94 protein-coding genes, 2 pseudogenes and 2 riboswitches (1 of these 98 running past the window's edge) are annotated in these 115343 nt (G+C 37.7%); of the genes and pseudogenes, 70 read left to right on the top strand and 26 right to left on the bottom strand.

Translation table 11 applies throughout. The features are described from left to right. The first annotated feature begins 459 nt into the window (after window positions 1-459). Window positions 460-2628: a DNA topoisomerase III gene (locus GMJ66_RS00005; protein ID WP_156288173.1), complete on the top strand. Its 2169-nt coding sequence runs from the start codon at window positions 460-462 to the stop codon at window positions 2626-2628. Between the two features lie 327 nt (window positions 2629-2955). Beyond that, window positions 2956-3195 carry an indolepyruvate ferredoxin oxidoreductase subunit alpha gene (locus GMJ66_RS00010; protein WP_156288175.1) on the top strand — a complete coding sequence of 80 codons (240 nt, stop codon included), beginning with the start codon at window positions 2956-2958 and terminating at the stop codon, window positions 3193-3195. A gap of 217 nt (window positions 3196-3412) precedes the next feature. On the opposite strand, the gene GMJ66_RS00015 is transcribed toward GMJ66_RS00010, so the two are convergent. Together GMJ66_RS00015 and GMJ66_RS00020 are read right to left on the bottom strand one after the other, a co-directional pair. After that, window positions 3413-3748: a hypothetical protein gene (locus tag GMJ66_RS00015; protein WP_156288177.1), complete on the bottom strand. Its 336-nt coding sequence runs from the start codon at window positions 3746-3748 to the stop codon at window positions 3413-3415. A 353-nt stretch (window positions 3749-4101) separates the two neighbouring features. Then, entirely contained in the window at window positions 4102-6150 is a 2049-nt protein-coding gene (locus GMJ66_RS00020) for a thioredoxin domain-containing protein (protein ID WP_156288179.1), read from the bottom strand. Window positions 6151-6814: 664 nt separating this feature from the next. Between GMJ66_RS00020 and GMJ66_RS00025 the strand changes: the two genes are divergently transcribed. The 5 genes from GMJ66_RS00025 to GMJ66_RS00045 all read left to right on the top strand — a co-directional run bounded on the left by GMJ66_RS00025 (window position 6815) and on the right by GMJ66_RS00045 (window position 11517). After that, window positions 6815-7177 (top strand): DUF2294 domain-containing protein, encoded by a 363-nt coding sequence (locus GMJ66_RS00025; protein ID WP_156288182.1) that lies wholly within the window; start codon window positions 6815-6817, stop codon window positions 7175-7177. A 372-nt stretch (window positions 7178-7549) separates the two neighbouring features. Beyond that, window positions 7550-8569: a sodium-dependent bicarbonate transport family permease gene (locus GMJ66_RS00030; protein WP_156288184.1), complete on the top strand. Its 1020-nt coding sequence runs from the start codon at window positions 7550-7552 to the stop codon at window positions 8567-8569. A gap of 200 nt (window positions 8570-8769) precedes the next feature. After that, a riboswitch (SAM riboswitch) is annotated at window positions 8770-8869 on the top strand. 139 nt (window positions 8870-9008) lie between these two features. After that, a complete protein-coding gene (locus GMJ66_RS00035; RefSeq protein ID WP_156288186.1) occupies window positions 9009-10040 on the top strand; it encodes a methionine ABC transporter ATP-binding protein in 1032 nt (343 codons plus the stop codon). Beyond that, window positions 10030-10680: a methionine ABC transporter permease gene (locus tag GMJ66_RS00040; protein WP_156288188.1), complete on the top strand. Its 651-nt coding sequence runs from the start codon at window positions 10030-10032 to the stop codon at window positions 10678-10680. The genes GMJ66_RS00035 and GMJ66_RS00040 overlap by 11 nt, the downstream gene beginning before the upstream one ends. An 18-nt stretch (window positions 10681-10698) precedes the next feature. Continuing rightward, complete coding sequence (locus tag GMJ66_RS00045; protein WP_156288191.1) at window positions 10699-11517, top strand: MetQ/NlpA family ABC transporter substrate-binding protein; 819 nt, start codon at window positions 10699-10701, stop codon at window positions 11515-11517. A 583-nt stretch (window positions 11518-12100) separates the two neighbouring features. Here the strand turns inward: GMJ66_RS00045 and GMJ66_RS00050 are convergent. The 10 genes from GMJ66_RS00050 to GMJ66_RS00095 all read right to left on the bottom strand — a co-directional run bounded on the left by GMJ66_RS00050 (window position 12101) and on the right by GMJ66_RS00095 (window position 27494). Continuing rightward, window positions 12101-12259 (bottom strand): hypothetical protein, encoded by a 159-nt coding sequence (locus GMJ66_RS00050; RefSeq protein WP_156288193.1) that lies wholly within the window; start codon window positions 12257-12259, stop codon window positions 12101-12103. Beyond that, the gene (locus GMJ66_RS00055; RefSeq protein WP_156288195.1) at window positions 12260-12637 is read right to left on the bottom strand and encodes a hypothetical protein; all 378 of its coding nucleotides are present in this window, start codon (window positions 12635-12637) and stop codon (window positions 12260-12262) included. Between the two features lie 383 nt (window positions 12638-13020). Continuing rightward, window positions 13021-13182 carry a hypothetical protein gene (locus tag GMJ66_RS00060; RefSeq protein ID WP_156288197.1) on the bottom strand — a complete coding sequence of 54 codons (162 nt, stop codon included), beginning with the start codon at window positions 13180-13182 and terminating at the stop codon, window positions 13021-13023. 206 nt (window positions 13183-13388) lie between these two features. Continuing rightward, complete coding sequence (locus GMJ66_RS00065; RefSeq protein ID WP_156288199.1) at window positions 13389-14585, bottom strand: Ger(x)C family spore germination protein; 1197 nt, start codon at window positions 14583-14585, stop codon at window positions 13389-13391. Then, the gene (locus GMJ66_RS00070; protein ID WP_197046559.1) at window positions 14582-15691 is read right to left on the bottom strand and encodes a GerAB/ArcD/ProY family transporter; all 1110 of its coding nucleotides are present in this window, start codon (window positions 15689-15691) and stop codon (window positions 14582-14584) included. The genes GMJ66_RS00065 and GMJ66_RS00070 overlap by 4 nt, the downstream gene beginning before the upstream one ends. Before the next feature lie 2 nt (window positions 15692-15693). After that, a complete protein-coding gene (locus GMJ66_RS00075) occupies window positions 15694-17316 on the bottom strand; it encodes a spore germination protein (RefSeq protein ID WP_231514765.1) in 1623 nt (540 codons plus the stop codon). A 707-nt stretch (window positions 17317-18023) separates the two neighbouring features. After that, window positions 18024-18875, bottom strand: a complete 852-nt coding sequence (locus GMJ66_RS00080; protein ID WP_231514783.1) for a CheR family methyltransferase — start codon at window positions 18873-18875, stop codon at window positions 18024-18026. Between the two features lie 28 nt (window positions 18876-18903). Next, window positions 18904-22158, bottom strand: a complete 3255-nt coding sequence (locus GMJ66_RS00085) for a response regulator (protein ID WP_156288205.1) — start codon at window positions 22156-22158, stop codon at window positions 18904-18906. 52 nt (window positions 22159-22210) lie between these two features. Continuing rightward, the gene (locus GMJ66_RS00090) at window positions 22211-24706 is read right to left on the bottom strand and encodes an EAL domain-containing protein (protein ID WP_156288207.1); all 2496 of its coding nucleotides are present in this window, start codon (window positions 24704-24706) and stop codon (window positions 22211-22213) included. A 142-nt stretch (window positions 24707-24848) separates the two neighbouring features. Next, window positions 24849-27494, bottom strand: coding sequence for an EAL domain-containing protein (locus GMJ66_RS00095; RefSeq protein ID WP_156288209.1), 2646 nt, complete (start codon window positions 27492-27494; stop codon window positions 24849-24851). 246 nt (window positions 27495-27740) lie between these two features. On the opposite strand from GMJ66_RS00095, the gene GMJ66_RS00100 reads away from it, so the two are divergent. The 8 genes from GMJ66_RS00100 (at window position 27741) to GMJ66_RS00135 (ending at window position 37956) form a co-directional block, all read left to right on the top strand. Further along, window positions 27741-28496: an acyl-[acyl-carrier-protein] thioesterase gene (locus GMJ66_RS00100; RefSeq protein WP_231514766.1), complete on the top strand. Its 756-nt coding sequence runs from the start codon at window positions 27741-27743 to the stop codon at window positions 28494-28496. Window positions 28497-29062: 566 nt separating this feature from the next. Then, on the top strand, window positions 29063-30721 hold the full coding sequence (locus GMJ66_RS00105; protein WP_156288213.1) for a glycoside hydrolase family 13 protein: 1659 nt from the start codon (window positions 29063-29065) through the stop codon (window positions 30719-30721). An 893-nt stretch (window positions 30722-31614) separates the two neighbouring features. Beyond that, complete coding sequence (locus GMJ66_RS00110; protein WP_156288214.1) at window positions 31615-32580, top strand: N-acetylglucosamine kinase; 966 nt, start codon at window positions 31615-31617, stop codon at window positions 32578-32580. Window positions 32581-32595: 15 nt separating this feature from the next. Continuing rightward, complete coding sequence (locus GMJ66_RS00115; RefSeq protein ID WP_156288215.1) at window positions 32596-33456, top strand: MurR/RpiR family transcriptional regulator; 861 nt, start codon at window positions 32596-32598, stop codon at window positions 33454-33456. 294 nt (window positions 33457-33750) lie between these two features. Next, a complete protein-coding gene (murQ, locus tag GMJ66_RS00120) occupies window positions 33751-34650 on the top strand; it encodes an N-acetylmuramic acid 6-phosphate etherase (protein ID WP_156288216.1) in 900 nt (299 codons plus the stop codon). A 78-nt stretch (window positions 34651-34728) separates the two neighbouring features. Then, a complete protein-coding gene (locus GMJ66_RS00125) occupies window positions 34729-36108 on the top strand; it encodes an ABC transporter substrate-binding protein (RefSeq protein WP_156288217.1) in 1380 nt (459 codons plus the stop codon). Window positions 36109-36183: 75 nt separating this feature from the next. Next, window positions 36184-37077, top strand: coding sequence for a carbohydrate ABC transporter permease (locus tag GMJ66_RS00130; protein ID WP_156288218.1), 894 nt, complete (start codon window positions 36184-36186; stop codon window positions 37075-37077). Window positions 37078-37113: 36 nt separating this feature from the next. After that, window positions 37114-37956, top strand: coding sequence for a carbohydrate ABC transporter permease (locus GMJ66_RS00135; protein ID WP_156288220.1), 843 nt, complete (start codon window positions 37114-37116; stop codon window positions 37954-37956). 274 nt (window positions 37957-38230) lie between these two features. Here GMJ66_RS00135 and GMJ66_RS00140 read toward each other — a convergent pair whose 3' ends face one another. Genes GMJ66_RS00140 through GMJ66_RS00150 form a run of 3 tightly spaced genes read right to left on the bottom strand, consistent with a single transcriptional unit; the run spans window position 38231 to window position 43308 of the window. Next, on the bottom strand, window positions 38231-39493 hold the full coding sequence (locus GMJ66_RS00140; RefSeq protein ID WP_156288222.1) for an exo-beta-N-acetylmuramidase NamZ family protein: 1263 nt from the start codon (window positions 39491-39493) through the stop codon (window positions 38231-38233). Between the two features lie 19 nt (window positions 39494-39512). Beyond that, entirely contained in the window at window positions 39513-41591 is a 2079-nt protein-coding gene (locus GMJ66_RS00145; RefSeq protein ID WP_156288224.1) for a glycoside hydrolase family 3 protein, read from the bottom strand. 19 nt (window positions 41592-41610) lie between these two features. Further along, window positions 41611-43308, bottom strand: a complete 1698-nt coding sequence (locus GMJ66_RS00150) for a serine hydrolase domain-containing protein (protein ID WP_156288226.1) — start codon at window positions 43306-43308, stop codon at window positions 41611-41613. A gap of 525 nt (window positions 43309-43833) precedes the next feature. Here GMJ66_RS00150 and GMJ66_RS00155 point away from each other — a divergent pair. Then, on the top strand, window positions 43834-44070 hold the full coding sequence (locus GMJ66_RS00155; RefSeq protein WP_156288228.1) for a hypothetical protein: 237 nt from the start codon (window positions 43834-43836) through the stop codon (window positions 44068-44070). Window positions 44071-44184: 114 nt separating this feature from the next. Beyond that, window positions 44185-45090, top strand: a complete 906-nt coding sequence (locus tag GMJ66_RS00160) for a DMT family transporter (RefSeq protein WP_231514767.1) — start codon at window positions 44185-44187, stop codon at window positions 45088-45090. Window positions 45091-45247: 157 nt separating this feature from the next. Here GMJ66_RS00160 and GMJ66_RS00165 read toward each other — a convergent pair whose 3' ends face one another. Next, the gene (locus GMJ66_RS00165; protein WP_156288230.1) at window positions 45248-46552 is read right to left on the bottom strand and encodes a short-chain fatty acid transporter; all 1305 of its coding nucleotides are present in this window, start codon (window positions 46550-46552) and stop codon (window positions 45248-45250) included. Window positions 46553-47163: 611 nt separating this feature from the next. On the opposite strand from GMJ66_RS00165, the gene GMJ66_RS00170 reads away from it, so the two are divergent. From GMJ66_RS00170 to GMJ66_RS00185, 4 genes are all read left to right on the top strand, one after another. Next, the gene (locus GMJ66_RS00170) at window positions 47164-49200 is read left to right on the top strand and encodes a chemotaxis protein CheA (RefSeq protein WP_156288232.1); all 2037 of its coding nucleotides are present in this window, start codon (window positions 47164-47166) and stop codon (window positions 49198-49200) included. A gap of 18 nt (window positions 49201-49218) precedes the next feature. Further along, window positions 49219-49683, top strand: a complete 465-nt coding sequence (locus tag GMJ66_RS00175) for a chemotaxis protein CheW (protein ID WP_156288234.1) — start codon at window positions 49219-49221, stop codon at window positions 49681-49683. A gap of 834 nt (window positions 49684-50517) precedes the next feature. Continuing rightward, entirely contained in the window at window positions 50518-51075 is a 558-nt protein-coding gene (locus GMJ66_RS00180; RefSeq protein ID WP_156288236.1) for a CueP family metal-binding protein, read from the top strand. Window positions 51076-51700: 625 nt separating this feature from the next. Further along, a complete protein-coding gene (locus GMJ66_RS00185) occupies window positions 51701-52930 on the top strand; it encodes an MFS transporter (protein WP_156288238.1) in 1230 nt (409 codons plus the stop codon). 348 nt (window positions 52931-53278) lie between these two features. On the opposite strand, the gene GMJ66_RS00190 is transcribed toward GMJ66_RS00185, so the two are convergent. Further along, window positions 53279-54961 (bottom strand): SLC13 family permease, encoded by a 1683-nt coding sequence (locus GMJ66_RS00190; RefSeq protein ID WP_156288240.1) that lies wholly within the window; start codon window positions 54959-54961, stop codon window positions 53279-53281. Between the two features lie 489 nt (window positions 54962-55450). Between GMJ66_RS00190 and GMJ66_RS00195 the strand changes: the two genes are divergently transcribed. Further along, window positions 55451-56641, top strand: coding sequence for an MDR family MFS transporter (locus tag GMJ66_RS00195; RefSeq protein WP_156288242.1), 1191 nt, complete (start codon window positions 55451-55453; stop codon window positions 56639-56641). A gap of 2 nt (window positions 56642-56643) precedes the next feature. Further along, window positions 56644-57387: a Cof-type HAD-IIB family hydrolase gene (locus GMJ66_RS00200; protein ID WP_156288244.1), complete on the top strand. Its 744-nt coding sequence runs from the start codon at window positions 56644-56646 to the stop codon at window positions 57385-57387. 283 nt (window positions 57388-57670) lie between these two features. On the opposite strand, the gene GMJ66_RS00205 is transcribed toward GMJ66_RS00200, so the two are convergent. After that, window positions 57671-58693, bottom strand: coding sequence for a YeiH family protein (locus tag GMJ66_RS00205; RefSeq protein ID WP_231514768.1), 1023 nt, complete (start codon window positions 58691-58693; stop codon window positions 57671-57673). Window positions 58694-58818: 125 nt separating this feature from the next. Between GMJ66_RS00205 and GMJ66_RS00210 the strand changes: the two genes are divergently transcribed. The 7 genes and pseudogenes from GMJ66_RS00210 to GMJ66_RS20525 form a co-directional block, all read left to right on the top strand. After that, window positions 58819-59694 carry a LysR family transcriptional regulator gene (locus tag GMJ66_RS00210; RefSeq protein WP_156288246.1) on the top strand — a complete coding sequence of 292 codons (876 nt, stop codon included), beginning with the start codon at window positions 58819-58821 and terminating at the stop codon, window positions 59692-59694. An 82-nt stretch (window positions 59695-59776) separates the two neighbouring features. Beyond that, window positions 59777-59959: a cold-shock protein gene (locus GMJ66_RS00215; RefSeq protein WP_156288248.1), complete on the top strand. Its 183-nt coding sequence runs from the start codon at window positions 59777-59779 to the stop codon at window positions 59957-59959. 336 nt (window positions 59960-60295) lie between these two features. Beyond that, a complete protein-coding gene (gene exaC / locus GMJ66_RS00220) occupies window positions 60296-61816 on the top strand; it encodes an acetaldehyde dehydrogenase ExaC (protein ID WP_156288250.1) in 1521 nt (506 codons plus the stop codon). Window positions 61817-61914: 98 nt separating this feature from the next. Next, window positions 61915-62274, top strand: a complete 360-nt coding sequence (locus GMJ66_RS00225) for a DUF779 domain-containing protein (protein ID WP_156288252.1) — start codon at window positions 61915-61917, stop codon at window positions 62272-62274. 90 nt (window positions 62275-62364) lie between these two features. Beyond that, window positions 62365-63399, top strand: coding sequence for a hypothetical protein (locus GMJ66_RS00230; protein WP_156288254.1), 1035 nt, complete (start codon window positions 62365-62367; stop codon window positions 63397-63399). A gap of 927 nt (window positions 63400-64326) precedes the next feature. Next, window positions 64327-65787: an alkaline phosphatase family protein gene (locus tag GMJ66_RS00235; protein ID WP_156288256.1), complete on the top strand. Its 1461-nt coding sequence runs from the start codon at window positions 64327-64329 to the stop codon at window positions 65785-65787. Between the two features lie 236 nt (window positions 65788-66023). Further along, window positions 66024-66146: pseudogene (locus GMJ66_RS20525) on the top strand (tyrosine-type recombinase/integrase); the annotation flags it as partial. A gap of 82 nt (window positions 66147-66228) precedes the next feature. Here the strand turns inward: GMJ66_RS20525 and GMJ66_RS00245 are convergent. The 4 genes from GMJ66_RS00245 to GMJ66_RS21110 all read right to left on the bottom strand — a co-directional run bounded on the left by GMJ66_RS00245 (window position 66229) and on the right by GMJ66_RS21110 (window position 72175). Then, window positions 66229-67797 (bottom strand): SagB family peptide dehydrogenase, encoded by a 1569-nt coding sequence (locus GMJ66_RS00245; protein ID WP_156288258.1) that lies wholly within the window; start codon window positions 67795-67797, stop codon window positions 66229-66231. Between the two features lie 19 nt (window positions 67798-67816). After that, complete coding sequence (locus tag GMJ66_RS00250; RefSeq protein WP_156288261.1) at window positions 67817-69763, bottom strand: TOMM precursor leader peptide-binding protein; 1947 nt, start codon at window positions 69761-69763, stop codon at window positions 67817-67819. Further along, entirely contained in the window at window positions 69760-71721 is a 1962-nt protein-coding gene (locus GMJ66_RS00255; protein ID WP_156288263.1) for a putative thiazole-containing bacteriocin maturation protein, read from the bottom strand. Before GMJ66_RS00255 ends, GMJ66_RS00250 begins: the two co-directional genes overlap by 4 nt. Before the next feature lie 169 nt (window positions 71722-71890). Further along, the gene (locus tag GMJ66_RS21110) at window positions 71891-72175 is read right to left on the bottom strand and encodes a heterocycloanthracin/sonorensin family bacteriocin (protein WP_156288265.1); all 285 of its coding nucleotides are present in this window, start codon (window positions 72173-72175) and stop codon (window positions 71891-71893) included. 695 nt (window positions 72176-72870) lie between these two features. Here GMJ66_RS21110 and GMJ66_RS00265 point away from each other — a divergent pair. Both GMJ66_RS00265 and GMJ66_RS00270 read left to right on the top strand, forming a co-directional pair. Next, window positions 72871-73212 (top strand): annotated as a pseudogene (locus tag GMJ66_RS00265) (transposase); the annotation flags it as partial. Between the two features lie 233 nt (window positions 73213-73445). Further along, window positions 73446-73889 (top strand): IDEAL domain-containing protein, encoded by a 444-nt coding sequence (locus GMJ66_RS00270; RefSeq protein ID WP_156288267.1) that lies wholly within the window; start codon window positions 73446-73448, stop codon window positions 73887-73889. Between the two features lie 207 nt (window positions 73890-74096). On the opposite strand, the gene GMJ66_RS00275 is transcribed toward GMJ66_RS00270, so the two are convergent. The 3 genes from GMJ66_RS00275 to GMJ66_RS00285 form a co-directional block, all read right to left on the bottom strand. Then, the gene (locus GMJ66_RS00275; RefSeq protein WP_156288269.1) at window positions 74097-76103 is read right to left on the bottom strand and encodes a penicillin-binding transpeptidase domain-containing protein; all 2007 of its coding nucleotides are present in this window, start codon (window positions 76101-76103) and stop codon (window positions 74097-74099) included. 144 nt (window positions 76104-76247) lie between these two features. Beyond that, window positions 76248-77186 carry an LCP family glycopolymer transferase gene (locus GMJ66_RS00280; RefSeq protein WP_156288271.1) on the bottom strand — a complete coding sequence of 313 codons (939 nt, stop codon included), beginning with the start codon at window positions 77184-77186 and terminating at the stop codon, window positions 76248-76250. 697 nt (window positions 77187-77883) lie between these two features. After that, a complete protein-coding gene (locus GMJ66_RS00285; RefSeq protein ID WP_156288273.1) occupies window positions 77884-78474 on the bottom strand; it encodes a class D sortase in 591 nt (196 codons plus the stop codon). Window positions 78475-78804: 330 nt separating this feature from the next. On the opposite strand from GMJ66_RS00285, the gene tapA reads away from it, so the two are divergent. The 9 genes from tapA to GMJ66_RS20345 all read left to right on the top strand — a co-directional run bounded on the left by tapA (window position 78805) and on the right by GMJ66_RS20345 (window position 84050). Next, window positions 78805-79461 (top strand): amyloid fiber anchoring/assembly protein TapA, encoded by a 657-nt coding sequence (tapA, locus tag GMJ66_RS00290; protein WP_156288275.1) that lies wholly within the window; start codon window positions 78805-78807, stop codon window positions 79459-79461. Window positions 79462-79700: 239 nt separating this feature from the next. Next, window positions 79701-80282: a signal peptidase I SipW gene (gene sipW / locus GMJ66_RS00295; protein ID WP_156288277.1), complete on the top strand. Its 582-nt coding sequence runs from the start codon at window positions 79701-79703 to the stop codon at window positions 80280-80282. A 77-nt stretch (window positions 80283-80359) separates the two neighbouring features. After that, on the top strand, window positions 80360-80977 hold the full coding sequence (locus GMJ66_RS00300; protein ID WP_156288279.1) for a TasA family protein: 618 nt from the start codon (window positions 80360-80362) through the stop codon (window positions 80975-80977). 48 nt (window positions 80978-81025) lie between these two features. Then, on the top strand, window positions 81026-81814 hold the full coding sequence (locus GMJ66_RS00305; protein WP_156288281.1) for a TasA family protein: 789 nt from the start codon (window positions 81026-81028) through the stop codon (window positions 81812-81814). Between the two features lie 71 nt (window positions 81815-81885). Next, window positions 81886-82494 carry a M73 family metallopeptidase gene (locus GMJ66_RS00310; RefSeq protein WP_156288283.1) on the top strand — a complete coding sequence of 203 codons (609 nt, stop codon included), beginning with the start codon at window positions 81886-81888 and terminating at the stop codon, window positions 82492-82494. Between the two features lie 138 nt (window positions 82495-82632). After that, window positions 82633-82717, top strand: a riboswitch (cyclic di-GMP riboswitch). A gap of 20 nt (window positions 82718-82737) precedes the next feature. Beyond that, the gene (locus GMJ66_RS00315) at window positions 82738-82866 is read left to right on the top strand and encodes an anti-repressor SinI family protein (protein ID WP_231514770.1); all 129 of its coding nucleotides are present in this window, start codon (window positions 82738-82740) and stop codon (window positions 82864-82866) included. Window positions 82867-82943: 77 nt separating this feature from the next. Beyond that, entirely contained in the window at window positions 82944-83276 is a 333-nt protein-coding gene (locus GMJ66_RS00320) for a helix-turn-helix domain-containing protein (RefSeq protein WP_156288287.1), read from the top strand. Window positions 83277-83515: 239 nt separating this feature from the next. Further along, window positions 83516-83710 (top strand): VanZ family protein, encoded by a 195-nt coding sequence (locus tag GMJ66_RS00325; RefSeq protein WP_269321854.1) that lies wholly within the window; start codon window positions 83516-83518, stop codon window positions 83708-83710. Between the two features lie 193 nt (window positions 83711-83903). Further along, the gene (locus GMJ66_RS20345; RefSeq protein WP_197046561.1) at window positions 83904-84050 is read left to right on the top strand and encodes a hypothetical protein; all 147 of its coding nucleotides are present in this window, start codon (window positions 83904-83906) and stop codon (window positions 84048-84050) included. Window positions 84051-84091: 41 nt separating this feature from the next. Here GMJ66_RS20345 and GMJ66_RS00330 read toward each other — a convergent pair whose 3' ends face one another. Beyond that, window positions 84092-84742, bottom strand: coding sequence for a YigZ family protein (locus tag GMJ66_RS00330; RefSeq protein WP_156288291.1), 651 nt, complete (start codon window positions 84740-84742; stop codon window positions 84092-84094). 141 nt (window positions 84743-84883) lie between these two features. Between GMJ66_RS00330 and GMJ66_RS00335 the strand changes: the two genes are divergently transcribed. The 29 genes from GMJ66_RS00335 to uvrA form a co-directional block, all read left to right on the top strand. Further along, a complete protein-coding gene (locus tag GMJ66_RS00335; protein WP_156288293.1) occupies window positions 84884-86023 on the top strand; it encodes a sensor histidine kinase in 1140 nt (379 codons plus the stop codon). Window positions 86024-86112: 89 nt separating this feature from the next. Beyond that, a complete protein-coding gene (locus tag GMJ66_RS00340; RefSeq protein ID WP_156288295.1) occupies window positions 86113-86808 on the top strand; it encodes a response regulator in 696 nt (231 codons plus the stop codon). A 192-nt stretch (window positions 86809-87000) separates the two neighbouring features. Then, window positions 87001-87843 (top strand): DegV family protein, encoded by an 843-nt coding sequence (locus GMJ66_RS00345; protein WP_156288298.1) that lies wholly within the window; start codon window positions 87001-87003, stop codon window positions 87841-87843. 401 nt (window positions 87844-88244) lie between these two features. Continuing rightward, window positions 88245-89666 (top strand): DEAD/DEAH box helicase, encoded by a 1422-nt coding sequence (locus tag GMJ66_RS00350; protein ID WP_156288300.1) that lies wholly within the window; start codon window positions 88245-88247, stop codon window positions 89664-89666. Window positions 89667-89668: 2 nt separating this feature from the next. Beyond that, window positions 89669-90349 carry a ComF family protein gene (locus GMJ66_RS00355; protein WP_156288302.1) on the top strand — a complete coding sequence of 227 codons (681 nt, stop codon included), beginning with the start codon at window positions 89669-89671 and terminating at the stop codon, window positions 90347-90349. A gap of 31 nt (window positions 90350-90380) precedes the next feature. Beyond that, on the top strand, window positions 90381-90806 hold the full coding sequence (locus GMJ66_RS00360) for a TIGR03826 family flagellar region protein (RefSeq protein WP_156288305.1): 426 nt from the start codon (window positions 90381-90383) through the stop codon (window positions 90804-90806). 70 nt (window positions 90807-90876) lie between these two features. Further along, complete coding sequence (gene flgM, locus GMJ66_RS00365) at window positions 90877-91140, top strand: flagellar biosynthesis anti-sigma factor FlgM (RefSeq protein WP_156288307.1); 264 nt, start codon at window positions 90877-90879, stop codon at window positions 91138-91140. Window positions 91141-91170: 30 nt separating this feature from the next. After that, window positions 91171-91662 carry a flagellar protein FlgN gene (locus GMJ66_RS00370; RefSeq protein WP_156288309.1) on the top strand — a complete coding sequence of 164 codons (492 nt, stop codon included), beginning with the start codon at window positions 91171-91173 and terminating at the stop codon, window positions 91660-91662. Window positions 91663-91711: 49 nt separating this feature from the next. Beyond that, window positions 91712-93193: a flagellar hook-associated protein FlgK gene (flgK, locus tag GMJ66_RS00375; RefSeq protein ID WP_156288311.1), complete on the top strand. Its 1482-nt coding sequence runs from the start codon at window positions 91712-91714 to the stop codon at window positions 93191-93193. Window positions 93194-93203: 10 nt separating this feature from the next. Beyond that, the gene (flgL, locus tag GMJ66_RS00380; protein WP_156288313.1) at window positions 93204-94070 is read left to right on the top strand and encodes a flagellar hook-associated protein FlgL; all 867 of its coding nucleotides are present in this window, start codon (window positions 93204-93206) and stop codon (window positions 94068-94070) included. Window positions 94071-94290: 220 nt separating this feature from the next. Beyond that, window positions 94291-94854 (top strand): DUF6470 family protein, encoded by a 564-nt coding sequence (locus tag GMJ66_RS00385; RefSeq protein WP_156288315.1) that lies wholly within the window; start codon window positions 94291-94293, stop codon window positions 94852-94854. 15 nt (window positions 94855-94869) lie between these two features. Beyond that, window positions 94870-95316 (top strand): flagellar assembly protein FliW, encoded by a 447-nt coding sequence (fliW, locus tag GMJ66_RS00390; RefSeq protein WP_156288317.1) that lies wholly within the window; start codon window positions 94870-94872, stop codon window positions 95314-95316. Next, window positions 95316-95546: a carbon storage regulator CsrA gene (gene csrA, locus GMJ66_RS00395; RefSeq protein ID WP_156288318.1), complete on the top strand. Its 231-nt coding sequence runs from the start codon at window positions 95316-95318 to the stop codon at window positions 95544-95546. The genes fliW and csrA overlap by 1 nt, the downstream gene beginning before the upstream one ends. 81 nt (window positions 95547-95627) lie before the next feature. Beyond that, window positions 95628-95987, top strand: a complete 360-nt coding sequence (flaG, locus tag GMJ66_RS00400; RefSeq protein WP_156288319.1) for a flagellar protein FlaG — start codon at window positions 95628-95630, stop codon at window positions 95985-95987. Window positions 95988-96001: 14 nt separating this feature from the next. After that, window positions 96002-97489 (top strand): flagellar hook-associated protein 2, encoded by a 1488-nt coding sequence (locus tag GMJ66_RS00405; protein WP_331279648.1) that lies wholly within the window; start codon window positions 96002-96004, stop codon window positions 97487-97489. 26 nt (window positions 97490-97515) lie between these two features. Further along, on the top strand, window positions 97516-97920 hold the full coding sequence (gene fliS, locus GMJ66_RS00410) for a flagellar export chaperone FliS (protein ID WP_156288320.1): 405 nt from the start codon (window positions 97516-97518) through the stop codon (window positions 97918-97920). Then, window positions 97920-98273: a flagellar protein FliT gene (locus GMJ66_RS00415; RefSeq protein ID WP_156288321.1), complete on the top strand. Its 354-nt coding sequence runs from the start codon at window positions 97920-97922 to the stop codon at window positions 98271-98273. Before fliS ends, GMJ66_RS00415 begins: the two co-directional genes overlap by 1 nt. A gap of 209 nt (window positions 98274-98482) precedes the next feature. Next, window positions 98483-99034: a ribosome hibernation-promoting factor, HPF/YfiA family gene (hpf, locus tag GMJ66_RS00420; RefSeq protein WP_156288322.1), complete on the top strand. Its 552-nt coding sequence runs from the start codon at window positions 98483-98485 to the stop codon at window positions 99032-99034. A 258-nt stretch (window positions 99035-99292) separates the two neighbouring features. Further along, complete coding sequence (locus tag GMJ66_RS00425; RefSeq protein ID WP_156288323.1) at window positions 99293-99460, top strand: hypothetical protein; 168 nt, start codon at window positions 99293-99295, stop codon at window positions 99458-99460. A gap of 244 nt (window positions 99461-99704) precedes the next feature. Continuing rightward, the gene (secA, locus tag GMJ66_RS00430) at window positions 99705-102221 is read left to right on the top strand and encodes a preprotein translocase subunit SecA (RefSeq protein WP_156288324.1); all 2517 of its coding nucleotides are present in this window, start codon (window positions 99705-99707) and stop codon (window positions 102219-102221) included. A 102-nt stretch (window positions 102222-102323) separates the two neighbouring features. Beyond that, a protein-coding gene (gene prfB / locus GMJ66_RS00435; RefSeq protein ID WP_156288326.1) for a peptide chain release factor 2 occupies window positions 102324-103425 on the top strand; the annotation gives its coding sequence in 2 pieces (ribosomal slippage) (window positions 102324-102395 and window positions 102397-103425; 1101 coding nt in all). Between the two features lie 475 nt (window positions 103426-103900). After that, window positions 103901-104257, top strand: a complete 357-nt coding sequence (gene cccB / locus GMJ66_RS00440; protein WP_156288328.1) for a cytochrome c551 — start codon at window positions 103901-103903, stop codon at window positions 104255-104257. Window positions 104258-104587: 330 nt separating this feature from the next. Then, window positions 104588-105274 carry a cell division ATP-binding protein FtsE gene (ftsE, locus tag GMJ66_RS00445; RefSeq protein WP_156288330.1) on the top strand — a complete coding sequence of 229 codons (687 nt, stop codon included), beginning with the start codon at window positions 104588-104590 and terminating at the stop codon, window positions 105272-105274. Beyond that, entirely contained in the window at window positions 105264-106157 is an 894-nt protein-coding gene (ftsX, locus tag GMJ66_RS00450; RefSeq protein WP_156288332.1) for a permease-like cell division protein FtsX, read from the top strand. The genes ftsE and ftsX overlap by 11 nt, the downstream gene beginning before the upstream one ends. Window positions 106158-106300: 143 nt before the next feature. Next, window positions 106301-107653, top strand: coding sequence for a murein hydrolase activator EnvC family protein (locus GMJ66_RS00455; protein ID WP_156288334.1), 1353 nt, complete (start codon window positions 106301-106303; stop codon window positions 107651-107653). Between the two features lie 383 nt (window positions 107654-108036). Beyond that, entirely contained in the window at window positions 108037-109509 is a 1473-nt protein-coding gene (locus GMJ66_RS00460) for a S41 family peptidase (RefSeq protein WP_156288335.1), read from the top strand. A 218-nt stretch (window positions 109510-109727) separates the two neighbouring features. Beyond that, window positions 109728-110918: a PDZ domain-containing protein gene (locus tag GMJ66_RS00465; protein ID WP_156288336.1), complete on the top strand. Its 1191-nt coding sequence runs from the start codon at window positions 109728-109730 to the stop codon at window positions 110916-110918. Window positions 110919-111176: 258 nt separating this feature from the next. Further along, window positions 111177-113159, top strand: coding sequence for an excinuclease ABC subunit UvrB (gene uvrB / locus GMJ66_RS00470; protein WP_156288337.1), 1983 nt, complete (start codon window positions 111177-111179; stop codon window positions 113157-113159). 8 nt (window positions 113160-113167) lie between these two features. Continuing rightward, window positions 113168-115343: the 5' portion of an excinuclease ABC subunit UvrA gene (gene uvrA, locus GMJ66_RS00475; RefSeq protein WP_156288638.1), read on the top strand. It continues 704 nt past the right edge of the window; only the first 2176 of its 2880 coding nucleotides appear in the window; the start codon lies at window positions 113168-113170; its stop codon lies off the right edge, out of view.

The raw sequence follows: 115343 nt of genomic DNA on the forward strand, positions 1-115343 counted from the left end.
ACACGAAGGCTGAATTCCAGGAAGGAAGGCTGAATTATGGACACGAAAGCTGGATTCCAGGAAGAAAGGCTGAATTATGAACACGAAAGCTGAATTCCAGAAAGGAAGGCTGAATTATGAACACGAAGGCTGAATTCCAGGAAGGAAGGCTGAATTATGGACACGAAAGCTGGATTCCAGGAAGAAAGGCTGAATTATGAACACGAAAGCTGAATTCCAGATAGGAAAGCTGAATTATCGAACACGAATAAGGCTGATTTCCTCAGAGTACATGAAATGGCAAAGTTTTTTTTATAAATTATGCAAAGATAATGAACCTGTTAGCATCCGGTTTAGTTTGCTAATTTCTTTTTCACTCTAAAGGAACTACCTATAATAATAGTAGTACTTCTTTTCTTTCATCACTCTGTCAAAAGTATGTTAAAGTAAAAGGAGCAACATTCGAAAGGAATGGAATAAATGAGTAAAACAGTAGTATTAGCAGAAAAACCTTCTGTTGGCCGTGACATTGCAAGAGTGCTGCAATGTTCGAAAAAGGGAAACGGGTACCTGGAAGGTTCGAAATATATAGTGACATGGGCTTTAGGGCATTTAGTGACATTAGCAGACCCTGAAGCATATGACGATAAATACAAGACTTGGAAACTGGATGATTTGCCGATGCTTCCAAACAACTTAAAACTGGTAGTGATGAAAAAAACAGGAAAGCAGTTTAACGCGGTTAAAACCCAGTTAAACCGTAAAGATGTATCGGAAATTGTGATTGCAACAGATGCTGGAAGAGAAGGGGAGCTTGTGGCTCGCTGGATTATTGAGAAGGCACGTGTGAAAAAGCCTGTGAAGCGGTTATGGATTTCGTCTGTGACAGATAAAGCGATTCGTGATGGATTTAATAATCTGAAACCAGGTAAGCATTATGAAAACTTATATGCATCTGCAGTAGCACGCTCAGAAGCAGACTGGTATGTCGGTTTAAATGCAACCCGCGCTCTGACAACGAAGTTTAATGCACAGCTTTCCAGTGGTCGTGTTCAAACGCCAACACTTGAGATGGTAGCACAGCGTGAGAAGGAAATTAAAGAATTTAAGCCACGGAAATTTTACGGGATGGAAGCTAAAACCAATAAAGGGTTTAAAATGGTTTGGCAGGACGATAAAAAGAATAGTCGGATATTTTCTAAAGAAAAGGCAGATGGCTTAGCTAACCGATTGAAAAACAAACCAGCTACCATTACAAATGTCAATAAATCCTACAAGAAAAAATTTGCCCCGCAATTGTATGATTTAACGGAACTGCAGCGTGATGCGAACCGGATTTTTAATTTTTCCGGAAAGCAGACACTGTCCATCATGCAAAAGCTTTATGAGCAGCATAAGGTTTTAACCTATCCCAGAACGGATTCCCGTGTGATTTCCTCGGATATTGTTCCGACCTTAAAAGACCGGATCAAAGCTTGTGGTGTCGATCAGTATGCAAAAGCGGCAGGGAAACTGATGAACAAAACGTTTAAACTGCCGAAATCAGTGGTTGACAATGCGAAAGTGTCCGATCACCATGCGATTATCCCAACAGAACAGCATGTGGTTCTGGAGGATTTAAATGATAAGGAAAGAAAAATTTATGATCTGGTTGTGAATCGATTTTTGGCGGTTTTATCGGATCCATATGAGTATGAGCAGACAACGATTTTTGCAGAAATCGATGGCGAAACATTTGTTGCTAACGGAAAAGTGGTGAAAAAGCAAGGCTGGAAGGAAATTTACGATAATCGTTTTGATGACGATGAATCTAAAGATGACCAGCGCTTACCTGCCATAAACAAGGGTGATGTATTTTCTAATGTTGCGCTAAAGCAAACAGAGGGAAAAACCAAACCTCCAGAACGATTTACAGAGGGTGCCCTGCTGCAGGCGATGGAAAACCCAGTGAAATATATGAGCTCGGATGAAAAGCATCTAGCAAAAACCATCAATCAGGCTGGTGGAATCGGAACAGTAGCTACCCGGGCAGATATTATTGAAAAGTTGTTTAACAGCATGTATATGGAACTAAAAGGAAAACATATCTTTATTACTTCCAAAGGACGCCAGCTGCTTGAACTCGTTCCAGATGACTTGCGCTCTCCGGCATTAACGGCAGATTGGGAGCAAAAGCTTCAAAGGATTGCGGAAGGGAAATTGAAGAAAGAGAAATTTATTTCCGAAATAAAAGGATATACGAAGCAAATCGTTACCGAAATTAAGAGCAGTGATGAAAAATTCAAGCATGATAATATGACGGGAACCAAATGTCCAGGTTGTGGAAAACTGATGCTTGAAGTTAAGAACAAACATGGAAGAATGCTTGTCTGTCAGGACCGTTCCTGTGGGCATAAGAAAAACATTGCAAAACAGACAAATGCCCGTTGTCCAAATTGCCATAAACGAATGGAACTCCGTGGTGAAGGAGATGGCCAGATGTTTACTTGTAAATGTGGACACAGGGAAAAGGTTTCTACTTTTAATAAACGCAGAAGCAAAGAGAAACAGCAAAAAGTATCGAAGAAAGATATCAACAAATATTTAAAGCAGGATGATGGTTTTAAAAACAACGCGCTTGCGGATGCATTGTCGAAGTTGAAAAAATAGTGTTTAGGCTCTCTGTCGATTTTGGCAGGAGTCTTTTTTTATATTTTTAGGTAATAATAAATTTTAAAGGTGGATGTCGACCGAAATAAGTGGGTGTTCGCGCGATTTGTTTGTGGTGTCGTACTAAACGAAAGAGTTCACGCGCGATTTGAATGGAGAAGCTAAGTGGTGTGGTTTTCTGAAAAAGGGGAAGTAGCTGCACCAATTTATATATCAAAGTTCACAATGGTACCACGAAACAATTCAAGCCAAACAGTTTACTTCCTATCCTGAAAGATTTATCATTTGTTATAGATTCATTTTTTGACAGTAAGGAGGTAGGCATAGATGGCTTTTGTTATTTTAGATCCGTGCCAAGGGGAAAAAGCGGGAGAATGTGTAAGTGTCTGTCCTGTTGATTGTATAGAGGAAGGTCCAGACCAGTTTTACATAGATCCGGAAATTTGCATTGATTGTGGTGCTTGTAAAGCGGTTTGCCCTGTTTCGGCAATTGAAGAAGAATATGACTTAACACCAGATCAAGAAGTATTCTTAGAGAGGGCCGAAAAATTTTTTGCAGATAGATAGATGTATATAGAAGACAAGGCTGCCTTAGTAGTTAGGGTAGCCTTGTTTTTGATTGGGATATGGTAAATTAGATATATAGATGGGACAGTAAAGAGAAATAATACGCGGTTCATCTAAAAGGATTTGTTTGTTAATGTACTGAGGCTTTCTATACTTTGGGAAATAAAACTTGAAGTGTTGTTTCTAATGTGGAATCAAGTAGTTGTTAGCAGTGGAATTACAATCCATACATGTTTTTAAATCTAGCAAACTCGCGCTCATTTCGTGCGGATTTTCCCCAAATGTGCTCTTGGTCAGCCTCTATAGAAGTTAACTTTTCTATAACCTCTTTGTGACGAGTATCATTTTCTTTTTGCATTTCATCCATTTTATCCTGCATAGAATTTTGTTCTGTTTTAATTTCGTTAATATCGTCGCGCATGCTGGATTGCTCTGTTTTAATTTCATTAATATCGTTACTCATAGTAGTAGTTTGGTTTTCCATTATTTTGCCTACCGTGTTAATTAACGTAGTCATCATATCTTCTAAACGATCAAATCTTTCTTCATTCATTCTTCACACCTCCTTATGCAATTAGTATACTTTATTTTAATGAATAGGCTATACAAAAAATGTCGGATTTTGTGTGGGAGTTCATGCTGTTAGGGAAGAGTATGTTGCTCAAATAGAAGGAGACTCACTCATGCGATTTAATAGGGCGTTTGCTCGAAATAGAAGGAGACACGCGTGATTTGATAGGGTAGTCGCACGAAATAATAGGAGACACGCGCGATTTAATAGGGTAGTCGCTCGAATATAGACTACCCCTCACGCGAAATGATAATGCAGCCTCTCAAATCACACAACATAGTTAGTAAGTCACTCAAAATAGAGGATTATTCCATTCAAGCTTTGGAAACAGTATCCTAGTCCAAAATCATGTTTAGGGCTTTTTCCATATCGGTAGTAGGCTGTTTACAGGCAAAATTTTCACAAACGTATATGGTAATTTCCCCGTTTAGCGACTTATATTCTGCTGCAAATGGGGCAACCTCGTTAAAGTGTTCAGGGTTTTCTGCGACAAGCAATGTGACATCTGGCATGAACCTTTCCTGGATTTTTTTCAATAATTTAATGCGTTTATGATCTGCTTCATCTCCTAAAATTACAACTTCTTTTGTCGAATTTTCTATTAGTTGCAGGCTTTGCAGGAAGAAGGGGCTGGCTGATGGCTGCCTGTTCATGTCATTAAAGAAAGTATAGTACATTTCCTCGACATTATCTAAATAGGTAGGTTCTCCTGTAAGATAACTGAGGCGTGTTAGCATAACAGCCGCGACACTGTTTCCGGATGGAATCGCACCATCGTAAATTTCTTTATCTTTCGCGATTAATTTCTCACTGTCTTTTCCACTAAAAAAGAATCCGCCATCATCTTCGTCCCAAAACAATTCAATCATTTGGTCGACAAGGGAACGTGCATGTTTCAGGTAATCATTAGAAAAGGTTGCTGCATACAACTCTAAATAACCCCATAATAGAAAAGCATAGTCATCAATGTAGGCCTTATATTTCGTTTCTCCTTCACGATATCGTGCCATTAAACGACGATTGTGGTACATTTCTTCCTCCACAAATTTCATTGCTGATGCGGCCATTTCCGTATATTCTTCTACCGCAAAGACACTTCCTGCTTTAGCAAGTGCAGCTATCATCATTCCGTTCCATGCTGTTAAAATTTTATCATCCACATGTGGGTAGATACGCTTTTCCCTAGCTTCTAACAATTTAATTCTTGCCGTTTCTAATCTTTCGAGAAGAGTGTCTAATGGTATGTTGTTTTCTCGTGCCACGTATTCTAAATCCTGATCGATTAAATGAGGAATATTTTTTCCTTCAAAATTTCCTTCAGGTGTTACTTCATAAACACCTACGTAAAGCTCACCTAATTCTGCACCGAGAATGTCGAAAATTTCTTCATAATCCCATACATAATATTTTCCCTCAACACCCTCTGAATCCGCATCAATAGCAGAATAAAAGGCTCCTTCATCACTCATCATTTCCCGTTTGATAAATGTAATGATTTGTTCGGAAATGTTTTTATAGAAGGGGTCTTTTGTCAATTGATAACACTCGGTATAAACGATTAAAAGCAGCGCATTGTCATAGAGCATCTTTTCGAAATGGGGAACGAGCCATTCCTTGTCGGTGGAATAGCGGGAAAACCCATATCCTACGTGATCCCAAATTCCACCTGCAGCCATGTCCTGAAGCGTTTTTTCTAACATTTTAAGTGCTGCTCGGTTACCTGTGAAATGATAATGACGTAATAAAAACAAGAGGTTTTGCGGCATTGGAAATTTCGGTGTTTTTCCAAATCCGCCGTATGTAAAATCATAGTTTTTCGCTAACTGCTGATATCCTTTATCCAGCGTTTCCTTAGTTAGACGACTTTCACTTTTGGACGAAAGGGACTGATTTAATGCACCCGTTACCCTTTTCGTTACCTCTGTAATATGTGCTGGATCTTCAGTGTATTTTCGGTGAAGCTGGGTGAGTGCTTCCATTAATCCAGGTCGACCGTATTTGCTTTCTTTTGGAAAATAGGTTCCAGCATAAAATGGAACTTTATCAGGTGTCATAAAAATCGTCAGTGGCCACCCACCATGTCCTGTCATCATCTGACAAACTTTCATATAAACCGAATCAACATCAGGACGTTCTTCACGGTCTACTTTAATCGATATGTAGTTAGCGTTTAGTAGCATGGCAACTTCTTCATCTTCAAAGGATTCATGGGCCATGACATGACACCAATGACACGTTGAATAGCCGATGGAAAGGAAAATGGGCTTATTTTCTTGTTTTGCTTTTTGAAATGCATCGTCTCCCCATGGATACCAGTTTACTGGGTTATGGGCGTGTTGTAGGAGGTAGGGAGACTTTTCATGAATTAATTTATTGTCTGTCAAACTATCACTTCCTTAGAATAAGTACTTTTGTATATATGGTACCCAAACTAAAAAGAAAAAGACACTCAAATGAGCATCTTTTATTATAAAACTTTACCTTTGGAACTTGGGTTAATCTCTACTTTCCGTTCAACCTTATCAAAGGTGGCCACCACCACTCCTCAAGTGGCTCACTAGAATTTGATAAATCATAAACTTTTTTAATATGCTGAACCATACTTTCTACATACTCAAGTAATTGTAAGTCATTATTAATAGAATTCGCTCTCTTAAGTTTATGTTATGGGTTTCCTTATTTAGACGGCTACGTTGGTGTAACATATCAATTGTTTCAAAAGGACTTACTTCAATATCAGTTTTATTTGTTTAAGTATGGTAGGGTGAAAAAGTAGCAGTATAATTCGAATGAACGATGTAGCCTTCAATTTAATATATTGACATCTTTTTAGAATAGCGATATAGTATAGAATAACTTAACAACCGAGAGATGTTTTATTTTTAATTTGAATTAAATAGGGTTTTAGCATGCTTTTAATAATAAACATGATATTGATTGCATGAAAAAACGTTTTATAAAAAATGAGAATTAAAAAATAAGATAAATCGGTATATTTCTTAACAGAATTAGTTTTGGAATATACTTTTTTTATTGGAGAATAAAAATATGAACAAAACAAAAGGTTCTATAGAAGCAGAAATAAGTAAGGCTATTACACAATGGGAAAAGGATTTTCTGGGACGCGGCTCTGTGTCTGTGAAGACTGATATATTGCGGGATATGATTATAGTAAATCTAAAAGGAATTCTCACACCTGCAGAATACTCTGTCTGTGAAACCAAAGATGGAATGTTGTCTATAAAGAAAAATAGATCTGATTTGGTTGAATCAGGTTTAAAAGATCTTTACCAGATCATTTTAACAATCACTGGTAAGAAAGTGAGCAGTTTTCATACTGATATAAGCACTCGTACAGGAGAACGGATCATGGTGTTTAAGTTACTCGATGACTTTGAGAAAAATTTTTAATATATGTAAAATGGGAGATCTTTAATAGTTTATAAGTTAAAGATAAACCGGCAATTTACAGATGATTAGTGGCTAGGCCGCTCGATTCTGAAGTTGCCGGTTTTTTTGCACATTAGGAAAGTATAAAATTTTAGCCAAGAAGAGGATTCGACGTAGCTAAAATTTTAATGTCCCAAGTATAAGAAAAACTACCACATTCGCTAAAGAACTAGCGAAAGCGAGTTTTTCTAATTGCACGTCAGGAAGTAAAAATTATAGCCAAGAAGCGGGTTTGACGTATCACTATTGAAGTTTTTGATTTACTTTATTGCATGAGTGACTCGTTCGTAACCCCTAAAAATTGAAGAACCATTTTTTTTAGGAGGAATAGAAATGACTGAAATCATATTAGAAAATTTATTATCAACTGTTGTATTATTTTTTGTATTAGGAATTTTGGCTGCTGTCTTTAAATCAGATTTGAAATTTCCCAATGGTCTTAGTGAAGCTTTAAGCATATATCTATTGATTGCTATAGGAATAAAGGGGGGAATTGAGCTCTCCCATTATTCCATTCAAACGGTGTTGGGGCCAATATTCGGTGCGATTTTTCTAGGAGCTGTTATCCCGTTGATTACTCTGTTTCTAATGCGACTCATTAATATGGATCTTAAAAACTCAATTGGATTAGCAGCCACATATGGGTCTATAAGTATTGTGACGTATGGAGCAGCCATCTCTTTTTTAGATAAAGGTGGAATAGCTTATGAGGGATTTATGAATGCTTTAGTTGTACTGATGGAAAGCCCAGCAATTTTAGTTTCGCTGCTTTTATTAAAGGTAATAGAAAATAAAAATAATGTAACAGCATATTCTTCTTCCCAAAATGTTGGGTTTCTTCCTGTATCAGCGAGATTAATAGATAAGCAGGTATTAAGAGAAAGTTTATTTGGAAAAAGTATTTTACTTCTACTAGGAAGTCTAGTCATAGGTGTTATTCTTGGTGAGCGCGCTGTACCAATGGTAAAACCATTATTTATCGATTTATATAACAGTGTTTTAATTCTTTTCCTGCTTAATATGGGATTAATTACAGGTCAGCGATTACCAGAGGTGAAAAAACACGGTGTAAAACTATTGCTTTTTGGATTAACGACACCACTATTATTCGGAAGTTTGGGCGTAATGGTAGGGATATTTGCGGATTTATCTTTAGGTGGAGCGACATTGATGGGCGTATTGGCAGGCAGTGCTTCGTATATTGCTGCACCAGCAGCTCTTAAGACTTCTGTGCCAGAGGCGAATCCATCCATTTATTTAGGGTTATCTTTAGGAGTTACTTTTCCTTTTAATCTAATAATTGGTATCCCTGTTTATTATGAAATAGCGAAATGGTTATACAGCATCATCTAATCGAAAAGAAGTGAGATGGCCATAGGAGAAAGTCTACGAATCTCGGGTTGTTAAGGATATTGTATTAATTAAATGAAAGGTTTTCCAAAATAGGGTATTGACAATCCTATTATCTCGGTGTAAAGTGTTTAATATATTAAAAGACATCGACAATATTTGACAAAATTCGACTTTATGAATTTACAAAAAATATATTTTCTTTCTTATCCAGAGAGGTGGAGGGACTGGCCCTAGGAAACCTCGGCAACGGACATATGTACCGTGCTAATTCCAGCAAGCGATTAGCTTGAAAGATAAGAAGGAGCTCTGTACATATGTTTGCAGCATATTAATAGGAGTCCTTCTTCTTATATGGAGAAGGACTTTTTTGTACATATATCGAATAAAATCATGTCCTGTCAATTTGACGAAATATCAACAAAGAAAGGGGACAACGAACATGATAGAATTTCAAAATCTTGTAAAAGTTTATGATAGTGGCGGTAAACAAGTACATGCGCTAAATAACATAAATTTAAAGATTAGCAAAGGTGAAATTTATGGAGTGGTTGGATTTAGTGGCGCTGGTAAAAGCTCACTGATCCGCTGTGTTAACTATTTAGAGCGTCCGACGTCAGGTAAGGTTATCGTAGACGGTCATGATTTATCTGCATTGTCAGAAAAAGAGATTCGCAGGGTGAAGAAAAATATCGGAATGGTTTTCCAGCATTTTAATCTATTAAATTCAAAAACGGTGTATGCTAATGTTGCCATGCCGCTAGTTCTTGAGAAAAAACCAAAAGAGGAAATAAAGAAAAGAGTGTATGAATTACTCGAATTTGTTGGCTTAGGTGACAAAGCAAATGCGTATCCGGACCAGTTATCCGGTGGGCAAAAACAGCGGGTAGGGATTGCTAGATCACTGGCTACCCAGCCATCGATTTTGCTTTGTGACGAAGCAACGTCTGCCCTCGATCCGCAAACAACAAGCTCGATTCTTCAGCTGCTGAGAAAGATTAATGAAGAATACAATATTACGATTCTAATGATTACCCATGAAATGTCAGTCATCCGTGAAATTTGCAATAAGGTGGCAGTCATGGAAATGGGGGAGGTTATTGAAGAGGGGACCGTGTTTGATGTTTTTTCAGCACCAAAAACCAAGACAGCGCAGAACTTTGTCAGCACAGTCATGCACGATCAAATACCACAATCCATTATCGACATGATTGAAAACAATAACGGAGCAAATAATGTTTTTCGAATTAATTTTGTTGATCAATCCACTGGTAAGCCACTTTTATCACAGCTTGCTAAAAAATTCGATTTGGAAGTTAACGTGTTATTCGGTAATATTACGGAGCTTCAAGGCATTCCATTTGGAAATTTAATTGTTGAGTTTCAAGGAACGCAAGCGGAAATTAACCGTGCCTTAACCTATATGGAGACTAAAGAAATAAGCTTTAGGGAAGTGAAATCACATGTTAGTTAATTCGAATCAAATCATGGAAGCTTTAATAGAAACGATTCAAATGGTCGGGATATCCTTTATTTTTTCCATCCTGCTTGGATTACCGCTTGGTATTTTGCTTTTTGTAACCCGAAAAGGACAGATACTTGAAAATACAGCGTTTTTTGCCGTATTAAATGCAATTATTAATATTTTCCGTTCCATTCCATTTATTATATTACTGGTGGCCATTATCCCGTTTACCCGTTTGATTGTCGGGACATCGATTGGTACAGCAGCTGCCATTGTTCCGCTTGTTATTTATGCGGGGCCATATATTGCCAGGTTAGTAGAGAGTTCTTTACTTGAAATTGATGACGGCGTGCTGGAAGCGGCGAATGCAATGGGGGCAACTCCGTGGCAAACGATCTATCGCTTTCTTCTTCCAGAGGCACTAAGTTCTTTGGTAGTAAACTTTACGATAGCAACCATCGGACTTATCGGTGCATCAGCAATGGCTGGAACCGTTGGTGGGGGAGGAATAGGGGACCTTGCCATTACATATGGATACCAGCGATTTGATACCGTAACAATGATTATAACGGTTGTCATACTAATTATAATGGTTCAAGGTCTGCAATCATTAGGAAATACCTTATCTAAAAAAATACGTAGAAGATAACTTAGGAGGAAAAACATCATGAAAAAAATAGTACTATCGATTGTTTTATTAACATTATCAGTATTTATAGCAGCATGCTCAGGTGGAGAAGGAGAAACAGTTAAAGTTGGAATTAGTGGTACAGATACCCGGCAATGGGATTATGTAGCTGAGAAAGCAGCAGAAGAAGGAATTAATATTGAAATTGTTTCTTTTAACGACTATGTACAGCCAAATACAGCATTAGCAGATGGTGAATTAGATGCAAATGCATTCCAAACGGTCGCTTACTTTGATCAATTTATCGTAGAACATGAACTGGATTTGGTGCCTATTGCTACAACTGTTTTAGCACCAATGGGAATGTTTTCAGATAAATATACCGATGTCAATGACATTCCAGATGGCGAGAAAATTGCTGTGCCAAATGACGTTTCCAATCAAGGAAGAGCACTTCTTTTACTGCAGGATGCTGGACTAATTGAACTAGTAGAAGATTATGATGGTCTTGGATCAATTGAGGAAAGTATTGTTGGCAATCCGAAAAACATTGAGCTTGTTCCAATGGCTCCCGCTCAAACACCAAGAGCTCTGGAAGATGTTGCGGCTTCTGTAATTAACAACGGAATTGCCAATGACGCTGGTCTTAATCCAATTCATGATTCCATATTCCATGAAGATGAAACAGCTATTGACTATCTTAATATCATTGCAGTAAATGAAGAAGACAAAGACAATGAAACATTGCAAAGAATTGCAGAATTATATCAAGAAGAAGATACGGCTGAATTTATTGAACAAGAATATGGTGGAACCTTATTGCCTACATTTGTTCCATTAGAAAACATTGGCTGGTAATAAGCTGGATACCAGCGCGTATTAAAAAATAGAGAGGGACATGTTTTCCCTCTCTACAGCTATAGCAGAAATATAAAAATGGTTGACCTTTTATTTCAGGTCAACCATTTTTTGTTGTTTCTAAAAGATAGAGACTGCAGTTACTCGTCCCACCGAAAAGATTTCTGATTTTGGCGCAAAAGATATAAAGTCTGACGTGAGTTAGTACATGAGTAAGAAGCGCTCTCATATCGCTGCGGAAATATACTATGCTTTCCGCGGGCAGTTGGTGAGGTCGGGCCAACAGGACGTTGGTCACGAAGGCGTTGCCACAGGACGTGGCGTTCTTAGCCTTTGATCGTTTGTCGTGTCTTTAGGGGTCTCACCGATGCCTCTTTTCCCACAGGACAAGGAAGGCTTCGGCAGCGTTACATCGCACGCAGAAAAAGTGCTTTTCTCTTTCAAGGAAGTGGTTTTTCCTAGGAGGCTGAGGCGTTGCCTCCCGGAAAGCGATTGCCCGGAGCGGAAATCAACTGGGCACTATCTTACGTCGCACTTTATATCAAAAACGAAATTTAAATACAACCATACTTATACAAAGAGCTCATTTCTTTAACAGATCCATAATTTGGCTATAGATTGCTTCGGCTTCTTTTGTCGTGATAGCCCGGTTTAAGCTTTTTCTTAATTCTTTATATTTCTTTTTTTCTTCTGACGTTAATTCCGAGATAGTGCGTTTTAATTCTTCAGTAATAGCATCCATCTATTCTTCTCCCCCTTTAGATGAATTTTCTTGTTCTAATTTATCCAATTCTTTGTTATATTCATTGATCCTGGCAGCAACATACGTGTTTGCCAGTTTTTCCAGATAACTTCCACCGCTTATTCCTGCGAAAATAGAATAAAGGATAATGGTCCATATGGTTGGTTCTGAAGTGGAAATGGCAATGATGCAGGATATGAATCCCGCCCCACCACCTAATATCAGCTCTCTCCAAGAACCAGGGGATAATCTAGTTCTATTATCTTTGTCTTTAAATTCATAAGGAGAAATGAAACCTTCATCTGAAAGAAGTATATTAAAATAACCGCCTGTAATCCCTAGAATAATGGACAGGCATACCCATAGAAATTCCTCCAATGTTAAACACCTTTCGTAATCAAATTATGGGGGTGTCAGTTAACTAAAACACAGTATCTCATTTCAGGTAATCATAGTGTTACAGGAGAAGCCCATCTATGGTAGGAAAAGATATTTATTACGTGATTGACTGGATGTAAGACCCCTACTTCAACAATGATAAGTAGGGGATTGCAGCCAGTAAACTCCTGATTCGTTCATTTAACAATCAGTGGGAGATAAAAAACGACTGATTGAAAACTCACTTTATGTCCTGATATTTAATGGATTAGACATTTTCATTGTATGCTGTTTATGTATTCTTTGTTCATTTGTCCAACAAAATAGGGAAGAGACCCGACTCATTAGAGGAAGGTAAGATGCTGCTTACCACAATCATTCAACTAAGGCTTGAAAGTTTTTTTTCTTGTTAGAATCGCTTTAGCTTTTTCATAATGGGCTTTTGCTTCTTCAGGTGATAAAGCTTTATTTAGTGCATTCCTGTGTTTTCTATACTCCTTCAATTCTTCTGGACTAAGATTTTTAATTAAAGAATTCTCATCCACAATGGCACCTCCTTTTATTTATTTAAGAATAATCAGTTATTTGTAAATACTTTATGATTGAAATCAGACTATAATAACAAAAGCTATAAAACTTGTTGAGAAAAAATACCCAGATTATATAAAAATACCCGGGATATCTCAAAAATTGGATACCCGAGTCGTTTAAAGTCAACAAAAGGGGGAGTAAAATGTACAGAACTTCCAGATTATCGGTTTTTTAATCCTGTGCGCAATATTTTGGTATCTACGCCAACATCTACGTCTAAATCTTTATAAACCTCTTTCCAGTTTTCAGATGTATGAACATGCTTGTCCCAATAATCCGGAAATTCCCCTCTAACATATTCACCGAATCCAAAAATATCTGATTTTGCTTCTTGGGTTTGTTCGATAAGTTTGATATATTCATCCTTTAAATATTGGTTAATTTTTTCTTCTATTTCTTTAATGATTTTGGAGTCATCCAAGTTCACATTTTTAGCTGTTTTTTCCCGAATTTCTGCTTCAATTTGTACATCTATCTGAACAGATGGTTTTCCATTCTCCATTTGGAAACGATATTTCGTTTCTCTGTTAATGGATTTAACTAGAATTCCCTTATTTTCCTTCCAGTTAATAAGGGCATTTGAACCACCTGGATTATGTTCCGTTAATCCATTATAGAGAGCGATTTGATATGGGGCAGTACGACCAGCCATTTTGCTCCCATTAAAGTAAGCAATCCCTTCAATTTTAATATGCTGGCCCTTTTCGACGGTAATGTAGGGCATCAATCCATCTCTTCCTTTATCTGATTCGGCAATCCAAAAGATCCCGAGGTTATGTTCGGGGAATTTCCCCAAACCAACCGCTTCTTTAAAAACGGTGGATAGATACATCGACGGTACCCGTTCCATTTCGGGAGCGGCCTCCATCGTCTGGGCAGCATCATCTCCATTTACTGCAATCCATGCGGTTCTTCTAACATCCGGTACACGTCTTAAATATTCCATAATATCATGGATCCCTTTTTGAGCTACGTCTTCAGAAATAATGATTACTTTTAAATGTCCTAAAAAGATTTGATGGGCAAGCTTTTGCTGTAAATTTTCCATCGCATCCCCCATGGTATGTCCAACTGCTTCCACGACCCAAACCGATTCTGTTGGAGTTCCTTCATTTCCGCCCGTAGGATTTAAAGGAACTTTCCCAGGTATGGCTAGTTGTGCAGTGACTTTAATCATTCCAATTTCCGAAGTAGGGGTATTTAAACTATCAGGATGATTAGGAGAACTATCTTCCTCTTCTTCAGCAATGTCGATAGCAAGCCCAAGAACAGTTGACAGATCCTCTATTTCGTGTCTGTCCCAGCAGCCGCCAAGGAAGAGGGGGATTAGGATGCTGACAATGACACGTACTATCAATTACTTTCGCCCCTTTTTTTTCGTAATAACGAGATAATGAGAAGGAGGAAAGGGTAAAGAATCGTTAAGATAATGCCACTTTTTCCTACCCATTCTCCAATTTCATACAGTTGTTGAATATTTTGTGGAAATAAAGCTACGGTAATAACAAGAGGTAATAGAATGAACGTAAATGGCAATTGACTGTCAAAGCCAAAAAATTTTGCCCCTGTATAGGTAACAAGCAAATAACCAGACAGCAACGTGGTAAAAGCAGAAAATATCCATACAATGATAAAAACAAGGTCCAGCCTTTCCAGCATCTCGGCAGGGAATTGAATCATTCTTGCCAGCACAAACATTGGCCATAAGGACTTTCCTATTTCCTGTGACCCAAAGACTGCCATCGTTATACCGACGGCAAATAATATAGTCGTACCAGATACAGTAACCCCCAATACACTTCCAATAACCGCTCGTTTCGCCGACTGCATAAATGGAACGAGGATGGTTAAAATGAATATTCCGATTTGGATAAATGGTAAGCCTGTTACGGTCAGTGTTCCTTCTATAAAATTAGAGAACTCCGCATTATTACCAAGAAAGGGTTTAAGATGAACAATTTCCATTTTGGTAAGAGACAGCAAAATCATGAGAAAAATAGGAAGTATAATAAAAGGAAAATAATAATATTGAATATGGCTAAACGTGGTTATACTATTACGACAGGTTATTGCTATGACAATCATCATGGACGTAATTGTAATAAAAAGGGGAGTTTTATTAAGCAAAGAATGATTCATCACTTCCCCGAACTCTCTTAACACTAAACCAACGATGAGGATAAAATAAATGATTATTAGGATACCTATGAGCTTGCTTAATGGTTTTCCGATGATATCAGCACTGTATTCAATGATTGTCTGATTAGGGAAACGTGCACCAAGATAGGCGGTAATCAACACACCTATAAAAGCAATGAAGAGCCCACATAGCGTAACGAGAAACCCACCTGTATTCACTTTTTCACTGGCAATTCGTGGAAGGGATAAGACACTGACACCTATCGTCGTGTTAGAAATAATCGCCATAATTTGAGCTGCTGTTATTTGTTTCGGAAAATTCATTTTCATTCCCCTTCCTGTTGTTTACGTTTGGCTTGTTGTAAGGGATTGTTTTTTTCTAATTGCTTTGTTTTGATCCGCTTTTTCTTAATGGGTAATAATGATTCAGGGCGATCTTTCATCGCATTCAATGGTGCACGCAATATGGAATCTTTTAATTCCCCAAAATTCATCGGTGTTACTGGTGTCATATATGGAACACCAAAAGATTTTAATGAGATTAAGTGGTTATTAATGAGTAATACACCTAACACAAACCCATAAAATCCAAGAATGCCGGTTAATAATAAAAGCGGAAAACGGACCATCCGAAAACCAATGGCCATATCATAAGCAGGAGTAGCAAACGAACAGATAGATGTCAGCGCAATAACAACAACGGTAATCGGACTGACAAATCCCGCTGCAACAGCTGCTTCACCAATAACTAAGACCCCGACAATGGATAATGCACTTCCAATCTGCTTTGGCATTCGAATGGTTGCTTCACGCAAAATTTCCATCGCGGCTTCCATAAAAAGAACTTCAACTACAGTTGGAAATGGGACACTGGAACGTCCGCTCGTAACTGCAACGGCAAATGCAGTCGGTATCAGTTCCGGGTGAAAGGATATTAAAGCAACATATAAAGACGGCATTAATACGGAAAATAATAATGCCAATAAACGCACCCAGCGGATTAAAGTAGCCATAATGAACCGCATATTGTAATCTTCAGGAGTTTGATAAAATTGATTAAAGGTAGCAGGGACGATTAATGCAGCTGGTGAGCCATCAACTAAAATAGCGACTCTTCCTTCCAACAAGTTGCCAGCGACAACTTCTGGACGTTCTGTGTTTTGCACTTGTGGAAATGGAGAACGAGGATTATCCTCGATAAATTGTTCAACATAGCCAGAATCTAAAATACGATCTACTTGAATCTGGTTTAATCGCCTTTCCACTTCCTTAATTAATTTTTTGTTTGTAATTCCCTCTATGTAGCTGAGTACAATTTTAGATTTTGTTAATTCTCCGATTTGGAAGCTTTGTAAACGAAGTTCGGGGACAGGTAATCGTTTGCGCAATAAGGCTATATTGGATGGGAGCGACTCAATAAGACCTTCCCTTGGCCCACGAATGACTTGTTCTTTTTCTGGTTCAGTAATACCCCTCTTATCGATTTTTGCTGTTTCCAATAGGAAGGCTTCTTTGATTCCATCCACGATAACTGCCGTTTTCCCCCGAAGAATTCCTTCTATGATATTGGCTAAGCTTTCTTCTTTTTCTACTTCGGTATAGTAAAGAGCCTTATTTAAAATGCTTCGTTTGAATGATTCCTCATCCTTCTCAATTGTTCGGTTATCGATGTCTTCGTTCTCACTTTTATTCTGATGAGTGGATAGGTTCATTAACGGCTTAGCGATGTCCTGGTTAATGACATCCTTATCTACCATACTATTTAAATAAATAATAACCGCAGGAATTTCCCCGTATATGGTTAGATTCCGAACAGTAAAATCACTATCGCTTTTAAAAATTTCCTCCAATTTACCAACGGTTTTCTTAAGTCCATTTTCGGTCTTCACATTTCTGTTTTTATCTAAAATCAAACTGCTCAGTTCTGGATTTCTTCTGCGCTTTTTCAATGCATATACCTTCCTTTTAAATTGTCTTGCCACCATTTAGGTATTTTTTCTAAAGGCTTGCGGAATATGCTGGATAAAGAATAACTTAATCAATTTGTAAAATGTATGAAATATAGTTAGGGGTGATTTCGATTTGAACGAAAAGAAATGGTTCAGTTAGGAAGAAAGGAGAGACAATCTGCTCACGCTCTATCTATGGATTTCCGAATGATCTCTACCAAGGGTTCCCGGGAGAAATACTATATTTCCGAGAATCGCCGATATAACGGGGAACTGCTGATCTGTCTTGTAGAATAGTTGATTTTTAGGGAAGCAATGAATAGAAACGTATTAAAATAGACCAAATCACCGAGGGACTTTGGTCTATTATTTTCTGTTAGGAAAGTATAAACTTGAGCAGCGTCTAAAGCTGTTTTAAATTTTTACGTTTAAAATATAAGAAAGCCTAACCTAATCGCGCGAGATATTCCAGTCCTCGAGCGACCGATAATTTCAGATTAACTCCCGATAAGCCAGCAGATAAAAATTTTTACTTTATCACGTGATTAACTGGCTGTAAGACCCTTAACGAGAAGAATTCGAGATGACTCTAGAATTATAACTGGAGGACGGGCAGCCAGTAAACTCCTGATTCGTTCAGAGGCCTTTAAATCATTCTTTAGGGCTAACAATCAGTGGGGGATGAAACCCCCCCACTGATTGAAGATTCATTTTATTTTTTGATACAATTTCTGATTCCCGCTAATTACATTATAACTGTCTGCACGATCTGTATAGGAAATGGTTTCTTTGTCACCAAGTCCAAGAATGCCAAACATTCTTAAGCTTTCATAAAAGAGTTCCTGAACTTTTTTTTGTAAATCCTTATTAAAATAAATAAGAACATTTCTGCATAAAATGACATGAAATTCATTAAATGATCGGTCAGTCACAAGGTTATGCTGGGCAAAAACTATATTTTTGGTGAGAAAGGGATGAAACTGAACCCCATTATTGGTAGCTGTATAGTACTCCGAAAAGGCAAGCTTTCCCCCCGCTTGAATGTAGTTATTCGTATACTTTTTCATGTGTTCTAACGGGAAGTACCCCTTTTTTGCTATTTTAAGCACATGCGTATTGATGTCTGTTGCATAAATCTTGGTTCGATCATATAACCCTTCCTCTTGAAGTAAGATGGCCATGGAATAAACTTCTTCCCCTGTTGCACAGCCTGCATGCCAAATTCGAATCGAAGGATAGGTTCGTAATAAAGGGATAACCTTTTCACGGAAGTGCAGGAAGAACATCGGGTCACGAAACATTTCCGTAACATTAATCGAAAAGTCAGCAATAAGCCTTTGCATGCATGCGGAATTATGCAGTACTTTATCCAGCAGTGCCAGAATGCTAGGCAGCTTTTCTGCGTGAGCCCGATGCCATATTCTTCTCCTAATCGACTGATAAGCATAATCTCTGTAATCGTACCCGTACCATTCATAAATGGCACGTAAAAACAGCTCAATTTCCAGTTTCTCTAAATCTTCGTAGGAAGATTTCATGCTATTTGTCGTATGATTCATATCGTTTATCCCATCTTTATCGATCTTTTTAAACATTTTGATCTTCAAATAACCAGACGTTAATTAGCGAAATAAGTTGATCTGGATCAATTGGTTTTACAATATAATCTGATGCTCCTGCTTCCAGGCTTCTTTCGCGATCTTCATTCATTGCTTTTGCGGTGACGGCTATAATTGGCAGATCTTTATAGCTAGGCATATTACGTATTTTAATTATTGCTTCATTTCCATCCATTTCTGGCATCATAATATCCATTAAAATTAAATCAATGGCTGTATCCATTTTTAGAATATCGAGAGCTTCTAAGCCATTTTCAGCAAAGATAACTTCCATGCCGGATAATTCGAGAATACTTGATAATGCATAGACATTCCGGACATCATCATCAACAAGAAGAATTCTTTTTCCTGAAAGTCCAGAATCGGCCGGATTTTGCTCGGTATCCAGTATTTCCAGGTTTAAAGGTTCCGGGCTGTCCTGATATAAATATAACTCGAGCTCCTCTTTGAGTCTTCGAGGTGATTGCTCATCTTTAATGATGATGGTCTGTGCATACTTATTTAGATATAGCTCTTCTTTTGACGTCAAGTCGCGTCCGGTGTACACAAAGATTTTCAGATTTCTATTAGCGTTATTTTCCATAATCTTTTCGAGCAATTGGAAGCCGGATGTATCTGTTAGGCCCAGATCTAATATGATACAGTCAAAGGAATCACGTTTTAATTCTTCCAATGCCTCTGAACCGGACGATACGGCTTTCATGATGATATCCATATCACCAATGAGCTCCATCATACTATTTCGCTGAATTTTATCATCATCCACGATTAATAATCGCTTAATATGCCCGTTATCTTCTTCAGGAGCAGGTGTCTCTTCTTCCTTCACTGTTTTCGTTAAAGGTTCTTTTGGTACAGAATCTATCTCTTCCACCGATGCAGCAGCTTCTTCAGTTAGTTTCGGAGATGCTGGCTGATAATCCTCATCATAATCACCAATATAAAAGATGAATGTGCTACCTTGCCCTTCTTCACTCTCTACAGTGATGCTGCCGCCTAACAGAGAAGCGATTTCTTTGCTGATGGATAGACCGAGTCCGGTACCGCCGAATTTGCGGCTGGTTGTACCATCTGCTTGTTGAAAGGCTTCAAAAATGAGTTCCTGGTTTTCTTTTGAGATGCCCGTTCCGGTATCATGGACAGTAAAAACAAACATCGGTTGTTGACCAGAGGACTGATCATATCCAATCCTTAAAGCGACATTACCTTTCTTGGTAAATTTAAAGGCATTTCCAAGAAGGTTTTTAAGTACCTGCTGTATTTTAACTTCATCTGAATAAATAGAAGTTGGTACATCCGAATTAACCGTAATATCAAAGTCTAATTTCTTATCATTTGCCACGGGTCGAAAATGGCTTTCCACATATTCGGCTAAATTAGTTATCGACACCGAGCCAGGATGAACATCCATCTTCCCTGATTCAATTTTAGAAAGGTCTAATATATCATTGATAAGAACTAATAAATCTTTTCCGGAAGAATGAATCGTTTTCGCATATTCCACTTGTTTTTCAGATAGCTTTCCATCCATATTATCAGATAACAAGCTGGACAAAATCAACATACTATTTAATGGAGTTCGAAGTTCATGGGACATATTTGCAAGAAATTCGGATTTGTATCTTGAACTTAGTGCAAGTTGCTTGGCTCTTTCTTCCAATTCCACCTTCGTTTGTTCCAGTTCATTATTCTTTTGCTCGTACTTTTGATTTTGTTCTCTTAAGGTATTTGCCTTTTCTTCCAGTTCAGCATTGGTTTGTTCGAGTTCTTCCTGCTGAGCTTGAAGCTTCTCTTCTGATTGTCGCAATGCTATTGTCTGTTGCTCCAGTTCCTCATTAGTCGTTCGAAGTTCATCCTGCTGGGTTTGTAATTCTTCGGACTGTGCCTGAACTTCTTCTGTTAAGGCTTGGGATTCTTCTAAAGCTTTTGCTAATCTGATTCGACTATTAATACTTTCCAGCATAATTCCCATGTCTTCAATAACTTCCTCCAGAAAGTCCTGTTCCATTTCAGAAAAGACCTTAAAGGATGCAATCTCCAGTACGGCTATGACATCCCCTTCGAACAAAATAGGGAGGACATAAATAGTTAATGGAGGAGCCTCGCCCAAGCCTGATTGAACAGTAATATAGTCTGATGGAACATTGGATAAAATAATTGGCGTTTTTTCAAGTACGGCTTGGCCGATTATCCCTTCCCCTGGATGTAGCTCATTCGTGACATGTTTTCTTTCCTTAAATGCATAGGAAGCACGTAGTTTAAATACGGTATCTTCGTCAGACCCAACTTCTTCTTTCATATAAAACACGGCATGACTTCCTCCAACTAAAGGAACAACCTTGGAAAGAAATGTTTCGGCTAGGGATTTAATGGACTTCAGGCCACTAAGACTCGTAGTAACCTCTGCTAAATTCGTTTTTGTCCATATGATATCTTTTTCCCGCTCTCTTTGTTCGGAAACAGAGGCGGTCATTCGATTAAAGGATTTCGCAACTTCATCTATTTCATCATTGTCAATGACTTCTACCTTTTTACTCAAATCTTCCTCGCCAGCAGCGATTCTACTCATGATGCTGGAAACCTTATTTAATCTGGACGTTAGTGACCATACAGCTCTAAATAAAACAATCATAATTAAAAAGATTGCGGCTGCTAATATGACAAACTCGATGACAATATCCCTATTAAAATCGGATTTAACAGTTTGTAGAGAGGTATGCATATTTTCTTCAAAAGTAGAGGAAATTTCAGAGACTAGATCGAAAAATTCCTCATGCAGGTCATTAGAATATTCATCCATTAAAACAGTAGCTTCTTCCCGATTTCCATTAGTAGCGTGTGTAATCAGTTGATTTTTATAATCGTTAAATTCCTGGTTCACCTCGGTTAGTTCTCGAACTAGAGCCTGTTGATTTTCGGTGTAGGCAAGGGATTCCAATGAAGCAATATTTTCTGTTATCCGGTTACTGGTCGTTTGGATATTGCTTATTTCCTCTTGCAGGGACGCATCATCCTGGAAGATTAGCAGATTTCTCAGGCCAATTGCTTCATTTTTTAAATCCCGATGTATGGATTCGACCATGATAGAAAGGTCATAGTTTACTTCTAGTGAATCGCTCATTTCATTAAAATTCGCCACTTGAAACCTTCCAGTACCAATTAGAAGAATCAGAAGGATAGGCAAAGTACTGAGTGCCAAGAGCAATTTTGTTTTTATTTTCAACGTGTTTCATCCCTTCTAATGAGGAAGATATTATGAAGGTGTTCTCCTGTTTTTAATTGGAGATATCCCCCTCGTTAATACAAATTTGATAGACCATTGCCATTGCTTGTGCACGATCATTCACATCAAGTTTTTGGAAAATCTTGGATATATGATTTTTAACCGTATGTTCACTAATAAATAGCTTTTCGGAAATTTCCTTATTACTTAAGCCGGCTAAAATCAATTCAAACACTTCCAATTCTCTGGATGTAGTTTGATAGATTTCCTTTATTTGTTCCAAAGCATTTTCGATGACATTTTGTTTCGTTACCTCTTCTGGAATTGTAGCAGATACTTCGGCAAGGACGGGACCTTGTTTTTCCGTATGAAGGAATAGGGATGGGTCACCTTGTAAAATGGCTTCTGTAAAATGATCTAACGGAACAGGTGGACTGAATAAATATCCCTGAACTTCCTCACAGTCCTGACCTTTTAAGAAAGCCAATTGTTCCTCGGTTTCAACCCCTTCAGCGATAACGTTCAGATTCAATGATTTTGCCAGAGAAATAATGGTGGTAATAATCGAGCGGTTTTCATTGGTTTTATCTGATATTCCTTTAACAAACGACTGGTCGATTTTCAACGTATTTAAAGGCAGCCTTCCTAAATAATGTAAAGAAGAATAGCCCGTTCCAAAATCATCAATGCTAATGGAAATGCCCATATCGCGTAACTTTTGTAAGGTTTTCGTTGTCAATTCTTCATTTTTTAGCAGTACTGTTTCCGTTAACTCAATTTCCAGCAGATTTGGATCTACACCCGTTTCTTGAAGAAGTTGTTCGATGTTATCGATTAAATTCGTTTGCAAAAATTGCCTTGCTGAAAAATTAACGGCGATTTGAATAGGTGCTATCCCAGATTCTTGCCATGTCCGAATTTGTTCACAAACGGTTCTCAATACCCACTCACCAATTTTAATAATTTGTCCCGTTTCTTCTGCTAAGGGGATAAATTCCATCGGCCTGACCATTCCCCAGTTTGGATGATTCCAGCGAATTAAAGCTTCCGCACTAACTACTTTTTGTGATTCCAAGTTTACTCGAGGCTGATAAAAAAGTTCGAATTCTTTATTCTCTATGGCTCTGCGCAAATCATTTTGCATGATAAAGGAACGATAGGATTGCATATTCATCCCCGAATGGAAGACATTGTAGTTGTTCTTGCCTTGCTCCTTTGCACGGTAAAGGGCGGTGTCTGCGTTTTTCAACAGTTCAATGGCATGATCGCCATCATATGGGAACATGCTTAAGCCAATGCTCGTTGTCAGATACAGTTCATATTTATCAATAAGCATTGGTTTTTGAAAGGCCTCTATAATGCGTTCGGCAACCTCCAATGAACCTTCTCGATCTGTATTCGGTAAAAGAACACTAAATTCATCCCCGCTGATTCTTGCAACAAAATCACCTTCCCTTACGTTGGTATGAAGGCGTTTGGAAACTTCGCGAAGCACACAGTCACCCATCATGTGGCCAAGTGAATCGTTAATATATTTAAAGCGATCCATGTCTAAAAACATGACACCAAAGGTTTCATTGAACTGTTTTGCATGTCTTAAAATTTCAGTGAGGTTGACATTTAAGGATCTCCTATTTGGTAAATCGGTTAGAAAGTCATGATATGCCATGTGTTTCACTAATTCTTCATTTTTCTTTTGTTTGGTAATATCACGTATTGTGCAAGCAATAAGATGCTCATCATCTACAACCTTCAAGCCAATTTGAATTTCAGCTAAGAAGGACGTTCCATTCCTTCGTGTTACATCGAGTTCTTTTTGTTTCTCTATCCCGCTTAAACTGCCGATATGCTTAATAGTAGATACTAGTTTCGCAATAAATCGTTTCGAATCCTCGTATGTAAATAAGATGGAAATATTTTTTCCGATAAGGTCAGATTCATCATAATGAAACATCTGTTTAACAGATGGGTTAATTTTTAAAATGATGCCATCTTTATCAAGAATGAGCATCGAATCAATGGAAGTTTCATTGATAACATTAGCCAGTTCTTCAGATAAACGTAACTTTCCGGCCGTTTCAGTTAGCTGAGTATTGGTTTTTTCCAGCTGGCTGGTTTTCTCTTTTAATTCTTCTGCCTGATAGATAAGTTGCTGTTTCATTTTATAAATTTCAACAAAGCCTTCTACTTTTGCTTTTAAAATGAGTGGATCCACCGGTTTTAATATATAATCTATCGCACCAACAGAATACCCCATAAAGATATGCTCGGATTCCATGTTGTTCGCTGTAATAAACAAGATAGGAATATCCTTTGTTTTTTCACGAGCCTTTATGATTTTAGCGGTGCTGAAACCATCCATTCCAGGCATTTGGACATCCAATAAAATCAGTGCTACTTTATGTTTTAATAAATATTTAAGGGCTTCCTCACCAGAGGAAGCCTTAATTAAATGGTACTCATCCTTTTCAATGATGGCTTCAATGGATAATAGATTTTCAGGTCGATCATCAACTAGAAGTATATTTATTTTTTCATCCTTATGCATTCTGATTTACCTCTTTCCTAAGGAGAAATTTTTAATATACATATAGAGTATCATAATCATGGGAAAATGGGTCTATTATTTTTCAGAATTTAATTCAAATTTAATCCATTTTTTGCCATAGGGAAAAGGGGCATGCTAATCATCAGGTTTCTCGCCGTGAATTGGGTGATTCTACCTCATTTCGAATTTTTTTCTTGTTTAAGTAAATAAATCGGTCTTCGTTCAGAATATTGCTATTTGGAACAAAGGGACTGCGGCGTATTTGAACGGAAAGCTGATTTAGAATCTTGATTAACTGATCTCTTTCCTTATTATCCATATTAAATTCGATTCCATATTCAAAGGATCCTTTGATTTCTTCTTTCCAGACTACTTTTCCAATCACAACTATATTTTCATCCAATATAGTTATTTTAAATTGGTAGGTGATATCAAATTGAACGGGCAATTGAATATTCGAAAGAAAACGTAAGCCCCCTGGGCCAATATCTTCTATTAATACTTCGGTTGTTCCAACATTTACTTTTTTCTCTTGCAAGGCAATTAATGTCATATTGGCACGAATTGGAAATGTTAATGGAATTCTAAAATACTTTCTCCGATTCGGCGTTTTGTTAGAACCATCATGCTGTTCGATTTTTAAAATCATCCTTTTTAGAAGCTCTTGAAATTGATGAACTGGAACGGGCTTGCTAAATATATATCCTTGAATTTCGTGACATTCCTGTTGTTTGAGGAATGCTAACTGGCTAATGGTTTCCACCCCTTCAGCAACTACATCTATATTTAAACCTTTTGACATATAGATAATCGATTTAATAATGACTTCCATTTTTTCGGATTTTGTAATCTGTTTAATGAAAGAACGGTCGATTTTAACAAGATCAATCGGAAACTGATAAAGATAGGAAAGGGATGAATAACCTGTCCCAAAGTCATCTAATGCAATTTTGATTCCTAATTCTCTTAAATATTCAAAGGCACTCGTTATCGATTGCTTGTACTGAATTAAAGTTGTTTCCGTTATCTCAAATTGAATGAGAGTTGGGTCTGTGTTTGTCTCCTGTAATATTGCATTGATTGTTTCTTTCCAATCACTTTTCATAAATCGCTGTGCCGAAACGTTAATGGAAATCGGAACAACGGAGAGATTCTCTTTTTCCCATTCTTTTAAATAGAGACATGTCTGCTGAAGTACCCAATCGGCAATATCATTTACAAAACCGGTTTCTTCTGAAAGTGGTATAAATTCTGCCGGTGATACGAGTCCCCAAATCGGATGCTCCCAACGAATAAGCGCTTCAGCACTGACGATCTTTCCTGTTGTGTCTACACGGGGCTGGTAATAAATCCGTAATTGGTTGTTATCAATGGATTTCCTCAAGTCTTTTTCCAGGTGATATTGTTTATATGAATCGATATTTAAGGAAGTGGAATAAATTTGAAACGTATTTTTTCCGTTATTTTTGGCACGACTTAGGGCAATATCTGTATTTTTCATCAACTCCTCGGCTGAGTGTCCATTATCCGGATAGGAACTAATTCCGACGCTTGCCGTCACGTATAATTCAAATCCATCTATCAGAAATGGCTTGGAAAGAGCATGTTTAATCGATTTTGCTATAGTAATTGGAAAATCATTTTCCTTATAATCCCAAAGCAATATGCCAAATTCATCGCCATCCGTCTTTGCTAAAAGTGAAGATGCATTTAATAAACCGTTAATTCGCTGACTAATTTCCTGCAATAATTTATCACCGATTACTTGACCAATGGAGTTATTAATGTTTCGAAATCGATCCAAATCCAAATACATGATAGAAAACATTTCGTCTTTTTGCTTGGAACGTTCAATAAGGGAAACGAGTTTTTCATCAAAAAAGGTTCGATTTGGAAGATCGGTTAAGGAGTCATGAAAGGCCAGATGTTTGATTTTTTCTTCATACTCCTTCTGGTTACTAATATCTGTGATAATTCCATCAAGTCTCGTAAGATTTCCGTCGTCATCATAAACTGGTAACATTTGATTTTGTATCCAGATGATTTTTCCGGTTTCGTGAATGATGCGATAACGGTATAAAAGCGTTTCACCACTGTACATTTTTTTTAATTGTTCTTTGTATAACTCTTTGTCACTTGGATGAACAATCGATTCCCATATTATCTCGTTCTTCATACCTTCCCGATTATACCCGGTAATTGCTTCAATCCCTTTGGATATCCAAATATGAAAAGTGTCCAAGTCTTGTGTCCAAATACCTGCTTGTAAATTATTCGCTAGATTTTTTAATTTACTTTCACTTTGATGAAGTTCTTCTTCCATATGCTTTTGATTAGAAATATCCTGAAAAACTCCAACAAATCGGACCGGTTTTCCTTTTTTATCCAGGATAATTTCCCCACTTACATCGGCATAAATGGAAGTTCCATCTTTCCTGATAATCTGTGTTTCATAGTGAAAGTTCTTTTTCGCTTTAATGGATTGTAATAGCTGATTACGATATTCCTCACGATAATCTGGATGAAAGGATTCTAGAAATCTTTCAAATGTCAGTTTGGTGGATGTACTTGATGTCATCTGAAATAGATCAACCAACTGATCAGATACATAGAGTTGATTCTTTGCAATGTTGTAATCCCAAACTCCCATCTTTCCGGCTTTTTGTACAAGTTCAAGATTATTTTCCATAGTTTTTACCTTATCCGCTAATAACGTGTCGTCCTCCAAGTCAGAAGACATATCCGGATTCTGGTTGTTTCTGTTAAGAAAGGAAAAGAAATTTTTCATTACAATACCCCTTTTTGTTATTTCATAAAAAAAACCGTATATTTATCCTAGTTCATATTGTGAAGCAAGAAAGGTTAAACGGCTATCACCCGGTTTTCTTATTTTTGAAGTGGTACATAGGAATGATAAGTAGGAAGGTATTCCTATAAAATTATTACTTAATCAGAAAATGATACTTGCAATAGAGTACGATTCATTGATTGTGCTAGAATAAGGTTAGAATGAAGTGGGATAGGGGTAATTATAATGGAAGCTTCGGCACTGTATAAAAAGAAATATCATATTGATTTGCGTGATGTGGATTTTACTAAAAAGTTGAAACTAAGTACGTTATTTAGCTACTTCCAGGATATAGCCAGTTTAGCCTCCGAAAACTTGGGTGTCGGTATTGATACATTAGAGAAGAAGCATGGTGTTGCTTGGGTGTTAATGCGCATCCGTGTGGATATAGAACGTCTGCCTAGGTGGGATGAGGAAGTAACGATTGAAACCTGGCCACTGGAACCCGGAAAATTAGAATTTGACAGAGACTATATCGTTCGTGATGGGAATGAGAAACGGATTTTAAGTGCTGTTTCATCATGGGTGATTATGGATTTGAAAGAAAGAAAACTAAAAAGAACGAAATCTCTTCCTTTCACGTTTCCTGCACCAATAGAAGAGAGAGCAATTGATGGGAAGTTAGATAAAATTAAACACTCAGGACCATTAGAAATTGTATACTCGAAAGTTATTGGCTATAGTGATGTGGATTTCAATGGACACCTGAATAATTCCAAATACGTCGATTATATTATGGATTGTTTCCCACTGGAAGACCATAAAAAATTTGCAACTAAATCCATTGAGGTAAACTTTATCCATGAGGCATTGCCAGGGGATACGATTATTCTTCAGAAGGATACGTCCTCTTTAGGAATGAACAAAGTTTATGTCGAAGGGGTAAATGAAAAAGATAGTAATCCTGTTTTTAAGGCGCAGGTGGAAGTGGGGGAGAGATAGAAAAGGAAGTAGGGCATGTGTTGTGTTCCTGCTTAAAATGCAGGCTATTCTTTTTTGCTCCTTATAAGGAATACATAAAATTTTAGCCAAGAAGAGGCTTCCCAATATTGCTGAATAGTTAACTTTCATAGGTACTTAGAAAATCATCTGTACATACCAGCAACAACAGGTATTTTTCTTAAAGGAATATATGAATAGATAGCGGAGTCAGAATGGATAAATCACATCCTATTGGTATGATTACAAAGAAAAAATAAAAAGGGATGATTGGCGAATAATTTTTACAATGATATGGGTAATATGGTATGTGGACCTTTATTATCTAACAAGCAGTTTAGTTTAATCCTGTTTATTTTTTGGTTTCTGTGACTCTCTTGTACGTTTATTACGGGATAACTGGCTAGAAGCCCCTCACTGATTGAAGATTCACTTTATACGATTAACTTTTTTCAGTTCATGCTTATTATCATTTGAAACTTATAAAGACATAAAAATATAAAAAATACATGAGCGCATACTTATATTTGAAACTATCGAAGAAAATTAACAATAAAGGAGGGACATATATGAAAAAACAATGGTGGAAAGAAGCGGTTGCATACCAAATCTACCCACGTAGTTTTATGGATTCCAATGGAGATGGTATTGGAGATATTCAAGGCATTATTTCCAAGTTGGATTATATAAAGGATCTTGGGATAGATGTCATTTGGATATGTCCGATTTACCAATCCCCAAATGCTGATAATGGCTATGATATCAGTGATTATCAGGATATTATGGATGAATTTGGTACGATGGAGGATTTTGACCAGCTGCTGAATGAAGTTCATCGTCGCGATATGAAACTAATTATGGACTTGGTTCTTAATCATACGTCAGATGAGCATCCGTGGTTCATTGAATCGAGAAAATCGAAGGACAATCCATATCGTGATTACTATATATGGCGTCCTGGTAAAAATGGAAAGGTACCAAATAACTGGGAATCGATTTTTGGCGGCTCTGTCTGGGAATATGATGAGAATACTGATGAATATTACATGCATTTATTTTCAAGAAAACAGCCGGATCTGAATTGGGAAAATCCAAATGTGAGAAAAGATCTATACCAGATGGTGAACTGGTGGTTGGACAAAGGAATTGATGGTTTCCGTGTAGACGCCATTTCCCACATTAAAAAGGCCCCTGGACTGCCAGATATACCGAACCCGAAAGGCTTAAAATATGTTCCTTCCTTTAATGGGCATATGAATCATGATGGTATTGAAGAGTATTTGCAGGAATTGAAAGAAAATACTTTTGAGAAATACGATATTATGACGGTCGGTGAAGCGAATGGTGTAAAGGCCCATCAGGCTGACGAATGGGTAGGGGAGAAAAACGGAAAGTTCCATATGATCTTTCAGTTTGAACACCTCGACCTCTGGGGCAAAGATACAGAAAAGGGCATTGATATTCATCAATTGAAGGAAGTTTTAAGTAAATGGCAGGTAGAGCTTGATGGTTCAGGTTGGAATGCGTTATTCCTGGAAAATCATGACCAGCCCCGTTCGGTGTCGACTTGGGGAAATGATGGGAAGTATTGGGCACAATCTGCAAAAAGCCTTGCTACGATGTATTTCCTCATGCAAGGAACACCATTTATCTATCAAGGCCAGGAGCTTGGCATGACCAATGTTCAATTTTCATCGATTAATGATTACAATGATGTGGAAATTAAAAACTTATATCGGAATAAACGGATTGAAGGAGTTCCAGAGGAAGAAATTATGGAGATCATCTGGAAGACCGGTCGAGATAATTCGAGAACACCGATGCAATGGAATGATAGGGAAAACGCAGGATTTACAACAGGCAAACCATGGCTGAAAGTCAATCCCAACTACAAGGATATTAATCTACAAAGACAATTGCAGGACGAGGGTTCCATTTACCATTATTACAAAAAGTTAATTCGGATAAGAAAGGAAATACCAACACTTATTTATGGTAATTATGATCTTATTTTGGAAAATCATAATCAAATATATGCTTACACGAGAACTTATGAGGGAGAGCAGGTTTTGGTTATGTCCAATCTTTTTGCGGAAGCGGTTGATTTTAATTTGCCAGAATCATTAAAAGAATGTGAGAAAGAATTGCTGTTAAATAATTATGACAGTGAGTTTGAAGAATTACGTCTGCGTCCGTATGAGGCGCGGGTTTATCACGTGATTAACTAACTGCAAGTCCCCTAACGAGAAGAATACGAGTTATTTCAAGAAAGAAGAGTGGGGGCGGCAACGAGTGAACTCTTGATTCTATGATCATCAAACAATCAGTGGGGGATGAAAAAAAATCACAGATTGAAGATACACATTATTTAATAAGCTGATATGTTGTTCGTGTTGCTTTAAAAAAGTAGCTCATATGACTTGAACTATTTTTTGAGCAAACATTTATATAGTAGGTGGAGAGCAATCAAAAGAATTAAATGCCAGTAAGCAAAGGAAACTTTTTTAATTCGTTTTGGCGGCTGTAGCTAAATAATGTGTTTTTAAAAATCATGATAGTAAACAGGTTTAAGAAAGCAATTTTTCTCTAATAGAAATTGCTTTCTTATGCAGAAAAGAGTCGGATTTTTTGTATTTTGGTTTGTTGTTGAAATAGGGATCCCATGCTAAAATAAATAAAAAAAATAAAAAGCGAGTGTATGGCTGAAATTTCCGATGAGGATTTGTTTATGGCTATTAAGGAACTTACTCATACTATTAATGATATGAGAGATGGACTGACAAATGCAGAAGAAGAAAGACTATTAGAAAAACGACTAAGAAATATAGAAGAGGATTAACAAACATAGAATCAGAAGTAAAAGATCCGAAAACAGAAATCAAGCAAGATATCCGTAAAGTTGATGAAAAAGTAACCATTCTATCCAATGAATTGCTGGAAGCAAAAGCAGACATTGCCATCCTTCAAAAACAATCTAGATAAAACACGCATCGGCAGGCTCCTCTATAACTAAAAATTCTTTTAACCTTCATAAAATAAAATTTTAAAAAATATCTTGTTTACTAACATAGAATTATATAATGTAATGGTAACAGAATAAATATGGAAAGTGGGGAGGAACTTGGAATATTTACTAGGTATTGATGGTGGGGGTACGAAGACAAGAGCGGCAATTGCTGATGGGAACGGTATAGTCATTGCAGAAGCTACTGCTGGACCAAGTAACCTTCATTCCGCTTCCAAACAACAAGTTGAAAGAACGTTTCAGGAACTGTTTGATGTACTGGGAAAGAGTTGCAAACCGAATAAGCTTGAAATCAGCTATGTGTTTGCAGGGATTGCTGGAACTGCTAGCGAGAAAAACAACCAAATAATCAGCCAAATTTTAAAAAGGCTTTTACCAGGGAAAGCACTGATTCAAGTCCTTCCAGATCCAATCAATGCTCTGTACTCTGGTACTTACGGAAATCCTGGAATCGTTCAAATCTCAGGTACCGGATCAATTACATATGGAATAAACCGTCATTTAAAACATGATCGTGTTGGTGGCTGGGGATATTTACTGGGAGATGAGGGCAGTGGTTATGATGTTGGACGGCAAGGAGCTGTGGCTGCCCTGAAAGCCTATGACGGACGGGGGATAGATACTATGATGCTATCCATGTTTTTGGATCATTTTAGGGTTAATCACCCACAAGACTTCATTCAAAAAATCTATTCATCCATATCACCAAAAAATGAATTGGCAGATCTTACTAAACTAGTTTTTCGTGCTTATAAAAAAAAGGACCGTGCAGCGGAATCGATTATCACTCGTGCGGTAGATGAAATGATGCTAGGCATTACTACACTTTATAACAAGCTTTTTGATGAAGAGGAAGATGCAGAAGTGGTTTTATGTGGTGGTATTTTTACTGAAAAAGATATTTTGCCAAAATTATTGCAAACGAGATTCATAGACACGAAGCTCGTACTAAAGCTACCAAGCATGGATCCAGCTGGGGGAGCATTAATTGGCGCTTATCTATTGAAAGAAAAGCATGTAAGTAAACGTTTCATCCGAAATATTAGCAATTACTTAAAATAAAGAGAGGGTAAAATCATGTCGCAAACAAATGGCGGACTTGTTATTTTAAAAGAAATGCAAAGTCGGTTACCTCCTTCCGAGAGAAAAATCGCGGAATACATACTTGAAAATCCGGAAGAATCGATTTTGTTAACTGCATTAGCATTAGGTGAAAAGAGTCAAACGAGCAGTGCTGCGGTTATTAGGCTTTGCAAGTCGCTTGGGTTAAGTGGATTCCAGGAATTAAAAATACGGGTGGCCGGAGACCTGCAGGAAAGGAACGTAAACGAATACCACGATATTGAACCAAATGAAGGATTGCAAAACATAATTAAAAAGGTTACAGCGAATACCATTCAAACTTTGAAGGAAACAGGAGATATTTTAAGTGAAGAAAGTTTGGGAAAAGCTGTTAAGGTGCTGACGAACGCTGATTCCTGCATTTTCTTTGGTGTTGGAGCTTCTTATCTTGCTGCCAAAGATGCAGAGCAGAAGTTTTTGCGAATTAATAAACATGTATACTCCTTTTCAGACGTTCATCAAGCGGCTACTTTAATTGCGAATAAGGGACCAAAAGATGCAGTGATTGGCATTTCTTTTTCCGGTCATACCGATGAAGTTGCTAAATTATTAGAATTAGCCAAAAAGAATCACATCACAACCATCAGTATTACGAAATATGGTAATTCCAAAGTGACAGCATTTGCGGACATACAGCTCTATACTTCCGCCGCAAAAGAAGCAATGGTCAGAAGTGGTGCAACGTCTTCCCGTATCGCTCAATTACATGTTATTGATATTTTATTTATGTCACTTGCTTCACTCGAATATGAAGAGACGGTTCAACATTTGGAGGAAACAAGAGAAGCTATTTCATTTATTAAACGTAATCAATAAAATCGTTTCTTTTTGCAGAATGATTGTAATTAGTATCTTGTAAATAAAGCGAACTAGTATTGTGTAACGTTGATTTCCTCTACGGTCAGTTATGTCGCTCTTTATATCAAATCAAGAGCCAAACAATGCAAAAATGCCTTTTTTTATATCAGATATGAAATATTATTACTGAATTAAAAAGAAATATTGACAAAATAATTCAATTAAATTTATAATAAGATAAATATTAAGAAAATTTAATCTAGTGTAAATACAGTTTTACTCAACTTTAAAGTAAGGGAGAACTGCTAGTACATGGAATTAGCAAAGCTGACTACCGAAAAGAGAAATCCCAAGACAATGAATTTAGATAAGATGAGGACCATGGATATTTTAAAAACAATTAATGAAGAAGATAAGCAAGTGGCAGATGCAGTAGAAGCTGTATTGTCTAAGATTGAAATGGCTGTGAATGAGATCTATAGAGCACTTACCAACAACGGGAAATTATATTATGTAGGGGCTGGAACAAGCGGTAGGCTAGCCGTTCTGGATGCGTCTGAATGTCCGCCTACATTTATGACATCCTCTGATATGGTGCAACCGGTAATGGCCGGGGGAATGGATGCCTTTTTGAAGGCAGTTGAGGGTGCAGAAGATAGTGAGGCACAAGGTAAAGCAGATGTAAAGGCGAGAAATGTCACGGACCGGGATGTGGTCATCGGCATTACTGCAAGTGGAAGAACTCCATATCCGATTGGAGCGTTGCAATATGCCCAATCGATTGGGGCTTATACGATTTCACTTTCCTGTAATAAGCAATCGGCTATCAGCAATTATGCGGATTGTTCGATTGAGGTGGTTGTGGGTCCTGAAGTTTTGACCGGATCCACACGTATGAAAGCAGGTACCGCACATAAAATGATATTAAATATGATTAGTACCACTGTGATGGTGAAAATGGGAAAAGTCTATGAAAATTTAATGGTAGATTTGAATGCCAGCAATCATAAGTTAAAAGAACGGGCAAAGCATACTTTAATAGAAATTACCAATGTTACATATAACGAAGCAGACCGAATATTGAGTAAGACTAATTTTCAAGTAAAGCCTGCCATTATTATGATAGAAGCAAACGTTGATCACGAAAAAGCGCTGGAGGCCCTTCAGAAATGCAATGGCTATGTAAGAGAGGCAATAGACTATTTACTCTAGATTAGGAAACTCCATGAATAGCAAGACATGTTATTCATGTGTTTCACATATTTCTATTAATAACGAGGGGGAAGAAGTTTGAAAAAAATAAACGGATGGCTACTGTTTATTGGTTTATTAGCACTTGTTTTTTTGGTAGCGTGTTCATCTGAGGATGCAGCAACAGAGTCGGATGGGGGAACCGATGATTCCAATGCTGCAGAAACCGGGGATACCTCAAGTGAAAAGGAAGCAAGTGGAGAAGGAGACATAGCAGGAGAACTGGAAATTCAATACTTTGTTGGAGGGTATGGTGATTCGTGGTGGAAAGAGGTCATTGCAGATTTCAATGCGCAATACCCGGATGTAACGATTATTGAACATGCTGGTCCAAATATTAATGAAGAAATGCGTTCTCGCTGGGTTTCCAATGATCCGCCAGATGTCGTTTACATTGATGGAGCTGGATCAAGTGAGACACAAATGGTAGAAGATGGCCAGCTAATGAATTTGTCCGATTGGATACAGGAAATGGAATTGGAAAATGGGGATAAGTTAATAGATAGTTTTCTAGTAGCACCGGCAACCTATGGTGGGGAAATCTATTCGTTGCCGCTCGTATTTGACACATGGGGAACTTGGTATGACAAAGCATGGTTTGAATCGGAAGGATATGAAGTACCAACGGATTTTGATAGTTTTATGAGTTCGATGGAGGAAATTAAAGACTCGGAAGGGATTTCACCATTTGTAACAACTGGTCAACATCCGTATTATTTCCTACGTGGCGTGCTTTACCCTGCATTTTCAGCTGCAGGTGGGGAAGAATTGTTGGCTGATTTAATTACTGGTAAAGAGGGTTCATGGAGCAGTGATGTTACCCTGGAAGTCATGAAAAAAGTAGAAACAATGCAAGAGGAAGGTATGTTTGATTCGGGCTTAGGTGCGTTAAATCATACCCAATCACAAATGAATTTTCTACTTCATGATAATGCATTCATTCCTGTGGGGTTCTGGCTGCCGAATGAAATGGCGAACGATATTCCTGATGGATTCGAGTTTGGGTTTATTCCATCACCAATGCAAGATCCGGGTGAACCATTTGCGATTGTTCCGGATTTACGTCCTTTAGCCATTGCAGAAAATGCAGAAAACCCTGAAGCGGCTAAAGCTTTTGTAGAATTTGTTTTCTCAAGGGAATATGCGATGTCCTTCTCTGAGCATACTGGTGCGATGATGAACTTAAACGGGGTAGATTTAACAGATAATCCGAATGTTCCTGTATATTTAACAGAGGCAAATGCAATGATCAATGACCCGGAAACAGTCCAAATATATGAAAAACCGCATCCAATGAGTGCGGATTTGGAAACTCCAATTGGCAATAATCTATTGTCATTGATGCTTGGCAATATGACAGCAGAAGAATTTGTGGAGGAAGCAGAAAAGGCAGCGGCTGAATATCGTAGTGGGCTATAGGGGTTAAGAAAAGGGATGGAAAGTACAGTGTGAGAATGCGGTACTTTCCACCTTACATAGAAAAGAGTGATTTGGATGGTACAGTCTAAAAAACAAAAATATATGTTCCTTACTTTTTGTCTGGTGCCTACGTTTGTACTGTTTGCCATCTTTACGCTTTATCCTTTGCTAAGCGGATTATACTATTCGTTTTTTGATTGGTCTGGTGCATCAGATAATAGGGAATTTATCGGCCTGGACAACTACATACGATTAATGAATGATGCGATTATTCCGAATACGATCATGCATGATTATTTTCTTGTTGTGACCAAAGTTATTGGCATTATGATTCTTGCCTTGTTTTTTGCGGTGGCCTTAACTCAATTGAAATTGAGAGAAGCGCCACTCTATCGAATTGTTTTTTTCTTCCCGAATATCATGTCTGTTGTTGTAATTGGGATTCTCTGGACATTTATTTATAATCCGAACCTGGGACTCGTAAATTCAGCCTTGGATTTCCTTGGATTCGAACATCTCGCAAGACCTTGGCTCGGAGATGAAAAATGGGCTTTGCCAAGTCTTGTTTTCCCTTCCGTGTGGGCAGGAATTGGTTTATTTATGCTCATGCTAATGGGGGCTATTTCCAATATACCAAAAAGCTATTATGAAGCAGTGGAGATAGATGGAGCAACGAAATGGCAGCAGTTTTGGAGGGTAACTGTTCCACTTATTTGGCCGCAAATCAAAATCTCAATTCTTTATATTGTTATTACGACGTTAAATGGTTCATTTGTCATTGTTCAGGTGATGACAGGTGGGGGACCCAATAATTCCACACATGTGATGGGTTCCTATTTATACCAACAGGCCTTTGTGCAATTTAACTTTGGATATGGTGCAGCGATTGGCGTGATGATCCTAGTCCTTTCTTTAATAACGGTTATTATTCTGCAATTCCTCTTGAGACGGGATAAAGTAGAGTACTAGCATCACGAAAGATTCAAATGGAATGGGGGAGAAATCGTGAAAAAAAGTGTAGGACAGATGCTTGGAAAAGCGGGGATCCGAATTCCACTGATTTTATGGACTTTGGCTGTTTTATATCCAATTTTTTGGATGTTTCTCGGCTCCTTTAAATCCAATGCAGAAATATATCGGTCTCCGTGGGGCTTCCCGGAGGTATATAATCTACAAAACTATATCGATGCGTGGACAAACTATAATATTGGGACGAGTGTAATGAACAGTTTAATTGTTACGCTGGCGGGAACTGCCCTGACACTGGTACTTGCTATCCCGACTTCCTATGCAATTGAACGGATTAATTTTCGAGGAAGTCATTTTTTATTTATGCTCTACGTGTCTTCAATGATGATTCCAATGGTGCTTGGCTGGATTCCATTGTTTTTCATGTTAATGGAACTGAACTTACTTGATAATATCTTCGGGCTTGCCATTGTGTATGCGGTTAGTCAACTGCCTTTTACTATCTTCATTTTAACTAGTTTTATAAGTACCATACCCAGATCCCTTGAAGAAGCAGCAGCAATAGATGGGATGTCTCCCTATGGCGTGTTATGGAAAATTATTACCCCACTAAGTATGTCAGGGATTATTACAGTTACGATTATGAATGCCATTCAGTTCTGGAATGAATATTTTATGGCATTAATCTTTTTGCAAAGTAGTCAGAATTATACACTCGCATTAGCTATTGATTATATAAGTAATGAAGCACAATACACAAATGCATGGGGTACCTTATTTGCCGGCCTTGTGATTGCTACGGTTCCGGTTATTATTCTATATGCCATCTTCCAGCGCAGGATTGCCCAAGGAATGACAGAGGGAGCTATAAAGGGGTAATTTATGAATTAAAATTGAGCGGTAGTTAAAATGAATCGCACGAGTTCTCATACAAATCGAACGATCGCGAAGTCAAATCGCGCGAGGCCCCACACAAACCGAGCGACCGCAAGTCAAATCGGGCGAGCCCCCACGCAAACCAAGCGACAGCCAAGTCAAATCGCACGAGCTCCCTCCCAAATCGAGCGTCAGCCTTTTACTTAAAAGAAGAAATGACGCGAGCATTTCTCGCGTCATTTAAACGATATATATCATGATTCAAAAGCCCAGGTTTCTAATAAATAAGATATTCTTTCCTCGCTTGTTTAAATTCATTTAGTTCATCTTTCCACTGATTTTGCATCTCTGTCACAGTGTCTCCGCTTTTAATCATCTCACGGATCCAGCCATTTCCAATCAAATTATCAAAGAAAGAGATTCCTGCACTGTTTTCTGCTCTGAACTCGAAGTCTTCCGGATACATGTCATGCAGTGTTTTGACGATATGAAGCCCTGTTTCTACAGGCCTGTAAGCTTTCTTGTTTGTTACATGAATTTGAATTCCATGACTTAACGTTCCGCTATGTTTGGAAAAGGATGGAGTAAAGGAAGCTGCACGGAATGTGACTCCTGGCAGTTCCAATTCATTTAAGGCAGCTGCAAATTCTGTGCTGTTTACAAACGGTGCTCCAATGAATTCAAATGGTTTGGTTGTCCCCCGGCCTTCTGATACATTCGTTCCCTCAATTAATGCTGCACCTGGGTAAACAATGGCTGTTTCAAGGGTTGGCATATTTGGTGACGGTAGCACAAATTCCAGTTTCGTATCGTCATAATACATATTACGATTCCAGCCCTTCATTTCGACTACCGTTAAATCTGCGGCAATTTCAAACTCCTCATTGAAAAGCTTAGCTAATTCGCCGACGGTCATTCCGTGACGAAGTGGAATCGGGTAATTACCTACAAAAGAAGCATAGTCCGGGTCTAAAACAGGTCCTTCCACTTTTTGTCCACCTAGTGGATTAGGTCGGTCTAGTACAATAAATTCTTTTCCATTTTCCGCTGCAGCTTCCATTGCATAGGCCATCGTGTAAATATACGTATAGAAGCGAGTTCCTACATCCTGAATATCAAATAACAATACGTCAACATCCTCCAGCATTTCTGGTGTTGGCTTTCTAGTTTGACCGTACAGGCTATACACTGGCAGTCCTGTTGTTTCGTCGTTGTAAAATTCCACATATTCACCTGCCTGTGCATCACCGCGCACCCCATGCTCAGGACCGTAAAGCGCTGTTAGTTGGACATCCGGGTCGTTATGCAGAAGGTCAACAATACTATTTAATTCTTTATCGACTCCAGTAGGGTTGGTTATTAATCCAACGCGCTTTCCTTCAAGAAGATCCTTTTGTTCGTTCAGTAATACTTCGATACCAAGTTGAAATTCATTCTTTCCATTTTCTTTCCCTTTAGCTTCATCTTTATTAGCTAATACAGCTGTTAGGGAGCTTAAAATCAATATAAACGTGGTCAACAGGAATACCATCTTTTTCATCATCGACACTCCTCACCTTTTAATAAGACAATCCATATCCAAATTCGAATAAAATTTCCCCGTCTTGATCTGGTATAGTTACTGGTAATAAACCTGTTGGATTATTTTTACCGAAAAGAGTAGAAGCCGTTGCTTGAAAGCTTGCTTCTCTAAACCCATACTGTGCCAGATAGGCATCAATTTCCGGGTATGCCATCAAATCATATGGATTTCGTATACCTACTCCAATAACTGGTATGTTCATGTTGTCGATGACTTGATTTACCATTTGCATTTGCGGACTGCTTGGTGAACGGCCGCTGACGTTATACGTATAGGACCCAATAATGACCGCATGTGCTTCTTCTTCCAAAAATTCCATCTGTTCCTCACTTAATGGTCCAGATGCTGTGATTAATTCTGTATTCTGATGATGTGCCTGGATCGAATCATAAAGGCTATTCGCATACGTATTCGCTATAACAACTATTTTTTCTTCAGGACTAACTTGGAGTGGAAGAACATCCTCATTTTTTACTAGTGTGATAGAGCGGTTGGCTGCCTCTGCTTCCACTTGCTTATGCGCTTGGGAACCGACAACCTGTTCTGCATTCGCAACAACTTTATCAATTGGTTTGGCATTTTCTGCTTTGATAATTCCACGCTCTACTTTTAACGTTAAAATCCGTTTAACCGATTCTTCTATTCGTGCTTCGGTAATTTCACCTGTTTCCACAGCTTCCAGTAAACCATCTGCCACTTCTTCCAGACCAATTGGCATTAGAATGACATCAGTTCCTGCATTTACAGCACGAATCACTGCATCGACTGAACCGAAATGATCTGCAATGGCAGCCATATTTAAGGCATCGGTTATAATCACACCATTGTAACCCATTTCCTCACGCATTAATTCCGTTAGCACCTTATAGGATAATGTTGCTGGCAAAGAAATTTCTGTACCATCCTTTTGGGAAGTCACTTTTGTATCATCGATTTTCGGGAATGTTACATGTGCCGTCATTATTGCGTCGATTCCTGCATCCATGGCTTGTTGGAATGGATATAATTCCACCTCCAACAGACGGTCTTTGTCATGTGGAACTTCCGGTAACCCCAGGTGCGAGTCAACATCTGTATCTCCATGGCCGGGGAAATGCTTAGCTGTTGCTGCAACACCTGTACTTTGCAACCCTTTTGTATAAGCGATTCCCAGCTCTGACACAAGTTCAGGTGATTCTCCGAAAGAACGTACACCAATGACGGGATTATCAGGATTGTTATTCACGTCCAGAACAGGTGCCAAATTCATATTAATTCCGAGTGCTTCAAGCTCCTCCCCAATGACTCTTCCTACATTTTCTGTCATTTCAGGAGAGCGTGTAGCTCCTAGTGCCATATTTCCTGGCATATCGGTTCCTGATTGCAGACGGGTCACAATCCCACCTTCCTGATCGATTGCCATCAGTAAACCATATTTTTCAGATGCTTCCTGATATGCTGCGACGAGGCGTGCGGTTTGTTCGGTTGTAACGACGTTTTCCCGGAAAAGAATAATACCTCCTAGATGGTATTCTTTAATTAACCTTTCAATTTCCGGAAGCATTTCTGTTACGTCTTCTCCGTCATATGTTCTAAAATCAGGCATGAGCATCTGACCAATTTTTTCCTGTAAGGTCATGCCTTCCATTGCTTGGTCAATCACGTTATATCGCTCACCTTCCTGTTTCATAATCTGGTTCGTTGCATGTTTATGGTGAACCGCAATCTCATCACTGTACTCACCATCCGTTACTGTAATAAAGGAGCGTCCGTCCTGGCCGGTAAATGTGACAACTCCATTTTCATCAACAGTAGCCACATTTTTATTTTTAGAATGCCAGGTCAGTTCTTCTGTTACTTCTTCAAAGTGACCATCTTCATATACATGAAGGGCACTTAACTGGATTTGATCAACGTCTGTTTCCATCACGACTTCTGGAACATTTTGGAAAATAATTAAGTCTTTGACACTCGTGTTTTCTTCTGCATGAATGGTTGTTTTACTGAGGTTAAAGGAACTTAGGAGTAGAGCACCGATCGTAAATAAGATAAATGTTGATTTAAACGTACTTTTCATTTTCCATCCTCCTAAGATATTAATCAGTTCGTTCTTCCCAGCCTTCAGAGACAAAGTCCAGTGGTGAATCAGATAAATGTATATTGGTGACATACCATCCTCGGCCATTCACCCCGCCATCTGTTTTGTAGCGGAAGCGGATGTGGGACGTACCAGCAGGTATAGTAAATTCTTCTCCCTGCCAATCCAGACTGCTTCCAGTATATCCATTGGAAATTGCTTTCCAGTTCTCACCGTCACTGGATATTTCCACAAAACCATAGTCATATCCTTGTTCAATCCGGTACCATGTATCAAAGGATAAGGTTGCATCCTTTTCTGTTTTTACTTCAGCTGTTAATGTTCGGTTCAGCCCGTCTCCATATCCGGAAAACCATGCATCCTCTTTCTTTGGTGTAGAAACAGGTATCGCATCTGCCACAAGCCTTGCAAATTGCTGCCTTAATGGATTGGTGGATACGGTTTCCCGTGTAGGATGGACACGATTTGTTAAAAGGATTGCGATGGTGTCATTGCTTTGGTTTATAACAATAGATGTTCCAGTATATCCAGTATGTCCGAGAGATGATGCTTCAGATAACCCATCCATGTACCAGCCCTGGGATAATTCCCAGCCTAATCCATGGTCATTCCCTGGAAATTCGGGAATTTGGTTTTCCGTTAGAAGCTTGACGGTTTCAGGCTGTAATAATTGTGTATTGCCATATTTTCCATTATTAATATACATATGTGCTAGAATGGCCAAGTCACTCGCCGTTGAGAATACGCCAGCATGACCGGCAACTCCATCTAAGGACCAGGCATTTTCATCATGAACCTCTCCCCATACTAGTCCACGATTAGTCCATGGTTGGTACTCAGTAGCTGCGATTCTATGTTTTAATGATTCAGGTGGATTGTACATCGTTTCATTCATACCGAGTGGCTTCGTAATCTTTTCGTTAACAAATTCATCTAAGCTTTGTCCGGAAAGGCGTTCTACCAATGCACCTAGTGTAATCATATTCAAGTCACTATATGTGTAGGTAGTTCCAGGTTCATTATTTAAAGGATATTGAAAAACATATTGAAGTCGGTCTTCTCGGTTTTCCCCAATGGTGTATAGGGGAACCCATGCGGTAAATCCTGAAGTATGCGTCATCAGCTGTCGAATCGTAACATCATCTTTCCCATTTTCGGCAAATTCAGGGATGTAATCTGCTACAGGGTCATCTAAATTAAATAAACCCTCTTCATATAAAATCATGGCAGCTGTTGTTGTAAATATTTTACTGATGGAGGCGAGATCAAATATCGTATCCTTGGACATTTCAATTGGCTCTTCGGTCACATTTTCTGTGTCATCGTAGAGGTAGGAATGGCCATAACCCTCATGTTGTACAATGTGACCTCTTCTTGCTATGAAGGTGACAGCACCTGGCATAGTCCCATTTTCAATAAACGATTCAATTACCGAATCTACCTCAAGCAAAGGTTCTTCTCTCATTCCTGCACCTCCAATTGATCCGGGATGTAACACGGGTGACGAGGGTGCCTGATTCCCCCATGAGAAAGCTGGATGAGATTGTAAAGTTACATTTTTCTTAGCTTGCAATTCAATGGAGGGTTCATGTGAGTCGATGTCAGCATGGACAGAGATTGCCGGACTAAAAAGCATAGCAGAAGCTAGAAATACAGATAACGATGGATATAAAGACTTTTTTTCGTTTGCTTTCATATATTTCCCCCTTTTTACACAGTAGGGAGTATAAAATTTTAGCAAATAGGCAAGGGTTTGACGTAGCTAAAATTTTAACGTCCCAAGTTATAAGAAAAACTTCCATTCGTGAGAGAATGAGTATTTTTCTAATTTCCACAGAACCATTAGTTGGAAAATATGGAATTCTATGAAAACTATTTGTGTACTATAAACATACAAATAAAAAGTAAAATTGTCTATCGAACGTTAGTCCAATATTTAAAAGAAAATTTCATAACCTATTACTTCTGTTGTAGGTACATAGACAGGAAATGCGTAAATAGTTTGACTATGGTTATTAGAAGGGTATTTCTAATATCCTTACACATTTGAAACTGGATAATTCCCCTAACATTTGTTACCTTTATGTGCTTACAATTCATAACCTTATTATTTTTTGAAACACAGTTATTTTGACCTATTAACAGTTAGAAAATTCATTCTAAAGCCACTTGAACAAATATTACATTCTCATTATCCTTATGTTACGGGGAGGAATATGAGTTGACACCAAAAATGCTGGAAGAACTGTTGGAGCTGATCACATTGTGGCTGGATGATATTAGAGATATTCGAGTAAATGGCTATCATATAGATGAACTAATCAATCAACTGGAGCAAAGGGTAAACGATATTGGGACGAATATTACTGGGCTTGAAGAGAACGCTCAAAGCATCGATGAAAAATTATCTGAAGTATCAAAGCGTGCCATAAGTACGAAACAAAAAACAGTGATTTAAATAGAGAGAATTTAACAAGCGTGCAAAAGGCAGGCTTATTTTTTTTTTTTCTAAATTTTGAAATCAAATTTGTTAATATAGAAATATAGACATACAGAAGATAGGGGGAATAAGATGTCTGACCGAAGAATGGTATCCATACTGCAAAAAAATAGGGGGATTGTATGGATACTTAATTTTACCATTACGATTCTATGGGGATATGCCTGGGTTTTAATGAAAGTGGCTTTGGAATATATGGGGCCTTTCACCTTTTCGACATTTCGGTTTAGTGTGGGGGCCATTACTTTGCTTATAGTAGTTTGGATATTAAAAATTGGGATTCCGCCAAAGCAGTATTGGAAACATTTATTTATAATTGGTATGTTGCAAACAGCAGTTGTTTTTCTATTGGTCATGTTTGCACTGAAATTTGTGGAGGCAGGTAAGTCGTCCGTACTTTTATATTCGATGCCCATGTGGGGCAGCATCCTAGCAGCAAAGTTTCTCGGGGAAAAGTTAACGGCAAGAAAGATGACAGGTTTAATAATTGGAATGGCTGGTCTTTTTACCATTTTAGGTTGGGATCTATGGATTGGTCAGAATATCGAAATCATTATTGGCGAGATTCTCATCATTATTGCAGCTGTTTCCTGGGCAATATCCAATATTTATTATCGGCTCCATGCTCAGGATTTACCGCAAATTCAGGTTTCTGCATTCCAAATGGTATTTGGGGCAATCGGAATTACCCTGGCAACATGTTTTATGGAATGGGGCGAACCGGTAGATTTAAACGTACATAGTATTTATTATATTTTATTCACAGGTGTGCTTGCATCGGCATTATGTTTTACCGTATGGTTTATGATTATGAGTTTAGTAGATATGGTTACCGCTACAATATCAACCCTACTTGTTCCCATTTTTGGGCTGCTGTTTAGCAGTATTTTACTGGATGAACAACTAACAATGAGTATTGTAATTGGTTCAGTATTTATTATTATCGGTATTGTTTTTGTACAAAAGAGAAATCCTTAGGCTACATAGGGGACAATTTAACACGTGATTAACTGGCTGTAATACCCCCACTTCAAAAATTCGCGATACTTTTAGTAATGATAAGTGGGGGACTAGAGCCAGTACTCCTTGTTCTACATTTCGAGTAATTTAAGGTAACGGTACGTGCTATCCATCCCTAGAATAAAAACAATCCTATCGTAATTGGTATAAAGCTGAAAAAGAGGATCATAACACAGAATCCCATAATGTCCCGTACCTTTAGGCCAGCGATAGCAAGTGCTGGTAATGCCCAAAACGGTTGAATCATATTTGTCCAAGCATCACCCCAAGCAACAGCCATTGCTGTTTTCGCTGTGTCCGCGCCAATTTCCAGTGCTGCTTGAATCATGATAGGGCCCTGTACAGCCCATTGTCCTCCACCAGATGGAACGAAAAAGTTTACAATTCCTGCACTAATAAAGGCAAAAAAGGGTAGTGTATAATCGGTTGCAAAGCTAACAAACCAATTGGATATTTGCTCGGAAAGTCCAGAACTGGCCATCATTCCCATAATTCCAGCATAAAATGGAAATTGAACAATAATTGCACCTGCATTTTTAACCCCAGTTGTCACGGTATCAAGAAATTTTCTCGGTGTACGATGAAGGAGAATTCCAAGAAATAGGAAAATAAAGTTGACGATATTAATATTCAGGTCAAAACCATTTGTGACAAAATGATAGATAATAAATACTAATCCCATCACACTAATCATAATGGAAATGACTGGACTGTTTTCTATTTTTTCAGATGGAGTAGTTGGTGTAACAGTCTGTACCGTTTCTTCTTCTTTAGGAGCATTTATGTTAGAATAATCAGTTAAATCATCGGTGTTGGTCCCCTTTAATAGATATCGGTTGAATAATGGTAATGCAATAAATAATACAACAACTACAAACATATTAAATGGGCTAAATAATGTTTGCACGACGGGAATGGTGCTAATAGAGTCTTCCAGGAAGTGCCCCGGTGTTGCAATCGTCAGTGGAACAGAACCAGAGAAGCCACCATGCCATACCAGCATTCCGCTATATGAACTTGCGATTAATATGCGGTAGTCAACTGTGGGTACACGTCTTGCGACATGAATCGCAAACAATGCTCCAACAGCAAGTCCAAACCCATAGTTGATGAAACAAGCGATAAGAGCAACAATCGTAACTAAAAATACTGCCTGAGCCGGAGTGTTCGCTAAGGTGCTTAATTTAGATAAGAATTTTTTGACAATTGGTGTACTTGCTAAAATATACCCTGTTACAACTACTAATGACATCTGCATCCCGAAAGCCAATAAATCCCAAAAACCTGTCCCCCAGTGTTCCACATCTGTAAAAAAGACGCCTAGAAGATATACGACAAAAGTTAAGATAATAGCGAACAAAAAAGCATCTGGCAAATAGCGTTGCACCATTCGATCAAAAAAAGACGTGAGTGCTTTCATCCGTTTTCCTCCTTTTATTGAATGATTGCGTTCTCATTACAGTAAATATGTATGCTGGACATGGGTGAAAAAGTCCTTAATAGTGTATGTTCAAAAAGGAGGATAAAAGGACCGAGATAGGGGATTGGATTTTCGACTAGTTACCGACACATCCGGTGGCCAATGCAGAAGTCGCCACCTCCTGTGGAAGACCGTTACATAGGAGCTCACGCCACCTCGAATTACTTGCTCCTTTTCCTCCTCCTTTTTGATGGTTGCAAATTTTTCCAATTTATGAGAATAAATTGGAAAAATTTCTTCACAAACTAAAGTGATTTTCCGATATAATGATATAGAACAATATAACTAAGTAATGGGAAAGAAGAATAAATCTATTATCCTAGTGCTTATACAGCTAGAAGCGTATGCCGTTCAACTAAGGCGAGGGATCAATCATTTTAAAATCGTTGAAACGAATAGCGGTAATGGAGTTCCTTGCATATCAACCTGTGAGTATCTGGGATTAAATAGATCATTAAACATCCTTTACTTGTATCAGGTTTTTGACGATAGTTAGAGTAAACAATGTTTAAAATGAAGCTTATACATATTGGTTAAGGAAGGAAATGTATATGGAGACGGATCAATATTTGGATATGTTCCTGGATGAAAGCCGGGAACATTTGCAAGCAGTGAATGACAATATTCTGAAATTGGAAAAACAGCCCGAAAACATAGATATCGTTCATGAAATTTTTCGTTCGGCCCATACCTTAAAGGGAATGGCTGCTACGATGGGATTTGAAGATATTGCTTCTTTGACACATAAAATGGAAAATGTATTGGATCAAATCCGCAATTACCAATTAACGGTTACGACAGAAGTCATTGACGTGATTTTTATCGCGATTGAATATTTGGAGGATATGGTTCAATCGATTGGTGATGGAAAAGATGGCAAAAGGGATGTCAGTGAGCTGGTCCAGCGCTTGGATGTTATTGAAAAAGGCGGTAGTTCATTAAAAGAACCACAGGGAGCAAAAGAGGAAGTTGCAGCAGAATCGGTTACCGCCTCTATTGCTGGTTTAGAGCTGGATGGGTTTCAAATGGAGGTAGTTCAGCAAGCAAGACAACAGGGGTACCATGTTTATCAATCGACAGTATTGTTAGAAGATGACTGTATATTAAAAGGTGCACGCGCCTACATGGTTTTTGAAATTCTGGAAAAAAATGGGGAAATCATTCAAACCACCCCTGCAATAGAAGATATTGAAGAAGGAAACTTTGATCAAGGTTTTTCATTTATTTATCTTTCTAAAGAAAAAGAGGAAAACCTGAAAGCACAAATATTAAAAGTTTCTGAGGTAAAAGAAGTTGACATTGCTGATTTTCTTCAGGAAGTAAGCGGGCATGAGGAGTCCAAAGAGGACAAGTCTTCTCCAATTAATAAAGCAGAAATGGAAACAGAGAAAGTAACGACGTCCCAGAAAACAAATAAATCAGAAGGTAAGCATCAGGCAACGAAGACAATTCGGGTGAATTTAGACCGAATAGATGATTTATTAAATATTTTTGAAGAAGTGATTATCGACCGCGGCAGGCTGGAAGTTATTTCCGACAAATCCGAAAATCAAGAGTTAACAGAAACTGTAGAGCATTTAGGGCGGGTTACTTCAGAAATGCAGAGTTTAATCCTGTCTATGCGTATGGTACCAATCGATCAAGTGTTTAATCGATTTCCACGAATGATTCGTGGACTTGCGAGAGACTTAAATAAAAATATCAATTTAGAAATTATTGGTGCAGAAACGGAATTAGACCGGACCGTTATTGATGAGATTGGGGATCCATTAGTGCATCTGATACGAAATTCGGTGGATCATGGAATCGAATTGCCAGAAACCCGAAAGAAAGCAGGGAAGTTAGAAGAAGGGAATTTGACTTTGCGTGCCTTTCACAGCGGAAATCATGTGTTTATCGAAATTGAAGATGATGGAGCAGGGATCAATAGGGACAAGGTACAATCAAAAGCGATTGAAAAAGGGCTTATTACCGCAGAAGAAGCCGTGTCACTCTCGAACGATGAAATTGCAAACTTTATTCTTTCATCAGGATTTAGTACGGCAGACAAGGTATCCGATATATCAGGCCGGGGTGTTGGATTGGATGTTGTGAAAAGTAAGATTGAATCATTAGGTGGCGAAATTCATATTAAAACACAGGAAGGTAAAGGTAGTATCTTTTCGATCCAATTGCCGCTTACTCTATCCATTATTGCTACCTTACTGGTCAAAGTACAGCGTGAAACCTATGCCATACCGCTTTCTTCCATTATAGAAACAGCATTATTAGAGAAAGAACAAATTTTACATGCTCATGGTAGAAAAGTCATGGATTTCCGTGGGCAGGTTATCCCACTTGTATCGTTAGCCGATGTATTCCAAGTTCCGTTTGAAGAAGAGGCGCATGTAAAATATCATGCCGTTGTCGTCGTGAAAAAGGGAGAACAGCTTACCGGGCTGATTGTTGATTCCTTTATCGGCCAAAAGGAAGTCGTATTAAAGTCCCTGGGTGTGTATTTGAAGGATGTATTTGCCATTTCCGGTGCGACGATACTTGGAAATGGGGAAGTTGCATTAATTATTGATCCAAATGCCTTAATTAAATAATAAGATGGAGGTGGTAAGGTGGCTGAGTTATCAAAATTTATTATTTTTAAACTACATGATCAACCTTTTGGGGTCAATGTCAAACAAGTCATTTCCATTGAGCGAATGCAGGAGATTACACAAGTACCCAGGACATCTGATTTTATAAAGGGTGTTACCTATATACGCGAGGAAACAACCCCAGTCATTGACTTAAGAGAAAGATTGTTAATGGATGAAAAAGAACCAACAGAAAGTAGTAGAATATTAGTAGTACAAATTAAAGAAATGCAGATTGGTTTAATTGTCGATGCAGCTACTGATGTGAAGGATATTGAACAAGAGGCAATAGAACCTGCACCACCAATCGTAGGAGGGGTAAAAGAAACCTTTGTCCACGGTGTAGCAAATTTAGAAGAACGACTTCTCATTCTTCTCGATTTAGAAACCATCATTGATCCAAAAGAAACCAATGAATTACAGGAAATAGTAGAAGTAGAATAATAGTATGCCAATAAGTAAAAAGTAATACAGTTAAGTAGGCAGGTATCATCTTGCAGCCTTTACTGAATTACTTTTTTATTATGGATGTTTTCGAAAAGGCCGGAGATTTTGCCACTAAAAACATAAACTGCGAACTAACTTTAAGATGATATTGGATCTTAATCTACGCTACGGAAATACACTACGCTTCCCTGGGCTGCTGGTGAGCCTCCTCGTGCTGTCTTCTTTAGGGGTCTCACGATCCCTCTTTTCCCACAGGACAAGGAAGGCTTCGGCAGCGTTACCTCGCACGCAGAAAAAGCGGTTTTCTTTTTCAAGGAGTCTCCGTGTATTTCTTCCGCTAGTTTTATGCTTTTATCTTTCTAACATTTGTATTAGCTAAATAAATTCTTAGCATAGCGAACCACTATTAAGCTGGTTGGTTGGAGCGGAGGGCAATTGCCTCCTACGGGAAAAGCACGTGTCTAGACCTGATCAGGAAGTGGTTTTCTTCCGAGGAGGCTGAAGCCGTGCCCTAAGGTGCGCGACTGCCCAGAGCGAAAATCAACGGTGCATTATACTAATTCGCATACTATATCCATTGCGAGGTTAAAAAACGATAAAACTTACGAATAGATCCTTTAATATATAACGATTCGAGCATCATTAAAATAGCTATTGTATTCTTTGAATTTTATTTGACATTTTGATAAATATCTGCAAATTTGTGGTATGATTTAAATAGCTTGTGTCACAAAGAAGTAACAGTAAGTTTCTGAAAATAGGTAATTATCAGGGTTGTTTAATGCCTAGGAAATTAAAATATCTTGAGTACTATAAAGGAGTGAACAGCAGATGAACAAAAAGATATATGTATTGGTTGGATTGGTTATTGCTGCTTTTGCGACAATCTTTGTTCTGGTAAATGTAGAAGGTGGCAATGAACCTGAAATGGCTCAGACAGAAGATGTGAAGCAATTAGTACGTAAGTATAGTATTGGAAATATAGAAAAAGAGTCCGCTTCAATCAACTCTCATCAGCTAATTGTGACGGATAGCGAGGAAAATCAGACGACATATGAGTTGCCAGAGGATGAATTTTTTGTATCTATTGCACCATATATAGAAAATACACATCCTTGCGCGATCCACAGCTTAACCGGATGTCAGGGAGAACTGGTGGAGCAGAAATTTGCTGTATATATTGAAGATGGGGAAGGTAATGTAATAGTGGATGAAACTATGGAATCACAAGCTAACGGCTTTATTGACCTATGGCTTCCACGTGATCATACGTATCATGTAACCATTGAGCAAGATGGGAAAACAGCTGTATCCGAGTTTTCCACTTTTGAGGATGACAATACTTGTATTACGACCATACAATTGGAAGACAGCGAAAATATAACTTGAAATATACTCATAGCAAAAATGGGCTTTGAACCGAATTGGGTCAATGCCCATTTTGCTATATATAATGGATGGCGGATAGAAATACAATCTTAATATGTCACCATTATACCGTTGGAGACATTTACGACTATAAACATACAAAATTCTACAGTAAAAAGCATCATATTTCCTGGGAAATTTTCAGTGCATTCGTTTTTTTACAATTAACTGTGCTGTAAGAGCACTAATTCAAGAATTGGGAAATTTTAAGAAGAATGAGAAGTGGGGGAGTACAGCCAGTAAACTTCTGGTTACTGGATTGAACCTAACACATCAGTTTGGGATGAAAAAATCCCTGAGCTGATGGTTTTCTGTATTTTTGCCATAACAGCCAATGTCAAAATAACTATGCTACAATAGGTATATACTGTTCTATAGTTAGTATCTCGTTGATTTTTTGTTTATCACGTAATTGACTGGCTGTAACCTCTCACTTTAGGAACGAAGTGGGAGACGGCAGCCAGTTAATTCCTGATTCATTCAGAGACCTTTAGGTCATACCCTTGTGGTAATAACAAGCGGTGGGGATGAAAACAACCACTGATTGTTCGCTGATACATAATCTAGACATTAGGAAGTGAAATATATGCAGCAGAAGAAGTACGGAATTCGTGATTTTTATTTTTGGAAGATTACAGTAAGTTTAGCACTGGCTTCCTTTTTTATTTTTGCAGCCATGTATGTAGTACAGCCATTGTTGCCAGTTTTTGTAGATGACTTTGGTGTATCAGTCAATACGTCCAGTTATGCTTTGTCATTAACTATATTTGGTCTGAGTGTAGGATTAATCTTGTTAGGATTTTTTTCGGACCGAATCGGGAGAACGATGTTTATTAAGTTTTCCATGATTGGTTCTGTTATTCCATTTTTTATTATGTCACTAACTGATTCGTTTACGATCATTTTACTTCTTCGGTTTGTGCAGGGATTTGCTTTGGCTGGTTTGCCGGCTTCTTCCATTGCATATTTGAGTGAAGAAATGGACAGAAGGAGTTTGGGGGTTGCGACAGCATTATACATATCAAGCAATGCGCTGGGTGGAATGGCCGGAAGGGTGCTGACAGGTTATATTGCTGACCATTATTCTTGGCAGCATGCATTTTATTTTTTCGCTTTTATTGGTTTAGTAATTGGGATGCTTGTCATATTACTGCTTCCAAAATCCAGGTATTTCGAACCAAGCAATGTTTCTTTTAAAAAAGATATGGAAGGGTTTTTCTTTCATTTAAAAAATCCAGCAATGGTTTTAGTTATTATAGTAGGTATAGTGCTACAGCTGTCCTTTACAGGAATTTGGACGTACCTACCTTTTCATCTCCAATCCGAACCTTTTTCGCTTTCTTTGGAAACCATATCATATACCTATTTTGCCTATGCACTTGGAGTAATAGGTTCACCGTTAGCAGGCTGGTTATCAGGAAATTTTGGGTTGGATAAGGTACGAACGATTGGAATCATTGTGTTATCGATTGGGGCGTTGCTTACGTTTAGCCAATCAATTTTCGTTATTATTATTGGACTGTGCATACTCTGTTTAGGATTTTTCACCGCTCATTCCCTTACCGCAACAGCCGTTGGGGAGAGGGCAACTCACCATAAAGGCAGTGCAACAAGTCTATATCTAGTAGCCTATTATATTGGGGTGACATTAGGCAGTTCTGCAATTAGTCCACTATGGGAAATAGGGGGATGGAATGCAGTTGTTGCACTCTCTGGATTGCTGCCAGTGACTTATTTGTGGTTTCTAAACGTAATGACAAAACGGGTGAGAAAAAAAGCAAAAGAAGAAGTGGGTAATCAGCATCACTCACTTTAATAGACAAACGCTCTTTTCGTAAAGTTTGTTGTTATACAATGTAATGCCTTCTAATGGTTGATATCCCGCATACACTGGTTGATATGTGCTTCCGTTGTGTTGATATTTTGCACAACGGTCGACATCCGCTTCTTTTTGGTCACCCGCGGAAGTCGTAGTGTATTTCCGTAGCGGTTAGTTGGTGCTCCAACATCATTTAAAGCTAGTTCGCAGTTTATATAAAATACGGAATAATAAAAGCAACTATCTTATAGAATACAGCGAAAGAAAAGAACCGGCCTTAAAGTGCACCCCAAAGCAAGAATTTGGATTCAAGGGTGCACTTACATATTCGCCTGGTTCTTTTTGTTATCCTCTTAATATTTCTGGATATTGCGTTAAATCAATGCTCCAAACGGTTGGCAATAAGAAGTAGATTGCTAGAGTTACTACAAAGACACCTAGAATATTTAATAGAAATCCTGTTTTTGCCATATCCGGTATTCGCAGGTAACCTGATCCAAACACAACGGCATTTGGTGGTGTTGCGACCGGGAGCATGAATGCACATGACGCAGCAACTGCTGCGGCTACCATTACGGCAAATGGGTGAATATTTAATGCCAATGCAACCGAGGCCATTATCGGAAACATCATAGAAGCTGTTGCCGTGTTGGAAGTAATCTCGGTTAAGAAAATGACAAGTGCTGCAACGATTAAAATAACAACCATTAAGTTAACACCTTGAAGTGCGGTAAGTTGATACCCAATCCATTCTGAAAGACCGGAAGATGTAAATCCGGCTGCAATAGCAAGACCTCCACCGAAAAGCAGTAAAATTCCCCAAGGCAGTTTTACAGCTGTTTCCCAATTAAGCAAACGGTCCCCTTGGATATTTTTAGCTGGAATAATGAACAGAATTAAAGCAGCAATCATCGCAATAATCGCATCGTTTAGTCCTGGTATAAATTCATTTAATATAAAAGACCTTGTAATCCATGCAAAAGCTGCAAAGATAAATACAGCAAAAACAGCTTTTTCTTCATACGATGCCTTCCCAAGCTTTTTCATTTCTGTATTAATCACATGTTTACCACCAGGTAAATGTTTTAATTTAAGTGGATGAGCAACTTTTACGAGATAGTACCATGCTACGAAGATAAAAATCCATGCAAATGGTACACCGAAAAGCATCCATGAAGCAAAGGATATCTCAATCCCGTACAACTCATTTACAGCACCTGCTAACAGTGTGTTTGGTGGTGTTCCAATTAGTGTTGAAATCCCACCAATGGAAGCAGAATAGGCGATACCAAGCATTAACGCTTTTCCAAATGCAAAGTTTTCCTTTGACGTATCAATGGAAGAATCTTCTTTTAATGCATCAGAAACTTGGTAAATAATTGCAAGTCCAATTGGTACCATCATCATGGCTGTTGCTGTATTGGAAATCCACATTGACAAAAATCCTGTTGCAACCATAAATCCTAATACAATTCGGTCTGTATTCGTTCCCATTATAGAGATGATGACTAAAGCAATTCGTCTGTGAAGATTCCACCTTTCCATTGCAAGCGCAATCATAAATCCTCCCATAAATAGAAAGATAGTATCATTTCCATATGAAGAGGTTGTTTCTCCAATTTCCATACCTCCTGTAAGCGGAAACAAAATGATGGGTAAAAGTGAAGTTACAGGTATTGGTACTGCTTCAGTCATCCACCATATGGCAATCCAAATCGTACTTGCTAAAATGGCCAGCCCCTCACTAGAAAGTCCCTCTGGCTGAAATGTAAATAAGGTAATAAGAAATAGAACTGGTCCGGCAATAAGTCCAATTAATTGTACGGTTGTGTATGTTCGTTTGTTTCCATCACCACCACCATCACCATTGCCCCTATTATTGGTATTAGATGTGGAAGTGTTGTTTTTTCCTTTCTCACTTTTTTCCTCTTTAACCATTGTGGCCTGTGTTGGTTTCACGAAAAAGCGGAACATATCCTTTACTTGATCGTGTTTCTCCCATAACCAACTCCATGTAGCTGTAAGCATGGTAGTCCCCCCTTTTATTATTTAGCGAAAATAAACAATTTTTTAACTTTAAACAAATTACCTAACATAATTATAAATTCAAATTTTAATACTGACAAGTGTCAAAAACATATAATAAAATGAAGATTAAGAATAAAGGGTGGGTCTTTTTCTATAACAGATGAGAACAGTTAATGTTAAGTTACTTATATCTTTTATCACGCAATTAACTGGCTGTATGACCCTTAACGAGAAGAATTCGAGATACCTCAAGGATGATAAATGGGGGACGGGCAGTCGTAAACTCCTATTTCGTTCAGAGGCCTTTAGGTCATACCCTTGTGGTACTAACAATCAGTGGAGGATGAAAAACCCCCCACTAATTGAAGATTTACTTTATCACTCATGCAAAAAAACTGAATTGTGATTTAATGAACATTTGCTTTGCTAACCTATTATGATTGTAATAAAATATCAAAGGGTGATTTTAAGAAGAGAAGAGTGATAGATATGCCAAAGCAAATTTGGCTGTTAGTTATAGCAACCACGATAAATGTTACAGGCGGTTCCTTGTTATGGCCGCTTAATTCAATATATATGCATAATGAACTTGGGAAAAGTTTGGCTTTTGCCGGGTTAATATTAATGTTAAATCAGGCAGCAAATGTAGTAGGAAACCTAATTGGTGGAGCGCTTTTTGACAGGTATAGCGCATATAAAACGATGCTTTATGGAACATTGCTCTCATTAATGGCAGTAATCATGCTATCATTTTTCCATAGTGATGTCGCTTCCTACGCAATATTTCTTATCATCATTGGATTTGGTTCTGGTGTGACATGGCCGGTTATGTATGCAATGGCAGGATCGTTATGGCCAGAAGGTGGACGGCGTACGTTCAATGCTATATATGTTGCTCAAAACCTGGGAGTTGCCCTAGGTGCGACAATTGGTGGATTTGTAGCAAGTATATCGTTTCATTATATATTTATCGCAAATGCCTCACTATTTGCCGTGTTTTTCTTGATTGTACTTTTTTCATTTAAGAATTTAGATAATGTAAGTGATAGACAAATGCATACGTCCGTACTGGAACAAAGTGGAAAAATTAAAGACAAATCTGCCTTTACAGCTTTGTTGATATTATGTAGTGGATTTCTGATTATTTGGGTCGCGTATACACAATGGCAGGCAACTATCGCACCATACACACAGGAGATTGGAATTCCGCTTGAACAATATAGTACACTTTGGGCAATAAATGGTTTTCTTATCGTTTTATCTCAACCTTTGGTAAAATGGGTTACAGATCGAATAACCTCAACCAAAAAACAGATTTATATTGGAACTGCAATTATGATTTTATCGTTTATGATTGTCATGTTTGCTGGTGACTTCACGATGTTTGCTATTGCCATGGTCATCCTAACATTAGGTGAAGTGTTAATGTGGCCAGCTTTTCCAACGTTGGCTAATCTGTTAGCACCAGAAGGGCGGGCAGGGTTCTATCAAGGATTGGTAAACAGTATTGCAGCAGTAGGTAGAATGATTGGTCCATTCATTGGCGGAGTTATTGTAGATATGTATAATATGGAAGTATTGTTCTATGTTGTTATTTTCATTTTATTTATACCATTTGTAACAACTAAGCTATTTGATAAAAAGATAATGCTAGAGAAAGAAACAAATGAAGGAGTGTAACTATGACGGAAAAAAATCAGGCGATTAAACTGATCGCGTTAGACATGGATGGAACATTATTGACCACAGATCATGAAGTTTCTCAGAGAACGAAGGATGCTATTGCGAAAGCATTGTCAAAGGACATTCATGTTGTGTTAAGCACAGGTCGTGGATTTAGATCGTGCTATCCACATGCAGAAGAGTTAAAGCTCCAATCGTATCTTGTGACAGCAAACGGTGGCGAGGTCTGGACTGTAAAGAAAGAGCTATTAGATCAACATTTAATGGAAACAGAAGTAATTGAAAAACTGTGGAATATTGGAAAAGAAGTTGGCGTCTACATGTGGATGATCTCCACAGATGGCGTATTTCAAAATGAAGCTCCAGATAATTTTTATGATTATCAATGGCTCAAATTTGGCTGTCAATCCGAAGACCAGGATAAACTCGATAAGATGGTGAAAGAGCTATCTTACTATGAAGAATTAGAATTAACAAATTCATTGCCAATTAACGTGGAGGCCAATCCAAAGGGTGTCAGCAAAGCAAAAGCACTTCATTTTTTATGTGGGAAAATTGGGATCACGATGGATGAAGTGATGGCATGCGGAGATAGCCTAAATGATATTAAAATGATCCAGGAAGCTGGAATCGGTGTGGCAATGGGGAATGCCCAGGAAGCAATTAAAAATGTGGCTAATCATATTACAGATACGAATGATAATGACGGTGTAGCAAAAGCCATTGAGAAATTTGTGCTGTAAATATGGGAAACCTTCACTTAGTGTGGGGGTTCTTTTTTTTGTGGGGAATATTGTGAGTAAAACTAATAAATGGAATGAGAGCTCTCATAAGCGAAGCAGGATTGTTCAAAGGTTGAAAGGGAGCACTCAAAAGTGTGGAAGAGGGATGTCCATATAGAAAGAGGAGATACCACATAAATGAAAGAGAGTGAACACTCCAATAAGTAAATAAAATAATCGTATATTCCAAACAAAAAGGCACTCAAACAATGTTGAGCGCCTATCCTATCTTTCTATTTTACTATTATATCCCCGCAATCCAATACATCAATACAGAAACTAGAATCGATGTAATCAGCATAGCTGCTAACGGTCGCAATGCTTTCGTACGTACATCCCTCAAACTAACATTTAGCCCAAGTCCGACCATGGCTGATGTAAGGATGAATGTAGTGGCAATACTGACTCCATCCATCAATGCATCTGACACAGGAATGTAGCTTCCTAATATATAACTTCCAAACAAACTCATTGCAATGAATCCAAGTAAGAACCATGGGAATGAAATCTTAGCGTTTTCCCCATTTTCCCCCTTATTTTTGCGATTTTTAATCCAAAAGATGAAAACAAAACATAGAGGGACAAGTAAGAATACACGTCCCAGTTTGGCTAATAGAGACATTGCCAGTGCTTCTTCCCCTGCTGGTTCAGCGGCAAGAGCAACATGAGCAAGTTCATGCAAGCTAAGACCGGACCAAATTCCATATTGTACAGCGGAAATTGGTAGAATCGGTAATAGTAGCGCATAAATAATCGAAAAGACCGTTCCAACTAAGGCAATAATTCCGACACTAATTGCCGTATCTTCATCCTTTGATTTTACAATTGGAGCTACAGCAGCAATGGCAGCTGCTCCGCACACACCTGTTCCCACACCGAGTAGTAAAGCAATCTGTGAATTTGCTTTAAATAATTTTGCTAGAAACATAGTGATAAATATAGCAAAAATAATGGTTATAGCCCCTTTTACAAGAAGCCCGAGACCATCATTAAAAATGATATCGACATTTAACTTTAACCCATATAAAATGATAGCAAAACGTAATAAATATTTAGATGAAAATTGAATTCCAGTGCGGAAGAATTCGGGGTATCCAAACAGTTGCCGATAAATGATTGCTAGAATGATTGCCGAGGCAAGTGGACCAATTTGGTTAAATCCTGGAATCATAGAAAGTAAATAACCAGTTAAAGCAAATGCAAATGTATAGGCAATGCCTAAAATCATACTCTTCCAGTAAGTTTTCTTAGATGCTTCATTATTCATGTTTAAATATTCCCTTCTAGTTATAGCTTTAGTATTTAGTATAGTTTTAGTGATATAATAAGAAAAATAAATTATAGTAATCACAACTATAAATAATACTTATTATAAAAGAGGAAGTTGTTAGTATGGATCAGCATCTCATTGTATTTAATGAAGTGGTGGAACGGAAAAATTTCTCCCGAGCGGCAGAAGCATTGCATATGTCACAGCCTGCTGTCAGTCAATATATTTCAGCCCTTGAAAAAGAGTTGGGTGTAAAACTCCTGGAAAGAACGAATAAATATGTAGAGCTAAACAAAGCTGGTGAAATTGTCTATCAGTATGCAAAAGCAATTTTCAAGGATTACGAAAAAATGAAGATACTCGTTTCAGATATGAAGAATGATCCAAGTGGTAATTTAAAAATTGGCGCAAGCTACACGATAGGCGAATATTTACTGCCAAAGATGCTTGCAAGGCTGCAGGAAGAATATCCCCTTATTGTCCCATCTGTGTCGATAGGTAATACAGAAGATATCGGGTCTAAACTGGTAAGTCGTGAAATCGATATCGGCCTTATTGAAGGGGAATATTCGCATCGTCAAATTACGGCAGAACAATTTGCAACGGATGAAATGTATATCATTGCCAGCGGAAGGGAATCCTTATTAACAGATAATATTTCCAGAACTTACTTGGAAGAGCAGACGTGGATTATACGGGAAGAGGGTTCTGGAACTAGAATAATGTTAGAGGAATTTTTTGAAACATATCATATTACACCAACCCGTCTCATATCATTAGGAAGTACGCAAACAATTAAAGAAGGAGTGGAATCCGGTCTTGGTATAAGTTTACTTTCCAATCTAACATTTAAGAAGGAATTAGAGCTAAACCGGATCCAAAAGCTTCCTGTAGATGGAACTCCGATAAAGCGATATTTCTCCATTATTAAAAATCAACAGGAGTTTCATCCAAAAGCACTAAAAGTATTTGAGAAGCTAGTCCAAAGTCTAGTTTAAAGCCTGAATGCACCATGGAGGCTTTCTTTGTTTTTCTGAAGGGTGTATAATAGTAAGTGGAAATAGGAAAGGGGATGCTTTGATGGCATTTTCTCGCGGACCGAAAGAACCGGTTCCAGAGGTAGAAACGAATGTGTGGTCATGTACAAGTGGTGAGTGTCAGGGCTGGATGAGAGAGTCGTTTAGCTTTCAAGAAGAACCAACATGTCCACTTTGTCACTCCAGGATGGAACGAGAAGTACGAGTACTTCCCGAGGTGAAGTAAAAAGAGAAGTGTCTCCATCATTTATTTGAGCTATTAGATGTCATGAAGGCATCTTTTTTGTTAGCTTCCATTGAAAAAGCCGGTCAGTTTTGATCGGTTTTTTTTTTTTGCGCGCCAGCAGGAAAGCATCAAATTTCAGCTAAGAATTGGGTCAATGTAGTAAAAATTATAACATTCTAATAAGAAAACCGAATATATTCACTAAAAGATGATCGGGCACTAAGTTTTCTAATAAAGTAATATTTTTGAACATGGAAGAATATGTTCTAATAGTGGTTTCATCAGGTGTTTTCATCGATAATGAAAACGTTTTTTTTTGAGAAGGAGGAACAATTTTTGAAGTACAATAATCCTAACACAGAAGGTTCGGTCATTGCATTTCGTAAACGCTATGATAACTACATAGGTGGTGAATATCGACCACCTGTTAAAGGGCATTACTTTGACAATGTTACACCAGTTACAGGCGAAGTATTTTGTGAAATTGCCCGTTCAACAAAAGAAGATGTCCAGCTAGCTGTAGAAGCTGCACATGCTGCAAAAGAAGAATGGGGAAAAACATCCGTGTCGGAGAGAGCGAACAGATTAAATAAAATAGCTGATCGAATCGAAGAAAATAAGGAAATGCTAGCTGTTGCGGAGACATGGGATAATGGAAAAGCAGTTCGGGAAACACTTGCAGCTGACCTGCCGCTTGCTATCGACCATTTCCGGTATTTTGCTGGCGCTATTCGAGCACAGGAAGGCGGAATTAGCCAAATTGACCAAGACACAGTTGCGTATCATTTTCATGAGCCCTTAGGAGTGGTAGGGCAGATTATCCCTTGGAATTTTCCGTTATTAATGGCTACATGGAAATTAGCCCCAGCGCTGGCTGCTGGTAACTGTGTAGTTTTAAAACCAGCAGAACAAACACCAGCATCTATACACGTTTTAATTGAACTCATTCAGGATTTATTACCTGCAGGAGTAGTTAATATTGTAAATGGTTTTGGTGTAGAAGCAGGGAAGCCACTTGCTACGAATCCAGGTATTTCTAAAGTGGCATTCACCGGTGAAACAACAACAGGACGGTTAATTATGCAATATGCTTCGGAAAATATTATTCCAGTAACATTAAAACTGGGTGGAAAGTCACCGAATATTTTCTTTGAAGATGTGATGGATAAAGATGATGGTTTCTTTGATAAGGCTATTGAAGGTCTTGTTATGTTTGCACTGAACCAAGGAGAAGTGTGTACATGTCCGTCCCGTGCACTTATCCATGAGTCGATTTTTGATGACTTTATGGATAGGGCGATTGAAAGAGTGAAGCAAATTAAGATTGGCCATCCTCTAGATACCGAAACAATGATGGGTGCTCAAGCTTCCCAGGAACAGATGGAAAAGATCAGTTCCTATTTAGATATTGGTAGACAAGAAGGAGCGGAAGTTTTAACTGGTGGTAATGTAAATAAATTAGAAGGTGAATTGGCTAACGGCTATTACGTTGAACCAACTATTTTTAAGGGTAATAATAAAATGCGAATCTTTCAGGAAGAAATATTTGGACCGGTATTATCGGTAACAACTTTTAAAGAAAAAGAGGAAGCACTGGAAATTGCGAATGATACACTGTACGGCCTAGGTGCAGGTGTTTGGACGAGAGATATTAATACTGCATATCATTTTGGCCGTGAAATTGAAGCGGGACGTGTTTGGACGAATTGCTACCATCAATATCCGGCACATGCCGCATTTGGTGGATATAAAAAATCTGGTATTGGAAGGGAAAATCATTTAATGATGCTCGACCATTACCAGCAAACAAAGAACCTACTGATCAATTATAGTGAGAATGCTACAGGATTATTTTAAGTATATTTTTAAGTATATAGATTAAAAAAGGAGCAACTATCTGCAGGTGGAGATTTGCTCCTTTTTTTAATAGTAAATGGAATAAAGGAGGCGGGGTAATGGTAAAAAGAGTTACTGCGACGCAAGAAGCTATACATTTAATCGGAAAATTAAAAGATCTTCACGGACCATTAATGTTTCACCAGTCGGGCGGATGTTGTGATGGAAGCTCACCTATGTGTTATCCACGTGACGAGTTTCGAATTGGAGAATCGGATGTATTATTAGGAGAAATTGCAGGGACACCATTTTATATATCGAAGGATCAATATGCTTATTGGAAGCATACACAGCTAATTATTGATGTGGTCGATGGTCGTGGTGGAATGTTTTCGCTAGAAGGGCCTGAAGGAAAACGTTTTTTAACCAGGTCCCGTATTTTTACTGAAAATGAGAAAAAAGAACTTGCACAAAGTTAATGTAATAGGTGATAGCTTTTTATATGTAATAGTCACAATTAGCCCAGATTTATCATATTTTATAACAAAACGATAAAAGGGTGTGTCTATTTGAAGAAATATTACGTAAGTGCAAACACTGCAGAAGGCTTTATTAATCACATTACCACTAACCTTCAAAATATCAAACAGATTATTATTCTAAAACATCCGTCAAACACCTTGAAAACTGCAATTATTCAAGATGCGGTTCATACGTACAAATCTAACTATGATGTTGAAGTATTACTAAGCCCCTTAGGAAAAAAACACTTAGATGGTATTATAATCAGAGAAAAATCTCTGGCCATTATCAGTAACCGCATCGCAACAACAGATATAGCTGGTGCAATTGAAATTGATTGCAGCTTGTTTATCAAACATAAACCAACTTTAGATAATGAATTACAAGAAAAGTTTAAATACCATACAGAAGAAGCATATAAAAATTTTGCAACTGGTTTAAAAATTCATGATGATTTAGAAGAAATATATATTAATGAAATGAATTTTAAACGTGCTAATGAACTTGCAGAAGAATTTATTCAAAATCTACTCCAAAATGAGAATAAACAGGACCGTCAAGCACACACTTATCATCGATTTTTCGGTACGAACACAGCAGATGGTGTTGTCAATGAAATTCCAAATCTTATTGAAGGTATCCAAAATGTATACTATATTAAAGGTAGAGCGGGTACAGGTAAATCGACTTTTATGAAAAAAATCGCTGCATCATGTGAAGAGTATGGGTACGATGTGCAAGTATATTATTGCAGTTTTGATCCAAATAGTTTGGACATGGTACTTGTACGTGATTTGGATTTCTGTATATTTGATAGTACAGACCCTCATGAATACTTTCCAAACCGCGATGGAGAAAAAACCCTGGATCTATATGAAAAATTAGTAACACCAGGAACAGATGAAAAATATGAAGAGCAAATTACAAAAGTAAATAATCACTATAAATCATATATGAAGCATGGAATTAAGGAGTTAAAAAAAGCTGGAGAGTATCTAGATGAATACGAAGAACAGTTTACTTTTACAGAAGAAGAGAAAAATCATATTATAGAATTTATCAATGAGCAAATAATTCAATAGACAAATACGGGAAGGTCCTAAAGAAGGTTCTGCCTTTTTGGTGATTACGGCCAATGAATTGTACCATTGTGACATTCTATTTACCATCATCAAAAGTGTACCAATGAATGCCAGATTGTTTACCACTTCATATCTTCTGGATAATCAAAAATGTTATACAAATTTGATTGATTCTCGATAAGTTCAGTTTTTCACAAGAGGAGCGTTTGTGGAATATCAAAAGCCTAATTTCTCAATGAAGGTACGGAGGAATTAGGCTTTTTTATCTTTCAAAATATATATAGTTGGAAATCCGCACTTCATTGATGTTATCCCATTGGTAAAAGCGGGGGCAACAAGTGGTAAATCTTGTGGTGATCGCTGGTACAAAACATGACAGAGGTGGATTCTTATGGCTGTAATCAATTTGGATTTTATTGGCATAAATTATGTCAATAAAAATAAAAATATAATTTTGGTGTGAATAATGTGAATGATATAATGCCATGTATTCTTTCTCATTTCCTGTTTTTCTAGTTAATACAACGTCCAAAAGTGTTCAATTAATGTTAATTATTTCGGCGTTTCACTAAATAGTTTTAGAAAGTTATTTGCAAATTTTAAAATTCAGTCCGATTGTTTGGGAAAAAAATCACTATACAGAAGAATTTCCTTATAGGACAGTCAATCGAAGAAAGCTTGACTATATAAAAAATAAAGAGCATTCTCTTTTCATTGTCCATTTACTTTAATTACAGATTACTTTGCGGTCTACAACAAGAGCCCTGTCATCAAGCCTTAAAGGGTTGATGAATTATTTTAAGCAAAATGAACGCAATTATTTAAGTGCAATTCACAAATTAATCCTCAACTATTTTTTATACACATATTCTTTTTTTAAAGAGGGATACTAACAATATAGAATGGAAAACGAAAGGATATATCCAAATGAAAAAAGTCATTTTTATCCTGGTTGATTCTTTATTGCCGGAAATTCTTAAAAAAGGATTTGCAACCAGGAGTTTACCGGCACTTCAGTTTTTACAGGAACACGGTAACTACAGAATGGATTGTGCCACTGTTTTCCCTACTATGACCGCATCGATAGATGCCTCTTTAATGACCGGAAGCTATCCGAATGAACACAAAATTCCAGGTTTAATTTGGTATGATCCCGATAACTGGGAAATGATTAATTATATTAATGGAGTAAATTGTGTAAGGAAATTAGGGATTAAAAATTGTTCCCAAAATGTATTGGTCAATCTTAATGAAAAACATTTAAGTCAGCATGTAAAAACGATATTTGAGGATTTAGCAGACAGGGGTCATACATCGGCAAGCATTAATTTGATTATCCATAGGGGATATAAACAGCATTCTATTTCTTTTCCACTGAAAAAATATGTAGGAATTCAGGAAAACCAAAGTATAAACGGACCTGAAATTCTTTTTTTAGGGGCGATGGTATACCCCGAAATTTTAAAAGATAAAATTCATAGTTTTTCAAGTGGTTTAAGGCATTCCTATGGTATTAATGATCATTTTGCCATTTCCGCTGCAACTGAACTGATTATTCAAGGCAACCAACCGGAATTTATGATGGTTTATTTGCCGGACAATGACCACAGGATTCATAAAATAGGTCCAGAAAAAGGTGAATTATCATTGATAAAAGTGGACCGTCAAATCGAGAGGCTTATGAATTCCTTTGGCTCATGGGAAAAAGCCATTCAAGAAAACATTTTAATTGTCACTAGCGATCATGGCCAAACAAGCATTGGAAAAGAAAAAGATTATAATGTTGATTTGGATTACTTATTAAACCAGTACACTGTATTACAGCTTGACGAAAAAGTTGAAGAAAAACATCAGATAGTGGTTTGTAATAATGAGCGGATGGCCTATATTTATCCATTAAAAGAAAACATACAAGAAAAATTAGTAAATGATTTAAAAAGTGAATCCCGCATTGATTTGATTGCATGGAAAAGCGGTGAGAATATCATTGTGACAGCAGGAGGAAAAACGGAAAGTAAAGTAGTTTTCAGTAAAAACGGTCCGTTTCAGGATCCTTATGGACAAAGCTGGAGTATCGAAGGTGATATTTCCATTATGGATATTAATCTAAATAAAAAGAGCTTAGCATTTAACGATTATCCTGATGTTTTGGCGAGATTGCATGGAGCATTATTTTCTCAAGATAATCCATTAATTGTGTTAACAGCAAGGCCAAGATATGAATTCACTTCAAAATATTACCCAAAGCATAATAAGGGCGGAAGTCATGGCTCATTACATAAATTTGATTCTTTTATTCCGCTTATTGTCACAGGAGATGAGAAAAATAGGCCTTTGCCTTCCAGGATTGTTGATTTAAAGGCTTTTATCCTTAGTTTGTACGATTAGAAAATGTCTTTTAAAAAAAGATATGACACCGTTTGGACAATCCAATGAAATATGGTGTTAGAAAAAAAAGTATCATTACTTAGTTTCATAATTAGGTATGTCTTTGAAATAAAGTTCGATAATTTATAAAAGGTTGATCCTTTATAATAAATTTTGATAATTTGTAAAAAAAGCATTCAAAATCCTGTGTTGATATGCAGTTTTTTTTGTTCGGCAAACAGGCGCGATTGTGGAATAAAAGAACAACTTTATCTAAAGAGGAGGTTGAGCAGATTTATAGGGCAACCACTAACATACGAGATCGATTGCTTATTAAACTGCTATTTGAAACAGGATTGAGAACTGGAGAGGTACTAACCTCTTTGATTTTTTTGAATTTAATTCAACGGTAGCTCCTCGATGTATATCTCTGTTTGCTACAATCAAAAGCTTACCGTATTATCATCCAAACAATCCCCCTTTCATTTGTAAAGGAGGATTGTTTGGACCGACCGGGATTTGAATGAGACTGGTTTTATTCTGGGAAGTTATCTTGTATATTTCATCATACATACCTACATTAAACCCAAGAAGTGGGTGCCCTCCTATCCCAATAGCGGATGATACTAGTAATATACGCTGTAAGAGCATACCTGCTTCCATTTGTTGGATGCGATATCCTCTGTAACCAAGTGAAGTTTTGTGGTAATCCTGATATCCTACCAAATGAAGGCAAAGCGGGGTTTGGAATATATTCACATCATCCAGAGACATTCCCTGTTCCAGCCAATAACGATAATCTCCGTAACGTATATACCGTAATGTATGAGTTGAGCTATCATAGTACCATGCACCATCTGGAATACCTTCAATACCATATGTGCAGCCATAAATTGAAACACGGGGTTTAGAATTTTTTTTATCTCCATCCAAATCATTACGATACAAGAAAGAAGAAGTCGCCTCGTGTAACAAAGTAGCGAGTTGCAGTTGGTTTATTTTTCCTAAAGTAAAGTCCATCCCTGGTGAATGACGTATTCTGCTAGCTAACGCCAAATCAAACGATAACCGGTTGGTATTAGGCAAAGATACCGTTTGTACCTCATAGGTAATATTCATTTCTTCTTTAAACTCCTGAAATGATTTCATTGAATCTATCATAGATGCCTCATTCATTTTAGTCAGCATAGGATGCTCTAAAATTCTTTTTGACCGGACATAATGGTCATGATGAATCGGTAATATCCTCCTTGACAAATTAGTAGCTGTGATTAGCTCCTCTACATGATTATTATTAGTAAACCACGTTGTTTCAGAGTTTATAGACAGTGGAATAATGGTATAAATAGTTTCCTCCTGTTCGGATAGTCCGAGCAGATGGTTAACGGCTCGATCAAGAAATTGGAAATAAACTCCGGATTCAAATCCAAACCTTTTCGCCACTTCCAATAATTGCCCAATTAACACACCAGTATCCAACCCTTGTAATCGGTAGCTAAAGTTATTATATTTAAAGAAATTCTTCCAAAACACAGTCGAGATAAAAATTGTACCAAAACAAGTTGACATATTACAGTGACCACCAAGAGTCTCCGTTAGATATAAATCGAAATTGCCTTTTCGTAATAAAACCAAGCGATGATGTGCAACATCGTAATGGTACACTCCATCGGGCAATTTTTCTATTTTTAAATACACATATAATTCGTTAGGATATAACGCACCCCCAGAAGGAACAAATCGCCGAAGTACCTGTTCCAAGTCCCCCTTTTGTGTGGAATAAACGGATTGACAGAATTTATTGAGTCCATACACATACCAGAGGAAATACCCAAAATCACTCAACCCAGGTTTTTCAGTGACTTTCGTTTTTTCAAGTGTAAAAGGTATTTCTAATGAGAGTGGAAATACTGGTAAGTTACGGTAAAGTTTATACGGAAGTGGAGCGTCTTCCCAATCTACCTCCCAGTCAACTGGGTTAATTTTGTCAATCTTAAAATGCAGGTTGTGTATAAATGTATCCAGATTCATGTTTCTCCCTCCTAAACGGTTATGGGAACGGATGTGGATGTGGATTAAGCTGCTCAGCCGTTAGTGGCTGTTTCACATATCCAAGTTTCATCGGCACCTTTAAGACTCTATCCATCCCTGCCAGTCGGGTAAATTGATGTCCGAATGTCATTGGTAGCATTCCTGGAATTAGTACTTTAACGCAGTGTAGCCCATTTCGACTTATTTCCGGCCTTGTCTGGTTCACCACAATCACATCGAGATTCAACCGACGGAACACCTGGATAATGTCTTTTAGGTCATCAGTAAGATCCGCATGTCTTTCCTTCCAACTGTACGACTCGTCAAACGTTTTTACTGGACGGTTGCTATTTAGCAAGAACTGGAGACGCTCCTGAGCTTTCGGTAAATTATAAAGCATGGAGTGGTCCTGCATTTCTTGCACCAGAAACGGATCATAAAACATTTGCTCCACCTTCCAACGTTTGGCATCAAATTGTTTATGAAGCATTTGCATGGTACCGACTAACTCATGAATTGCACTTTTTACTGCCTGAATGGGATCCAGGTGGGTTCCCGCCGCACAGATGAAATTCACTCCCTTTTGGTCCCTCTTTTTCGCTACCACCCAAACACTTGGAATCCCATTCTCCATCGTTGTGTTAAAAACATGTAAATCAAAACCCGTCACCTCCCGTAATCGCTGAACCATCAAATGTAATTCCAGGTCAGATTCGGAAGAAAGATCGATACGTGGTACCGGCAGTTTTGCGTACCAGGTCATTAAAAATGAGTCACGTTCCACGATTTCTAAAATGCCATAAAATATTGCCTCTTCCAAACTTCCACCTAATGCACATCCATTGGAAGTTTCATAAACAAACCCATCCTCACTCCCTGAGTTGTAATAAGGGAGCCACTGTGGAACCAAAATGGGACGTTCTTGTAAAAATGAATAACCCCAAACCCAATTCATAGCACGATCTGGGTCAAATGGGTGAAATGGAAAATTTGGTCGTTTATACTGTTCTTTTTCATGCAACCCAACTTTGAAAGGGTTAAGCGCCTGATCGGATATGCGGTTGAAACTGTCATGAATTACCCCATGATTACTACGGGGAGCCAAACCACAGTATCGTTCCAAACCTTCCAAAATAGCTGTTAGCTCACTTTTTGTATAGAAATGACTCCGGCCACCAGTTCCCACGTCTTCCTTGAATAAAGGAAGATTCACACTTATATCAGCAAACGGAGATAAGAGGTCCATATTTTTGCCATTTATCATACCAGTTCGATTATCCAGATAATCTTTTACGAGAACTTCCTTTAAATCATTTAGAGAATGGCTGCGGTAACTGTCAACGTTAATTTTTGGACTTGATTGAAGCGAAATTTGAGAATCCGTTGACATTTCATCGATTGATTGACCACAAACTGAACATAGTGGGTCTGGAAGAAAAGAATGAAGTGTACTTTTCATATTTTTCAGATTGATTATAAATAACCGTTCTTCCAAGTGGGAACCTCTGCCTTGCAATACTCTAAAGCTTTCCGTTGCAATTATATAAGCCATATGTATAAGGCCTGAACGTGATGCCCAAGCGTCATGTTTAATCCACTTTCCATGTTTTTCTAAATTTTTTTGCATCTCCCACATCTCTATACGATCGGGTCCTGCTATGATTCGGCGTAAATCTGAACATTTTGAGCATCCTGGTTTACCCGGACGTACCATTGGACCTATCACACCTTCTCCAAAAAAGACAAAGCCTCGCAACCAGGGGATACCAGTGGATTGCAGCACTTCCTCCGTCTTACGATGATTAGCAGGATCCCATGCATCGTCTAACACCAGTGCTAAGTTAGCAGTTTTTGAGTCTTCCTTTTTAAAATTAGTCTGATGAATGACATGGTATTCGACAGATAATTCTGCACATACAAATTCTGCCAATAAACCTTTTCCAACAACTAACACCTTAGCACTCATTTAAATTCCTCCTCTCGTAACAATACCCCAAACATTCCTGCCAATCTCTCTTTCAAATACGATTCCGGTATCAGTTCAAATGCCAATAGCTGCTTATGATTTTGTTTCAAATTCTTCAAGGCAGACTGTAACATGTCCAATTGTGTCATCTCTATACTAGTTGGAATTACACGACATTGTGATTCGTTTTCTTCAGTAACCACAGAGGAAATCTCCACTGTGTATATTGAGGAGGAAACTGCTTTGTTTTGAACCTTTGACAGTGCATGTTGCAAAACATTTCGTGTGGCAATGGTCACATTGAACCCAACACCGCCATACCAACAATCTTTAGTACCAACCCAAACTACAGGGAAGCCGGATATCTCCTCCCCTAATCCGATTATTGGAACTTCCTGCATCTTCGTTAATGCTTGCAAATAAAATTGGCTACGTTCATCTTCTATTGCATTTAATTTTATTGGTACAACAGGGGGCTTTTTCTTCTTATACTTATTTCTAAGTTCCTCAGCTAAACACTTTTGCAATCCCCGGTAAACCCCTTCTATAATCGTTTCTCCAGCCCCAATACCAATAAATACCTCCTTATCCATCTTCTTTACCCCTATTTCCTGATAGAAGGAGATACTTTCAATGAATTGGCTTTTCATTTGTGATAAATATGCTTCAATACCGGTTAAAGCCGTTTCTCTACATGCTTCTTCATGCGTTAGACCAGTACAAATTATTTCAGGTAAAAGCTCGGCCGGTTCTTCCGAGATTGGGTCAGCTACCTTAACACGGCATTGAGCCAATGGAAGCTGTTTTAAATCACCCTCCTCCCAAACATGAAAAATCCCTGTTACTGTCGATGTCAAGGAACTGAAGTAATGAAGTACTCCATCTAATTCATTCTTATTTGAATTTTGTTTAAGTAGAAGATTAAGATTTCGAACCCATTTAGCTGACACACTTCCTGTTACAAGCGGATGGGGGATAAAAGAATGCCAATTTCCTTCAAGTGTCTCAAGATTAAGTAAAAACAATTGAGGATTCTGTTTTTCCTCCAATCCTGTAATGGCTTTAAATAATTTAAACACAATAACATTTGCCAATAGTGCTCCTGCCGTTGAAGAGAAAGTGTGCAACTTGGGGTCTTTCTGAAGAACGTTACGGTGTACACGACGCCAGGCTGATTCCCAACATCCATCTTCCTCCGGATACACGAGTGGACCTGCTATACCTGCCTGCTGTATAATCATAGCAGGTAGTAAACACTTCTTCTCCTCCCTGCAAATCGAGTGAAGAACCTGTAATTCCTCTATTTCACCTTCTTGTGAGATATAGAGAATCCAGTCGAATGGTTGTATTATTTCACGCCAAAAACTTTCCCCGTCCTCCTTAAATGTGATCTCGTTTACATTTACCTTTAAATCTGTTTTACGGGCATTTGCGACTAATTCCTTTAAACGCTGCTTGTTAGTTACTGCTGAGTCAGTTATCACCATATCAAATTTAGGTAATCCAGATTCTAACAAAGCTGAAATTAGTGAAACAAAAAATGAACCTGATCCAATTGCTAATACTTTAGCCTCCCTGTACGATTGAAAACGATATGCACCGGATTCACTTAAATTATCTAATAGTTCGATTTGAGAAGCATACTTTTTATATACTTCTTTTGGAAGTTGATGAGGATGATCACGGCTTATATCACGAACAAAACCATTTGAATACAGCATATCGGCTATTTTATAAACATGGTCACGATATTGATTCGGTAACCCGTCCGTCAAGTCCTGCAATGTATGTCTCCCATTGAAAAGAGGGATTAGTTTTTCAATCCATTGATAGATTGTCTTCCCCTCTATATGAAACGAACATAAGTTATTACGAAAATATGCACCACCGTTTCCGTCGGGAATAAAAAAAGTGTCTCTTTTCACCTTAAGACGCATAGAAGGGTTTAATTTAGTCATTTTTTCCTCCTCATAACCATGAAATACTTCACAAATTGATAACCAACATCACATTACTATTAGGATTTTATGTCCTATCTATTTGTCCTCATTCATATAAATTAAAAAACCCCCACATGATTTAAATCTTCTTTATGCAGGGGCATTCTCTCCTAGAAAACCGCGTTTTTTAATCTTTTCTATATACACTACCTGCATGGCAATGATATTGAGTATGACAGTGGTGACAGTGAGCGTGACAATGGTACTGAGTATGACAGTGGTGACAGTGAGCGTGACAATGATACTGAGTATGACAGTGATGACAGTGTGCATGGCAATGATACTGGGTATGACAATGATGGCAGTGCCCGCTAACGTATTGAGGGTTAGCTTGAGGATCCCAGTATGTTACATTACCTTGCCTAAATTCGTCAACACCTAATTGTGTAAGTTCATTTTTAAAATTAACCATATTTATCCCTCCGTTTAATTAATAAGCCATAAAACATTAACGTGTTGTCTATTTTCTTAAACTCTATTAATTGTGTTTACATATAAAGGTTAGTTATTCATTGTTTGGTTTAAATACATCCCTCCTATTAATTTAGTTGTTTTAAAGTATGCAAAAATAAAAAAACAGGGACCAATATCACGGAAAATGGGCATATGTATCCTTTATCTTGAACAACAAGGTTTCTTAGAGCAAACTTACAAAAATAATTTATTAATACTTAAAAATTTATAATACTGGCTCCACCTCATACCTAATAGGTTCTTGTACCATTGTTATATGGATTATTGGTGCGATAGACAAAAAACTTACATATGGTAACCGAAAAAGTATGTTACTTGCTTTCGATGACTAAATAATTATTTGTCATAATATGTAAGACAGTACAAGTGGAATCCATCGATGGATTTAATGGCCCATATGACCCCTATGGTGCGGATAGAGATTGTAGCGACTTTAGTAGCCATCAGGAAGTACAAGCATTTATTGAAAGCAGCAGGGGGGACCCGCAAGTAATCCACATAGATTAGATGGTAGTAATAATGATTGTCTCGTATGTGAAAGTTTATAGGTAAGTTAATAAGTGGGATAACCTTGGTTATCCTACTTTTTTATTGAACTCCAGCCTAACCACCAGTTATATTAGTAGGCTTCGACTTGGGGAAAGGGAAGAATGGAGTCGTTTCTTATGAGAGGATATATTGCAGGTGAACCATCTACATATGATATTTACCATTGATGAAGGATTGAGAGATATTTTCCTTTGGCATCGTGAACTACTAAAACCTCTTATGGATGAGGCTGCTATGTTAGTAAAAGAATATTTTCAAAAGAAGGGTAAAGTAACACCAGGAATTATAACTGGATTACATACATTTGGATCAAGAATGAATTTCAAACCACATGCTCATATGATGGTAACTATGGGTGGGGTAACTAAAAAAGGAGAAGGGAAGGGATGCGACTTTATCCCATTTTCGATGCTTCGAAAGCAATGGTAGACGGTACATTCTTATGACCGTAATTATTTTGTCAGTTACTAAAGTATTTCATTTCTCATGCTTCAAAAAGTTTGGCTATATTGTTTAAGAAAACTTAAGTATTCCCTTGAAACAATTATGACTAAAAAATTAGAAAATATTCCCTTGAATTTTTTCTTAAAGTATTGTAAAATTAATTAACTGAAAATTTTGATAGGTTTCATATCTAAAATTATAGGGAGGTGGATTGGATGGTAACTGTCAAAATGTTAAAGCCTTATTACATTAAAACCGATAATGAGTATGTGCGCATCGTATTGGCATACCAATATTTCTCCGTCATGATTAATGAAAAAGACTATCAGTTCATTCCTATTGAGGCAAACGAATTTCGAATAAACCGCAGAACGCAAAAAGTAGAAAATGTCGATGCAAAGTTTGCATTTCAAAATGGGAAAGATGTTGTATACCTAACTCTGGCCAAACTAATTACCCTCCCCGATTTCTTGCAGCAGCTGCATTCCATTGCCGGATCATACTATATTGATGAAGACAATGAAGTAAGCACTGAAAAAAATATTGAAAGCGCAATCATTATTGATGAATTAGAAAATTGGAATGTAAGGCGGCTAATAGATAAAGCGTTAGACGAGCGTGATGAACATGCATTTCATGAGTTAATTAAATATCTATAACGTTAATGACATAAGAAGAAGCGGTCAGTTAGACTAGCTTCTTTTTTTATCGCGTGATTAACTGCTGTAAGAACTTAATGGGAAGAATTCGAGCTTTAAGAATGATAAGTGGGACGGGCAGCCTTCTGATTTGTTGAGCGTGTTAATCTAACAATCAGTGGGGGATGAAAAAAACCCCTCCCACACTGATTGAAGATTCACTTTATCTTAATTATTCAGGTCCAGTAGTATATCCGTCACTTTTTCATAAGCTTTTTGTGTATCCTCTTCATGTGAATTTTCTACCATCAAAGCAATTAAAATATCCTGTGCTTCGGTTGGGTAAGCGACAAACCAGTTGTTTTCGGCACCATCTTCATCTGCCGTTTGTTTTAACTCTACTGTTCCCGTTTTACCGGAAATAGGGAATTCATCAATGTTGGCATTTGTTGCGGTTCCATCTGTCACAACGGAGCGGAGTGCATCCTGAATAATTTGTGCTTCTTCTGCTGTAATTAAACCTTCTTTCCATATTTGACCGGTCTCTTCATCAGCAAGAAATATTGGCTTAAGCATATTTCCCTCATTTAAGAAGGTTGTATAAGCTGTAGCAAGGTGGATGGCTGTCATCTGCATTTGACCTTGACCATAGCTTGTATCAGCAAGTAAAACCTCATTATCAATCGTTCCACTATTTGAAATAGATGATGTTGTTACATCGTATTCATATGGCATTTCTTCTCCAAAGCCAAAGTTTTCAAGGCCTGTTCTTAAGGCGTCCGCACCCATTTCTACAGCTTTCATCGCAAAATAAATATTATCTGATCGTACTAACGCATCTTCTAAATCCACTGGTCCGTTTGAAGTGGATACTCGTGTTACCTGATAATCACCCCACGATTCTTTCCCCCATTGCAAACCTTCTATTTCAATCCCCTCTTCTGGAGTGATGGTTCCATTGTCTAAGCCAATTGCTGCAGTTATAGGTTTTATAGCGGAACCGGGTGAGAAGGAAGAAACGATTCGGTTGATTAAAGGCAGTTGTTCGTCCTGATCTAGTGATTCCATATATCTATCTGTTGTTCCGTACATAACTTCATTCGGATCAAAACTTGGACTGCTTACGAGTGCTAACGTTTCTCCGGTTTGAGGGTGGATGGCAGCAGCAGTTCCAGCATCCTCCCCGTAGGACTCGTAGATTTTTTCCTGAATGTTTATATCTAGGCTTAACACAAGATTTTCTCCATTTTTCGCTTCTTTCTCTGCAAGGATAACTTCATCTTTACCTTCTTTTTCAACGTAAATTTTAACTCCACGTTCTCCTTTTAGCTGTTCTTCAAATAATCGTTCCAAACCTCTTGCGCCAATCATATCGTCTGCTGCATAATTGTTTTCATCAAATTCTTCAAAGTCATCAGCACGGACTGTTCTTAAATAACCAGTTAAATGTGCAGCAGCCTCCCCGGCTGGATAAACACGACCGGTGGTGGTGCTAATCTGTATTCCATCAATCTCAAGTAATTGATTTTTAACAGCTTCTTCATCTTTGGATATTCGGGTGATAGGAACTGCCCATTCAGGCTGAACCCAGCTGGCATTTAGTTTGTTATCTATGCTTTCTACAGTAGTTCCAAGCAGCTCTGCAATTTCTTCAATAGACTGGTCAGCATTCTCACCTAATTTTTCCGGAACAATACTGACTTCATACACTTCATCATTAAGCGCTAATGGCATCTGGTTTCTGTCTAATATTTCTCCACGTTTCGGTTCTGAAGTACTAAATCGGATTTCCCCACCATCTTTAATTTCCGGAAAAATAAAACCTGAATCCCATTGGACAAACCAATTCTCTTCCTCTTCTTCGCCCTCTAAGTGAAGGGTGGCATCATAATCGAAGGAAATGGTTCCAGCAAGTGACTCCATTTGCACTTGAAAAGGAATGGTAGCAACTCCTTCTTCCATCGCCCTTTCAAGCACATCTTCCTCAAGTGGCTCATACGAAACCTGTAGCTCACTTACTTCCAGGTCTTCGTAAATTTTTTCTTTTCGCTGAACGGATTCTTCTTTCGTGTACGATGATTGTGATTCGGTAGAAAACATTTCATACATTTGGTCATAATTTTGCTCATTCCAATGACTTACAAAGGCATCAAACCGATCATTTGGTGTAACCTGATCATCGGAGCAAGCAACAAGAAAGATAAGGATAAATAATAAGAATCCAGCTTTTTTCACTTTGTACCCCTCCTATTACTTTATACCTAGCATTATAACATTAATACCCATTAAAAATGTATTTTTGATTGCAATTTCAAACGTCTGATTTGTTAACGTCATATACAAGAAAAGTCACACTGTTATATACAGGTGACTTCAAGATTAGCTTGCATCCATATGCTCTGATATTTCTGAACTAACACGGCTAAATTCTTCATCGGGCACGACATAATAGTATACACCACTAATCATTTGGCCATTTCCCTGAAGCTCAAGAGTCTGGATATCATGACGGGAGCTAAGATAATCGGAGAACAGAGTTTGAATTTTTTTTATATCCAAGTCTGTTTGCACATTGTTACCTAGGATATCTAGAATTTCACCAAATTTAGTAATACTTGTAAAACTTGCAGCTTCATCAATTGCTGCAGCTATGACTTCTCTTTGCCGTTCGTTACGTCCAAAATCTCCACGAGGATCCTCTTTTCTCATACGAATATAATCCAAAGCTTCTTCGCCATTTAAGTGTATTTCTCCTGCAGGAAAACTGGTTCCACCCTGATTGAACGCAAAGTCATTGTCTACGGTTACCCCACCTAAGGCATCTATTCCCTGTTCAAATCCCTCCATATTTACTCGGCCATATATATGAACGGGAATATCAAATGTTTCTTCTACGATTTGCACAGATAATTCGGTTCCACCAAAAGCGTATGCGTGGTTAATCTTATCCATTCCACGTCCTGGGATGTTTACGTACGTATCCCTTGGAATACTTAGCATAATCATCGAATTCGTGTTTGGATTCAGGGATAAGAGAATCATTGTATCGGAACGGCCCCTGTCGCCAGAGCGTTCATCCACTCCAAGCAGTAGTGCATTTACACTTTCTTTCTGAGAAAAACGCCCTTCTGTTTCTTTTTGGCGCTCATCATCTCTGGCAAGTGGGGTGTGCATGGTTTCAATCGCATTTCCCAGCTGATTCCATACGTAAAAGCCAAAACCACCAACGATTAACAAGAGGACAAGGATAATTCCTCCGACCCAATAAAGCCATTTTCTTTTTTTATTATTTTTTCTTTTTTCAGTTCTAGAGTTCACTCGTATTCTCCTCTATTTAAAAAATGTTGTTTATATATTACGAAGTTTGGAATATTTTAGAAATTGTTGTATAAATTATAACGGAATTGTCGAATGCCGTCTATGACAAGTTTTGTTTTAGGTTATGTATTTTACAAATAAATATAAATTGAAAAAATACCCATAAAAAAGATCTGGGATATTAAAACACTCCATTGTAAAAGCGAAGGATATAAGGAATTACGTGTTAAAAAGCTCATTTCTTAAATTTTGTTGTTTTATAATCACGCAGTAAATGCGACACAAGATACTGCTCAGTTGATTTCCTTTTCCGGCAGCCTTAAGGGATAACTAGAGTAGTTTTTATCAGAAAAGGTAAAAAAGTTAAAGCACTGTACTTAGCGAAGGAAATACACGGAGACTCCTGCGGGAACAGTGACCAGAGTGAGACCCCTAAAGAAGACAGCACGAGGAGGCTCACGGATTGCCCGCGGAAAGCGTAGTGTATTTCCGTAGCGGTAGATTATGCTCCAATATCATCTAAAAGTTACTTCGCAGTTTATGTATATAGTGACAAAGGGATTAGTAATCGTGGTTTCAATCTTTTACAGCCTTTAAAATGAAAAAATCCGAACCAATTCAAATTCTAATGGTAGAATTTTGAATCATCGTTCGGATTTTTCTTTAACTAAAACACTTTTGTTCCAGGGCCCCATGATTATTCAGCTTTAACAGGTATTGCGGTAATAATATATCTATCAGGTGCACTTCCAACAAAATTAAATGGATAACACGTTGTCAATGTTAGTACTTCTTTCCCCTGTGGCTTAATAATCGTTCTGTCATCCGCATCGACTATTTGTGTATCCACTATCTCATAAGAAAAATCACCATATGGGAGTTTCACAGTTAAGAAATCTCCCAATTCCAATTCGCCCATTCGGCGGAAAACCGTATCCCGATGGCCAGACAAAACAATTTGTTCACCTTGTGCTGGGTAAGCAGTCCCTTTATAATGTCCGACTCCTTTTTCCAGTTCATCTTCATCCGTTCCTTCTACAATGGGCAGGTCAGAGTCGAGTTTAGGGATATGTAAAATTCCGGCGGTTTCTCCAGTTTCAGGATAAAATTCATCTGGTTTTATATCTGCTGATGTCGATAGGTCTTCACTTGAAGCAGACGCATCTAATAATTCCTGTGCTTCCACTAAACTATTTTTCTGAGCGTTCTCCGTGGCAAACCATTGATAGCCACCAAAAGCTAAAAAGAAGATTCCGGTAATAATAAGTAAAAAAGAAAAAATTCTCATCGGCCAACAGCTCCCTCCTTTCCTCTAGTATAAACAGATACAGTAAAATATGGTAGTTATAATTTTGTTCTTTTTAACATTCATTTTATATCATTCACTTCGTTCTTAATAAAGTAATTTATGTTCTTATTAAAAAATAAAATAGTGAGTAAAACAAAGATAATTTAAGAAAACAAAAGAAAATCGTTCTTAATAACGTAAATTCGGGCTGATTTGGACCTTTGAGTAAATAGGTATTATGAATTATACTCTACTTGCGGTTTTCATTAAAGAACAAATTTCAGCATAAACGTTCTTTAAAAAGAACTAAATGTAGGTGGGAGGAGTAACATGAGATCAACCCGCGTTAGAAAGTTTAGAAAGCAGTATTGGAAGATTAAAACAGGTTTTCAATTATTTATTATTTGGTCTTGTATATTATTGGCTGGTATTTATTTTAACACATATACCAATGCAAGCTTTAACGATATCGAAGAGGTGAGTGCCAGGTTACAGGTTCAGTGGGAGCAAGAGGAGGAAGAATGGGATAAAAGTTCATTGGAGTTTTCTGAAAAGGATAGTGATTATGGCTTTTGTTCCGCAGAAATTACAGGCTTATTCTCTGTCATTAAAAATGTAGGAGATGGGGATATGGCGGGCTCGAGTGAGTTTGTTCTTCACTACGATCCGGATAAGGCACCTAATAAGAATAGACCAGGTGAGATTATTTATACAGGTACTATTAACCCATTAGAGAGTGGAGAATCCGTCATATTAAAGTATGAGCCGGATGAAATACATTCTTTACAGCCAGGCTATTACAAATTTAAGGCAAACCACCGACCTGGTCACGGAAATACAGACATTGATATGGAGCTTCAAGAAATCTGGGGAGAAAGCAGTATTACCATCACTCAGGAGGATCTAGAGAGTTGTACTGAAAGAAATGCCAATAAGGAAAGTCAAGAAGCAGAGAATGACTCTATAGAAGATGAACAGAAAGATTAGACGTTAGAAGACGATTTACCAGATGAAGTGGAAAAACCAAATGATGAAATAGAAGTGAAAAACGGTACCGACAAAGAAACAAGCAATGAAGATAAGGAAACAAATCAGCCCAAGAGTGAAGAGGATTCATCAGATGAATAAATAGATAAGGAGTCAGAAATAAGTGAAAAAGCAGAAGAAAATTAGGATACTTCCTTAGAAAACAAGGAAGAAACGACGGAAAGAGAGGAGGAAGAATAATTAAAAAAACAATGAAAATCATGAGTAATATTATTTCCACTCTATTAATTATGACACTTATCGTGATGACCTTTTTAGTCATTTCATCCAGAGCATCTGGTGGAGAACCGGAAATTTTCGGCTACCAATTAAAAACAGTGCTTTCCGGATCCATGGAACCAACATTTCATACCGGATCTATTATTCTCGTAAAAAAGCTGGATGAGGCAGGAGAGTTAGCAGAATCCGATATTATCACATATTTGCAGGAAAATGAACAACTCGTCACGCACCGAATTATAGAGGTTGTCCAACAGGGAGAATCCGTACTTTATCGCACCAAAGGAGACAGCAACGAGAATCCAGATACAAACTTAGTATTATCTGAAAATGTGGTTGCATTATACACGGGAGTGTCAATCCCGTTAGTTGGATACGTATTAAGTTATGCTGGGTCACCGCTGGGAGTAGCCATTTTATTGATAGCTCCTGGGTTGTTGTTAATTGGATATTCCATCGTGACAATTCGTCAAGCGGTGAAAGAAATTGATGCAAAAACGAAGGCACTTCAAGCTTCGGAAAAAGGAGAAACAGTATCTTAAATAAGGTCGAATCCCTTTTTAAAGGGTTCACAATACATACCCACTGGGTAGAAAAAATATTAAGGAGGAAACAAAGAATGGATTTCAAAAAGAAAATGGGAACAGGCATTTTAGCAGGAGCATTAGGTTTGTCGTTGGTAGGTGGGGGTACGTATGCAGCGTTTAATGACGTGGAGGAGATTGATAATTTTTTTTCAGCAGGAACGTTGGATTTAGTAACCAGTACGGATGTTTTATTTGACATTAGTAATTTAAAGCCGGGAGACCATATAACGGAAACACTAACTCTTACCAATAACGGCTCTTTGGAAATTGACGAAATTTTACTGAATGGTTTTGCTAGTGGCTGGGAGGATGTTCTTCATACTCACCTTACAGATAATGGGAAAAATAGTAAAGCAGAATTTTTATCTCAATTTCAAGTGGAAGTATTAGAAGAGGTAATTACCCTTAATGATCTTGTAAATAACTTTGAAGATAAGGAAATTACATTTGAAGGCACAGAAACCCCAGCATTAGTACCTGGTGAATCCATGGATCTTGAAGTGAAGGTTACATTTGTAGAAGATGATACAAGATATGACGATTCTAGACTGTTTGAACAAAATAAATATCAGGGTGAAGGTGCAACCATTAACTTAAGATTTGAAGCAACACAAATGCCTGGTGAAGAACGCAGTAACGATGCACAGTAGTAATTAAATTTTAAAAAACAGTTAACTTAAATAAAGGAGGAAACAATAATGACTTTTAAAAAGAAATTAACAGCCGGTGCGATGGCTGCAACATTAGGATTTTCATTAGTAGGGGTAGGGACATGGGCAGCATTTAATGATATCGAGGAAGTGAGTGCAGGAGTAGCTGCAGGAGAATTGGATTTAGTTATCAACCCAGCTGAAGGTCCAATTAACTTTGATATTTCCAATTTAAAACCAGGAGATAAGATGACAAGATCTTTTGAATTGGATAATAATGGTACGCTAGCTATTAAAGAAGTATTACTATCCATAGATCAAGTGGATTTCAATGACTATATACCTGAAGAAGGGCAAGCTGGATTTGGAGATGAAGATACTTACGGTTCAAATGATGCGGAAGAGTATCTGGATCAATTCCAAGTTACATTACTACGTACGGGAACTGAAGGAGCAGTAGAAGATATAATTGTAGGTACGGAACAAAAGGTAACTTTAAAAGATATCTATCTTGGAAGTGACAAGGTTCAAAAGGCAGTAGGAAATCATTGGGTGGATGGTCGTATTAACTTAGCTTCCACTGCTTCTAATCAGTGGGAAGGACTACCGGCTCAACCACATGATTTTGATACAGTAGAAATGACGATTGAGTTTGTTGAGTATTCCGACAGAGATGACCGTGGGGTAGAAGACCAAAATAAATATCAAGGTGACACGGCAGATATTACATTTAGCCTAGAGGCTACTCAATGGGATGGTCAAGAGATCACGGAAGCTGATTTAAATGAGAACGGCTATATTACTATTAACGAAGAAGCCAATAATGGAGAAAATTAAAGAGATTAGTTTATCAATAGGTAGAGGCCCAAGCCTCTACCTTATCTAAATATTTTGCTGGGAGGAGTTTCATGAAAAAGGGGATAGTTAGTCTGTTTATAATTGGGTTCATTTCTGTCTTAGGAGTTCTATCATCCATTCATGCTGTTACAACGACCAATTCCGATCAAGTCATTAACCTTACAACGATTCCCAGCGAAGTATTTTTTGACATGACCAATTTAAAACCTGGGGATTATATGCAAAAAGAGCTGATTGTTCAAAACGATGGAGAACAGGATTTTGAATACATATTTAACAATCAGTTTTTAAGCGGTTCTCGAAAGCTGTACGATGAATTGTTGCTCAGGGCAGAAAGTAAAACAGAAGTATTATTTGATGGAAAACTAACAGAATTTAGTGGTTTAGAATCCAGATTTCTACCAACAGGAGAATCAGAGACTTTAAAGTTCTTTATTGAGATGCCATATGAGCTTGGCAATGAATTTCAGGGGTTGACCAGTGTATTTCAATTTGAATTATCTGTTTCAGGAGAACAGGAAGCACTATCAACCACCACTAATTCCAGATTGCCTGATACAGCAACCAATATATTTAGCCTGCTGTTAATGGGTGCATTGATTGTATCGAGTGGAATAGGTTTATATGTATACAGCAGGATAAAAAGAGTAAGTAGTTAGTTATGGAAGGCTTTATATGTTGCAGTTATAGTCATTCTAAACAATCATAACCTTTACAAAACTAGAACCAACTCGACAAAACTAGTCACACAAAAGGGATAATTGGAGTAGTATAATAGACTTAATAAAAAAGAATCATCAGAAAAATGGCAAACTTATTGAAAGATAAGGGCGCAAAATCACAGGTCTAATGCTTTTAAGCAATGACGGCTGGTTTACCTGATGTAAATGGGGGAAGTTACGTTGAGTGAGTTAGTGAAAGATCTTACACTTGATAGCGAATGGGTCACATTGATCAAAGAGGCAAAGAACTTGGGGATGACTATAGACGAGGTACGAACATTTTTGAAAGACGAGAAAGAGGAAGCATAATATAAAGAATATTTGTGCTATATATAGAACTCCTCACCTTATTGTGGTATAATCCCATTGAAAGTGGGTGAGACAACTTGATAGGTGAAAAAATAAAACGTTTACGCCAAGAGAAAAAAATGTCCATTTCAGAGCTGGCCGAAAGAGCAGGTGTGGCTAAATCATATTTAAGTTCCATTGAGCGGAACCTGCAATCCAATCCATCTATTCAATTTATTGAAAAGATTAGTGACGTATTAGGTGTCTCTGTAAATGAGTTAATAAATGATGATTCAAATACAAATAATGAAAAGATATTAGATAGTGAATGGTTAGAAATTGTGAAAGAAGCGATGGATTCAGGAGTGACGAAAGAACAGTTTAGAGAGTACCTCGAATTTAACAAATGGCGGAAGAAAAATGAGAACTGAGTTTTTTAGCCAAACCGTGAAGCTCACATTGCTTTTCGGTTTTTTTCGTGTACAAATAAAAATTTTTATATGGATCTTTTCGCATAGTTTGTTGCTATTGATGCGATATAAAATGTAACATAACTTTAGATGGTATGGAGCTTGACCTACCGCTACGGTAATACACTACGCACACCTTAGGGTGGTTGCCGTAGTTAACTTTTAAAAGACTTACATATAGAAAAACAACCCGTATACAGGTGAATTTCATAGTCATATTTTCACTTTTCATGACGATTGCATATGCTATAGCAGATGAATTTCATCAAGGGGTCACGCCAAATGGTACACCATATATTGGAGATATATTCATAGATACTATTGGAGCAGCAGCTGCCGTTCTTTGTACTTTCACTTTTCGCAGGGGAGGGGCAGTAATAGTCCTTAAATTATAATCTATACGACTGAAAGGAACGACAAAACAGTAGAAATAATGACATTAATCTAGAATAAAATTCAATAGTGTAGTAGTATATTCCTGTAAGATAAATATAATAAATAACAAATATCGACACAACAGAGAATGAATCATGATATACTCATCTGGAAATGGTTATGAAAATATAATAAAAGGCGGGAAATCCTTATATGGGGGAACAGGAAAAATATAAGAGGATGTTAAAGCGGTTAATTGATGAAACGGAAAATCACCAGATTAAATCTGCCGAAGAATTAATTCAAAAGTTAGTGAAGGAATTATCAAACCAAAAATTAAGTGGAAATACACAAATGTAAAGAAGAAAAGCTACATTGCAGTAAAATGTAGCTTTTTTCTGTTATTCATCACTAGTTGATTCCACATCGATTTCGATATACTTCGGTTCAAGTTCTGAGATAATTGCCTGATCATTTGTTAAATCAACGATCCATTTTTGGAAATTCTCTTCGTCTCCATTCTTCACAAATACGATGAATTCTACGTTTTCCAAGTAATTGATTGTATCCAATAAATGTTCAGAATTGCGGATGACATTTTCCAATTTACCTAATAGCCCATAATCAACGGTTATAGAAAATCCGTTCATGAGCTGTCTTTTCACAATACCAGTCGTTTTAATTGCCTGGGATGTTGTGCTTCCGTATGCCCGGATTAATCCGCCAGCCCCGAGTTTAATCCCCCCGAAATAACGGGTCACAACAACGGCAGTATCTTTTAAATGCTGTTTTTTTAATACTTCTAATATCGGTACCCCTGCAGTCCCGCTTGGTTCTCCATCATCATTCGCTTTTTGAATTTCATCATGTTCCCCAATGAGATAAGCAGAACAGTTATGGGTTGCATCATGATGTTTTTTCTTGATTTCCGAAATAAAGTTTTGTGCTTCTTCTTCTGTTTGTACGCGGCGTACATATCCGATAAAACGAGATTTTTGAATGATAATTTGGTCGCTTCCTTCAGGTTTTACGGTATAATAGTAGGATAACATGTAACAAAAAACCTCCTGCATGGAAAAAATAGGTTTAAGGTTTTAAAAAAAAGGGTAAATTTTCCTGAGAAAATATTTTTGTCAACCCTATAAAAAACACAAAAACATACGTATAATTATAACATAGGTTGGTGGAAAACGATGGCGGTGAAGTTTAGTGAAAAAGCTTTAGATCATGTCATTGATGAAATGATCGAAGTGGTTGATCACAGTAAGGATGAGATTTTCAATATTAGTGAAGGGGCACGTTCTGAATACGAACGTCTTCAGATGGAATTAAAAGAAACAAAAGATAAAGTTTCCCAACATATTGAAAATGGTGATCAGCTAGAACAAAAGGTACGGTTTTCCAGACAACGTTTAGCAGAAGTCAGTAAGTATTTTGATAGGTATTCAGAAAAAGAAATTCGTCAAGTATACGAAAACACACATAAAATGCAAACAAAATTGGCCATGCTTCGTCAAGAAGAGAAAATTCTGCGGGAGAAGCGAGATGATATAGAAAGAAGACTCGTCAATCTTTCGAATACCATTGAGCGAGCAGAAGGCTTAGCCAGTAAGATTACAGTCATCCTTAATTACTTGCAGGATGATTTTAAACAAGTGAATGATATGATTGAAGATGCGAAAGAAAAACAGGCATTTGGTCTCAAAATCATTGAGGCTCAGGAAGATGAACGCCGAAAAATTTCACGGGAGATTCACGATGGTCCGGCACAGATGCTGGCAAACATTCTATTGCGTTCTGAAATAATCGGTAAGGTATATCGTCAAGGGGAACTTGACAAGGCAGTAGAAGAGATGAAACGGATTCGTGAGATGGTTCGTTCTTCCCTTTATGAAGTGAGACGAATTATTTATGATTTAAGACCAATGGCGCTTGATGATCTCGGATTGGTACCTACTATTAAAAAGTATATATCAACGATTGCTGATTATAACAATATAAAAGTAGATTTTATCATGATGGGGACAGAAAAACGGCTTAATCAAAAATATGAAATAGCATTCTTTCGTTTAATGCAGGAAGCACTGCAAAACGCAATTAAACATGCTGAAGCAACGCTAATTCAAGTGAAACTGGAAATTGGCCATAATTATTTAACATTAATGATTAAGGATAATGGAAAAGGCTTTGAAACAGACGTGAAAAAGGATAAATCCTTTGGCCTGATTGGAATGAAAGAACGGGTAGAAATACTTGATGGTCAGCTATCCATTCAATCCGAAATTGGAAAAGGGACAACAGTTTCCATTAAAGTACCATATAATGCTACTTAAGCGTTATAATATAAATAACAAAAAAATTACTAGATGCTCTTATAGTATAGTAATAGGGATATATCTGATATATCTAGGAGGAGAATAAAATGAGCGAAGAAAAAAAACATATTCGTATTGTTTTAATTGATGATCATAAATTATTCCGTGAGGGAGTTAAACGAATTTTAGAATTTGAACCTACATTTGAAGTGATTGCTGAAGGTAATGATGGTTCGGAAGCATCGAAATTGGTTAAAGAAAACAATCCTGATGTCGTATTAATGGATATAAATATGCCAACCATTAATGGCGTGCAAGCGACGGCTGACTTAGTCCGCTATTTTCCAAATACGAAAGTTATTATTCTATCGATTCATGACGACGAGAGTTATGTAACACATGCATTAAAAACCGGTGCACAAGGTTATCTCTTAAAAGAAATGGATGCTGACGCTTTAATTGATGCGATTAAAGTAGTAAGTGAGGGTGGTTCTTATTTGCATCCTAAAGTCACACATAATTTAGTAAAAGAGTACCGGAGACTGGCAAAAGAAAATGCTTCAGCTATTTCTGATAAAGGGATTGAATACCGTAAACCACTGCACTTACTGACAAAACGGGAGTGCCAGGTACTGCAATTGCTTGCAGACGGAAAAAGTAATCGGGCTGTAGCGGAAACTTTATACATCAGTGAAAAAACGGTGAAAAATCACGTAAGTAATATCTTACAAAAGATGAACTGCAATGACCGCACACAAGCAGTAGTTTCTGCTATCCGAAAAGGATGGGTAGAAGTTATTTAACCGTGTGATGTGTCCTTTTCGCGGGATTTTTGAACATCGTTAAAACAAGATTCATACATTTGTAAATACCCTAGTACATTGTGTACTGGGGTATTTTTATTGCAGGTTCATAAATATTAATGCTTTTTCTTATGGAATCATGTAAAATAATGCACATAAAGGCTTAATTAATGATAAGGAGAAGATATGACGATGAAGGTAGCTGTGATGACCGATAGTACAGCATATATTCCTGGCGAATTACGAAAGCAGCATAATATCCATATGGTGCCACTCAGTGTCATTTTTGGAAACGAAACCTATCAGGAAGAAGTAGATATTACGACTAAAGATTTCTATGAAAAGATAAAAAAAGCTGAAGAACTGCCTACTACTTCTCAGCCATCCATTGGTTTAATCGCAGCGAAGTTTGAGGAGCTTGCAAATGATTATGATGCTGTTATCTCGATTCATCTTTCCAGTGGAATAAGTGGAACGTTTCAGGCTGTTGTTAGTGCAGGGGATATGGTTGAAGGAATTAACGTATTTGCATATGACTCAGAGATTAGCTGTATAGCCCAAGGGTTCTATGCACTCGAAGCTGCGGATATGGTGAAAGCAAATAAATCACCAGAGGAAATTATTGCTCGTTTGGATGAAATGAAACAATCGTTAAGAGCATATTTTATGGTGGATGACTTAACCAATTTACATCGTGGTGGACGCCTAAACGGTGCCCAAGCTCTAGTTGGGGGACTCTTGCAAATTAAACCTATTCTGCACTTTGAAGATAAGGTCATCGTACCATTTGAGAAAATACGAACACGTAAAAAGGCGATCAATCGCATCATGGGAATGCTGGAGGAAGATGCGGCTAAAGGAAAAGAACTAAAAGTGGCATTTATCCACGCAAATGATGAACAAACTGCTATGGACCTTCAAAAAGCTTTTTCCGAAAAATACCCAACAATGGACACGACAATTAGTTATTTTGGACCTGTTATTGGTACTCACCTTGGGGAGGGTGCAATAGGGGTTGGCTGGTATGTAAAGTAACAAACATTGCTTTTGAAGATAGAAAAACAGCTAGAAACATTGAGCAGTCTGAATACATATAATCTCACATACATTTCCTTCTTATGAATGTTAGATTCCTCGTTCCAGGGAGAAAAGTAGTCAAGGTTTTAAGGTGGGGTGAAGTGTATTCAGGCTGCGCGGTCTCAAGCTGGCCGTTGTCTCTTAGTAATCGACTCCCTCCGCATCAATCAACTATCTCATCATAACTAGCTTATAATTGGTTTATCAAAAAAGCTATCTAAATTGGCAAAACTCCAAACTAGCGTAGTATATTTCTGCAGCGGTTAAACGCACCAGACGATCATTTTAAGTTTAGTGACAAAAAATATCTTTATAGTGAGACGCGTAATTCTTTTTTTAAAAAAGATAGAGGTGATTGTATGACAGACGAAAACTCCCTTCCTGAACACCTCCAATTAGATGACCTCTCCAGACAGTATTCAGGAAAGATGTTACTCCGCAAAGAAATCCATCTTGATGATTCCATGTTTCACCAACATCTTCGCGACAATCTATTTATCCCGCAACAATCGATTATCCGAAAAAAATTTGCCTACCAGTGCCAGCGATGTGGCAATCAAAATTCTTCTTTAATGGCAACCATTCCATGTTCTAAATGTAAGCAAACCCATAAGTACTGTCGAAAATGTATTGAGATGGGACGAGTGATAGAATGTGAATCCTTGTTTATATGGGGTGGGAAAAAGCCAAAATGGCCAGTATATGAACAGCCCTGTACTTGGGAAGGGCAGCTGACTCCTGTACAGCAAAAAGCTGCAGACCGTATGGTAGCAGCTATTCGAAAAGAAGAAAAGGAGCTGCTGGTATGGGCGGTATGTGGAGCAGGTAAAACGGAAATGCTGTTTCCCGGAATCACAGAAGCGCTACAGCAAGGAAAGCGGGTTTGTTTGGCTACCCCAAGAGCTGATGTTGTTCGCGAACTCCTCCCACGGCTGCAACAGGCGTTTCAGGATGTACCTGTTCAGGCGCTTTATGGCGGAAGTGAAACGAAGGAAGGGACAGCCCAATTAATCATTGCGACCACCCATCAGCTCCTTCGATATAACAGAGCGTTTGATGTTGTCATTATTGATGAAATTGATGCTTTTCCATTTCATGCGGACCCATCCCTTCCTTTCGTGGCAGATAGAGCAAAAAAAGAACAAAGTACAACCGTTTATTTGACAGCAACTCCAAGGAAGAATCAGCGCAGGAAAATATCCCGTAAAACACTTTCCCATGTATTTGTCCCTGTCCGTTTTCATGGGTATCCATTGCCCGTTCCCAAAGGAAAAATAAGTTTATCTCAAAAAAAAGAATTGCAGCAATATAAACCACCGGAAGCTTTTATAAAGTGGGTTAAAAAAAGAACGAATCCAAATCGTCAACTATTAATATTTGTACCAACCATTGGATTAGCTGAAAACCTGAAATTTCCAATCGGGTCTATGTTAAAAAGCGAGGGAATCATCGCATCGGAAAAAGAATTGGCTTCTGTTCATGCAGCGGATATAAAAAGGGAAGAAAAGGTATTGGCGTTTAGAGAAAGGAAATTAACGGTATTAGTGACGACCACTATTTTAGAAAGAGGAGTAACCTTTCCATCTGTGGATGTAGCCATTTTGGATGCAGGTCATACGGTTTTTGATGAGGCGGCTCTTGTTCAAATTTCTGGCCGGGCCGGGAGAAGTGTAAAGGATCCTACAGGTGAAGTTATGTTTTTTCATGATGGAAAAACAGAAGCGATGGAACAAGCAATTGAATCCATTAAATTAATGAATAAGCGGGGAGGTTTTCGATAAAGATGGATTGTGCTTGGTGTCAATCCGAAATTATTCCTCAAAGCAGCTGGTCCAATTTGTTTCTGTTAGATAAACCAGCATTATTATGTCCAGATTGTGAAGGTGAACTCGAATGGATACATGGAAACCGATGCATAAGGTGCAGTAGAACGACTCCAGATACACAATGTTCGGACTGCCTTTGGTGGGAGAAGCAGGGAGGTAGAGATTCCATTCAGTTCAATTTCTCTGTTTTTACGTATAACTCCATCATGCAAGCCATCATCACGAAATGGAAATATCGGGGGGACTATTACTTAGGAAACGTGTTTAAGGAATATTTTATTACTGCGTTTTATGAGAAGTTTGCCTTTTTGAAAAAGGATGCCATTGTTGTGCCTATCCCATTAAGTGAAGAACGATTAATGGAAAGGTGTTTTAATCAAGCCAAGATGTTAGCAGAATTTTTACCATTGGATAGTAAGGAAGTGATATCCCGGAAAGATGGAGAAAAGCAGTCGAAAAAAACACGAAAGGAAAGAATATTTTCAGAAAATCCATTTTTTATCACCGAACCTATTAACAAATCGGTCATTTTGGTCGATGATATATATACAACAGGTACAACATTGCGTCATACAGCCAAATTACTGGAAGAACATGGTTGTCCAAATGTTTACACAATGACTTTGGTCCGAGGATGAATGCTGTACAAAGAGAAGTGAGGGAATGACAATGGCAGAATTAGCAAATTGTGTACGCTGTGAATCGGTTTTTGTTAAGGGACTTCGAGATATCTGTCAAGATTGTTATAAAGAAGAAGAAAAAGCCTTTCAAACAGTGAATGAATTTTTACGTGATCGGAATAATCGAAAAGCTTCCATGCTTGATATAGTAGAAGCAACAGGGGTAGAGGATTGGTATATTACAAAGTTTATTAAGGAAAAACGATTACTTTTATCAAGATTTCCTAATTTAGCATATTCCTGTAAGGGCTGTGGAAATGATATTACTTCAGGGAAATTATGTAAAAATTGTCAGGAAAAAATTATAAAGGATTTAAAAACCGAAGAAGAACTTGAAAATAAATCAGAAGAAAGACACAGAAAAGAGAAAGCTGCTGCGAATACTTATTATACGTTGGATAAACAGAGTCGATAATAATCCTTTATTTTTTTCGATTTGTGCCGATATTAATAAAAGATAAGAAATGAGAGAAGGGAGAACCAGTATGAAAATTAATGGCCCTAATCAAACGAGCTTTAATCCATATAAAAATGTACTGCAAAAACAAGCAGAACTGAAAAAAGAGGTTAAGAAACAGGATCAGGTTGAAATATCCAGTGCTGCGAAACAGTTACAGGAAAGCGAAAAGCCTAATGAAAAACGAGCAGAATATGTTCAGTCAATTAAAAATCTTGTTGATTCTGGTGAGTATCAAGTGAACCCAGAAAAAACAGCGAAAAAAATGATTGAATTTTGGTCGAATAAATAAGAGGTAATATGTAATAAAGGAGGACTAATTTTGTCCGTAAAACCTATTATTCAGTCATTGGAAAAACTGATAACCTTACATGAAGAGTTGCTTACTATTTCTGAGAGGAAAACGGAACTGGTAAAGGAAGGTTCGGTTGAAGAACTACAAGCATTACTAGTAAAAGAGCGAAAGCATATTCGTGTATTGGAACAAACCGAAGCGAATAGGCAGCAAGAGGTGGAGAAGTGGTTAACTGCAAAAGGTCTTCCCACTGAGGATGTTACGATTACGAATATCCTCCAAATGGCGGAAAATGAAGCGGAGAAAGAAGAATTGGCTGCCGCTACTACCGCGTTAACAGATCTTATTTCGAAATTAAAGCAGCAAGAATCATTAAATCATGGTTTATTAAAACAATCCATGCAATTTGTACAGCTTTCCATGGAGTTATTGAATCCTTCTATTTCCAGCGTGAATTATGGAAAACAAAAGGAAGTTAAAAAATCAATGAGCCGTTCGCTTTTTGATTCACAAGCATAATTGGAAACAAATTTGGCAAGAGAGCCAATTTTTATAAAAGGAGAAAACAATGAGTACATTTCGTGGTTTAGAGATGGCAAAACAAGCCTTATTTACGCAGCAATCTGCGCTGCATACAACTGGACATAACATTGCGAATGCAAACACGGAAGGATATACAAGACAACGTGTTAATTTTGAGTCATCATTACCTTCTCCTAATGCATCAAGAAACAGGGAACAGATTCCTGGTCAACTGGGAACAGGAGTACAAGCAGGGTCCATTGAGCGGATACGTAATCAATTTTTGGACGAGCAGTTTCGTAGTGAAAACAGTAAATCCGGCTATTGGGAATCTAGATCAGAGGCATTAAGTCGGATGGAGAAATTGTTAAATGAACCATCTGAAACAGGTTTATCTGCTTCAATGGATCAGTTCTGGCAATCACTTCAGGATTTATCTGTGAATCCGGAAAACTCTGGTGCTCGGTCGGTTGTGTTGCAGCGTGGAGAAGCACTGACTGATACGTTTAATTATTTATCTGATTCGTTAAGTAATATTCGTGGTGATTTAAAAAACGAGATTGAAGTAACTTTGAAAGATGCCAATACGATTTTGACCGAAATAGATAAAATCAATCAGGAAGTTAGAAAGCTGGAAACCCATGGTTATACAGCAAATGATTTATATGATAAACGTGACTTGTTATTAGATGAACTATCCAATATCGTTAACATTGAAGTTACTTATAACAACAGTCACAGTTCATCAAAAACAGCAGATGGTGTAGCCACCGTAACAATGGTTGATGATACTGGTAACTCAATTGTCAAATTAATAAATGGTGAAGATGATACAGTAAATAAATTTACCGAAACAGATTTGTTTTCTGACGTAAATCATTTAGATGTCTTCTCGAATATGGTAATTGGAGATACAGAGGTCCCATTAAATAACTTACTGGCATCAAGTGGTTCATTAAGTGGACTGATTGAATCATTCGGTTACACATTGGATGGCGATGTGGCAGAAGGGGATTATCCTAGTTTCATGTCCAGACTTGATACGATAGCCTACGAATTTGTTAATACATTTAACGAAGTTCACGGTGAAGAACCTTTCTTTGGTTTTACTAGTGAAATGACAGATTTCAATGGTGCTGCAGGCTTGATTAACGTAGCGTTGAATGATCCTGAAAAAATTAATGCAGGCGAGCAAAAAGGCAATGGGGAAAATGCATTGAAGCTGGCAGAAGTAATTACAGAGCCCATGGAGAATCTGGATGATACTTCTATGAAACGTTTCTATGAATCTGTTATTGGTGATTTAGGAGTTATAGCGGAGCACGCAAATCGGATGACAGAGAACACGACCATTCTTAAATCCCAAGTAGAGAATCAGCGTATGTCTGTTAGCTCCGTATCACTGGATGAAGAGATGACCAACATGCTAAAATTCCAGCATGCATACAATGCAGCGGCAAGAAGTATGACGGCAACCGATGAATTATTGGATCGTGTTATTAATAACATGGGATTAGTAGGAAGGTAGGTAGTTAAAGATGCGTGTGACACAAGGAATGTTATCTAATAATATGCTGAGAAATCTATCAGGCAGCTATTCAAAGATGGATACGTACATGAACCAGTTAAGCACAGGAAAAAAAATTACAAAGCCTTCCGATGATCCAGTAGTGGCCATGAAAGGAATGGGTTATCGTTCCGAACTATTACAGGTGGAGCAGTATCAGCGAAACACCAGTGAGGTCCACAATTGGTTTGATAATACGGATGCAGCTTTGGATAAGGCAACCCATGCACTACAGCGTGTAAGAGAATTAGCTGTTCAGGCAAGTAATGGAACGTATGAGGATAATCAACGAAAAAGCATTGCCCAGGAAGTAGGGCAATTGAAAGAGCATTTAATCGACCTGGCCAATACCGAGGTTAATGATAAATATATTTTTAATGGAACAAATACAGACATCAAACCTGTTGATGAGAGTGCACAGGGTTGGGAAAATCCTTACACCCCTGTCGAAATAGAAGTTTCCAAAGGTACCACATTATCTGCGAGTGTGGATGGCAGTGAAGTTTTTGATGGACTATTTGCGACGATGGATAGTTTTATCGCTCGTTTGAATGGAGAAGAAGGAGATATCGATACGAGCATCGGGGAAATTGATGAACAACTAAATCAAATTATCAATGCGAGAGCTGATCTAGGTGCACGCATGAATCGTTTGGACTTAGTGGAAAATCGTTTGAGTGAGCAGCAAGTTATTGCAACACAAACGATGTCCAACAATGAAGATATTGATTATTCCAAAGTGATTACAGAATTAATTTCCCAGGAGAGTGTGCATCGGGCAGCATTGTCATCCGGTGCTAGAATTATTCAACCAACATTACTTGATTTCTTAAGGTAGTTATTTATCGGGGAATTAATTGGTAAATGGTGCTCTACTTCTGTGAGTGGGGATGAACAGTCGTTAAACACCTGAATTGACGTTTAGAGGCCTTTAGGGCATACCTTTGTGGTACTAAAATCGATGAGGATGAAAGAACCCGCCACTGATTGAAGATTTACTTGATAGAGACCCTTGCCCAACTACAGGGTATAGGGTTTTTTATGTAGGAGGGATGTTTATGGAATTCCCGCAAATAAGGATGCAATCACAATTTGCACAAATACAAATTAATCAAAAAGAAGCCAAACAGGAAATCAAGCAGCCAAAAGCAGATCTTTCTATTCAACAACCTCCTGCTGAAGTATCGATTCGTACGATTCCGGGAAAACTGCAAATTGACCAGACGAGAGCATGGGAGGATATGAATTTAAAGCATATTTCCAAGTTAAATAAAGAATTTGCGGCACAGGGATTAAGTAAAGCACAGGAAGGTACAGCAAGACGCGCCCGTGAAGGCACGGAATTAATGCGTATTGAAAATGGAGGAAATCCGCTGGTTAGTCAAGCAGTAGCAAATGCTTATGATGATATGAAAGGTTTGGGAATTACTTTTATTCCCTCGCATTTCTCCGTTCAAATTGATTATCAGCCAGCTGATGTTCAAATTGATGTGAAGGCAAATAAACCGATCATTGAAGCTACTCCGAACAAACCATTAATGAATTACCAGCCAGGGTCGGTAGAAACGACACTAAAACAAAAAGCAGAGCTCGAAATTGAATTTGTTAATATTACGGTATAAAAGAGGTGAAGCGGTGTGAAATTGCAAACAAAGTACTTAGGTGAAGTGGAAATTGATGATAGGAAAATTATCGATTTCCCAAGTGGTATTCCTGGATTTATTGAGGAGAAGCAATTTGTCCTTATGGATTTTCCCGATAACCCGGTCTTTCAGATTTTACAGTCTGTTCATTCCGTTAATACGGCTTTCATTATTACCAATCCATATCTTATATATAAGGATTATACGGTTGAACTAGATGATAACATTCTAGAAACATTAGAAATTCAGAATGAGAAACAAGTAGCTGTTTTCTCTATCATTACCTTAAAAGATCCCTTTAAAGCAAGCACGTTAAATCTAAAAGCTCCCATTATTATCAACTCGGAGCAAATGCTGGGAAAACAATTTATTTTAAACAAAGAAGAATATCCTTCCAAAGCATCAATCTATCCAACGTCTGTTATGAAAGGGGTAGAGTGATGCTTGTATTGACCAGAAAAACAAATGAAGCGATTCAAATTGGAGTTGATATCGAAATTAAAGTGATTGCAGTTGAAGGGGATCAAGTGAAATTAGGTATTTCCGCCCCGAAGTCTGTAGAAATACATCGCAAAGAAATTTACCTTGATATCAAGGAACAGAACAATGAGGCTGCTAATATTTCTGCAGATATTTTGAAACTATTAAAAAATACAGGTGAAAATCGATAAAGTTTTTATGTGAAACATTAAATTTAATCGAACTGTAACCGATATAAGGTATATAAATAAATAATATGAGGAGATGCCGGGATGTCGATAGAGAAAGTAATGCATAATTCGCAGCCTCTAATAAATCTGGATTCCAGCAAAGAGTTTTTATCTCAGTCTGAAAAGGTGTCAGTACCGAATGAGGTTAATGTAACCCAAAATAACGAAAGAAGAATAGAAAAAGACGATGTTGAAAAAGCAGTATCTTCCTTAAATGATTTTATAAAGCCTGTAAGAAAAAATATTAAATTTGAAATGCATGAAAAACTGGAACGCTATTATGTAACGGTAATAGACTCCGATTCAAAGGAAGTTTTAAAGGAAATCCCGCCAAAAAAACTGCTCGATATGTATGCAGAAATGGCAGACTTTATGGGATTTCTAATCGATAAAAAGGTGTAGGGAGAGGGATCTTTATGAGTATGAGAATTGGTGGTTTAGCAAGTGGGATTGATACGGAATCCATTATTAAAGATTTAATGAATGCAGAACGGTTACCGCTTAACAAGATGGAACAGGACAGAACCATACTTGGATGGCAGCGGGATAAGTTTCGTGAAATTAATACATTAAGATTAGAACTTGATCACTTGGTTACAGATATGCAATTGTCGAAAACATATAAGGCAAAGACGGCTAGTTCAACAATGGAGGGTGCGGTGACGGCGACTGCAACATCTAGTGCTTTAGAAGGGACATATAACATTGCAGTTTCTCAATTAGCTTCTACCGCAATAAATGTAAGTACTGGAGAAGTTAGTCAAGAAATCCCAGCAGAGTTTGTGGGTAACGAATATGAATATTATACGTATGACGAAAATGGGAATCAACTAACACATAAAATTTCAATTGCTGAAGGTGATACGGTAAATGATGTGTTAAAACAAATTACAGACACTGATAATAATATGCGAGCATTTTTTGATTCTAATACGAATAAGGTTGTATTTGAAACAACTAGAACTGGAAATTTCAATACAGATGAAACTAGGTTTAGTGGTAATGAAATTGGATTTAATAATGCATTTTTTACCGATGTTCTAAAAATGTCTGAAGCAGGTGAACAAGGCGGAACCAATGCTAAGTTTACATATAATGATGCATATGAAGTAGAAACTACAGAGAATAAATACACGTTAAACGGTGTTACTTTTGAATTCAAAAATACAACTCCTCAGAATGCAGATGGAACCTATCAGAATGCTACCATAACCGTCAAAAACGACACAGATGCAACAGTAGAAAAAATCACTACATTTGTTGAAAAATACAATGAACTAATAGACATGCTAAATGGAACACAGCGGGAAGAGAAATACCGTGATTACCCTCCATTAACAGAAGAACAGAAGAAAGAGATGGATGAGAAAGAAATTGAACTTTGGGACGAAAAGGCGAAGAGCGGGATTCTGAGAGGTGATACAATTATTTCTTCTGCTATGTTTGATTTACGTCAAGACTGGTATAAGTCGGTTAATACTGGTGGTGAATATGATCTTATCACCGATATAGGAATTTCTACTACAAAAGAATATTTAGATGGTGGAAAATTAGAAATTGATGAGGATAAATTACGTGAAGCACTCACAAAAGATCCGGATAGTGTTTATAAGTTGTTTGCAGGAAGTGATGGCAATCAAGGAATCACGGACCATCTGGATACCAGTTTAGAAAAAATGAAGGACCAAATAAATGAACGGGCTGGTCGAAGTACAGATACTCTAACCAACTATACTCTAGGAAAACGAATTAAAGATATCGATGATAGAATGAGTGCATTTCAGGATCGGCTCCAACAAACAGAAGATCGCTATTGGAGACAATTCAGTGCAATGGAAGAAGCGATATCAATGATGAACCAGCAATCGGCGATGTTAATGTCTAACTTTGGTGGCGGAATGTAACCCAATAGAAGGAGTGAGGAACGTTTATGGCAGCGAATAAGGCCTATCAAGCTTACCAAAACAATTCAGTGAACACAGCATCTGGTGGCGAATTAACATTAATGCTGTACAATGGCTGTATTAAGTTTATTAAACAAGCAACGAAGGACATGAACGAAAAAAATTATGAAGCAAAAAATATAAATATCCAAAAAGCCCAAAACATCATTCAGGAATTGATGATTACACTGGATCATAAAATCGAAATTTCCAAACAAATGATGCCATTATATGAATATATGCATTTTCAATTAAAAGAAGCAAATGTGAAAAATGATCCAGCAATTCTAGAAGAAGTATTAGGCTTTGTAACAGAATTTCGTGATACGTGGAAACAAGTAATTAGCAAGACCCGTCAGCAAAATTATACAAAGCAAGGTGCACAAATTTAATGAATAGGGTACAGTCTATTTATAAAGTCACGGTGAGTATGAAGGAGATTTTGGATCAGGACTTCCCAACTAGTCAAAGAGAATCGGTAATAGAACAATTGGATCGTTTGCTCATTCAAAGAGCAACCCATATGGAACAGTTGGCATCTCCATATACGGATGAGGAAAAGCTGTTAGGCCAAAAACTGATACCATTAAATCAGGAAGTACAATCTTTGATGAAACAATTATTTACTGAATTGAAATCGGAAATGAAGCAAGTAAAAAAGCAGAAAAAATCGAATCAAAAGTACACAAATCCATATAAGAATGTTCAAGTAATGGACGGAATGTATATGGATAAGAAAAAATAATGAAAAACCTCCTGGGAAACTGGGAGGTTTTTAGCATTTTTAAACGACTTTGTAAATATTATTAATTTAGTGTAAACCCTTTTTAATCAGGATTTTAGCGGGTTCCACCCCTGGAAATGCTTAATTTTGTAAATTTTTTATAGGGTTTAAGCAGGAAAAAAAGGTCGAAACATAGTATAATTTAAGTATAAGGAAAGGAGGACACTTCTATGAAATTTAACATTCGTGGTGAAAACATTGAGGTGACTGGAGCGATACGAGATTATGTCGAGAAAAAAATCAGTAAATTAGAAAGATATTTCGACACGCCTCCAGCATCTGATGTACATGTTAATTTAAGTGTCTATAATGACGAGCAACGTATTGAGGTAACTATCCCGATGACGAATCTGTTGTTGCGTGGTGAGGTCCAGCATATCGATTTATACGCTGCAATCGATTTAGTAGTTGATAAGCTGGAAAGACAAATCCGGAAACATAAAACAAAGATTAATCGTAAAATTCGTCAAAACGGTGCTCCGAAGCACGCCTTTGCTAAAATGGAAAAACAAGTGTTTTATAATGAAAAACAGGAAGATGATTTTGAAATTGTCCGTACTAAACGGTTTAATTTAAAACCGATGGACCCGGAAGAAGCAATCCTGCAAATGGATATGCTGGGTCATGAATTCTTTGTATTTATTAATGACAAGTCTGGTGAATCTAATGTCGTTTATCGTCGTAAAGACGGAAAATACGGTTTAATTGAACCGAACATTTAAATGAATAAGATTATAAAATAAAGGCGACTCAACAAAGGTGAGTCGCCTTTATTCGGCTTTTTATCGAAAATTGTCGAACATTTAACCGGAAATTCGTTATAGATTACAAAAAATAATTATTTTTTACAAATTATTTTATCATGATGTGAGAAATGTTAAAAAGAATGTCTAATGGTTCTCCAAAAATGAAATTCTGAAAATGGTCTTTTGTACTATTTTTGTGATAAAAATAAGACGATAGAACTGGGAGGTGAGAAAATGAATGAAAAGGAGATAATCGCATTTAATCATCTTCAAAATAAGGTAAAACAGCATGAACGGACAATTGCCCAATTGGTTGAAATTGTAGCCGCAATGAATCGGAGAATAATCGATTCACCCAGGAAGCAGAAGGATATGAATCAAAAGGAGCTGTTAATTAAATAGTTCCCCCTCTATCCCTCGTTTCATTCCTCATTTAAGGAAGCAATCTATCCCCAGATTGCTTCCTCTTTTTTTGTTGTATATTAATCAGTTTAATAGTAATTAACTAACGAATGGTTTACCCCAACAATAACAATATGTTTTAAATACGCTATTATATAGACAATACATACACAGTTGTCATAAATATTTAGAAAGTGTTATTATTAACTAATAAAGTATTGATTTTTATTGAGGAGCGTAAATAATGGCAGGAATACTCACAAAAATATTTGGTGATGGGAATAAAAAGCAACTCAACCGACTGCAAAAAAAAGTGGATCAGATAGAAGCATTAGAGCCTCAGATGGAGAAGTTAAGCGACACAGAACTTCAAGAGAAAACCAACGAATTTAAGGAACGTTTTCAAAATGGGGAAAGCTTGGATGATTTACTTGTCGAGGCTTTTGCTGTCGTGCGTGAGGCAGCTAGACGTGTATTGAAGATGCGCCCATATCAGGTTCAGCTGATGGGTGGTATTGCAATCCATGAAGGTAACATCTCTGAGATGAAAACAGGGGAAGGTAAGACACTTGCTTCCACAATGCCTGCATATTTAAATGCAATCGAAGGCAAAGGTGTTCATATTATCACTGTAAATGATTACTTAGCTGCTCGTGATGCAAAAGAAATGGGGCAGTTATATGAATTTCTTGGGTTAACTGTTGGCTTGAACTCCAATGGATTGTCCAAGGAAGAAAAACGTGAAGCGTATCACTGTGATATTACGTATGGTACGAATAATGAATTTGGCTTTGATTATTTGAGAGATAATATGGTGCTGTATAAAAATCAAATGGTGCAGCGTGAACTGAACTTTGCCATTATTGATGAAGTGGATTCCATTTTAATTGATGAGGCAAGAACACCATTAATTATTTCGGGTTCCGCCAAAAAATCAGCTTCTTTGTATCAGCAGGCAAACAGTTTTGTGACCACGCTACACCGTGAGGATGATTATACGTACGATGAAAAAACAAAAGGTGTTCAATTAACGGAAGAAGGTATTAATAAAGCGGAAAAATTCTTCCATATTGAGAACTTGTTTGATTTAGATCATGTCTCCCTTACCCATCATATTAATCAAGCATTGAAGGCACATGTATCGATGCAGCGTGATGTGGATTATATGGTTCAGGATGAGGAAGTAGTTATTATCGATTCCTTTACGGGTCGCTTAATGAAAGGGCGCCGTTACAGTGACGGGCTTCATCAAGCAATAGAGGCTAAAGAAGGCTTGCAAATTCAAAATGAGAGCATGACGCTTGCATCCATTACTTTCCAGAACTTTTTCCGTATGTATAATAAATTAGCTGGTATGACTGGTACAGCTAAAACAGAGGAAGAAGAATTTAGAAATATTTATAATATGGATGTTATTGCGATTCCAACGAATAAACCAATTATACGTGATGACAGGGCCGATTTAATTTATAAAACAATGGACGGTAAGTTCCGTGCTGTTGTGGAGGAAATAAAGGAAAGATATAAAAATGGACAGCCTGTATTAGTAGGTACAGTCGCAGTAGAGACTTCGGAGCTTATTTCCAACTACCTTAAAAAAGCGGGCATTAAACATAATGTACTAAATGCAAAAAACCATTTTAAAGAAGCAGAAATCATCGAAAATGCTGGTCAAAAAGGAGCAGTAACAATTGCGACAAATATGGCTGGCCGTGGTACGGACATTAAACTGGGTGAAGGTGTAAAAGAATCAGGCGGACTTGCCGTCATCGGTACAGAGCGACATGAATCCCGGAGAATTGATAACCAGCTTCGCGGACGTTCAGGCCGTCAAGGAGATCCGGGTGTTACACAATTTTATTTATCCATGGAAGATGAGTTAATGCGGCGCTTCGGGTCAGATAACTTAAAGTCAATGATGGAACGATTGGGAATGGACGATTCTCAACCAATTGAAAGTAAGATGGTATCCCGTGCAGTGGAATCCGCTCAAAAACGGGTAGAAGGAAATAACTTTGATGCACGGAAACAAGTTCTTGCATACGATGATGTCCTGCGTGAACAACGAGAAATTATTTATAAACAGCGTTTTGAAATAATAGATGCTTCCGATGAATTGCGGGAAGTTATTGAAAATATGATGAAATCGTCCATTGATCGAATTGTAGCAACACATACACAGGATAATGATGAGGAAAACTGGGACTTGCAAGCCATTGTGGATTATGCACATGGTAATTTAGTTGACCAAGAAGAAATTTCCATTAATGATTTAAATGGCAAAGACAGTGAGGAAATTTCTGAAATACTCATGAAGAAAGCTCAGGAAAAATATGATGAAAAATCAGAACAGCTCTCACCAGAACAATTCGAGGAATTCCAAAAAGTCATTGTTCTACGTACAGTTGATACGAAATGGATGGATCATATTGACCAAATGGAACAGCTTCGTCAAGGGATTCACTTAAGAGCATACGGTCAAAACGATCCATTGCGTGAATATCAGATGGAAGGCTTCCGTATGTTTGAAGAAATGGTAGCTAGCATTGAAGAGGAAGTCACAAAATATATCATGAAAGCACAAATTCGTGAAAACCTTCAGCGGGAAGAAGTCGTGAAAAACACACAAGCTGTAGCCGGCGGCGGTGAAGGGAAGAAAAAAGTTAAAAAACCGTATGTGAAGAAAGTAAATGTTGGACGCAATGACCCATGTCCATGTGGAAGTGGGAAAAAATATAAAAATTGTCATGGGAAAAATTAGGCTATACTAAGGATATAAACTAATACACTTGGCACTCCTCGTAAGAATGGGGGAGTGCTTTCCTAAGTATTGATTCGGAAATATTAACATGAGGTGATAGAAATGGAATTAGCAGAAATAAGAAACGAATTAGATAAGATTGCTTCTCGTATTGAAGATTTTAGGGGGTCTCTTTGACTTAGACTGGAAAAAAGAACGTCTCAAAGAGTTGGAACAGATGATGACCGCACCAGATTTTTGGGATGATCAAAATGGTGCACAAAAAGTGATTAATGAATCGAATAACCTAAAGGAATACATTTCCGATTTTGAAGAAATTGAAGAACGTTACGAAAATATGGAAGTTTCCTATGAGCTAGTCAAAGAAGAAAATGATGAGGAATTATTTCATGACCTGAATAAAGAAATGACATCCTTTCTGAATGATATTAACGCATTTGAATTACAGCTTTTATTAAGCGAACCATATGATGCAAACAATGCAATATTAGAGCTTCATCCAGGAGCGGGTGGTACGGAGTCGCAGGATTGGGCCAGTATGCTGTTGAGAATGTATCAGCGTTGGGCTGAAAATAAAGGATTTAAAGTGGAAACTCTGGAGTACTTACCTGGTGAGGAAGCTGGGGTTAAAAGTGTGACATTGCTTATTAAAGGGCATAATGCATATGGGTATTTAAAAGCAGAAAAAGGTGTCCATCGGTTAGTTCGTATTTCTCCATTTGATTCTTCTGGTAGACGTCACACTTCCTTTGTTTCCTGTGATGTCACACCAGAAATGACAGATGACGTGGATATCGATATTAAATCAGAAGATTTAAAGATTGATACGTATCGTGCAAGTGGTGCAGGCGGTCAGCATGTAAACACGACCGATTCAGCAGTACGTATTACACATCTGCCAACCAACATCATTGTCACATGTCAAAATGAGCGTTCGCAAATTAAGAACCGTGAAGCAGCATTAAAAATGCTAAAATCAAAATTGTATCAGCTGGAAATCGAAAAACAACAGCAGGAACTTGCAGAAATACGTGGAGAGCAAAAAGAAATTGGCTGGGGAAGTCAAATCCGTTCTTATGTATTCCATCCGTATTCGATGGTAAAGGACCACCGTACAAATACAGAAGTTGGAAATACACAAGGGGTCATGGATGGGGACATAAATCCTTTTATTGATGCTTATCTGCGTTCACAAGTAAATTAATGAAATTAGGGACAATGGAATATTCATTGTTCCTTTTTTACACGTTAGGAAAGTATAAAATTTTAGCATGAAGTGGATTCGACGTAGTTAAAATTTTAATGTACCAAGTATAAGAAAAATGTTTTTCTAAAAGTATCGGTCTCCCTAAGATTACTTGTCCAACTGAGAGGATTGGTTGTTTTGTTACTAAATCGATAAACTCCGAAGTAACAATAGATGATGTTGGAGCTTAATCTGCCGTTACCTAACTACACTACGATTTTCGTTAGCAGCTGGCGAGTCTCCGTGTATTACCACTAGTTTTACCCACTAAAGACAACATTCATCTTTCATAAAATTGCCATAAATATCCAAAAGCCTTGATGTAATTGGTTTATAGCATTCTAAAGGGAAAAAAGGCTCTTTTTTAAAAAGGATGAATAGGGGTATAATAAATTTGAGAACACTTACAACAGTATGTTAGGGGGATGTTAACATGAAAAAATGGTTATTGGCAGTAATTTTTGGGACAGCCTTGGTGTTAACTGCATGTGGAGGTGGCGGTGATGACGATGCCGCAGAAGAACCTGCAGATACAGAAAATGAAGCTACAGATGCTGGTACGGTAGATGTGGAAGCAGGCGAAGAAGTGTATGCGAATAATTGTGCAATGTGTCACGGAGCGGACTTATCCGGCGGCGGTGGTCCTGACCTGACTCAAGTTGGGTCAAAATATTCAGCAGATGAAATAGCAGATATTGTCCAAAATGGTTTTGGGAAAATGCAGCCACAGTCTCATGTAACAGGAGAAGATTTAGAAAACTTAACTACATGGTTATCTGAAAAGCAGTAATGATAATCAGTTTTCCTCTGTTAAGAAAATAGCGTCCTTTCCTGGTTGAAATGAAATGGTAAAATTGTACTTTCATTCCTTTAAAAAGCTTATCTATCTGATAGGCTTTCTTTTTTCTCCTAAAAACCTTGTCCAGTCGACATTTTTCCTCTTTTATTACCAAATTTTAATCTATGAAATATAAATGTAATAATTTTATGTCTAAAATTTTTGCCGAAAAATGATATAATATAAAAGACTTATGAAAGAGTTAGGAAAAATAATGCAAATGAAGCGTAAATTCGACAATAAATGTGTGGAAAAACAATAATTATAAAGGTGATTTTTATTATGATATCAATGAAAGATGTATATAAAACGTACGCAAATGGTGTCACTGCTCTGAATGGAGTGAGTGTTGAAATAGAACAAGGTGAATTTGTTTATATCGTTGGTCCCAGTGGTGCTGGAAAATCAACATTTATCAAATTAATGTTTCGTGAGGAAAAGCCATCCAGTGGAACCATTATGATTAATGATATTCATTTATCAGATTTGAAAGAAAAGAAAATTCCTTATTTACGAAGAGAAATTGGCGTTGTTTTCCAGGATTTTAAACTTTTACCAAAGTTGACAGTCTATGAAAACATTGCATTTGCTCTGGAAGTAATTGAAGAATCTCCCCGTAATATTCGAAAACGTGTAATGGAAGTACTGGAAGTTGTAGGGTTAAAAAATAAAGCTCGCTTTACACCAAATGAACTTTCAGGTGGAGAGCAACAACGCGTATCCATTGCACGAGCCGTTGTTAATCATCCCAAAATTGTTATTGCTGATGAGCCTACAGGTAACCTGGATCCCGAAACGTCATTGGAAATTATGAAAACCTTCGAATCGATTAATGATAGTGGTACGACGATTATTATGGCTACGCATAGTAAGGAAATCGTAAATCGATTTAAAAAGAGAGTTATTGCGATTGAAGATGGAATAATTGCTAGAGACGAACAACGAGGAGAATATGGTTATGAAGTTTAGAACATTTTTAAGACATATACGTGTTGGCAGCAGCAACATTATCCGAAATGGGTGGATGACGGTGGCCTCTGTAGGTGCAGTAACTACCACATTAATCTTAGTTGCTGTCTTTCTTGCATTGATGTTGAACTTGAATGAAATGGCAAAAAATATTGAAGATGATGTAGAAATTCAAACATTAATCGACCTTACAGCAGATGAAGAAGACGTTCAGAACTTAGGTGAACAAATTGAACAGATAAGCGGTGTAGATACAGTACTTTTTTCTTCCAATGACGATGAGTTAAACAAACTTATTGAAGGTATGGGGGAAGAAGGGGAGGCCTGGAAACTGCTTGAACAGGACAATCCACTGAATCATGCTTTTATTGTTCGAGCAGAAAATCCACAGGATACGGAAGCTATTGCCAATCAGATAGAAAAATTTAATCATGTGGATAAAGTTGTTTTTGGACAAGATGTAGTGGAACAGCTTTTCAAATTTAACAATTATGCGAGAATGATTGGTCTAGCCCTAATTATTGCTTTAGTATTTACCGCTATTTTCCTGATTTCCAATACGATTAAAATAACCATTATGGCTCGAAGCAGAGAAATAGGAATTATGAAATTAGTAGGAGCAACGAACTGGTTTATTAGATGGCCTTTCTTTGTGGAAGGAATGCTGCTTGGCGTGTTAGGTTCTGTGATTCCAATCGCCTTAATTATGGTTGGATACTACTATTTAGATACCACCTTCTCAGGCACTTTATCATTTAGCTTTGTAGAGATATTGCCTTATTATCCATTCGCTTGGCAGCTTTCACTGATGATACTGGCAATAGGGGCAGTGATTGGTATTTGGGGAAGTGTCATGAGTATCCGTAAGTTCCTGAGAGTTTAATAGATTAGAGGTAAGCCGCGTTACTTACATTTGTGTTTACTTCAAAAGGCCTACCCCCCTCTTTGGTTAGAGGGGGTTCCACTAGTGCCTTCTTATAATAAATATCCGGATTAATTTTTATAGTGGAGAAGGGGAAGATAAAAGTGAAAAAAGTATTTACATATGTTGTAATGGCAAGCTTAGTAATAGCGATTGGCTCTACTAGTCAGCTGCAAGTTTCAGCAAATCCGTCTATTAATGACAAAGAAAAGGAAATAAGAGATTTAGAGAAAGAACGAGAAGAACTAGAACAACAGGAAAGAGAGTTAGAGAAAGATCAACAAGATACGGAAGAACAAATTAGAGAAAATGAAGCAGAGCAGGAAGAAACACAAGCGGAAATTAATAATATTGATCAGCAATTAACGGAAACCAGAAATGAAATTACTGCAAAAGAAAATGAGATAGAAGAAACAAATCTACAAATAGAAGAACTGACAGATAGAATTGAAGAATTAAAAGACGAAATTGAGGATTTAGAAGAACGTATTGAGCGACGTGATAAACTATTAAAAGATCGATTACGTTCCATTCAGCAAAATGGCGGGGAAATGAGCTATATAGAAGTTATTTTTGGAGCAACAAGCTTTAGTGATTTTATTGGCAGAACGCTATCCGTAAATAAAATTATGGATTCTGATAAAGAAATTATGGAACAGCAAAAACAAGATAAAATAACGTTAGAAAAATCAAAAGCAGAAGTCGAAGCTAATAAAAAAGAAGTAGTAGTGAAGAAAGATAACCTGGAATCACAAAAGAAAGAACTGGTTGCTTTACAACAAAAATTAGATGATCAATTGGCTCAAAAAGAATCTCTTATGGCACAATTGGAAGAGGAACATGAGCATTTAGAAGAATATAAAGTTTCCATTGAGGATGAAAAAGAAATACTAGCGAACCAGGCTGCTGCAGTTGAAAAAGCTAAGGAATTGGCACAGCAGCAAAAAAGTGAGTTAGAACAGCTGGCAAAAGAGGAAGAAAAAGCTAAACAAGAGTCAGGCTCCAATCCATCCCCTTCTTCTGCTTCTGTTCAAAGCGGAGGGGGCAGTGGTCTGTTCAGTTGGCCAGCATCATCCAGTTTAATCAGTTCGCCATTTGGGCAAAGATGGGGTAAGTTACATCGTGGGCTAGACTTTGCAACATCGGTAGGTACACCTATTAAATCAGCGGCACCTGGTGTTGTTATACAAACAAATACCGAAAATGATGGCTCAATGAACGGGTATGGTAATGTGGTGTTAATCGCACATTCGATTGATGGAACGACATATACTACTTTATATGCACATTTAAATTCTATTTCAGTATCTGCTGGAAGTGCAGTTAGTGGAGGGCAAGTAATTGGAACATCCGGAAATACCGGTAACTCAACAGGTCCTCACTTACACTTTGAAATTCATAAAGGTGGATGGAATGGCGATAAGAATGCTGTCAATCCAATCAATTATTTACCATAAAGCTGAATTAGAAAAGGCAATTGTTTACATTTGTGAATAATTGTCTTTTCTGTTTTTTTGATAGTTCCAATCGTAAAGACTGTTCACATATAATCATTACTATTGTTTCGACATAAGTGCACGTTGATTTCCGGTCGGGGCAGTCATTAACCTAAGGAAAACATTTTAATGCGATTTTTTTTAAGAAAATCGCCAAAGTTAATAACAAGTTTTATTCAGACCTTATGATATAATGTGAAATCATAGTTACATTTGGTGTATTAAAGATATGCTTTTAGAATAGATTTTGAAATCTAATTTTGTTGAGAGTTGAGAGTAAACATTTCCAGAAAGTATAGGTTAAATGTTAGGATAAAGTTAATCATAAACATTGAGGTGGAAATATGAACTTGAAAAAATCGCATATTATCCTTATTTTGGCTGGAGCATTGCTGTTAGGTTTTATTGGTGCGTATACAGGTGTGAAACTTGCTCAGCCGGATGAGGGTATTATGGAACAGGCTGCAACAGACGATGGTTCTTCCATTTTTGGTAATGGGGATCATGAAATGGATGATGAAATTCCAGGCAATATGGTAAAGGTCTCACAAGCGTTTTCATTAATTCAAAACAACTACATTGAAGATATTGAAGATAAACAGCTAATTGAAGGTGCTATAGAAGGGATGCTTGCTACATTGGAAGATCCTCACAGCTCTTATATGGATATTGAAATGATGAGTCAATTTAATGAACAAATCGAATCATCATTTGAGGGAATAGGGGCAGAAGTAAGTATGGTGAATGGAGTTGTAACGATTGTTGCACCAATTAAAGATTCACCAGCTGAAAAAGCAGGAATACGTCCAAATGATGAAGTTTTATCCGTTGATGGGGAGAGCTTGGAAGGATTAAACTTAAATGAAGCGGTAGCTCAAATTCGTGGTGAAAAAGGTACAGAGGTTGTTTTAGAAATTCGTCGTGCTGGTGTTTCCGAACCATTTGACGTTACAATTGTCCGTGACGAGATACCGGTTGAAACAGTTTACCACCAAGTAGAAGAAGTGAATGGAAAGAAAACGGGAATCATTGAAATTACGAATTTCTCTGAGAATACGTATACAGAATTTGAAGAGCAACTGGAAACTCTCGAACAAGAAGGAATTGAAGGCTTAGTTATTGATGTGAGAGGAAATCCTGGAGGGCTTTTAAATGTTATTGAAGACATATTAAAACAGTTTGTTCCGGAAGATATTCCATACTTACAAATTGAAGATGCAAATGGAAATAGAACACCATATTATTCGAATCTTGCTGAGAAAAAACCTTATCCAATCAGTGTACTAATTGATGAGGGAAGTGCTTCCGCTTCTGAAATATTGGCTGTAGCCATGAAAGAACTTGGGTACGATATTGTTGGACATTCAAGCTATGGGAAGGGTACTGTACAGCAAGCAGTTCCTTTAGGAGACGGAAGTTCGATTAAGCTAACTACAAATAAATGGCTTTCTCCAAATGGAGAATGGATTAATGAAACAGGGGTAGAGCCAACAATAGAAGTTAGTCAGCCCGATTACTATTATACGAATCCTATTATCATAGATGAGCCTCTGGAGGTTGATCAGTCTGATGAGCCAATTGAGAATATGCAGATTATGCTAAGTGGATTAGGTTACGATACCGGAAGAACCGATGGATACTTTAGTGAAGAAACAAAAGAAGCTGTTGAGCAGTTTCAGCAGGATAATGACTTAGAAGTAACCGGTGTTGTCGATGAGGAGACTGCTGGGCTCATTGAGGCAAAAGTAGTAGAGCATATTCGCAATGGTGAAGATGATGCGCAATTGGAGAAAGCTTTAGAGGAACTATACCAATAAGAAGCATAAATTGCGCGGATTAGGAAATATAAAATGCTACTTAGTTAAATTTAGTTCTTAGTTTTAAAAAAAACGAACACATTCACGAAAGAACGAGTGAATGTGTTCGTTTTTTTACATTTTTTTGGTATACTTCAAATAGTGATAAACAGGAAAATAATCGACTCACATCGAATAAATAAAAATGATAGGCATCCATACCTGGAAGGTGATCAATTTTGGTAGAGATATGGCTTTTGGAAGCATTAAAAGGAATTGGTAGATTTTTCTTAAATCCACTTGTTTATTGGTCAGTGATATTGGTCATTGCTGTGGGCTATAAACGAATTAAAGAGGAACGGCTTAATTTTGGTTTTAAAGTATTTGATGTCTTTTCTGAATGGAAAGGGACTTGGGGGATTGCTATTACTTCAGGATTGGTTATATCACTAATTACACTGGGGAGTGGCATGGTACTTAGCTATGAAACGATTATTGTATTAAGTATTATGACCATCCTTTTAAGTATAACGTTACGATTTACTATGTTATCAGCAAGCTATACAATTGGCATTACGTATTTATTATTACTACTTGCACCTTTCTTGTTGGAAAATCAGACAGTTATGGATGTGACGCTAAATTGGGAAACGAATTTTACGGCTTTAGCCATTTTACTTGGGCTGTTTTTAATCGTTGAGGCCTTACTGATTCGTCGGACCCATCGCAACCAAACATTCCCAAGCCTGGCTTTAAGCAGACGGGGCTTTTGGGTTGGGCAGCATCGGCTAAAGAGAATGGCAGTTATACCATTTTTTACATTAATCCCTATTGGAATGATTGGACCGTTGGAACCTTATTGGCCATATGTCACTATTGGTGGAGAAGCATATGGTATAGTTCTCATTCCTTTTATCATTGGTTTCGATTTCATAGCAAAAGGGCATATGCCTATGCAGGCAGCACAGAAGCTTTCAAAATTTATCACTCTATTAGGAATTGGGATCACATTGATTGCCGCTGGAAGTATCTTTATTTCTTGGCTGTCACTTACAGCTATTATTCTCGCTATAATAGGGAAGGAATATATTCATTATCGCTACAGGGTTGGTGACCGAGCAAGACTACCGTATTTCCATCCTGAAAACGAAGGAATTAAAATTGTAAGCATTATTCCTGGTACTCCTGCAGATAGGCTTGATTTATTGGTCGGAGAAACGATTGTTAAAGTGAACGGCAGAAAAGTTAATAATGTCCATGATTTTTACATTGCTTTACATGATAGTGGAGCATATTTTAAGCTAGATGTATTAGATGACGCCAAAGAAGTACGTTTTGTACAAGGTGCATTTTATGAAGGCGATCATCATGAATTAGGATTAATTTTCTCAGAAAAACCTTACCGAGAAAAAATGAAAAAAGTAAATTAATAGAAAAGCAAGCAGGACTTCTATCGCTATGATGGAAGTCTTTTTAGACGTTATCAGGAAAGTATAAAACCGATCCGGAAATCAACGAAGCACCTAATGTCGTAATATATCAACAACGATATCTTATTTTCCTCTATAAACATGGGTAAAATAGTAAATAGTAAATAGTAATGCATATAAAACGAATATTTGTTCGTGCTGTGTTAAAATATATGATATATGTGATAGAATAGAAAACAAGGAACGGAGGCGGGACATTTGGAGAATAAATTTGAACTTGTTTCCCAATACGAACCAGCTGGAGACCAGCCACAAGCGATTAAAGAGATTACGGAAAATGTCCTGGCTGGTCAGCGCCACCAAACATTGCTTGGTGCGACTGGTACAGGGAAAACCTTTACGATGTCGAATGTCATTAAGGAAGTAAATAAACCAACACTTGTTATTGCCCATAACAAAACATTGGCAGGGCAACTGTATAGTGAGTTTAAAGAATTCTTCCCAAATAATGCAGTTGAATATTTTGTCAGCTATTATGATTATTATCAACCTGAAGCATATGTCCCTTCCACGGATACATTTATAGAAAAAGATGCAAGTATTAATGATGAGATTGATAAACTGCGACATTCCGCAACTTCTGCGCTATTTGAACGAAATGATGTATTGATTGTTGCGAGTGTCTCCTGTATATATGGTTTAGGTTCACCGGAAGAATATCGCAGTCAAGTCCTTTCTTTGCGAATGGGAATGGAAATGGACCGGGATCAGCTGTTACGTGAATTAGTGAATATTCAATATGCAAGAAACGATATTGAATTTCAGCGTGGTACGTTCCGGGTGCGTGGGGATTCCGTAGAAATTATTCCAGCATCAAGGGAGGAGCATTGTATCCGGATTGAGTTTTTTGGTGATGAAATTGACCGAATTCGTGAGGTGGACGCCCTAACAGGAGAAATTGTTGGGGACCGGGAACATATTGCGATTTTTCCAGCATCCCACTTCGTAACAAGAGAAGAAAAAATGAAAATTGCAATCTCCAACATTGAAAAAGAACTGGAGGAGCGTCTTAAAGAATTGCGTGATAATGATCAACTTTTAGAAGCTCAGCGCTTGGAGCAGCGGACGAACTATGACCTGGAAATGATGAGGGAAATGGGTTTTTGCTCTGGGATAGAAAATTATTCCCGACACTTAACGCTAAGAGAATCGGGTGCGACTCCATATACACTGATAGACTACTTTCCGGATGATTTCCTGGTTATTATTGATGAATCCCATGTGACATTACCACAGATAAGAGGAATGTATAATGGGGACCAGGCGAGAAAACAGGTTTTAGTCGATCATGGTTTTCGATTGCCATCTGCTCTGGATAACCGGCCATTAAAGTTTGAGGAATTTGAGAAAAAGGTACCTCAGCTCGTATATGTCTCTGCTACACCTGGGCCGTATGAATTAGAACATACTCCGAAGATGACGGAACAGATTATTCGTCCAACAGGCTTATTGGATCCGAAAATAGATGTACGCCCAATTGAGGGGCAAATTGATGACTTAATTAAGGAAATTAACGAGCGAATGGATCGAAATGAGCGGGTGCTTGTAACCACGTTAACGAAAAAAATGTCTGAGGACTTAACGGATTATTTAAAAGAAATCGGAATGAAGGTAGCTTACTTACATTCCGAAATCAAAACCCTGGAACGAATCGAAATTATCCGTGATTTGCGGGTAGGAAAATATGATGTTTTAATTGGAATTAATTTGCTTAGAGAAGGAATTGATATACCGGAAGTATCCTTAGTTACCATATTGGATGCAGATAAAGAAGGGTTCCTGCGTTCAGAACGTTCCTTGATTCAGACGATTGGACGTGCTGCACGGAATGCCAATGGTGAAGTGATTATGTACGCAGATAAAATAACAGATTCGATGCAAACCGCAATAGATGAAACGAATCGCCGGCGTCAAAAACAAATGGCTTATAATGAGGAGCATCACATTACACCAAAAACGATTAAGAAAGATGTTCGTGATGTCATTCGTGCTACGGTAGCTTCTGAAGACAAGGAAGAATATGAGAACAAGTCGAAAACGATAGAGAAACTACCGAAGAAGGAAAAAGAAAAAGTAATCGAGCAAATGGAAGAAGAAATGAAGCAAGCAGCCAAAGCGCTTGACTTTGAAAAGGCTGCTGAACTTCGTGATATTATTCTTGAGCTGAAAGCGGGAGCGTGATGGATAGAATGTCAAGCAAGTTTATTGAAATACAAGGGGCCAGAGCTCACAATTTAAAAAATGTCGATTTAACCATCCCGAAAAATAAACTGGTTGTGTTAACAGGATTATCTGGTTCGGGAAAATCATCGCTCGCTTTTGATACGATTTATGCGGAAGGTCAGCGGCGGTATGTTGAATCTTTATCTGCGTATGCGAGACAGTTTTTAGGTCAAATGGATAAACCTGATGTGGATGCGATTGACGGATTATCTCCGGCAATATCCATTGACCAAAAAACAACAAGCCGAAATCCAAGGTCAACAGTAGGTACAGTTACGGAAATTTATGATTATTTACGCTTATTGTATGCAAGAGTTGGCCATCCAACCTGCCCAAAACATGGGATTGAAATTACTTCACAAACGGTTCAGCAGATGGTGGACCGGATCATGGAGTATCCAGAGCGAACGAAAATGCAGATTCTTGCCCCTGTTGTTTCTGGACGTAAAGGAGAACATGTGAAACTCCTTGAAAAATTAAAGCAGGAAGGATATGTGCGGATTCGTGTCGATAAAGAAATGCGTGAAGTAACCGAAGAGATTAAATTAGATAAAAATAAAAAACACTCCATTGAAGTAGTAGTAGATCGTATCGTCGTCAAACCGGGGACTGAGGGAAGATTGAGTGATTCGATTGAAACGGCGTTAGAACTTGGAGAAGGCAGAATCGTTGTGGATGTGATTGGAGAAGAAGAATTAATCTTTAGTGAGCATCATTCTTGTCCAATTTGCGGTTTTTCTATTAGTGAACTAGAGCCACGAATATTTTCATTTAATACACCATATGGAGCTTGTCCGACCTGTGATGGTTTAGGAACGAGACTGGAAGTGGACCTGGATTTGGTCATTCCGGATTGGAACAGAACATTAAATGAGCATGCGATTGCGGCATGGGAACCGATAAGTGCGCAATATTACCCCCAATTATTGAAGAGTGTCTGTGATCACTATGCAATTGATATGGATGTTCCTGTAAAAAATCTTCCAAAGGAGCTGCTGGAAAAGATTTTATATGGTAGTGGAACAGAAAAAATTCATTTTTACTATAAGAATGACTTTGGAAGAGTCCATGATTCGGAAATATATTTTGAAGGTGTTCTCAACAATATTGCCAGACGATACAAAGAGACAAGCTCGGACTTTACTAGAGATCATTTATCCAAGTACATGTCTCAAAAAGCTTGCCCGACCTGCAAAGGGCACCGATTGAAAGAGGAAGCATTGGCAGTTCGTATAAATGGTTTCCACATTAGTAAGGTGACAGAATTTTCGGTTGTTGAGGCAATCCATTTCTTTGAAAAGGTAGACTTAACTGAAAAAGAAAAACAAATAGCTAAAATGATTTTAAAAGAAATACAGAATCGTTTGGAGTTCTTAAATAATGTTGGATTAGATTATTTAACACTTGCTCGTGCTGCAGGAACCCTTTCTGGTGGAGAGGCACAGCGAATTCGTTTAGCTACACAAATCGGTTCAGCATTAACAGGTGTTTTATATGTATTGGACGAACCATCCATTGGTCTTCATCAGCGGGATAATGACCGGCTAATTGATACGTTAAAGCGGATGCGGGATCTTGATAATACATTAATTGTAGTGGAGCATGATGAAGATACAATGCTTGCTGCAGACTGGCTCATTGATATTGGACCCGGAGCAGGGGAGCATGGTGGTCATATTGTAGCTAGTGACACTCCTGAGAATGTGATGAAAAATAAAAATTCCATTACCGGAAAATACTTATCCGGCGATAAATTCATTCCACTCCCAGCAAAACGAAGAAAACCGGATAAACGAAAAATTGAGGTGGTTGGTGCAGCGGAAAACAATCTGAAAAATGTATCGGTTAAAATTCCGATTGGATTGATGACTGTAGTAACTGGAGTGTCCGGTTCAGGAAAAAGTACACTGGTTAATGAAATTATTTATAAGGGGTTGGCGAAGGAAGTATCAAGGGCTAACCATAAGCCGGGTAAACATAAAACAATTAAGGGAATTGAGCATTTAGATAAAGTCATTGATATTGACCAGTCGCCAATTGGCCGTACACCACGTTCCAATCCAGCTACCTATACTGGGGTGTTTGATGATATACGTGATGTATTTGCACAAACGAATGAAGCAAAGGTGCGTGGCTATAAGA

Source organism: Oceanobacillus salinisoli (genome assembly GCF_009733865.1).
Classification (GTDB): domain Bacteria; phylum Bacillota; class Bacilli; order Bacillales; family Amphibacillaceae; genus Oceanobacillus; species Oceanobacillus salinisoli.

Coding starts and splice junctions, on each gene's coding strand:
- GMJ66_RS00005 (WP_156288173.1), top strand. CDS start 460: ATGAGTAAAACAGTAGTATTAGCAGAAAAACCTTCTGTTGGCCGTGAC.
- GMJ66_RS00010 (WP_156288175.1), top strand. CDS start 2,956: ATGGCTTTTGTTATTTTAGATCCGTGCCAAGGGGAAAAAGCGGGAGAA.
- GMJ66_RS00015 (WP_156288177.1), bottom strand. CDS start 3,748: ATGAATGAAGAAAGATTTGATCGTTTAGAAGATATGATGACTACGTTA.
- GMJ66_RS00025 (WP_156288182.1), top strand. CDS start 6,815: ATGAACAAAACAAAAGGTTCTATAGAAGCAGAAATAAGTAAGGCTATT.
- GMJ66_RS00030 (WP_156288184.1), top strand. CDS start 7,550: ATGACTGAAATCATATTAGAAAATTTATTATCAACTGTTGTATTATTT.
- GMJ66_RS00035 (WP_156288186.1), top strand. CDS start 9,009: ATGATAGAATTTCAAAATCTTGTAAAAGTTTATGATAGTGGCGGTAAA.
- GMJ66_RS00040 (WP_156288188.1), top strand. CDS start 10,030: ATGTTAGTTAATTCGAATCAAATCATGGAAGCTTTAATAGAAACGATT.
- GMJ66_RS00045 (WP_156288191.1), top strand. CDS start 10,699: ATGAAAAAAATAGTACTATCGATTGTTTTATTAACATTATCAGTATTT.
- GMJ66_RS00050 (WP_156288193.1), bottom strand. CDS start 12,259: ATGGATGCTATTACTGAAGAATTAAAACGCACTATCTCGGAATTAACG.
- GMJ66_RS00070 (WP_197046559.1), bottom strand. CDS start 15,691: ATGAATTTTCCGAAACAAATAACAGCAGCTCAAATTATGGCGATTATT.
- GMJ66_RS00080 (WP_231514783.1), bottom strand. CDS start 18,875: ATGAATCATACGACAAATAGCATGAAATCTTCCTACGAAGATTTAGAG.
- GMJ66_RS00090 (WP_156288207.1), bottom strand. CDS start 24,706: ATGCATAAGGATGAAAAAATAAATATACTTCTAGTTGATGATCGACCT.
- GMJ66_RS00095 (WP_156288209.1), bottom strand. CDS start 27,494: ATGAAAAATTTCTTTTCCTTTCTTAACAGAAACAACCAGAATCCGGAT.
- GMJ66_RS00100 (WP_231514766.1), top strand. CDS start 27,741: ATGGAAGCTTCGGCACTGTATAAAAAGAAATATCATATTGATTTGCGT.
- GMJ66_RS00105 (WP_156288213.1), top strand. CDS start 29,063: ATGAAAAAACAATGGTGGAAAGAAGCGGTTGCATACCAAATCTACCCA.
- GMJ66_RS00115 (WP_156288215.1), top strand. CDS start 32,596: ATGTCGCAAACAAATGGCGGACTTGTTATTTTAAAAGAAATGCAAAGT.
- murQ (WP_156288216.1), top strand. CDS start 33,751: ATGGAATTAGCAAAGCTGACTACCGAAAAGAGAAATCCCAAGACAATG.
- GMJ66_RS00130 (WP_156288218.1), top strand. CDS start 36,184: ATGGTACAGTCTAAAAAACAAAAATATATGTTCCTTACTTTTTGTCTG.
- GMJ66_RS00140 (WP_156288222.1), bottom strand. CDS start 39,493: ATGAAAAAGATGGTATTCCTGTTGACCACGTTTATATTGATTTTAAGC.
- GMJ66_RS00145 (WP_156288224.1), bottom strand. CDS start 41,591: ATGAAAAGTACGTTTAAATCAACATTTATCTTATTTACGATCGGTGCT.
- GMJ66_RS00150 (WP_156288226.1), bottom strand. CDS start 43,308: ATGAAAGCAAACGAAAAAAAGTCTTTATATCCATCGTTATCTGTATTT.
- GMJ66_RS00160 (WP_231514767.1), top strand. CDS start 44,185: ATGTCTGACCGAAGAATGGTATCCATACTGCAAAAAAATAGGGGGATT.
- GMJ66_RS00165 (WP_156288230.1), bottom strand. CDS start 46,552: ATGAAAGCACTCACGTCTTTTTTTGATCGAATGGTGCAACGCTATTTG.
- GMJ66_RS00170 (WP_156288232.1), top strand. CDS start 47,164: ATGGAGACGGATCAATATTTGGATATGTTCCTGGATGAAAGCCGGGAA.
- GMJ66_RS00180 (WP_156288236.1), top strand. CDS start 50,518: ATGAACAAAAAGATATATGTATTGGTTGGATTGGTTATTGCTGCTTTT.
- GMJ66_RS00185 (WP_156288238.1), top strand. CDS start 51,701: ATGCAGCAGAAGAAGTACGGAATTCGTGATTTTTATTTTTGGAAGATT.
- GMJ66_RS00190 (WP_156288240.1), bottom strand. CDS start 54,961: ATGCTTACAGCTACATGGAGTTGGTTATGGGAGAAACACGATCAAGTA.
- GMJ66_RS00195 (WP_156288242.1), top strand. CDS start 55,451: ATGCCAAAGCAAATTTGGCTGTTAGTTATAGCAACCACGATAAATGTT.
- GMJ66_RS00200 (WP_156288244.1), top strand. CDS start 56,644: ATGACGGAAAAAAATCAGGCGATTAAACTGATCGCGTTAGACATGGAT.
- GMJ66_RS00205 (WP_231514768.1), bottom strand. CDS start 58,693: ATGAATAATGAAGCATCTAAGAAAACTTACTGGAAGAGTATGATTTTA.
- GMJ66_RS00210 (WP_156288246.1), top strand. CDS start 58,819: ATGGATCAGCATCTCATTGTATTTAATGAAGTGGTGGAACGGAAAAAT.
- GMJ66_RS00215 (WP_156288248.1), top strand. CDS start 59,777: ATGGCATTTTCTCGCGGACCGAAAGAACCGGTTCCAGAGGTAGAAACG.
- GMJ66_RS00225 (WP_156288252.1), top strand. CDS start 61,915: ATGGTAAAAAGAGTTACTGCGACGCAAGAAGCTATACATTTAATCGGA.
- GMJ66_RS00235 (WP_156288256.1), top strand. CDS start 64,327: ATGAAAAAAGTCATTTTTATCCTGGTTGATTCTTTATTGCCGGAAATT.
- GMJ66_RS00245 (WP_156288258.1), bottom strand. CDS start 67,797: ATGAATCTGGATACATTTATACACAACCTGCATTTTAAGATTGACAAA.
- GMJ66_RS00250 (WP_156288261.1), bottom strand. CDS start 69,763: ATGAGTGCTAAGGTGTTAGTTGTTGGAAAAGGTTTATTGGCAGAATTT.
- GMJ66_RS00255 (WP_156288263.1), bottom strand. CDS start 71,721: ATGACTAAATTAAACCCTTCTATGCGTCTTAAGGTGAAAAGAGACACT.
- GMJ66_RS21110 (WP_156288265.1), bottom strand. CDS start 72,175: ATGGTTAATTTTAAAAATGAACTTACACAATTAGGTGTTGACGAATTT.
- GMJ66_RS00270 (WP_156288267.1), top strand. CDS start 73,446: ATGGTAACTGTCAAAATGTTAAAGCCTTATTACATTAAAACCGATAAT.
- GMJ66_RS00285 (WP_156288273.1), bottom strand. CDS start 78,474: ATGAGAATTTTTTCTTTTTTACTTATTATTACCGGAATCTTCTTTTTA.
- tapA (WP_156288275.1), top strand. CDS start 78,805: ATGAGATCAACCCGCGTTAGAAAGTTTAGAAAGCAGTATTGGAAGATT.
- GMJ66_RS00300 (WP_156288279.1), top strand. CDS start 80,360: ATGGATTTCAAAAAGAAAATGGGAACAGGCATTTTAGCAGGAGCATTA.
- GMJ66_RS00305 (WP_156288281.1), top strand. CDS start 81,026: ATGACTTTTAAAAAGAAATTAACAGCCGGTGCGATGGCTGCAACATTA.
- GMJ66_RS00310 (WP_156288283.1), top strand. CDS start 81,886: ATGAAAAAGGGGATAGTTAGTCTGTTTATAATTGGGTTCATTTCTGTC.
- GMJ66_RS20345 (WP_197046561.1), top strand. CDS start 83,904: ATGGGGGAACAGGAAAAATATAAGAGGATGTTAAAGCGGTTAATTGAT.
- GMJ66_RS00330 (WP_156288291.1), bottom strand. CDS start 84,742: ATGTTATCCTACTATTATACCGTAAAACCTGAAGGAAGCGACCAAATT.
- GMJ66_RS00335 (WP_156288293.1), top strand. CDS start 84,884: ATGGCGGTGAAGTTTAGTGAAAAAGCTTTAGATCATGTCATTGATGAA.
- GMJ66_RS00340 (WP_156288295.1), top strand. CDS start 86,113: ATGAGCGAAGAAAAAAAACATATTCGTATTGTTTTAATTGATGATCAT.
- GMJ66_RS00345 (WP_156288298.1), top strand. CDS start 87,001: ATGAAGGTAGCTGTGATGACCGATAGTACAGCATATATTCCTGGCGAA.
- GMJ66_RS00350 (WP_156288300.1), top strand. CDS start 88,245: ATGACAGACGAAAACTCCCTTCCTGAACACCTCCAATTAGATGACCTC.
- GMJ66_RS00355 (WP_156288302.1), top strand. CDS start 89,669: ATGGATTGTGCTTGGTGTCAATCCGAAATTATTCCTCAAAGCAGCTGG.
- GMJ66_RS00360 (WP_156288305.1), top strand. CDS start 90,381: ATGGCAGAATTAGCAAATTGTGTACGCTGTGAATCGGTTTTTGTTAAG.
- flgM (WP_156288307.1), top strand. CDS start 90,877: ATGAAAATTAATGGCCCTAATCAAACGAGCTTTAATCCATATAAAAAT.
- flgK (WP_156288311.1), top strand. CDS start 91,712: ATGAGTACATTTCGTGGTTTAGAGATGGCAAAACAAGCCTTATTTACG.
- flgL (WP_156288313.1), top strand. CDS start 93,204: ATGCGTGTGACACAAGGAATGTTATCTAATAATATGCTGAGAAATCTA.
- GMJ66_RS00385 (WP_156288315.1), top strand. CDS start 94,291: ATGGAATTCCCGCAAATAAGGATGCAATCACAATTTGCACAAATACAA.
- csrA (WP_156288318.1), top strand. CDS start 95,316: ATGCTTGTATTGACCAGAAAAACAAATGAAGCGATTCAAATTGGAGTT.
- flaG (WP_156288319.1), top strand. CDS start 95,628: ATGTCGATAGAGAAAGTAATGCATAATTCGCAGCCTCTAATAAATCTG.
- GMJ66_RS00405 (WP_331279648.1), top strand. CDS start 96,002: ATGAGTATGAGAATTGGTGGTTTAGCAAGTGGGATTGATACGGAATCC.
- fliS (WP_156288320.1), top strand. CDS start 97,516: ATGGCAGCGAATAAGGCCTATCAAGCTTACCAAAACAATTCAGTGAAC.
- GMJ66_RS00415 (WP_156288321.1), top strand. CDS start 97,920: ATGAATAGGGTACAGTCTATTTATAAAGTCACGGTGAGTATGAAGGAG.
- hpf (WP_156288322.1), top strand. CDS start 98,483: ATGAAATTTAACATTCGTGGTGAAAACATTGAGGTGACTGGAGCGATA.
- GMJ66_RS00425 (WP_156288323.1), top strand. CDS start 99,293: ATGAATGAAAAGGAGATAATCGCATTTAATCATCTTCAAAATAAGGTA.
- secA (WP_156288324.1), top strand. CDS start 99,705: ATGGCAGGAATACTCACAAAAATATTTGGTGATGGGAATAAAAAGCAA.
- cccB (WP_156288328.1), top strand. CDS start 103,901: ATGAAAAAATGGTTATTGGCAGTAATTTTTGGGACAGCCTTGGTGTTA.
- ftsE (WP_156288330.1), top strand. CDS start 104,588: ATGATATCAATGAAAGATGTATATAAAACGTACGCAAATGGTGTCACT.
- ftsX (WP_156288332.1), top strand. CDS start 105,264: ATGAAGTTTAGAACATTTTTAAGACATATACGTGTTGGCAGCAGCAAC.
- GMJ66_RS00460 (WP_156288335.1), top strand. CDS start 108,037: ATGAACTTGAAAAAATCGCATATTATCCTTATTTTGGCTGGAGCATTG.